We start from the raw sequence: 115343 nt of genomic DNA on the forward strand, positions 1-115343 counted from the left end.
TGTCCGTCATTATCGATAAGCACACCAGATCCGACACCTTCTCCAGCATAGATAGTACGGTTAAAAATATCCTTTTGAAATACTTGTGTTGTAATCCCTACTACAGCTGGCCCAGATTCTTTAGCCGCTTGCACTACATAGGTATTACGCGTTTCAGTAATAGGCTTAGTCTGTTTAGTTTGTTCTCTCACGTTTGTTGGTTGCGTATTAACAGGGCTGCCAAAGAAATAGTATCCTCCGCCTACCCCAATACCCAAAGCAAGAATACACGCAATTACTGTTTTCTTATATTTTGAAAATGTCATGTAGATCTCCTTATATTCTTCTTAATATTCTTCTACATCACCCATAACGTCTTAATGATGATTATAAAAGTTAAAATAAGAACCAAATCATAAATCATATAATTATGATACTTTATAAATACGCCACGTCTCACACTAATTCAAATCATCTCAAAATCAATTTTATAAAATTGATTTTGATGAACATATTATAGTACGCCTGCTTTTACAATGCAAGATACCAATTTATAACTTTTCTTATAAAAGTATAATTATTATAACCGTATATCCTCTACTAGATAAATACCTAGAATCCTGAAAGAAGCTGTATAGAATGTATTCAAATATCTAAAAAACATAAAGGGCATTTACTAGCCGTCGCTAGCAAATGCCCTTTATGCATATAGTTTGAGAGTGTAAGGACTGTTGAGAGAGAGAGTATATGTGATCTAGATAAGCTTTAGAGAGAACTTATTAAGAGAGAGAAGTTAAAATATTGCTTATCTAGAATCATAGTCAGCCTTACTTAAATAAGTATACATGGAATATCTAAACTATCAAAGTAACTATATAAACTATTCTTAAACCTTTGATTATATCTCTATAATAAAATCTCTATAAAGTCATATCTAATCAACAGCCATGAACAACGTGAGTATAATGTGAATGCATATTCTCGATACTAAACGAATTTATACCCTACACCCCACACTGTAATAATATGCTTACTATCGGATGGATTATCCTCAATTTCTTCACGTAAACGATTAATATGAACCGCTACAGTTGCATAATCACCATAGGAGTCAAGTCCCCATACACGAGAATACAATTCTTCTTTGCTAAATACAATATCACGGTTACGCATCAAAAACTCTAACAACTGGAATTCTTTCTTTTTGAGATGAACCTCTTTTTCATTCACCCATACTTTCATCATCTTAGGATCGAGACGAATTTCACCGGATTGAATAGCATTAGTTTCCATTGCATCGCGTTCTGTTAAACGTTTATATTGCGCCAACATAGCTTTAATCTTCGCAATTAATACAGATGGAGAGAATGGCTTTTCAATATAATCATCAGCGCCTACGCCTAAGCCACGGATTTTATCGATATCGTCAAGACGCGCAGTTACCATAACGATTGGTACACGAACTTTGTCACGAATTTGGCGACAAACTTCAAAGCCATCCATTTCTGGCAACATAACATCAAGGATAATAAGATCTACAGGAGTATTTAATGCTGCTTCAATGCCATCTGTACCATTAGTCATAATCGTTACATCATAGCCCGCCACCATTAAATAATCACGCTCAATATTGGCGATATCCAAATCGTCTTCAATAATTAAGATATGTTCACTCATGATTCTTCTCCTTGCTTAGGAAACTCTAATATTATACGTAGACCATGTGGCCTTACATTTTCAATCATAACTCGGCCTTCAAAGATTTCCATAATTCGACGGATAATCGACAATCCTAGGCCACTACCTTCTTGAGGATTCGTACGAGACGAATCTACACGATAGAATGGGCGCATCAGACGCTCTAGAGATTCTGGCGGCACACCTGGTCCATCATCACTGATGACACAGTATACAAAATCATCATCACTCGTTACATCTATGACGCAATGACCAATATCGGTCATTTTATACTTAGCACTATTGTTCAACACATTCTGCAAAACACGTTGTAACAATTGTGGGTTAGCATTGATAAAAGGTGTTTCCGTAGCTATACGGGCCTTAATCTCAAGCCCTTTCGATTGATACGGAGCTAAATGATCTTCTACAAAGTCACGTACAAACTGACCTAATTCAATTCGCTCAGATGGACGAGATTCTTTTTTATAGTTCAATGTTGTTATGAGGAATAGTTCCTCTAACATAGAATCTAAATCATTGGCCCGTTTCAAAATAATTCCCATGTATCTTTTTTGTTGCTCTTCCGTTGGTGCAATACCATCACGAACGCCTTCAGCATACGCTTTAATAGCCGTCAACGGAGTTCGTATATCATGGGATATACCAGCGAGTAGCTCTTTTTGTTGCTCCTGTTCCATTTCAATCTGACGATTTGCCATTTCTAACGACTTTGTCATGTTCTTAACGTGAATCATGATAAATCGTGTAACAAATCGGTTAATAGCAAAAAATGTAACAATAAAGAGCAATATGGAAACTACGATAATATAGAAAGATACGGATTCCATTAAGCTATCACTACCATGAGTAGCACGCCTAATCGCAATATGGTATACATAGGAATGACGTCCATCGTACTTTCTCATTTCATAAACGAAAGTATTATTGGATTGATATACGATGCCCTGTAATTCAGGATTAACATCTATAAGACCAACAATGGCAGAAGCACTATAGATTTGTGGATTACCGTAGTTATACACCATACTTCCTTGATCAAGTACTTCAACATATACTTCCTTTGGATCAAGTAAGCTATAGCTAGGCTTAACCAAGCTATTAATTAGATCATTTTCTAACCCATAAAAGGTAATGGTTTCAGTTATTCGACTGACACTTTTAAACTGTTGTTCCTGCTCAATACGCAAATAGTAACCGGCATTGGCCAATATGCGCAAACCTGTAAAATATAGCAAAAATAAGATGATTGCTATTAAAATAGGTACAACAAACAGCACAACATTGGATATCCAAATTCGTATTTGTAAATTCACAGGATTACCTCAATATCATAAATAGTAGATACTCTCTATAGTTTACGCTATTTTTAATACTTAACGCAAGTAAAACACGCAAATATCCAACATATTTTTCACTATTCTTTCATACGTAGTTTATAATTGACCGATTATTCAAAGGTCCCTCGACCCTTTTAATATCTAATACTTTTCGTAAAAATTATATTTTCACACGCACCCATGTATCTTATGGCGATATGAAAATTGGTAATATCTGATATTTCATAGTTCCTTAGTCTCCCCTTTTAATAGGAACTTGTCTATACTGTTTATAAAAAAGCTAAAATATAAAAAATGAAACAACTATTGAATCTCTTCATTTAATAAAACAAAATATATACTGAATTATACTATTTCTCTATGAGGATAGTTTAAATATGGTCAAAAAAAAGAGGATTCCTAAGAATCCTCTTTTAAAATTTGGATTAACGACGATTTGCATCGAAGAAGTTAATAGCAACTTCTGGGAACATAGCGTAAGTCAATACGTCTTCGTCAGTGATGCCATTGTAGCCTTTAGAAGCTAAATCTTGACGGTAACCTTCCAATTCAGGTTCGATAAGATCTGCTGGACGGCAAGTAATAGGTTGTTCATCACCAATGATAGTTTGACGAATTTCATCAGAAATTGTACCAGGTAATTGACCATATTTACCACGAACAAGATCTTTAACTTCGTTAGGAACCATTTTGTAACGGTCGCCCATCATAACGTTCATCATAGCCATTGTACCAACGATTTGGGATGTTGGAGTTACCAATGGAGGGTAACCCAAGTCTTCACGAACGCGTGGCATTTCATCCATAACGTCAAAGAAGCGATCGCCCATACCCATTTCGTTCAATTGGTTTTGAGTATTGGACAACATACCGCCAGGAATTTGGTAACGACGAACAGCAGGGATTACATCACTAGCTGGTTTCAAGTTGAATTCTTCAGCGATTTGTTGTTTTACTTTACGGAAGTGGTCAACTAATGGAATGTATTTATCAAGGTCAAGACCAAGATCCCATTCAGTACCTTTGAACATTTCAATCATAGTTTCAGTAGCTGGTTGGCTAGTTGCATGAGCAAATGGAGAGATAGCAGTATCGATGATATCTACGCCAGCTTTAGCAGCTTCCCAGTATGTAGTACTAGCAAGACCGCAAGTGAAATGGCTATGCAAATCGATTGGCAATTCGCCAAAACGTTTTTTGAAAGTAGAAACCAAATCATATGCATCAGCAGGTCCTAACAAACCGGACATATCTTTGATACAAAGGGAATCAGTACCCATTTCTACCAAAGTTTCAGCTACTTTCAAGAAGCTTTCAGTTGTGTGAACTGGAGAAATTGTGTATACCATAGCGGATTGAACGTGTGCACCAGCTTTTTTGGAGTACTTAATAGCAGCTTCCATATTGCGTGGGTCATTCAATGCGTCGAAAATACGGATACGGTCGATACCATTTTTTACAGCCGCATTACAGAATGCTTCTACTACGTCGTCGGAGTAGTGTTTATAGCCCAACAAATTTTGACCGCGAAGCAACATTTGCAATGGGGTATTTTTCAAATTAGCTTTCAATTTGCGAAGGCGTTCCCATGGATCTTCATTCAAGAAACGAAGACAGCTGTCATAAGTAGCGCCGCCCCAACATTCAAGAGCTTCATAACCAATATCATCTAAAAGGCCGAGCACTGGTTCCATTTGTTCGTAGCGCATACGTGTTGCCAAAATAGATTGATGACCGTCACGAAGAACGGTTTCGCAAATTCTTAATTTTTTAGCCATGTTAATCCTCCAAATCGAAATAGTCTGTGTATGTAACTTTATACACTCATTAAACAACTATCTCATACCTATTTTTTTTACGATTTTTTCGATGTCTGCTCACACTAGCCAAACGCGCTAAAATCGTAATACATACTTATATTAGACTACTTATAAAATTCTTTGTCAACAACCACATTATGCTATTTACTCATAATCTCATGTATTCAAAGATGATTTTTTCGTGATGAATATCACAAAAAACTGCAGAAAAACTAGAGTTTAGCATGTATGTTTAATCAAATTAATTTTTTTGTAATTGCTCATTTTAATGAGAAACTAAAAATTATATCGTAATAATTTTTGGTTATTATTAAATACTTTTCAAAATATATCGGTATTTATAAATGTAGTAATTCGATAAACGTCGGTATGTTTATAAGCTCATCAATTTTATTAATAACTAAGCCGATATTTTTAAATGCATAAACATGCAAAAGAACCTGCCCATTTACGGACAGGTTCTGACCTAATCTTTAAAATTTGATAGTCTCCATTATACGGCTTACTTCTCAGGCTTAACCTTTTTAGGCGCAGTTTCAAGGACAATATTTTTACCTTCCCGTTTCACCTGAATAGAGAAAGCCCCTTCCCCTTCTTTAAAATACTCCATCTTGATATCAAGGAGCATTTTACCAATCATAGTCTCTACTTTTTCAGTTAAGAACTCACGGTAAAAAGCATCTTCTTTTTGCTTTGGACTTTGATGAACTACTGGTTTCTTAGCATCTCGCTCCATATTGAGCATAGTATCTTCGAAATTTTCTGTATCCTTAAAATTTTTCATCATATCCGCATCAGATAAACCTTTTTGAATTTTAAACTTTGCCATGTGTATCTCCTATCAGTTCAAAAATTGCTTTCTTTACGCGTACTGGATCAATACCAGACATACAATATTGATTAGGCTTAGGACAACGTCGTTTTCGGCAGCCTAAGCAATCTAATTCATCATTTACGAGCACCTTAAATGTCCCCGTTAGAGGGCCCCATAATTTAGGGTCAGTAGGGCCAAAGAGTGCTACTACAGGCTTATTTAAAGCTAACGCAATATGCAGAGCTCCCGTATCTGCAGTAACTACTACATCACAACTTTCAATTAAAGCCCCTAATTCTTGAAGTGTCGTTTTCCCTAACATATTCAGAACAATTTTATCAATGCCCTCATCTGTCAAAGAGTCCAGCAAGGGTTTGTATTGAGTAGCCTCTTTAGGACCACCTAAACAAACAAAATTTCCTCTATATTGAAGGGATTTAATGAGAGAATACCATTTTTCCTGAGGCCACTCTTTCGTTGCCCAAGAGGTACCTAATACCAGCCCAATGCGTAACGGAGTTTCTACCACGCCTCGATGTAAAGAAACGTCATTATCAATCGACTTCCATTGCTCTTCTGCCCAACTATGTAAATTTGTTGGCACCTGAAAATCCATGTGGTATAGCGTATTAGCATTAGATTCATTTAGTGAACAACTGCTCTCAATACCGTATTTATCAATGTTAAGCGATGTATCTAAATTTGCATGTTCAGTAATAGCCTTTGTTAACAACTGAGCTACCTCTACATAGCGTTTAATCACGTGTTCTGTACTAGGCTTCGTTTTATAGTTAGTAAACAGCCAATTCAACTCTTTTGTGCCACCAAGGCCAAGTCTAATGGGGGCTCCTGAAGCTAATAGTACTAGCCCTGTTATGAGTCGCCCTTGCACATCAACGGCTACATCAAATTTATAAGGCTCTAATTTGGCCTTAAGATCCCACCACATGCGCCACATTGTAGGAATATGTAGTTTTTTAGAATGTGCCTCATATATATCCCGTTCCCAGGGAATAATTTTATCTACATAGGGATTACCCTGTAAAAGCTCTGCCATACTAGGCGTTACAATCCAATGCAACTTAGCATCAGGATACTGTTCCTTAATCCACCGCGCAGCAGGTGTAGCATGCAAAACATCACCTATGTAACTAAGGCGTACAAATAATATATTCATAGATATCCTTAGGGTACATACTATTATAGGAATAAAGCCTTTATAATGAAAGAACATTATAAAGGCTTTTTCTTAAGATTTCTTTTTACTACCACTACTATTTGATGATTTAGAAGATGTAGCATCTTCTGTTACCTTAGTAGTTTCTTCACTACCATTCTTAATGATGTTTTTTACATCTGATAATGTCAACTCATTAAATGTAGTAGGGTGGTTGTATTTGTAAACTGGATTGAATCCTACACCTAATTTACCAGTGTAAACAGTCAATGCATTATTGTCCTCATCAACACGGGTGATGTAGATGGTTTTGTCCATATCAACACCGATAAAGCGGAAACGCCCTTCAGGGTTGATAACACGCCATCCCCCTTCAATGCCGTTGAACATGAATACATCCCCAGTTCTGACATTATCGTAGAAGAAGTTATCTTCATCGTAGAATACACCGATATGACCAATATCAGTAGCTTGCATGTAAACGCGACGTGTATCGTAGTTAGCATCGGTACGATAAATGCGATATGTGTGTTCTTGAACTTTTACCTTCATATACACCACATTTGTCGCTTCAGAGTACGCAGCATCTACGATTTTACTGCCCCGAGGCAAGTCTTCAAGTTTGGTATCAACTTCGTGTTCTGGATCATCCGCATTAAGACGAGCCATGACAACATCTCTGGAGTCATATAAACCCATGACAGCATAGTTACGGTCTGGCATCCAGTTGAAGTAACTAATCGAACGGCCCTTCAAATCGATATTTGTAGGCTTACTTTCATTAGCCTTGTAAATTTTCAAAGAGTTTTCTGTAACAACGGCCATAAATTGACGGTCATAGGACACATATTTAGTGCCTTCCTTCACATCAGGGAAGTTTTTCGTATCATCTTTTGATGCGCCTGCTACGTTAAATTCTGTAGTCGGTGCAAACATATATTGATCAAGGTATAGGTATACCCCACCTTGCAGAAGAATACCTACCGCAAAGGCGCTCAGTACACGCGTAAAAGGTTTCATCTGTCCTCCTATTTCACGATAAACGCCGTTGGGATCATGCGTTCCCCTAACAAATCGGCAGGTTTATTTACGACTTTACCATTTAGGTACAAAGTTGAACTAGAACCGCCATCTAAATTTGCTGCAATATAGCAACCTTTTTCAAATAGAATATCTTGTACGTCACGCAAGGTAGCACCAATGGAATACCCCGGTTGACGACCATCGATTACGAGGAATAGCACTGTACCATCTTTCTTTTGACCGATAGCAGTACGAGGACCTACGCCCCAGCCACCATCACCTTCGGTAATCATCTTCTTACCATCAACGATAAGAGGTGGACCAAAGGTAATACCTTCCATGGCCTTCATATCACTAAGCTGAGTTTTATCATAGTTACCAGCGATAAGATTACCAGATTTAGAGAAACCTACAAAGTCTACATCTTCATCAGGGCCTACATCCTTACCGATAACGTACTCACCATCATGCAAAATGAAACCATATGGCAAACGGCCTGTACCAGTACCATTAGGGTCGTGGAAACCACCGCCATTAATCGCTGCTACAGCATTATTCATTTTTGCAATATTACTTGTAGTATCGCCTTTTTCTTGAATATTAGCCGCTGTGCCTACTTGGATACGACGAGGATCAGGAATTTCTAAAATATAGCCTACATAACGAGCAGACTGGATTTTTTCAAGATTTAAAGTCTTATCTTCACGAGCATTAAACTTGAACAAATCTTGGCTTTTAACGACCCCTACAGTCCCCAAAATAGATTGTAACTCGTCTTCATTAAACAACCATGTAATGTAATGAGGATGGCGAGATTGTAAGATAGCACCAATTACAGCGCGCTTTACATTATTAAATGGTCCAAAGAGCACCACGAAGGGTGATGTGACAACGGTAAATAAGAACACCATAATGATGAACTTTACCCAATTCTTTTTGAACAATGTATTTCTCCTTATAAATCAGTGAAATGTTCGGTGCTAATGCGTTCTTCAAAATGCTTGATATCCACCGCATTGCCTACCCAAACACGCAAAATATTATATGGATTATCACCAGTATGAGCCCAGCCAGATTTCATAGCCATCCCCATTTTAATGCCAGCCTTTTTAGATGCTGAGTCGGTGAATTCATTTTTATCTCCATATGGATAGCAGAACCAAGGATTATCCTTTATGCCTACTTCTTTAGCAAGTGCCTCTTGGGCCTTTGTAATATTTTCAATTTGTTTTGCTTCCGACAATTGGCCCATTTCTATGTGTTGGAAACCATGGTTTGAAATAGTAATACCATTTTTGTGCATTTCACGCACTTGATCCCAAGTTAGACGCGTCCCAACATCGCCAGGATTGATAAATACAGTAGCCGGGAATCCATATTCTTTCATAATTGGATATACGATAGAATATGTATCTGCATAACCGTCATCAAAGGTTAAAACAACAGGTTTTTCAGGCACCGCAGCACCATTTACAACATAATCATACAATTGATCCATCGTCAATGGATTATAGCCATTATCCTTGAGGAACTTCATTTGTTCTCTAAACAAATCCTCCCGAATAACTGCATCATTATCTTTGTCGTCGCCGACTTTATGATACATAAGAACAGGAATACCCGTTGGATGTACCATCTTAACTTCTTTTGCAGGCGGTACTGAACTAGTAGGTTCTGTTTTTTGTGAAAGCAATCCACAACCTGCCACAACCATTGCCAATACCAAAACTAACAGTGTTACCAACGGAATCCGTTTCATAGGTCCTCCTCTATTAGAACACAATTATATACAGAATATTATAACATTTCCATGAAGAATAGTAAAAATTAACGCTTTATTAGTACTTCATCAATCGATTTTCGAGGTCTAGGATACATAGTTTCATCTGGAATACCTATAGCAATGATTGCCTGTACATCGTGAGGAATATTTAAAAAGGCTTTACTTTCACTTTGCATAAAATACACATCATTCATCCACAGTGTGCCTAACCCAATCGCTTTAGCTCCCAGTAGAATATGCTCTACAAAAGCACCAATAGCTTGTAAATCACTTTTTTCCCACACGCGAGTATAGTCAGGCAAGTGATCATAAGGATTAACTACAAAAAGTATATCGCTAGCTGTTTGCATAGCCTTAAGGCTAATTTCTAAGCTACCAAAATGTTCTTTTCGCTCTTTATATTGCTCTAATACCTGAAAGCCTAAATTCACAAAATGTTCTTTCTCTGCTCCAATCACGTGAATAACCTGCCAGGGCTGACGATTTTTAGGCGATGGAGCTCGCATTCCGAGGACTACCAAATTTTGAATTATGTCTTCTCCAACCGAAGAAGATTTTTTATACCGACGTACGCTAGTTCGCGCATTTATAACATCTATTATTTCCATATTTTCACCAAAAGATCTAACATTATCTAAAGTAATAACCTATATCTCCATAAATAGTATGCAAACTATTATTATCAAAAGATTGTAAAAAAATTAAACTAGCTTTATCGACTCTTATATTGTAATACACTCAATAATGCTTTAATATTCTAATTATAATACACATTACTAGAATTATACTCATCTAATAGATAAAGGATTCTCTATGAAAAAACGCTTAAGCCTTATACAAATGGACGTCCATGTAAACGAAGTGGAATACAATTATGTGCGCGTCCAAGAATTACTTTCACAAGCCCTATCAGAAAAGCCTGACATTATCGTCTTGCCCGAAACATGGAATACAGGATTTCATCCATCTAAGGATTTAATCAATATTTCTGACAGAAATGGAAAAAGAACAAAAGCTTTATTAAGTACATTCGCAAAAGAACACAATGTAAACATTGTGGGCGGTTCTGTAGCCGTAGCAAAAGAGGATTTAGTATTTAATACCTCCTATGCTTACAACCGTGAAGGCACGCTCGTAGGAGAATATTCCAAAATGCACGGATTTAGCCCTGCTAAAGAGGACCAATACTTTGCTAGCGGTACGCATACCACTCATTTTGAATTGGATGGCATTCCTTGTAGTACGGTTATCTGTTACGACATTCGCTTCCCTGAGCTCGTAAGAATGGCTGCATTATCAAATACAGAGCTATTATTTGTACCTGCTCAATGGCCTACTATGCGTTTACGCCACTGGCAAGTATTAAACGAAGTGCGAGCTATTGAAAACCAACTCTTCTTATGTGCTGTCAACGGCTGTGGTACAGTAGGTCGAGTTCAAAGCACTGGTCACTCCGCTGTATACGATCCATGGGGTACAAACCTCCTCGAAATGGACACTAGGGAGGGCATCTCATCTGTAGATATCGACCTCACCGTAGTAGAAGATATCCGCAATAAAATCAACATCTTTAGAGATCGTAAACCTGAACTCTACAAGCTATAAAAAAAGGCACATTGTCCTGAATACCCATCTAAAATTATTTTAATGTTAGATAGCCTATTCATATGACAATGTGCCTTTTTATTATATGGAATTTATATACGTTAAAACTCAATAAGCTTCCACATATCCTCTGGAACCTGTTCTAGAGGTTTATTTTTTGCAATTGCTTCTTTTAGAATATCAATAGTATCTTGCACTTCTTGTTTATCCTTTGTATTAGGATCATGAAGGATGACACGATTTAAAGAATCTTCACCAAATTGTTTTAAATACTCTTTTTCCACTTGATTAAGTTCACGGCGTAAGTATTTCATAGATTATAACCTCCCCATATATTTAATCTAATATATTAAGAAGTACTTGTCTATAATTCAAATGTTTTCTATACGCATCTTCAGCTAATAATAAACAATTTAATGTTGCAAATTAATATTTTTATCTCATAAATCATTTACATGAATTCTATAGAAATGGTAGTATTAACAATGCAATAGGATTTAGTTATTAAGAAAGAAAGGTAATAACTATGTTTTCATTTTTACAACCTAAAGAGGCAAAATCATCAGTTCCAGATAGCATGATTATGAATCTATATTATAAATATAGATTCCAATCATTAATTGGTATTTTTATAGGTTATGCTGCGTACTATATTGTTCGTAATAACTTTGCCTTATCAACACACTTTTTATCAGATATCCTCCATATGAGCAAAACAGAAATTGGTTTGCTATCTAGTGGTATGCTTATCGCTTATGGCTTAAGTAAAGGTTTTATGAGTAGTCTTGCGGACAAAGCAAGTCCTGCCAAGTTTATGGCTTTCGGTCTCATTTGCTGTGCAATTATCAATATCTTTATGAGCTTTGCCGATAGTCTCGCCTTCTTCTTAGTTTTAGTAGTACTAAATGGCTTTTTCCAAGGATTTGGTGTAGGGCCATCCTTTATCACCTTAGCTAAATGGTACCCAAAACAGGAACGTGGCCGTTATGGAGCTATCTGGAATATTTCACACAATCTCGGTGGTGGTATCGTAGCACCAATCGTAGCTGCCGCATTATATTTCACTACTACAGATCACTGGCAATTAGGGAGTTATGGTGTACCAGCGCTTATTGCAGTTATCATAGCAATTGCCATTTCTTTCTTAATCAAAGAAAGCCCTGAACGTGAAGGCTTACCACCAACAAGTGAAATCATCGCCGACACAGCTCATAAGGCGCACAGAAGTTCTGAAGCACCACATATGAGCACAAGAGAAATCTTTGTAAAATACGTATTGAAAAATAAAAACGCTTGGTATGTATCATTAGTTGACACCTTCGTTTACATGATTCGCTTTGGTATGCTTACTTGGCTTCCAATTTATTTATTACAAGTAAAGGGTTTCTCCAAAGCAGAAATGTCTGTTGCCTTTTTATTCTTTGAATGGGCGGCTATTCCTTCTACTATTTTTGCTGGTTATATTTCCGATAAATTCTTTAAAGGTTATCGCATGCCACCTGCAATCATTGCTATAAGTATTATCTTCTTCTGTATATTTGGTTATTGGCAAAGCGAGTCCCTCTTATGGGTTACGTTCTTCGCTGCTATTGTAGGTTGTTTAATCTACATTCCTCAATTCTTAGCTTCAGTACAAACTATGGATATTGTACCACCATTTGCAGTAGGTTCTGCTGTTGGTCTTCGTGGATTCATGAGTTACATTGTTGGTGCAAACTTAGGTACAACACTATTTGGTGTTTTAGCAGATAAATTTGGTTGGAATGCAGGTTTCTATCTTTTATTAGTAGCATGTGTTCTTTGTATTACGTTCTGTGTATTGGCTCATTTTGGCGCCAAAGAATTAGATGCTAAAGAAGCTGAACTTGAACAACTTCAACCAGCTGAAGCTAATAGCTAACTCCTAACAAATAAATCCTATAGTAAAAAGGTCGTAATATGTATTAATACATGTTACGACCTTTTATTTACCCCACGAAAGGGAGTCCTATATAACCGATGTGTTTTCATCAACGCATCGTTCTCGAAATAATGAAAGCACAAGCCACAATGATACCAAGGACTATACTCCCAGCTACTATATAAGGCCAGGTAAGTACATCCCGTACATCATTCAATATTTTTATATCAAAGATTGGCATATAAAGTAGTAAGTTCCCCAAAATCCAACCGACTGGTCCTATGAACTTTAGCTTCTTAATCGTATCCATTTTATCTAGAATAGACTCAGTTACCTCTGAATCCTTTTCGACAGATACGTATTCTTTATTAATGTAAAAGCCTTTTGAATATTCCGTTTCAAAAGCCCACTCTTGAACAGAAAACGTAGCAGTACCATCATCATTTTCATACTCTTTATATTTAGCAGTATCAGTAGTACCTACGTCTACCTCACCCCAAGCGCCCGTTACCATCTCATAACCGCTATCTACGAGTTTCATATCGGCTGGTAGTGCTTTTCCACACAACTTGGAAAACTGGTACGCATCTCGCTTCTTATCCCAACTGAGCCAAAACTCTGCATTATTCTTATGTTTAACTAACTTATACTCATACCCAATTTTTCCATGAGTGTCAATATAGCGTATCTTGCCTAAAATCGTATATAGATCCCTTCGGATACGTAACGTCTCACCATAATTAAAAACCATAATCTTCTCTCATATTGAAAACTATATATATAAATGTATATTACTAATTACTATGATTGTACACGGATTGTGAAAACCTGCCAACACTTCTCAGATTTAAAAGGAGAAGATAAACTCATTAAATGTATTTTAATATCAAAATAATCATAACCACCCGTAGAACGGGTGGTTATGATTTTTTCGAATGAATTCAACAAGAGGCTCTGCCGCTTTTTTTAATCGCTTTTATTTTTCTGTCATTTGTTCTTCCTCCTTTCTTGCGCGACATTTAATCACGGTTTTGCCGTAATTAGTTAAAAAAATAATATCATCATAAGCGACATTGAATACCTGTTCTATCTTAGATATGTTTGGTACATATGGATAAGATCGCTTACGCTCCCAATTCCCCCAATTCTCAGTTGATACGCCAATTTCTTTTGCGGCCTGAGCTTGTGTCCAAAACTTGGATGCGTGGAGCATTCTAAGTGTATATTTCATAAATTACCTCCTTTCTTATTAACATCATTTAGTATCATGACTAGAGCGAGCTACGGTTTTACCATAATTTCTATTAAACTTCCGTAAACTATCGTAAAATTTTAATCTAAATATTGAGTTTATTACGGAAATATCGTATTATGTTATTAATTATTATGAATTTATTATAGAGAGGAAATTTGAGATGAGTGATTTAGGCAATAAGGAAATTATGGCGCAAAATCTCCAAAGGCTAATGGATAGCCGCGGAATAGACAGAAATAAACTATGTGCTGATTTAGGGTTTAAATACACTACTTTAACAGATTGGTTAAAAGGCAATACATATCCAAGAATAGACAAAATTGAAATGATGGCAAACTATTTTCACGTGCCAAAATCGGAATTAGTAGAAAAGCAAGATAAAACCGAAGAGGAATATTACCTAGATAAAGAAGCAGCTGAATTCGCCGAGTACTTGCGCACACGCCCAGGGGCTCGCATGTTATTCTCTGCAGCAAAAGATATTAGTAAGGAGGATATGGAAAAAGCAGTTGAATATATAGAACTATTAAAATTAAAAAATAAATTAGATATATAAATAACGGGAGGTTTATATGTTTTTCTTTTTATTTGGTGAAGATAAAACTAGCACAGGTCCGTATACATCGCCTTTTGATTCGATAAAACAGCTTGATGATGAAGGAAACGAATTTTGGTACGCTAGGGATTTACAAAAATTATTAGAATATACTGAATACAGAAAATTTTTACCTGTTATAGCTAAAGCTAAAAAAGCATGTAAAAGCAGTGGTCATATGGTTTCTGACCATTTCGCCGACGTGGGCGGAATGGTTGAAATTGGGAGTGGCGCAACAAGGAATGTCGATGATATTAAATTGACAAGATACGCCTGCTATTTAATCGCCATGAATGGCGACCCTCGCAAAGAGGTCATTGCTTTAGCGCAGACATATTTTGCGGTGAAAACTCACGAACGAGAAACCCTAGAGCTGTATGATAAAGATATAAAACGGCTAGAGGCTCGCGACCAATTAAAAGAGTCAGAGAAGCGGCTTTCACAAAATATATATGAGCGCGGAGTTGATAATAAAGGCTTTGCACGTATTCGCTCCAAAGGTGATACTGCACTATTTGGTGGACATTCTACACAAGCTATGAAAGACAAACTTGGGGTTAACCCTACACGTCCTCTAGCTGATTTTCTTCCTACTGTAACCATTGCAGCTAAAAATCTGGCAACAGAAATGACGAATCATAATGTTGAACAAAACGATATGTATGGAGAAGAACCGATCACAGACGAACACGTACAGAATAATTCGACTATTCGTGAAATGCTAGCGGAACGAGGAATTAAACCGGAGGAACTGCCAGCAGAAAAAGACTTGAAGAAAGTCGAACGTAAAATTAATAAACATTTAAAGTCTATTGATAATAATCAACAAAAATAAGAAATGACTTTAAGGGGAGAGTGTTAATTTGGTAGTTAATGTAATTTACTGTGATTTACCACATGCCAACGCTGTGTCGGAGGAATGTGAAGATGTGGATACCCATAATATCTATATAAATGAAAATCTCCCTCATGATCGTATGAGAGAGGAAATTAAACATGAATTAAGTCATATTATTCGTGATGACTTTTATGTGGATCATCACGTTAATTTAGTCGAACGTATGGTAAGGATGTCTCAAATTGAAGACGGGGAGCTTAACGGAATCAATTTTTATCACCACATTATTTAATACAGGGAGGTTAGTATTATGGGATTTTTTAGCAGTGAACCAAAAGTTATCGAAAGCCCTACAAAGGACTTTATGGGTCAATACTTATACCACTTAGATGGTATTGGTGCTAATTTATTTGTGTATGATACATGTGTTGTTATCGATCGCACTCAAGGCGGTCTATTCAACTTGGGAAATCGTACATACAAGATTATTCCAATTAAAAACATCTTAGCCATTCAAGTGAAATCAACTGGTGTTACTTCCGGATTTTTGGAATTTGCCACATACGGTCACGAAAATACATCGATGAAAGGTTTTGACAGGACCAACGATGAAAACAATATCAATTTTAACAGTGAAAACTCAGTTAATACTGCTAGGGAAATTGTTAAATATCTAGTTCCTAAAATTTGTTAGTAACTACAAAGCCTCCTACCCTACTACGGGGTAAGCGGCTTTGTAATAAAGGAGAAAAATGGAGACACGTACAATAACTATTCCTGAAGTACCTTCAGATAGGAGATACTGGTTAATCAGAACCGAAAAAGGTAAATATTATCGGGACTTTAAAGAAAATGGCTATATTGCATTAGGCTGGAATCATTTTAGCAATCTTGACGATTTAAAAAGTGCAGCACTTGCCTTACAGGTAAAAGAAAAACTTACAGGTATATTTAAAAAAGTATACCCTAGTGAGAAAAGACCTGGTCTTGCGATAAACCAAATGATTAAATTTGTTACGGATATATCTATTGACGACGTTGTTATTATCCCAAGCAGTAACAGTAATGAAATTTCTATAGGTGTGGTAACATCTCCCCCATACGCCGCTTCTCCTATCGTTAATCGTGCATCTTGTCTTGATGTAGAAAAGCCAGAATATGAAGAGTGTCCTTTTATCAAACGCATCCGAGTTAAATGGCTGACACGTATAAAAAAGGCTAACATCGATTTACGACTAGCTAAACTACTTAACGCGAGAAACACGATTACGCAAGCTGATTTCTATGCGCATTTCATTGATAGATCTATATATGACTTATACTATAAAAATGGTAAAGTGCATCTTACTCTCCAAGTAGAAAAACAAGAAGACGTAACCATCGATGAATTTGCAGAACTTTTAACTAGTATACAGGGTCTAATTAATGCATACAATATATCAGACGAATCTGAAAAGTTAACTCTCAAATCTAGAGTAGAATCACCAGGCCCTCTTGAAATCATTGGAGGTGCTGCATCTGTATGTTTAATTGCTTCAGTTATTGGGTACATTAGGTACGGCGGAGAGATATCATTTAAAATTCCTTATTTCGACATAGAATTTTACAAAAAAACAGATGGTGCAATAGGAAGAGATTTACAAAAAACTATAGAAGAGAATCGTCACCAAGAAGCAATGGTAATGGAGGACCATCGCCATCAAGAAAAAATGGCCGAGATAGAAGCTAAAAAACTAAAAAGGTCTTTAATCAGACTTAAAATCAAGCCTCCTAAAGACCTTATAAAATAGTATTAATTAATACGAACAGTTAAACATTTGAGCGAAATCATTGATGCGACTATTACGATTACATATTTTGTAATCCCAACCCCCCCAACGGTATAATTCCAAACGGAAGGTATCCATATGAAGGGCACCGTAAATATGGCCGTCAACAGCGCAATAAATGCAATGTGCCAAATAATTTTACCAGCTAATTGGTGTAACATTGGATTACCTCCTTCCTCTTACCATCATTATAAGTCTTATTTAGTAAACAACGCAAGACCTGGGCTATAAAAGCCTCTCCAAAATAGAAGTCTACTCATTATATCTATAATTTAGCTAAGGAGGTTATTTTTATGGCTAAAAAAAGATCTGATGGGCGCTACCAAGTATCTAAGATGATAAACGGTAAGCGTAAATACTTTTATGGCAGCACAAAGAAAGCTGCTACGGAAGCTATGGAGAAATACGTAAATGCTAATCAAGCATGTGCCAATTTTGATGATACTATCTCATTGAACACCTGGATTAATATTTGGTTGCAACTAAAAGAAAAGAGCATAACACCAGCTACCTATCAAAGTTATACAGGTATCATAAATCGCTATATTCGAGATAAAATTGGCGGTGTAAGACTAGCTGAGATTAAACCAAATACATTACGCTATGTATTTGAATCTATGGATGGCTTATCCTCTCGAACCATATCATATACCATGACAATACTGAGCTCGATATTAGAACAGGCTGTAAAGGATGATATCATCCCCAAAAATTATATGCGTAACCTAGATAGACCTAAGCAGGTTAAAGTAACGGCATATGGTAACACTGACTGCAGATGAAGTTAAGAGTTTCTTATCTAATATATCTAATTCTGAACATCATGCATTGTTTAAATTAGCATTTGCAACTGGTATGCGGCGCTCTGAATTGTTAGGCCTAAGATGGTCTGATATCGACTTTAAGAAATCAACCATATCCATTTCACAAACAGCACTCAAAATCGGATCAACTGCAGTTATATCAAATACGACTAAAACTACATCATCCAAGCGGATAATAGCCATTGATACGGATACAATCCAAGAGCTTATGAAGCATAAAATAGCCATAGATAAGCGCAGAATCAAGACGATGAACTGGATTAATAATAATCTAGTATTTCCTGGCATTAAAGGTAATCCTCGCTGCCCTGATGAAGTCAGCAAGTTATGTAAGAAATACGCCAATTCAATCGGTAAGCCAGCTTTTACTATGCATGGAACAAGACATACCCACGCCACACTTCTCATTGAAAATGGGGCAAATATGAAAGCCATACAAGAACGTCTAGGCCATGCTTCGTTTCAAGAAACAATGGACACCTACTCACACGTTACTCCTAAAATGGAAGATGACATCGTGGAACGCATCGCTAAAATATTTTGATGTCAAAATGATGTCAAACAAAAATAAGGGCTTACAGAATTACCTGTAAACCCTTATTTTATTAGTTTGGTGCGGTTGGCGGGACTTGAACCCGCACGAGCGTTAGCTCACCACCCCCTCAAGATGGCGTGTCTGCCATTCCACCACAACCGCATGGAATACAAATGGTGCCTCAGGACAGAATCGAACTGTCGACACACGGATTTTCAGTCCGTTGCTCTACCAACTGAGCTACCGAGGCATGATTTTTTGTAAAAAAAAAATGGCGACCCCGATCAGATTTGAACTGACGATCTTCGCCGTGACAGGGCGACATGTTAACCGCTACACCACGGGGCCGCGTATCAACTCGCGTTGACTACTTGTACATAATATCATGGATTTTAGAGCAATGCAACTATTTTTTTAAAAAATATTATTACAAATCTATGAAAATAATTGATTATATTTGATAATCGTTATTTTATAGCTTTTATAAAAGTATCTCTATATTATATTACAGGAATCCACCCTTTATCGTCATAATTCGTCAGTTTTCGTAATAGTACAATTTTCTCTCTAAGCTATAATAGGTATACCCTTTACTAGAAATCATCCTATTCTTTACTCAATATGCTACAATATGTATATATTCAGTATGAAAATGCCTCTATAGAAACATGAAAGGATTCGCTGTGAATAAGTTCAATTCAAAAGGTGTTATTATCGCTCTTATCATAGCTATTGTAGGAGCGATGGCCGCAGCATGGTATTTCTTATGGTATGTACCACATACACCAGCCTACACATTAAAAATCATTCACCAAGCAGTACAAGATAAAGATGCAGACGAAGCATTACGCCACATAGATATAAAATCCATTGTAAAAAACATTGTAGAACGAGAAGGCAATAAATATGTCGATACATCTACCCCACTTGGTAAAGCTACAATAGCAGCTACCAAAACATTTGGACCAGCTCTTATCGAAGACGTAATACGAACATATATCGAAGATCCTGACAGCTTTAAATCTGAATCACCTACCAATAATACCACTACAGCAAATGATGATAATAAGTCTATGGTAGATCGTCTTGTAGAAGGTCGCCTATTTAAGGAACATGATGTAGAGGTTAAAAACCTAAAGTCAGAAGATAATGGTGATACGGCTACTGTAACTGTAACAATACAAAATAATAAAAAGAATATGACAAAAGATATAAGAGTTTTGATGCGTCATTTAGGAGATGGAACATGGGTAATTTACGATATTCCTAATATTGAAGACCTATATACTATCACTAGAAAATAAATATCTTTGTCTTTTCTAACATTTTAAATTTCAGATCTTAGAAAACGTAAAAAAGATCTATGTCGTTTTTCTAGACGAGCCATTTACATTGTAAAACCAACAAAGGACAGTATCTACCGAAAGGTATATACTGTCCTTTTATTATCCTATAATCTTAACAATCGTAAGTTCTCATGTAAGACGAAATTATACATAGCTTAATTAGCAAATATAACTAAATCCTTTAAAAATGGGATTTTATCTATCAAAATCTACAATAGCCAAGGTTACAGTCACTTGTGAGATAAGGCGTTGTGCATCATCTATCATATCAAAGCGCCACACATGGGATGTCTTGCCTTTTACTAGTAAAGTTCCTAACGCTGTTAAGGATCCTTCACACTTTACAGGGCGTAGATGGTTAGCAGTTACAGATTGTCCTACACCAAATTTATGAGAACCTACCAGTTCATTACTCATCATACCTGCAATAATTTCTGCAAAAGCTAATGTAGCACCACCGTTTAAATAGCCTTGTGGTTGTTTGTGAAACTCAGTTAAATTCATTTTTGCAATACATGTAGTATCGCTCGTCATACGAGGAGCATCAATTTGTAAGGATTCAATTAAATTCATAGTGTTCGTTTCTCCACACAATACGCCTCTAGTCTATCATCAAAGACTGTTACACCTAGTCCATCTCCATCGGGAACATGCATAACACCATCTTTAAATGTTAAATCTGGGAAAATAAGATCTTGTCCAAAATATCTATTTGAGTCAGATAAATCCCCTGCCATATAGGAATCTCCTAATGCGGATAGCTGAACATGAAGCATTTTAGAAACCCCTGACTCTACCATGCTACCAATCCAATATGGAATATGACGTTCTCTACATAGATTAATAGCCGCTTTTGTTGGGATAAGACCACCCATTCGCCCTACTTTTACATTCAACACATCGATTAAGTCATATTCAATAGCATAGGACAGATCATCATATCCTAAAATGGACTCATCTAAACAAATTGGCGTATAGATTTTCCAATCGTCATCATTAAGACATTCCCACTTCCAATCTCTATAAGATTGAAGGTTTGCCATCGCAAAGGGCTCTTCAATACAAGCTAGACCTAAATCATCATACTGACGCACCTTATCGATTTCTTGATACGAATAGCTTCGATTTGCATCAGCCGCTAAGACCAAATCCGGATAATGTTTGCGAACTAAAGCTACGCGTTCATAACCATCTACAGGATTTACCTTTAATTTAATCCGCTTACAACCATTTACTACATGATGCGCTACAACATCAAGTAATTGGTCTATTGGCACATCACCGACGACGATACCACTTTCAATTGTCTCTTGTAAAGGTTGATCCATAATGTAGGAAACAGAATTTACACCTATCCGTTCACAATGAAGATGAATAAGCGCATTTTCTAGAGCCGCAATAGCCATAGGCATATTGTCTCGATTGCGCCAAAATTGTAATTGTCGTACATAGGTCATCAGTGGTTTAGGCCGCATCAAGCGCAAATTAAAGATATAATCGTCTACCATAGCTTTCCAACAGGTTTCTACGGTCTCAAATGTATAGAATGGCTCTGTGAAAGCTACGCATTCCCCATATCCTACATACCCTTGTTGGTCTTCAATACGAACAACGATAGTCTCTCTTTCTTTCACCTCGCCCTTGGCAGTCTTAAAATTGAACTTCAGTGGCAATTTAAGGCGATATGTAGTTATACTTTTAAAGTTTAAAATATTATTCATAGGCGCCTCAATTTTATAATTTCAGTTCATTACGCAATATTTTGCCAGTTCCATTTCGAGGCAATGCGGTTAATGCTTTTACATATTTCGGAATCTTATATTTTGCTAAAAAGTCTGTCATAAAGGCTAGAATATCCTCTGGTGGCAGACTTTTACCATCATGAAAGGCCACAAAGAGTGCTGGCACTTGTCCCCATTTAGCATCAGGTACAGGCACAACGACACATTCCTTTACCGATGGCAACGTATAGACCAAATCCTCTAGTTCTTTAGGGTAAATATTTTCACCCCCAGAAATGATGAGGTCTTTACGGCGATTCAAAATATAAACGAAACCGTCTTCATCGATGTAACCAATATCATCTGTATTAAAGTCTCCATCGATAGGTTCCTTGTTGATGTAACCAGTCATAACCATCGGGCCCGTCAAATGAATTTCGCCTACCCCATCTGTATCAGGATTATCGATACAAACCTGCATGCCAGGCAATGGCTTACCTACAGATTCTCGTTTATGAGGATACTCCAATACAGAGAAGGTCACACTTTGACTAAAGGTTTCCGTCATGCCGTAGGTCTTATAGATAGGCAAAGATTTCTTTTCACAAGCTTCGATGAGAGCCATGGGAATGAATTCTCCACCGAGCAATATAACACGTAATGCATGGTGCGTAATATGTGGCTCTAATTGAGTCAAAATGGTAGGCACTAAGGACATCATATTGATTTGCTCAGATTCTATAAGTTTGAGAACTTGAGTTTCATCATATTTAGGCAAAATAGTGACAGCCGTCCCGTTATAAAGAGACCTCATCAAAATAGATAAACCACTCACATGAAACAGAGGCAGTACCATTAACCAATTATCCTGCTCCGTTTTCCCTAGTACCTCTTGGGATGCTTGTACATGAGCTTTAATCTGCCCCCATCGAAGCGGTACAGACTTAAATTGCCCCGTAGTAGCGCTCGTATTCATGATAGCAGCTATATCTGTGTCCACAAAGACCCAATCAAAGGAATCCTCGACCACTAAATCCGATAGAATTCTTTCTAGAGTTTCAAACTCAATTGTAACAATTGAATTAGAGGCCTTCGAATCAACAAAATGAGATAATTGATTACGTCGTTCTTTACTATGTAATACGGTGGTAACACCTAATTGATCCAATTGGTTTATTATTTCCTTTGGCTTAAGATGTACATTAAGTAAAAGTACCTCTTTATGAACTAGCATAGCAGCCAACACATACATTGCCATGGTCACAGAGTTATCGGATAAGATAGCCACTCGAGATGCGTCTAAAGGCAGTAAATTACGAGCCACATGGAGTACACCACGGTATATATCGTTATAGGTATATTCATTTATACATTTACGATTAGGATAGTGCTGTGCACCATAACGTAACCACTCCATCATCTCACCTCGTATCTAAACCTAATCACTAATACGTAATCATTAATTACCAATTACCAATAAATAGTAAATAATAAGTAATAACTAAAAAAATAATAATTGAAATATGATAAATAAAGAGATATTACAAGAAAGGCGCCTCCTATAGAGGCGCACTTGTCGTTTTAACCGTTAATATAGTCCGTCATATAGGACTGTATCGACTCCCGATTAAGGGAATTTAGGGAATTGTTTGAAGTTAGGTTTCCGTTTTTCTTTGAACGCGTCACGACCTTCTTTCGCTTCATCAATTGTATAGTACATCAATGTAGCGTCCCCTGCGAATTGTTGTAAACCTGCAAGGCCATCTGTGTCGGCATTGAAAGCGCCTTTCAACATGCGCAATGCCATTGGAGATAATTCAAGTATTTCGCTACACCATTGAACTGTTTCTTCTTCCAATTTGTCAAATGGTACCACAGTATTAACCATGCCCATTTCATATGCTTGAGCTGCTGTGTATTGACGGCACAAGAACCATACTTCGCGAGCGCGTTTGTGACCGATCATACGAGCCAAGTAACCTGCGCCATAACCAGCGTCGAAGGAGCCTACACGAGGACCAGTTTGACCGAACTTAGCATTTTCAGAAGCGATTGTAAGGTCACATACGATGTGCAATACATGACCGCCACCGATAGCATAACCATTAACCATTGCAATAACAGGTTTAGGGATGACGCGAATTAAGCGTTGTAAATCGAGAACGTTCAAGCGAGGCACATTGTCTTCACCTACATAACCACCGTGACCACGTACGCTTTGGTCACCGCCGGAGCAGAATGCCTCTTTATCTTCGCCCTTACCGTGGTTAGCACCAGTCAATACGATTACGCCTACTTCGTTATCTTCACGAGCTACTGTGAAAGCATCAATTAACTCCATTACTGTTTTAGGACGAAATGCGTTACGCACTTCTGGACGGTTAATAGTAATCTTTGCAATGCCATTATATGTTTCGTAAATTACATCTTCATAATTACGATCCAATACTTTCCAATCAAATTTGCTCATGGACTTAACCTTTCTTCTGTAAAAAATCCAATACCGCTCGTTCAAAAATCTGCGGTTTCTCTATATGTACATTATGCCCCGCCCCGTCGACGATGACATGATTAAAACTTGGCAACTTGCCAAATACGTCTCTTCCTATTGTAGTATATTTTGTATCTAATGCGCCACTCACATATAAACCTTTAACAGAGAAATTTTTTAATTTATCCCCTACATAAGGCATTACGCCTTGCCCTGAGCTACGCAACGTACAAGCTAAGGCATATGGGCTATTATTGGAACGGCGTAAGTATATTAATTCTTCTACCCCCTCTGAAAGCTGTTTTTGACTCTCAAAAATAGGTGCTTCCGCCCATCGTGCAGCAAACCAAGCACCATCATGCTCTTCGATATGAACTGCTAAGTCTTCATCCGCCTTGCGGCGTGCTGCTCGCTCAGCGTCAGAAGCGATGCCTACCGAGCCACTTTCAAGAATAAGACCTTTGATTTCACGTTCATATTGTAAAGCATAGGAAAGTGCAATACGAGCCCCCATAGAATAGCCCATGAGGTAATAGCTTTCACCAACCATGTAATAGATAACTGTGTGTAAGTCCTTTATCATTTGAGGAATGGTGTAAGCCTGATTCTCATCAGGAATATCTGAATCGCCATGTCCGATTAAATCAATACGAACCACGCGATACCCCGGCAGATTAATAGCATCCCAAGTATAGCTTGATTCAGAGAAGCCGTGGAAACATACAATAGGTTCCCCTTCACCTACCACAGTCAAACCGTAGCGATACTCTCCCAAGTCAAAATACATCCGCTGAGCTGGATTACACAAAGCATTATCTACAATACTGCAAAAATACTGACTCATAGTAATGCCTCCATATCAACTGAAACGTTTGTATATTTCCTATGTAACTGACGACTATATTCCCGGTCTGTTGGTATTTCAATAATATGAACGCCAGATTCCTCGCTAACTTTAGCTAATACAGGGACCAATTCATCAGGACTAGAGATTTTAGTGTACCCACAGCCATAGAGTTTAGCAGCCCCACTATAATCTAAGCCTTGTGACGTAGAGAACAAATAATCAAAATATTTCGTTCCCTTTTGCGGTAAATATTCAAAAATACCGCCTCCATCGTTATTATGCAAAATAATCGTCAAATTGAGATTGTGCGTTTTAGCGACCGCTAAACCGTTTAGATCATGGAATAAAGACAAATCACCCGTTACGAGATATGTAGGCTGATGATTCGTTGCAAGTCCAAGTGCAGTGGAAACTGTACCATCGATACCATTAACACCACGATTACCGTAAAGAACAGCATCTGACTCCCCAGAAAACCAAAAGTAATCAAAGTCGCGAACGGTCATGCTATTCGCCACAAGTACTTGGCTATTGTCAGGAATATGCTGTTGCAACTCGCGTATCGTGCGTCCTTCAAAGCAACTTGGTTCTTCTATAGCTGTACTTAGTTGAGCTTTACCAGCTACTTCTAAACGTTTCCATCTATTAAGATATGCATTAGATTCGTTCTTTACAGCGAACAAATGCGTAAACATATCTATGCTTGCTTGCATGTGTATGGTGGTTTTCCCCATAGGGTTCATGGAGTCCATCGTGGGATTTATCTCAATATATTCCACATTATCCCAACTTGCCACCATTTGCTGTACCCGTTTCGATACAACGATTTGGCCAAACTGAATTACGCAATCTGGCTTTAGTACAGGCCATAACTCTTTATCCGCTAAAAACGCATCATACGTAGAAATGACAACATCAGAGACTTGTTTATCCTGAGTCATATTTGTATCATTGTTACAATTGCTAACAACTTCATGATTGTCATCAATAGCACCAGCCTTATGATAGCGTCTTACATTAGACAATGGATCCGCCAAGATAGGAGCTTGTAAATTCTCCGCAAAGGAATGAATAGACTCAACTTCATCTACATCAATTTGTGGACCAGCTAAAATAAGGACTCTCTTATACTGTGCAAGCAATAGACTTCTATTCTGATAGCTAAACACATCACCGTAATTAGGTTTAAATACTTTGTAAGGGCTACGTCCCGCTTCAAAGTGCTTACGATCTAGTTCAGGCACTAATGGCTCAAAGAGGGGTACATTGATATGAACTGGTCCCTTTTTGATGTCCATAGCTTTCATATACGCCTTGCGCGCTACTTGTCGTGGATATGTATAATAATGTTCCTTTTGAGGCACCGCTAATTCTTCATAATAGTTTACAGCTGTACCAAAGATTTTTTGTTGATCTACTGTTTGTGGAGCCCCTGTATGTAGCAAGGTATAAGGTCTATCGGCAGACAATACAATAAGAGGTACCCCACTATATTGAGCCTCTAAAATAGCGGGCAAATAATGAGCCACTGCGGAACCAGATGTACAAACTAACACAGTTGGTTCTTTATGAGCCTTTGCAATGCCAAGTGCCATAAAGCTAGCAGAGCGCTCATCTATATTCATATATGTTTCAAAGCCTTCATACTCCGTGAAAAGCATAGCCATCGTCGTAGAACGAGAACCAGGGCTAAACACAGCATGCCGGACGCCGAGTTGGTAAAACTCATCTACCAAGGCAGCAATATATTCGTTCATTATATTCCCTTTCAACAACTCCTAAGGGTTTGGAAATTTATCATAATGCATCCAAAATGGTGCGCATTTTATTATTAGTTTCTGCGTACTCTTCATCCGCATCAGAATCGGCTACGACGCCACATCCTGCATAGGCATAAAGAACATTATCCATAATGAGGGCAGATCGAATAGCAACGATGACAATACCGTCCCCCATATCTTTCATAAAGCCAAAAGGTGCTGCATACATGCCGCGCTCATGAGCTTCGTACTTTTGTAGCAATGCCAACGCCTTTTCTCGTGGTTCACCACCGAGAGCCGGTGTAGGATGGAGCAACTTTGCCCATTCCACGAGGGATTTTGTGCTATCCTTTGCAGTAATAATGGTGCGCAAATGATAGAGATGCGCCAGCTCCATGATACCCGTTTCACCTATTATAACCTCCGGAGTAATAGATTTCATGATATCCACAATACGGTCACGGACGATATTATGTTCAAAGAGATTTTTCTTATCTGTTAACAGTTGTTCCTTAGTCCACGCATTTGGTCCATGTTTAGGTGCTGTCCCCGCCAAGGCATAGCTGAGAATTTCACTACCTCGATGGCGAACTAGAATCTCTGGCGATGCACCCACAAAGGTGCGTCCATCCTTTTCGTAACCAAAGATAAAGCAATTTGGATTATTATCTACTAAATTTGCCAAAATACTTGCCACATTGTATGGTGTTTCACTAGTAAACTGTACCTCTCGAGAAGAAACGACCTTCGTCATTTCTCCACTACTAATACCATCAGCGATAGCGTTCATCAAACTATCCCAAGCCGCCTTATCATCACTGGTTTCCTTGTAGTTATGGCGAACTCGAGGCACCTCGAAATCCGTAATAGGGACGCTTTCACCAGCGTGCAAGTAAAAAGACTCCCCATTTTCTACGATGTAATAATGGGTGAAAGCAATCATTTCATGACCCATGCCAGCCCATTTAGTGTCCTTAGAGTTTTCAAAAAAAGTATCTCCATAAAACACGTAAGCGTAATTATGGCGATCTTCATCATCTTTGACCGTCGCCAAACGTTTAGCACCTACAACGATGCGGTCGCTTTGACGATCCACCCAGAATACGCGTTCTTCGTTGGGAAAATTCAGCCAAAAGGCTACCGGACTATTCAGTTCTAACGGTTCTTTATTATATATCATAGTTGTATATCACTATTAAGAAATAAAATAGACTATAGTAAAAACACCTAACGTGTAGAAGATTTACTTCTACACGTCAGGCGTCATCAATAAGTTTCCAAATTTTTGAGATGAGCCTAACGCCATCACACGTCGATGGGCCCTCTTTATATCTAATTTATTATATCATAGGTAACAGTTAAAAGGTAGAAAATAAAACCTCTACACCGCATGCGTCGTGCATAAATGTAGAGGTTTTCATTATATTCAAAATGTTGTTACTTTATTTAAAAGCCTTAGCCCCAATATCTGTACGATATTGCATGCCTTCAAAGTCGATATGCTCTATACGTTCATAGGCTCTATCAAGTGCCGTTCTAAGGTCTTTGCCAAGTCCGACAACACCAAGCACACGACCGCCATTAGTGACATAATTTTCACCAACAAGCTTTGTACCAGAGTGGAATACAATGGTTGTGTCATATTGTTTAATATCCCCACTGATGACATCGCCCTTAGATGAAGTTTCAGGATAGCCCTTAGAAGCAAGGATAACGCAAGCCGCTGAGGAATCTTTCCATTTCACCATATTAGAGGTTAATGTGCCCTTAGCACAGGCCATCATAATCTCACCTAAATCACTATCGAGTAGCGGCAATACAACTTGTGTTTCAGGATCACCAAAGCGCGCATTGAATTCTACCACCTTAGGACCTTCGTCAGTAATCATAAGCCCCGCGTAAAGGCAGCCTACATACGGCATGCCTTCTTTTTCCATAGCCGCTACCATAGGTTCTAAGATGGTTTTCATCGCTTCGTCCCGCAATGCATCTGTAAGAACGGGGGCCGGTGCATAGGTCCCCATGCCACCTGTATTAGGTCCTTTATCACCATCAAAGATACGTTTATGATCTTGAGAGGCAATCATAGGAACTACGGTCTTTCCATCTACAAAGGCTAATAAACTAGCCTCTTCACCTTCCATAAACTCTTCAATAACAACGGTGCTGCCTGCGTCACCGAATCGATTACCGCTGAGCATATCTTCTACGGCTACATTCGCTTCATCGATGGTCATGGCTACTACAACGCCCTTCCCTGCCGCCAAGCCGTCAGCTTTAACAACGATAGGAGCTCCTGTTTGAGCAATAAAAGCTTTTGCTTCATCTACCTTGTGGAATACACCATACGCAGCAGTGGGAATGTTGTATTTTTTCATGAGGTCTTTAGCAAATACCTTTGATCCCTCTAGTTGAGCGGCTGCTTTAGATGGGCCAAAAACTGGAATTCCCGCCTTATTAAGTACATCTGCTAAGCCCGCTACTAAAGGAGCCTCAGGCCCAACAACAACTAAATCAACTTGATTATCTTTCAAAAAGCTAATTAAATGATCGCTTTGTTGCCAATCGATGCCAACTAGCTCTGCACAATCTAACATAGCCGCGCTGCCAGGAATAGCATATACCTTTGTTACGCTAGGGCTGATGGACAATCGCCACGCCAATGCATGTTCACGGCCGCCGCTACCGATTACACATACTTTCATAAGTCCTCCATCGGCGCCTAAACGCCATCAAATCCATAATAATATAAACACATAACAGGGCACTCCAAACATCAATAATTGTTGTGACCGTTCAATAGATATTTTGCCCTAATAGTGTTTAACAATCCGCTAAAAATTCTTAACTAGTTAATGTTTAAAGTGACGAATATTTGTAAATACCATAGCGATGCCCGCTTCATCAGCCGCTTTGATGGACTCTTCGTCGCGAATAGAGCCACCTGGTTGAATAATAGCTGCAATGCCATGCTTTGCCGCTGTTTCTACGGTATCGCCAAATGGGAAGAATGCATCGGATGCTAATACAGCGCCTTTAGCGGCTTCCCCGGCTTGTTCAAGAGCAATTTTTGCAGAACCTACGCGATTCATTTGACCGGCCCCAACTCCAAGAGTACGCTTTTCATTAGAAATCAAAATCGCATTGGATTTTACATGTTTTACGAGTTTCCATGCAAATTCAAGAGCTTTCCATTGTTCCTCTGTTGGTTGTACCTTCGTAACAACTTTATAATTGGCGCGGTCTTCTAGGATATCGTCTTCTGTTTGCACTAATAAACCACCAGACACCTTTTTCACTGTCACTTGGCCAGATTCCGGCTTAGATAGTTCAATGAGGCGAATATTCTTCTTAGCTTCAAGGATTTCTAATGCTTCTTTTGTGAAAGCAGGTGCCATAATAACTTCTAAGAAAATTTTGCTCATTTCCTCCGCTGTACTTGCATCTACTTCACGGTTTAAGGCTACGATGCCACCAAAGGCGGATACGGAATCAGCTTCGTAAGCATTTACATAGGCATCATGTAATGTAGCTGCAGTAGCGGCACCACATGGGTTCGTATGCTTAATGATGCATGCAGCTGGCTCAGTAAACTCCCATACCATATTCCATGCCGCTTCCATGTCTACAATATTGTTATAGGAAAGCTCTTTGCCATGTAATTGTTTCAAGGCCCCCATGCCATGAGCTGTACCAATTTCTTTATAGAATGCGGCTTGTTGATGCGGATTTTCCCCATATCTAAGATCTGTTACCTTCTCATAAGCACTCAAATATTCTGGAGGTGTAGGGCCTTCATTCAAGATTCCACTCATATAATTAGCGATGGCCACATCGTAAGCCGCCGTATGAGCAAAGGCTTCTTTGGCAAGTCCAAAGCGATATTCCTTAGTCAATTCACCTTGATCCTTGAGCATCTCTAAGATTTCATCGTAATGATTTGGATTTACTACGATACCCACAAAGGCATGATTCTTTGCTGCAGAACGAACCATCGTAGGACCACCAATATCGATATTTTCGATGGCCTCTTCTAAGGATACATTAGGTTTTGCAATGGTTTCGCGGAACGGGTAAAGATTGACTACAACAAGGTCGATTGGTTCAATACCATGTTCTGCCATAGCTTGTTGATGCTCCGCATTATCACGGATCGCCAAAATACCACCATGCACCTTAGGATGTAATGTCTTTACGCGGCCATCCATCATTTCAGGAAAATCAGTCAAAGACTCTACCGATTTTGCCGGAATACCTGCTTCGGTTATGGCTTTAAGGGTCCCACCTGTGGAATAAATGGTTACCCCTAAATCAACTAAACCTTTCGCAAAGTCTACAATACCTGTTTTATCAGAAACACTAAGTAATGCATTTTTAATCATCTAACGTCTTCCTTTGCTTACACATCAATCTTCAATATATACAACACGACCTTTTATAGTGAGCTTATCCTCACAAAATAGTCGTAATACCTCTTTATATGTTTTATGTTCAATAGGCAATAATCTATCACTCAGAGTATCCTCTGTATCCTCCGGTAATAAAGGAACCGTATTCTGCATAATGATAGGTCCTGTATCCATTCCGGCATCAACAAAGTGTACCGTACAACCGGTTACCTTTACGCCCGCATCAATAGCTTGTTGATGTCCATGTAGTCCCGGAAAGGATGGCAACAAGGCAGGATGGATATTTAAAATTCTATGCTCATAGTGCTCAATCAATGGAGCCCCTACAATGCGCATATATCCGGCCAAAACGATACCATCTACCTTATAGGGCTCTAACGCATCTAACTGAGCCTGTTCAAAGCTAGCTTTAGAATCATAGTCACTACGCTCGATGACAATGAGTGGAATATTCCAAGGTTTAGAACGTTCAACAATCCCTGCATCACTGTGATCTGTAATGATAACTACAAACTCACCATTAATATATCCTTCTTGCATGGCTTTATAAAGGGCTTCCCCATTGGATCCTCTACCGCTTGCGAATAGAGCTAGACGCTTTTTAGCTACGGAACTAGTCATTAAATACCGCCCCTTTTACAACAACTGGACCTTCGCCTTTAACGATATGACCAATTTCATATACCGCTTCATTACGACTTTCAAGATTTGCCTTTACTCGATCCACATCCGCAGCGTCCACTATGAGAATCATGCCAATACCCATGTTAAAAGTACGGTACATTTCATGCCAATCTACATTGCCCCATTCTTGTAGCTTTTCGAATACAGGAAGACGAGGCCATGTATCACAATCGACCTCTGCCGTTACTCCTGCCGGTAAAACGCGAGGAATATTTTCATAGAAGCCCCCACCCGTAATATGAACCATACCTTTAAGTAGGCTTTCTTTAATCAACGGCAATACAGCTTTATGGTATAAGCGCGTTGGCGTTAATAATTCTTCTCCCAGTGTTTTGCCAAATTCAGGAATATCTTGACCAATGGAGAAACCCTTGTGATCAAATACAATTTTACGAACTAACGAGAAACCATTAGAATGAACCCCAGAAGATGGTAACCCAAGAATAACGTCTCCTGCCTTGATACTTTCACCAGTAATCAATTTAGGACGATCTACGATACCAACGGCAAAACCAGCTACATCATAATCCTCATCATCGTAGAAACCTGCCATCTCAGCAGTTTCACCGCCTAGTAAAGCGCAGCCTGATTCTTCGCACGCCTCAGCTACACCGCGTACGATATCCGCCACTTTTACAGGCTCTAGTTTGCCAACCGCAATATAATCAAGGAAGAATAAAGGTGTAGCACCTTGTACGAGGATATCATTAACACTCATAGCTACACAGTCTTGACCGATAGTATCATGTTTATCCATCATGATAGCGAGACGTAATTTGGTGCCCACCCCATCTGTACCAGATACGAGCATAGGATCAGACATAGCATGACCAGCTAAGGAATAGAGTCCCCCAAAACCACCTAAATCACCAACAACACCCGGTGTATACGTCCGTTTAACAGATTCTTTCATCAGTTCTACGGCGCGATTACCTGCATCGATATCAACACCTGCATCACGATAGGTTAAACTATTTTTATTCGAGCACATATTTGACCCCTTCCTCTTGGTCCGCAGGAACCGCTACACTATAATCACCATTGAAACATGCAAAACATAAATCATCTGGCTTTACATCAGATACAGCACGACATAGGCCTTCACGAGACAAGTAATGTAATTTATCAGCCTTGATAAAATCTCTAATTTCATCCACTGTATGAGTAGCTGCTATAAGTTCTTTACGCACTGATGTATCAATGCCATAGTGACAGGAATACTCAATAGTTGGAGAACTAATACACATATAAATCTCTTTAGCACCAGCCTCTTTTAGCATTTTTACAATGATACCACTCGTAGTACCGCGCACAATAGAATCATCAATAAGGACGATACGCTTACCTCCAACAATATGTGGCAATGCATTTAGCTTCATACGAACAGCTAATTCTCGTTCCTCTTGATTTGGTTTAATAAAGGTACGGCCGCTATAACGGTTCTTAACTAAACCTTCCGCAAAAGGGATACCCGATGCACGAGCATAACCTAATGCAGCTGTTGTACCGGAATCCGGAATGGACATTACGATGTCTGCATCATACTTAGTTTCGTTATATAGTTCGCGGCCCATATTTAGCCGAGATTGATATACGGATTGACCATCGATATGACTATCGCCACGTGCAAAATAGATGTATTCAAAGACGCAAAGTTTTTTGTCGATTTTTTCTGGTTCCGCATAGATAGTACTACGCACACCAGAGTCATCGATGATAACCATTTCACCAGGATCTATATGACGAATAAACTCTGCCTTAATCGCATCAAAAGCACAACTTTCACTAGAGAGCACATAACCATTTTCAGTTTTACCTAAACAAAGTGGTCTAAATCCTTGAGGGTCTCGTACACCTACTAAAGAGTCGTTCGTAGTAATGACTAAAGAGAACGCCCCTTCAATTTGACGCGCCGCATCGGCAATCCGTTCCGCTTGTGTTTCTGCTTTAGAACGGGCTATCAAGTTCACGATAACCTCAGAATCCATCGTCGTTTGAAAGATGGAACCATCGGCTTCGAGACGTTTTCGAATAGATAAGGCATTCGTTAAGTTTCCATTGTGAGCCACCGCAATTTGACCGCCTTGGTAGTGAATAACCAAAGGCTGGATATTACGCGGATTATTGGATCCAGTCGTAGAGTACCGCACATGACCAGTCCCCATATAGCTTGGCAAAGATGGTAATTCTTTGATAGCCTCGGTCAACAAGCCCATGCCTTTTTTCAGTTCCACATCATGACCATCGGTAACAGCAATGCCCGCACTTTCTTGACCACGATGTTGGAGAGCAAATAGCCCCCAATATACATAGCGTGCTACATCAACGGTCCTATCATAGATGCCGAACACACCACACTCTTCGTGCCATTTATCAAAAACAGAATCGTAGTTCATCTTCCCCCCTATTAGGCACGCTCACCTGTAAGACGGAATAACATTTCCTTATATGCTTCTTCAATATTACCAAGATCTCGACGGAAACGGTCTTTGTCAAGTTTTTCACCAGTTGTAGCATCCCAGAAACGGCATGTATCAGGAGAAATTTCATCACCCAATAAAACTTCACCATTATGGGTACCAAATTCTACCTTGAAATCTACAAGGGTCACATTTTTAGTAGCCAAAAATTTCTTCAATATATCATTTACCTTTAAAGTAATTGTAGAAATTACATCAAGTTGTTCTTGAGTAGCCCAACCAAGTGCTGTGATTTGGGATTCATTGGCAAATGGATCGCCTAGTTCATCATTTTTGTAGCAGAATTCAAGGATTGGATGTTTAAGTGGAGTTCCTTCTTCAATGCCAAAGCGTTTAGCCATAGAGCCAGCCGCAATATTACGAACAATAACTTCAAGAGGAACTATTTTCAATGCAAGTACTGTTTGGTTGCGATCATCTTCACGACGAACGAAATGAGTTGGTACGCCTTCTTTTTTCAACAATTCAAAGAAGAAAGAGGAAATTTTATTGTTCAAAACACCTTTTCCAAGAATGGTATCATGTTTCTCGCCATTAAATGCAGTGGCATCATCTTTGTAATGAACGATGTACTCATCTTTGTTATCTGTTGCATATACTTGTTTTGCTTTGCCTTCGTACAATAATGTTAATTTTTCCAAATCGATGTTAGCCATGATCTTTCTCCTTTATCATAAATTAATGATACAAACTATGTAATAGATATCTAAATAAACTGTTTTTCTTAACCAATATTTAATCGCCGATGATTTACATGATTAAATATGAATAGCACCTTGTAATTCTGCATTGTCTGCTAAGACTTTTTCAGCCATATCTTTACGATATTGTTGATATTGTTCTTTCAGGTCTTTATTGAAAGCTGCTCCAATTTGTACTGCAAAGAGCGCTGCATTTTTAGCACCATCTACAGCCATGGTTGCTACAGGCATGCCAGATGGCATTTGTACAATAGCAAGTAGAGAATCAATACCTTTTAATGCGGTTGCATTAAGTGGGATGCCGATAACTGGTAGTGTAGTAAAGCTCGCCACTACACCAGGTAGGTGAGCCGCTGCGCCTGCACCAGCAATAAAAGCGATAGCCCCTTCATCTTCAAGTCGTGTAACAAAATTCTTTACAGCCTCTGGGGTACGATGAGCTGAGGCAATAACCATTTCATAGGGAATGTTAAATTCATCAAGTACGGCAGATGCTTTTTTCATTGTGTCCAGGTCAGACTTGCTGCCCATGATAATACCGACCTTCATAGATCCTCCTAATAAAAAAGCCCAGCCAAAACAGACTGGGACAAATACGCGCAAATAGCCTCCGTAGACTTGCTTTGAGTTTGTTGATTTGCATAGTTCACGGTGCTACCTCCTTCTTGTACTCAAATTGTAACACCTAACATTTACAAAATCAATACTATTTTCGAATATTTTTTTATTAAATATTTTTATCATTCGTTATATTCCGAACTATTATAAAAATATAGATTGCATCATATAAAATAATTTTAAATAAATCTGTAAAATAAAATACTGCCTTTTCAATCTTATAATAACACAAACTTACTCTATCAATTAAAATATTTATATGTTTTTTCTTATCCATACAAAAAGAGGATAACCCATTTATAAACAGGTTATCCTCTTTTCATAATTCCGAACATTAGATCACTTAACTTGTATCTATTATTGATTAGTGAGTACCACTTTCAAAGGCAGCCTTCAATTCACCTACAGATTCTGGAATATAATCTACGATAGAAGACATCAACGCATACATCAATGCAGGCTCGAACGCATCATCACCACACATATATACGCAATCCAAGTATAGGCTAGAATCTTGTTCATCAATATATAGTTTGTAATTTTTATATGTCGCATTGTCACGATTAATTAATGCATTCAAGGCATTCATATTTTGTGCTGTTACCTTTTCAGGGCCTAACACTAAACGAACTACACTATAAATACTGTTATCGAGAATGACGAATAAAGGCATATCCCATAAAGGAGACTTGATATAAGAACGATATACTACTGTACCGTCTTCATCATCAAAATCCTTCCGTTCAAAAGATATGATTTCTTCTTCTTTCAAAAACTTATCAAATAATAAGGATTTAGGATTCATAACAACCTCTATTAAGCTAAGCCAGCTACTTTAAGAATATCTTTATGTACAGCATCTAAATGCGGTTGAATAACTTCAAGCAAAAGATTCACTACTACAGTAGGATCAAATTGTTCATTCAAACATGGTATAGACACATCCATATAAATGTTATTGTCTTCAACGCTCACGTAATATTTAGATATCTTGTAATCTTGATTTAACGTGTTAAGTTCTTTCAATACCGCAGGAATCACTTTTCTATCAATAGATGTTGTTGTGATAGCGATGCGTACATAGGTGAACGCAGAATCGTCTACAACGATAAACACAGGCAAGCTATGCTCATGAACATCCAAACGACCATGATATACAACTGTGTTAAGATCGTCTGTCATTTCTTCCTTTGTAAACCAAGTGTTACCGCCTTTATTAAGGTCAGCAACGAGTAAGTCGAATTTTTCTGCTTTTTTATTCATAATTCCCTCTAACAATAATCAGACTAATTAGTCTTCGATAAACACACAACCATTATCTTTGAATTCTTTAATGCGAACTAAAGACTCTACACGGTAGCCCGCATTTTCCAAGCGTTCACGACCAGGTTGGAAGGACTTTTCAATAGCAATCGCCATGCCTACTACTTCATCACCTGCGTCTTGAACCAACTTAGCAAGGCCCATAGCCGCCTCACCAGACGCCAAGAAATCGTCGATAATCAACACTTTTTCGCCAGCTGGTAAAAATTTTTTAGAAATAGTGATATCATAATTCTCTTCTTTTGTATAAGAGTACACAACACTATGATATACATCATCTACCATAAGGATGGATTTTTTCTTACGCGCAAATACCAATGGCACGTCTAGTTCAAGCGCGGCCATCAACGCCAACGCAATACCAGATGCTTCGATGGTAACAATACGTTGTACACCTGCATCACGGTAACGATCCGCGATTTCTTTACCAATCGCCTTAAACAATTGTGGATCGATTTGATGGTTTAAGAACCCATCTACTTTCAGCACTCGATTATTGAGGACAATCCCCTCTTCACGAATGCGTTCTTTTAATAATTCCATGTGCTCATACCTCCGCATAACTATCTTTAAATTTTAACGTAAACAACCCCTTAGGGTCAACCTATATCTAGTAAAAGTCTTATAATATAACCCATAAATATCATTGCAAATAAGACTTAAATATTTCATATATGAATTATATAACTCAACTGCTTTATAGGAATATAATATAGCACGGTAAAACTCACACTAATATATAAAAAGACACACTTTAAGAAAGTTTCCTAAAGTATGTCTTTAAACATGTCTTTTTCTTATAAAACTTTATCTCGAGTACTTTCACGATTAACTAGTAAGGACGTAAATCTTGCAGCCCCTTCAGATTGAGGAACCAAACGTGAACGCACAAGCACAATGTCGCGTGTTGGTACCGGAATATCTGTATCGATGCGCACAATAGTCCCTTCTTGCATTTTTTGTTGTACCACATGATTAGGCAACATGGAAATACCCATATTGATTTCTACAAGATCTAGTAATACATCGACGCTACCCAATTCAAAGCGAGGCTTACGACAAGCACCATGTGTTACATCGTCAAAGAATGTACGACTAGCAGAGCCTTTATGCAAGAGTAAAATAGGCTCGTTAAGAAGGCGCCCTTGATCAAAGAATCCTGCCCCTTTATAGTCAGGGCCCCCAACAAAGACGTCTTGAATGGTAGCTAACGTAGTTACCTCTAGCTGAGGATTATCTCTCAAGCCCTCATAATCATTAACCACAGCTAATTGCGCCTCTTTATTGAGTACTAATTCTACACAATCAGGAGACGGACGATTGATAATATGTAAGCCAATTTCACTTTCTTGTAATTGCCATTTGTGGAAATAAGGCAATAGGAAATGGCGACACAAAGTATCTGTGGCAGCCAAATTTAAACTTTCATAAGCTTGGCTAACCCGTTCTTGTAATTGGGTAACACCATTATCAAGAATAGAGAAAGCTTTAGCTACCGTATCAAACAATTCTTTACCTTCTGGCGTGAACCCTACAGATTTTGTAGTACGCACGAAGAGAGGCATATTAAGTTCTCCTTCTAATTGTTTAATACTTTGACTGATGGCGGATTGGGACACGCCTAATTCTTTTGCGGCACGGGAAAAAGATAAATATAAGCCTACCCCTAGAAAGGTTCTATATAAATCTGCAGATACTGCCATTTTATTCACCTCTGTTATATACTAATAGTAACGTCTTACTTTTAAATACACATATCATTACCCTATTATAACTATAGACTCTCAATATATAATGAATATGTAGAAATCTTCATGAAAGTTAGGTCTTATGACCTTCATGAACTTTTCATATTTATTAGTATTTCTAATCTTTTCATTAGTAAGATTATCTTTACTTATAAGTCTAGACCGACTATACTTAATTTGTCAATATCCCATAGGGAATTATATACATTACAGGAGGCTACAATGGCTATACAACGATTATTCGTAACAAAACGAGAATCTTTCAACCTAGAAGCGCAACGCATGTTACAAACCTTACAACAGGAATTATCTATGCCTGCTACAGCTGTGACTATCTATGAGCGATACGACATCGAAAATTTAGATGCAAAAGATCTAGAGTCTGCTAAAAATTTAATTTTTTCTGAACCTCCTGTAGATACTGTATTAGAAAAAATTCCAAATGTACAAGGCTTTGTATTTGCTGTTGAATATGTGCCAGGTCAATACGATCAACGTGCTGATAGTGCAGAGCAATGTATTTCTATGCTCACCCTCACATCCGGCCACATCGTGCGTTGTGCTCGCGTATATGCTATCGAAGGCACCTTTACAAAAGAACAAGAAAATACCATCAAGGCCTACTACATTAACCCTGTTGATTCCCGCGAAGCGAGCCTTGACGTGCCAAACACCTTAGCTCTCGATTTAGAAGATCCAAAACCGGTGGCAACAATCGATGGATTTACTACGATGAGCGATGATGATTTAGAAGCTCTCATCAAGAACTATAGCCTTGCTATGACATTGGCAGACCTTCAAATGATTAGACAACAATACGCAGAGGTGGAGCACCGCGATCCTACGATTACAGAAATTCGCCTCTTTGATACATATTGGTCTGACCACTGCCGTCACACTACCTTTATGACAGAATTGACGGATATCACTATTGAAGACAGTCGCTTTACAGGCTCTATAAAGGAAGCCCTCGAAGAATATATGGAAGGCCGTGCTGAGCTCTACACGACTAAGAAAAAAGCTCGCTCCCTCATGGACATGGCTACATTGGCTGTAAAAGAATTGCGCCACGCTGGAGGACTTACAAATCTCGATGAATCTGATGAAATCAATGCATGTACAATCATCGTCCCTGTCGATGTAAATGGCAAGACTGAAGAATGGTTGTTACTATTCAAAAACGAAACCCATAACCACCCTACTGAAATCGAGCCATTTGGTGGCGCAGCTACCTGCTTAGGTGGTTGCATTCGCGACCCATTGAGCGGTCGCGCCTATGTATACCAAGCTATGCGCATCACAGGCTCTGGCGATCCACATACAAGACTTGAAGATACATTGGAAGGCAAATTACCACAAAGAAAGATTACCCAAGAAGCAGCTCGTGGTTACTCCTCTTACGGCAACCAAATCGGCCTTGCTACAGGTGAAGTAAAAGAATATTACCATCCTGGCTACGTAGCAAAGCGCATGGAAATCGGCGCAGTTATCGGTGCTGCACCTCGCAACCAAGTTCGCCGTGAGGTACCAGTTGCAGGCGATGTGGTAGTATTGCTAGGTGGTAAAACTGGCCGTGATGGCTGTGGTGGCGCTACAGGTTCCTCTAAAGAACATACCGTTGAATCTCTATCCACATGCGGTGCAGAAGTCCAAAAAGGCAATGCTCTTACAGAGCGCAAAATCCAACGTTTATTCCGTCGTGGCGAAGTAACGACACTTATCAAACGTTGTAATGACTTCGGTGCAGGTGGTGTATCTGTCGCTATCGGTGAACTAACTGATGGTGTATCAATCAATCTCGACTTAGTCCCTAAAAAATATGCTGGCCTCGATGGTACAGAGTTAGCCATCTCTGAATCCCAAGAGCGCATGGCCTGTGTCATCGATGCTTCTGATGTAGAGGCATTCAAAGCATACTGCGACGAAGAAAACTTGGAGTGTACAGTTGTGGCAGAGGTAACTGATACAAATCGCCTTGTTATGAACTGGAATGGCGAAGCAATTGTAGATATTAGCCGCGACTTTTTAAATACAAATGGTGCCAATCAACAACAAGAAGCTATCGTAAAAGCTCCTACAGATCGATCCTACTTCTTACGTGGTTCAGCTAGTGCAGATAACTTCAAGGAAAAATGGCTCGCAGCCGTATCCGATTTAAATGCAGCATCCCAACAAGGCTTAGCAGAACGCTTTGACAGCACTGTGGGCGCCAATACAGTCCTCATGCCATTCGGTGGCAAATTCCAAAAAACGCCTACCCAAGGCATGGTTGCTAAATTACCGGTTCTAAACGGTGAAACTACAACGGCTAGTATTATGACTCATGGTTTTGTGCCTGAGTTATCTGCATGGAGCCCTTATCATGGTGCGCAATATGCAGTACTTTTATCTGTAGCAAAATTAGTAGCTCTTGGCGGTCGCCGAGAAGACGCATACTTAACATTACAAGAATATTTTGAACGCCTCAACTCTAAAGAATCTTGGGGTAAGCCAGTAGCAGCTTTACTTGGTGCTTATAAAGCACAAAAAGAACTTGAAATCGGCGCTATCGGCGGCAAGGACTCTATGAGCGGTACATTTATGGATCTTACCGTTCCCCCTACCCTCGTATCCTTTGCGGTTGGTACAGCTCATGTAGATAATATCGTGAGCCAAGACCTTAAAGGCGTGGATCACCGCCTCGTATTCTTCGATGTACCTCGTACATACGATGACACCCCTGATTGGGATCGATTCAAAGAAAACTGCGATACACTACAAGAACAAATTGAAAAAGGTCGCGTTTACTCTGCCTATGTAGTTGATCAAGGCGGCATTCCTGAAGCAGTCACTAAAATGGCCCTTGGCAACAATATTGGTGTTAAATTCGATAAATACGCTGAACGTGGTATCTTCCAACCAGCTCTTGGTTCCTTCATCGTTGAAGTAGATATTACGGCTGTTAATTATCTTTTAGAATTACCTGATGTGAAAGTTATCGGTGTAACCCAAGCCACCCCTGTTATCGAATGGGAAGGACAATCTGTTTCTCTCAAAGAAATACAAGCTGCTTATGAAGCACCTCTAAACGATATTTTCCCTATGCATGCACCAAACGGCTTTGGTGAAGCAGTCGCTTACATTCATGATCAACACGCTAAACCTCGCAGCGCCTCCCTAGGTGCCAAACCAAAAGTTCTTATTCCAGTATTCCCTGGCACAAACTGTGAATTTGACTCTGCTCGCGCCTTTGAACGGGCTGGTGCAGAAACAGATATCGTGCTTATCCGCAACCAAACTTCAGAACAATTAAAAGAATCTATCGACGTAATCAAAGCTAAATTAGCAGAGTCTCAAATTCTTATGTTCCCAGGAGGTTTCAGTGCCGGTGATGAGCCAGATGGTTCTGGTAAATTCATAGCCACTCTCTTCCGCAACCCATACCTTGCAGAAGGTTTAGAAAACCTCTTGTACAAACAAGATGGCCTTGTATTAGGTATTTGTAACGGCTTCCAAGCGCTCATCAAGTTAGGCTTATTACCTGGTGGACATATTGAAACGTTAACTGCAGATCATCCTACATTGACATACAACACGATTGGTCGTCACTTGTCTCGCATGGTCAATACGAAAGTTATTTCTACAAAATCCCCTTGGATGAGTGATGCCAAGGCAGGTGAAATTTACACGGTACCAATTTCTCACGGCGAAGGTCGCTTTATAGCTTCTCCTCAACAAGTGTTAGAGTTCAATAAAACTGGCCAAATTGCTACACAATATGTAGACTTTGATGGTATCGCCTCCATGGATAGTCGCTTCAATCCTAACCAGTCTGTAGCTGCTATCGAAGGTATTTATAGCCCTGATGGTCGCGTATTCGGCAAAATGGCACACTCCGAACGCTGTGGTGCAGGCATCAGCAAAAATATTCCTGGCCAATTAGAAATGCCAATCTTTACATCTGGTGTAAAATACTTCAAATAATTGGTCACTATGAACTTTCATGTGAAAGCCTACTTCTTCAAGTAGGCTTTTTCAATATTGATTTTTTTCGAAAATATTAGTATTATAAATTGATACTATATTTACAGACATGAGTTCTCATGTAAAGCTATACATACCTAGTGTGGGTTAAGAAAGGATTTTATTATGCATTGTGCTCAGAAAATGACTCATAATATCTACTGGATTGGTAGTAATGACTGGACAACAGAACGTTTCGAAAACTTATTTCCTATTCCAAATGGTGTTAGCTATAACAGCTATTTCATCGACGATGAAAAAACTTGTGTGGTAGACTCTGTAGATGCTGAAATTCGTGAAGAGTACTTCGACAACTTGACTCACCTCTTAAATGATCGTGAACTTGATTACATCGTCGTAAACCATATGGAGCCTGATCATTGCCAAACATTATTAGAAACATTGGAACGGTATCCAAATTGTAAAATGGTAGGTAATGCTACAACATTCCGCATGTTTGAGCAATTCTATAACACTCCAAAACCAGAACAATACCATCAAATTAAAGAAGGCGATGAAATCTGTTTAGGTAAACATACTTTGGTTTCTTACACTATGCCTATGGTTCACTGGCCTGAAGTAACTTGTACATACGAAAAATCTACAGGCACATTGTTCTCTGCAGATGCTTTTGGTACATTCGGTACAGTTAATGGTAATATCTTTGCTGACCAAACCGATTTCGTAGCTACATACGAAGAAGAAGCTCGCCGTTACTATACAAATATCGTTGGTAAATACGGACCACAAGTACAAAATGCGCTTCGCAAAATTTCTAGCCTTGATATTAAACGCATTGCTCCACTTCATGGTCCAATCTGGCGCACCCCTGAATCTATCCAATATATCACACACAAATACTTACATTGGTCCAGCTATACAGCTGAGAAAAAAGGTGTTGTTATCGCTTTTGGTTCCATGTACGGCAATACTCGTGCTATTGCTCAACAATTGGCTAAACAACTCTCCAAACGTGGCGTTACAGATATCAGAATTTACGATGTTTCCAAAACTAATGCTTCCTACATCATCTCCGATGCTTGGAAATATACTAACTTGGTAACTATCGCACCTACATATAACTTGAATCTATACCTTACTATGGAAAACTTTATCCATGAATTAAAAGCCCTTAACTTCCAAAACCATAAGGTTTCCATCATCGGTAACCACTCTTGGGCTTCCGCTGCGATGAAAACAATGGTTTCCCATTTCGAAAATGACTTCAAAGACATTGAAATCGTTTCCGAACCACTAGATATCAAATCCTCTTTGAAAGAAGAAGATCTTCCATTAATTGAAAAAATGGCAGACGATATCAAAGCATCCATTGAAGCTGCTGAAATTAAAGACGTATTCTAATACAAGAGCCGCCTATTTAGGCGGCTTTTCTTTTTATATACCAGATTTTATACGCCTAAAACCAAGCTATGATTTTTGGTTTATATCCATTTATTGAGATCAAATACTATATTTTAAAAGCCTTGTAAATATGCAATAATTCTACTATTTTTTGCTTGACATAAATCTAACTTTTTCATATACTATACAAGTACCTGTTACACAACAGAATACATGGAGAGGTGTCCGAGCGGCTGAAGGAGCATGATTGGAAATCATGTGTGCGGTTATCCCGTACCCAGGGTTCAAATCCCTGTCTCTCCGCCATAGTAAAAGCAGTGCTTTCGCACTGCTTTTTTTATTTGCATATAAAGAAAAAGCTATTCGAATTATACTCGAATAGCTTTTTGTATATCAAACTATATTAGTTATGAATTTTCTTTGCAATATCACCGATAATTTCAGGTGTTGTTCTACAACAGCCACCAATGATTTCAGCTCCAGCTTTTCGCCATACCTCAACGTAGTCTACAAATGATGCAGCATCGCCATACCAAGTTTTAGTTTTACTATCATAGCTTTCACCAAGATTAGGATATACAGCAATCGGTTTATCTGTAACAGTACGAATATCTTTTATCAATGATTCTACATATTCCGGTTTAGTACAATTAATGCCAATCCCCGTAATAGGATGTACCTTGTCGATCATTTGTGCACATTTAATAATGGTTTCGCCACTAGAAACATGATGCCCATCCTTACAGGAAAAAGAAATCCACCCGGGAATACCTTTTGATGTAAACGGATCAGACATAGCTCTCGCAATAGCAATCGCTTCAGCATAAGACGGTATGGTTTCAAAGGATAATATATCTGGATGCTCTTCGCAGAACAATGCTAGCCGTGGAATATGGAATATCTCTAGATATTCTGTTTGCACATCAGGATAACCACGGTATTCAGAGCCATCCGCCAAGAAAGCGCCATAAGGACCTACAGAAGCTGCCACCAACGGTTTAGGTAACGCACCTTCAGAAAAATATCTAATTCCCTTAGGAGTCTCTTCACCAAGCGTAATTCCACGCAATGTAAGTGCCCCACTCGCCTTTGCTTCTAAAAACTCATTACGAGCTTGCACGGCTAAACGAACAGATAGTTTAACGAGCTCTATCGCTTCTTCCGTTCCATAACCTAAACCTTTAAAGCCTGCTACTGTCGCTTGATAGCCAGAGCTTTGAATGATATCGGCACCCGCAGCTAAATAAGAAATATGTATTTTCTTGATGATATCTGGCTGATCCATGAGAACCTTAGCAGACCACAACTTATGTTGAATATCACAGCCATAACGCTCTAATTCGGTCCCTAAAGCTCCATCTAAGACGAGGGCTCCCTTTTCCTTAATAATATCTAAAAATGCACTTCGTTTAGCCATCATATCACCCATTCTATACATACCTCATATAACACGAGGCTTACCTAGCATATTATATCAAATAATACATTCTGGTACTATCTACAAACTATTTTAATACCTCTGCTGGAGGCTCCTTACCAAACCATTTCTTATAAATTTCTGCATATTTACCGTTTGCTTTGATCTTTGCCAAACCATCATTGATTTTGTTAAGCAACTCTGTATTACCTTTTTTCACAGCAATACCTAGTGGTGCCGCATCATAGTCCTCTCCAGTAACCTTTGCGATACCTTTGCCCTTACCATTAACATAATATTCGTTTACTGGCGTATCATTGATAACTACATCGACGCCTTTATTTTGCAATTCTAAGAACGCATCAACAATGATATTAAACTGACGTACATCAGCATTGGGAATCTTGCTAGCAATCTCTGCACCAGTAGAACCGATGGATACACCAATGCGTTTACCTTCTAGATCCTTAAAACTATTAATATTGGTGTTATCAATGTTCACAACGAGACCATTACCTGCAATATAGTACGGTTTACTAAAGTCAACGGATTTTGCTCGTTCTTCAGAAATAGTCATATCCGAAATAGCGATGTCGATGGTATTACTTTGTAATGCTGGTAAAAGCGCATCAAAGTTTAGATTTTGAATATCTGCTTCTATGCCCTCTTCGTTTGCAATCGCATTGATAATATCAATATCAAATCCAGCTAATTTACCACTATCTTTGTCTTTAAAACCAAATGGTGCATAGGTCGCATCAGTACCTACGCGCCATGCCTTCTGACTATTACCTGCATTACCACAGCCTGCGATTAATAAACTACTAGCAATGGTGAAAGCCCCTAATAGAGCTGCTATTTTCTTAAATTTCATATTATTATCCTTACTTCTCTCTGTTCTATCTAGAAACAGAGTTCTTCTTAATCAACTAATATATCTATACTTACACTTATGAGCATAATAAAAATAATACCTCTAAAGGTATTATAGTTTTATGATAACATTCGATATAGTACGGGTCAATAAATCCAACTATACCAATAGGTATTGAATTGATATAGTTTTTAGCTATATCGAAAATAACATTCCTAAGTATATAAAAAGACCGCCTTTACCAAGCATAGATGAAACTTGATAAAGGCGGTCATCTCCAAAATGGAGGATCCCTGGTTATTTATAGAATAAATAAGCTATTCAATTCATTTAGGATATATAGTATGTAATTTATTTAGCATGTTTAGCTTTTATATACATAGCTACCTTGTACAAGAACGTACAGAGTAATAAATACATTACGATACTGAGGTATGTCGCTTCAGGTGTTTCTACCCAAGCTTGAGCAAATACATCAACACCTGCAATGCGAAGCACCGCACTGAACAAGGAGCCAATAGCACCACCAGCTACGAGACCAGAGGCAATTGTACTACCTTTGGAGAAGCGAAGATCTGCCAATTCTTTGTCTTTTGTACTATTTTGTACAAGATACGCAATCAAACCTCCGATAAGTAATGGTGTATTAATTTCCATTGGCAAATATGTACCCAAGGCAAATGCCAACGGTGGAACTCTTACCATCCACAAGATGATTGCAAATAATGCGCCAGCCATGTATAGAGGCCATTGAGCACTACCACCAGTCATCATTGGCTCAATGATGGCAGCCATAGCGTTCGCTTGAGGTGCATTTAATGCATGATCTCCTACAAATCCATAAGCATCGTTCAAAAGAATCATAACACCTACAGAAAGTACGGCACAAAGAATAGTACCAACGATTTGCCATTGTTCCATTTTCTTAGGTGTAGCACCTGTCATATGTGCCACCTTAAGCTCAGACATAAAGTTACCAGCCATCCCAATAGTAGTACCGATAAAGGATGCCATCATGAGGACTGCAATCATACCGACCTTACCAGTCATACCTGCTGCGGTTAAGCATACAGCGGAGATGATAATCATAAAGATTGTCATACCTGAAACTGGTTCTGTACCTGTATAAGCGATGGAGCTAACCCCCACTACAGACAATAGGAAGGACATAATAAGAACGATTAAGAACGCTACAATTGTTTGTCCGAAGCTTTCAGCATACATAAAATGGAAATATGCTGCAAATAAAACTGTACATAACAAGATGCCAGCACCAATCCAAGATGTAGGTACGTCACGTTGTGTACGAAGCAAATTAACATCTACAGTTTTAGAACTAAAGATGTCAAGCACTGCATTTTTAACAACATTTGCTACCACTTTAGACATTGTAATTAGACCGATGATGCCTGCCATAGCGAGCATGCCGATACCAATATGACGAACATAATCAAGGAATACCTTACGAATTGGGGCCTCCCCTAATGGAACTGCATGGCCGCCAATTTGCATGATATGTTCAGGCGCTAAATAGTACACAATCGGAATACATACAAACCAAGAGAAGAAGGAACCGGCTGCAATGATAGCCGCATAGCGAAGGCCCGTGAAATAACCAAGGCCAAGCAATGCTGCATCAGTATCTACCGCTGCGGTTAGCTTAGTTTGATCTGCAAGGGCTGCCCCCCACTTAAAGGTAGCAGTGCGAATAACCTCTTGCCACCACCCTAAACTATTAAGAATAAAGTCATACACGAGAGCAATTAAACCAGAGCCAAGCATAAGTTTTGCTTTGCTCCCCTCATTACTCATCAATACTTCCGCTGCAGCACGACCACTTGGGAACGGATACACATAGTGCATTTCCTCAACGAAATAGCGACGGAACATAACGCATAATAAAACACCTAAAACGCCGCCAAGAATGATAGGAATCGCCATTTGTACAAAGGATACATCTGTTACATTCCAGATGTAAAGAGCTGGCAAGAAGAACATAGCCCCTGCTAATGTGTTCGTACTAGAACTAGCGATAGCTTGAATGTGTACCGTTTCGGCAAAAGCATTTTGCCGCTTTAAAATAACTGCTGTACCCATAGCAAGTACAGATACTGGCGCAAAGGCATCTACTGTTTGACCGATTTTCAAACATAAATAGCCAACAGCCAGTGTGAAAACTGCCGCATAGAACAAGCCCCAGAAGACTACATATGAGTTAATCTCTACGTAATCTTTCTTAGGATCTAACACCGGTTCTATGGGTGGAATGGAACGAACCTCGTCCGACATAGTAAAACCTCCTCACAGAAAAAGTACAAACGTATAACTATTCACCTTTATACTAACACGGTACTACACATGGTTCAATGGTTTTCTATGCACTATGCGAATAAAACAACACACCCCCTATAAATAATTATTTTGCATTTTTGGCGTCCCTGTTCTACAATGAAAGTATATTAAGAATCTCTATTATGTAACGGTATCGTATACTGCCCTGTATAACACGTATGTTTACTTACGAGGAGGCTTCATTATGGAATCAATGGTCGAACGTTTTGTACGCTATACGAGCATAAATACACGGTCTAATGAGGAAAGTACAACCATTCCTAGTACTCAAACTCAAGTAGACTTTGCTACGAATGTGCTCGTTCCCGATTTAAAGGCAATAGGTTTAGATGAGGTTATTTATAATCGTGAAAATGGTTTTGTCATCGGCACATTACATGCTAACACTGATGAGAAAGCTCCTTCCATCGGCTTCATTGCCCATATGGATACAGCTGATTATAATGCAGAAAATATTAAACCTCGTATCGTAGAAAACTATGATGGTAGTGATATTTGCCTCAATAAAGAACACCAAATCTTCACCCGACGTGCCGACTTTCCAAATCTAAAAAATTACATTGGCAAGTCCTTAGTTGTAACCGACGGTTTAACACTCCTCGGTGGTGACGACAAGGCTGGTATCTGTGAAATCATGGAAGCACTCACCTACCTCGTAGCTCATCCAGAAATCAAACATGGTAAAATCATGTGTGCTTTCGGTCCAGACGAAGAAATTGGTACTGGTGCAGACCACTTCGATGTTAAACAATTCCCTGTAGACTATGCTTACACTATTGATGGTGAAAGTCTGGGCCAACTTGAATACGAAACCTTTAATGCAGCTGGCGGTACCGTTACCCTGAAAGGCGTTTCTGTTCACACAGGCACAGCCAAGGGCATTATGATCAACTGTGCTAAACTAGCTATGCAATTTGACGCTTTATTGCCAGGAGCAGCTGTTCCTGAGCATACCTGTGGGCGCCAAGGTTTCTTTATGCTCATGAGCATGGAAACACAAGTAGATACCGGTAAAATGAACTACATTATCCGCGACCATGACAAGGAACTGTTCGAAGCAAAAAAAGCATTCTTCTTACAAGCAGGTCAAACATTGAACGAAATATATGGTCGTGAAGTATGTGAAGTATCTGTAAAAGACCAATACTACAACATGTATGATGTTATCAAAGATAATATGGAATGTGTAAATGTAGCCAAAGCAGCTATGGAAAAAGCTGGGATTACACCTATTTGTGATCCTATTCGCGGTGGCACAGATGGATCCAAAATCTCCTTCATGGGCATTCCTACACCAAATATTTTTACAGGTGTAGAAAACCTACATGGCCGTCATGAATTCGCATGTATCGATGATATGAAAAAAGCTGTTGAAGTTATCGTTAATATTGTAAATATTGAAAAATAATAGCATTAGCAAAGCAGTAGTAGATAACAAAAAGGACTATACGAGCCTAGGATCGTATAGTCCTTTTAATTTACATATTACGCAAGCTTATTATTACGCTTACGATTTCTAATTTCTTCCTCTTCAGCGCGAGCTTTTAAAGAAAGATCTCTTTCAGTCCCCACATAACGACCATATAATAAATAATAAGCAACTAGTGCAAGCAGCGCCACAACAACAGTTACATGGAACATACTAGTATAACCTACAACCTCTTTAACAGCGCCTAAAATATAGGGGCCAAAGCCTAGCCCCATGTCCAAGGCAATAAAGTATGTGGATGTGGCAACACCAATACGATGAACAGGTACTATTTTAACAGTAACAGCTTGTCCGTTGGACATAAATGTACCATATCCAAGGCCAACAAACACAGCCGATAAAAGCACAAGCCATGTAGAGTGGGCGATGGATAATAAGAAAATACCAAGTGCTAAGGATACAAAACAAGGATAAAGAACGAAGTTTTCACCCTTCATATCAAATACAATACCAAGCAATGGTCTTGTTATAGTAATAACTACAGCATATACAACAAAGAAGAATGTCCCTGCCATAATAAGATCTAGGTCTTTTGTGTAGGCTGCCATAAAGCCAATAACACCAGAGTAGGCAAAACCGACTAGAATGGAAACAAGACTGATTGAATTCATCCGTGGTTCAATGTAGTCCGAGATTCTAATGCCCTTATGTGCTTCAGATTCAATACCAAGTTTAGGTTCATTAAATTTCATGATGACAGAGCCAATACCGCAAAGGATGATAAGTGCAACACAGAATGCGATGATAAAATCATAACCAAGACTATGAAGCATCAAGATACCTAAGAATGGCCCTACTGCAGCGGCGAGAGAGGTAGATAAGCCATAATAGTTAATCCCTTCCCCACGGCGTGACGTAGGAATAATAGCAGCTATGATAGTACTTGTAGCAGTAGATGTAATACCATAAGCAAAACCATTTAAGAAACGAACACTATCAAGCATTAGTAAATTAGGTGTGTAGAAATACATAGCCGTTGAAATCAAGTAAATCAATAACCCTAAATAGAGCATCTTGCGACACCCTAGGATACTGATAAACCGTCCTGCCAACAAACGGGCTACAACGGTGCCAATAATATATATACCAACAGCAAGTCCCGCTTGACTAGCCGTAGCATGAAGATTATCTTTTGCTACAACCGCAATAATAACGATTAATAAATAATAAATTAAAAATACTAAGAAATTAATCAAAGTATCAAGGACAAAGGATTTTGTCCACAAGGCCTCCTTAGCCTTATCCATATTATCAACTCCATTTTTTAAATTATTGTCAACCAGTTTGCGACAACGGTTAATTATAAACCTCTCATTATAAAAAGCAAGAATTAAAATATTATATATCTCATCAATTTTATTTATAACAAACTATATATTCACAATAAATATGCATTAATTTCCATTTTAATATTTTATATATTTTTACGATATAAAAACACCTTCAATAGCGACAGATGAGACCAAAAGACTCAAAGCCAACTATTAAAGGTGCTACTTTAAATATTTATTTTGTTTTTAGACCACAAGCTTTGAAGAAATTCTTGTACGCTTCAGCCTTTTTCGGTAGGCTCAACGGATAGGCACGTGATGTAGATGGCAAACGTGTCAATGTCAATTCCCGACCATTAAATACAAAAGGAATTGTTTCACCAGTTTTAGGTAATTTAACCTTTTCTGGTAAAAGGCTCAATAAAATCTCCGTAGCCTTGCCGCCTGTTGTACCAATATGCTTACAGTCAGGGATTTGCTCCAGTACGTCCGCAAGTGGAACTGGTTCAACGACCTTAAGAAATGCATCAGATGCATTCCCTTTTTCGCGAATAGCTTTCAAAACAGTAGGACAAGATGCAATTCCAGCTTCAGACAAAAAGACTTTAATCTTCTCAGGATCCATCGCTTTTTCCTCACCATTTCTAAAATGATCCTTTTCATCAAAGAATACGAGGCCAAAAACACGCCACATATCATTTTGGAAATTTGGATAATGGAATTCCATAGCACGTTTTGATTGTTCTGGAGGAAATGTGCCCATCATCATGACTGTTGCCTTCTTTGGTAAGAATGGAGGGAATGGTCTTGTTTCAATTGTTTCTGCCATATAGCATCAACTCCTTTCACATTCTAATATGAACTTAATTTTCAATACAATATATGAGATATATCACACATTATAATCCAATTAGCTCCTAGGTGAAAGCAACTAAAGAACTTATCAAAATATATCAATAGACTTACATTATCTATTATTATTGGCCAATTGGTTGAGAAACTAAGGTATTAATATGATCAAAACCAACTGGTGTCGGAGATACGAGATACAAGCAAATTACAGCAGCCACGGCAAAACCGATTGCCAAATAAGAGAAACTGCCATTCCGAGGAAATTCATACATACCAAAGAGGCGTATCCCTATAGCAGCACCAATAGCTGTAATCAAAGACGGTATAGAAAAAATGTTATAAAAGCCGAATACTACCATAAGGCCTGCATAGCCACCTACTACAGTAACCATAGGCAACATGCGATCCATTGGATTTGGAATGGATCGCGTTAGTGCAGCTGGATAATATGAAGCCTCTACGCCAAACATGCCTAAGAATATATTAAAACCAGCCCAAATGCTATCCCATGCGCTTCTAAAAGCATCTCTATGCTTGCCGGCATACCATGCAAAGTCCGTAACGATTAAAATGGCTAAGCCTACACAGACAAAGTAGAATTCACTAGGAATTTTAGGGCCTATATAAGCACCTACAGCTGTTACAATGGCACTCAAAATCGATGCCACTATTACGCGCTGTAAACGAGGCCGTTTATTTTCAGGAATGCGTTTATACACAGTAGCCAATAGCTCTAAAACAAAGCAAGCCATAAAAACAGCAATGCCTGCAGCAGGAACAAAGAAGGCGCTTACCAAACTCAAAATAAAGGGAATGCACAAGCGCCATTTAGGGAATAAGACAAGATCTTTATAATCTAAACGAATATCTTGTGTTTCCATAGTGAAGTTGTTGTACACCACAAAGAGCAACATAAAAGCGATTACGTCAACCGCAGTGGCACCCCAAATCAATAAGGTTGGTACTACAACCATTGATAAGGCTACCCCAGAAAGGCGAGATAAGCCAGCAGCCACTAAGCCCAGTAATAAAAACGGTGTTAAAGCAGATATAATTTCGAGCATAATATTCCTCCCATCATTGTATAAATTTAAGTATATAGTATCTACCACACTACATCAAGGAGAGATATATTTTTTCATAGCTAGACGCTTTCGCACAGCAGAGGTAGAGCATCCCATCACCTGTGCAATCTTTGCAACTCCATAACCTTGTGCACGGAGTTTTTTAATCTTATTTTCGTCTAGATCAAGAGTATTTGCCCTTATTTCTATACCTTGCTCTCGCAAATACATTGCCACTGTAGAACCACGTATCCCATAAGCCAGTCCAATGTCATCTGTACTCATGTGATGATGAATATATAAATAAGCCATCTCCTCTACGCGCATAGGCTTTCGAACTTTAGGAAGTAAGCAATTCCCCATATGCCGCAATACATGGTGAACTTTCCATCGCGATATACCATACATACGAGCAATGGCATCTGTACTATTTCCACTTTTATAAGCCCTACATATACGTACTACATCTATAGATACGTTTTTATTTGATTGCTGACAAGCCAATCCATATTCCTTCAAGCGATTTGCCATCGTCGTAATAGACACATCATAACGCTTTGCTAATGAATGGAGCGACCACTTACCGGTCTCATACAAAGCTTGTACATGGACCATATTGATTTCTTTCTTCAGAGGCCTCCGTTCGATATCGTACGCTTTCATACGGCGCATGATGGTATCAACACTACATTGGAAATAATCCGCCACATCGCGAACGCTCCATTGTTTCTCTATATATAATTGCTGCAACAGCTGTTTTGGTATAACACGCACATTTCGATACATAATTTTGCCCTTCCTTATAAACGAACTCCTTCCCCTATTATTGTGAAAGTTTCACTAAGAAAAAACAATAAAAAAGAGGTTCCTAATAGTCACATAGGTGACCAATAGGAACCTCTTTCAATATGTAATTATATGCCCCACATTATGATATGTGACAGTATGGTTGCTATACCACATCAGTGCACAATCCATTATTATTTATGTTCCAATAAAACCATAATTAGTTTATACACTTATAAATAGATTACTTCATTAACGGTATCTACGTTCAAGAGCTTTAGGTTTACTTAAAATGATGGACCATTTCATGCCCTCTTTTAAAGCATGATTAGATTTACGACCGCGAGTTGAAGTCGCAGCTAGAGCAGTAGGCGCAGTTGTAATGCCTACATTTTCAATAAGAACTTGCCCCTCTTTAGCTGCTTTATCTCGTTTAAACTCAGCTAGTCTTTCACTTAAGGTCGGCCCCGTAACAGCTTCTCTATCTAAGCGAGTCTTACTGGTAGTATAACTCGGATTGCTACTGGAACTTTTCATTGATAAGGCTTCAATATCTCGTTGAGCTGCTGCAGCCTCTTCATTGAAATGTATGTCCTCCATAGTTTTCGATGGTGCTTCTGGTTGCTGATTTACAATCGGTTTATCTTCATAAGAGTCCCGATAAAAGTCATCAACCTTAGACAAATCATCCATAGACGGTTCATCTACCTTGCGTTCTATGGAGATGCCATATTCGCGCTCCATATCTTCCCAAGTTCCGCCACCAGAGCTTTCATACTCATCATACTCTTCAGACTCTTCAGTATTCTTATTTTTTATAATGGAAAAAGCAATGTACGCTATGATACCTAAAACAAAGATTGGATTATGCGAAAAGATGGATAGCACTGAATACAAAATAGAGTCCATAGCTACTCCTATTCACCATCTGCTAAGTTTTCACGCATTTTAGTGTCTGCAATAATATTGTTCATATTGTAGTAATCCATAACGCCAAGATTACCATTTCTGAAAGCTTCTGCCAATGCTTTAGGGACTTCAGCTTGTGCTTCCACAACCTTAGCTTGCATGTCTTGTGTTTTAGCACGCATTTCTTGTTCTGTAGCAACAGCCATTGCACGACGTTCTTCCGCACGAGCTTGAGCGATTTTCTTATCCGCTTCCGCTTGGTCAGTTTGCAATTGAGCGCCAATGTTACGTCCCACGTCTACGTCAGCGATATCGATGGACAAGATTTCGAATGCAGTACCCGCATCAAGGCCTTTACCCAATACAGTACGGGAAATGTGATCTGGATTTTCCAATACATCTGTATGTTCTTCAGAGGAACCTACAGTCGTTACGATACCTTCACCTACACGGGCAATAATTGTGGCTTCACCAGCACCCCCAACGAGGCGATCGATATTCGCACGTACAGTAACACGAGCACGAACTTTCAATTCAATACCATTTTTTGCTACCGCAGAAATAATTGGAGTTTCAATCACTTTAGGATTAACGGACATTTGAACCGCTTCCAATACATCACGACCGGCGAGGTCGATAGCTGCGGAACGTTCAAAGGTCAACGGAATAGATGCCCGTTCAGCGGCAATCAAAGCATCTACAACGCGGTCAACGTCACCACCTGCGAGGTAATGAGCTTCCAACTGATTTACATTCACATCAAGACCTGCTTTATTAGCTTTAATCAAAGGCATTACGATTTGAGATGGATTTACACGACGTAAGCGCATGCCTACAAGTGTAAAGATACCAACGTTAACGCCCGCTGCTAGAGCAGATACCCAAAGTCCTAATGGCACAACATATAAGAATACCATAATACCAATCAGCAAAATGGGAATCAAAATTAAAATACCTACATCCATAATAACCTCCATTATTTACAACGATGTTGTGAAAGCTTAATCACGCTTTCTAACAATATTGCGGCCACCTACAACGCGAAGCACCACAATAGGTGAACCGGCATCGATGAAGTCACCTTCGGTTACAACATCTACCAAATTACCATTAATTTTAGCAATACCTGCAGGGCGCAGTGTTGTATGAGCTACGCCTTCCTTGCCAGCCAAATCTTCTAATACATCATTAGATACATAACCAGCTTTTGTCGTAGATCGTTGCCCTAAGGTAAACAATTTGCCTATCCAAGTCTTTTCAAAGTGATTAAAGAACACGATGATAATGACAATTAACAAGGCTGTTAATCCTAGCACGGCATACAATGCTACTGTGCCTTCCCCAAGAGCTACATAAACGCCCCACAGGAATGCGCAATAACCGATAAGACCTAAAATACCGCCTGGTACTACGAGTTCTACCGCCATCAAGGCAACGCCGATAGCCATCCATATCAAAAACTCCATAGGGCCTCCTCTCTTAAATTAATTTTATACAACTGATATGTTCATTATACAATATTGAGGATAAATTATAAAGACACTAAATAAAAACGACTACTTGCGCAGGTACAACCTGATTCAGTAGTCGTTTATTATACTGAGTACAAATCAATTTACTTTATGATCTCAAGGTTATATTCCAAGATTTTAAAGAGCCATGATATTATACTTCTGTTTTTTTCAATTGGTCATTGCCAACGCCTGTTTTTTGAAGGATTAACAAGCTAATGCTCATAGCCATACCTACTACAGTGGCAAGACCCATCCCTTTTAATACAACAGGACCAACTGCGAGTTCTGCACCGCTAAGACCTACCACAAGGATAACGGATGTAAGAATCATATTAACAGGATTTGTGTAGTCTACTTTACGTTCTACAAGCATACGCAAGCCAGATGCTGCGATGATACCGAACAATAAAATAGATACACCACCCATAACAGGTACCGGAATAGCATGAATAAGAGCTGCTACTTTACCTACAAAGGACACAATCATCGCTAAAACTGCAGCACCACCGATTACCCATACGCTGAAGCAACGAGTAATTGCAAGTACGCCGATGTTTTCACCATACGTCGTATTTGGTGTCGCACCAAAGAAACCAGAAAGAATATTTGCAAGGCCATCACCAAGCAAGGATCTTTGTAGACCAGGCTCTTTCATCAAGTCTCTGGCAACGATGTTACTAGTTACAACCAAGTGACCAACGTGCTCAGCAAATACTACAAATAGTGCTGGCATAATCATGATAATTGCATTGATATCAAATACAGGCATGCCGTAGAACTGAGGCAATGAAAGCCAAGGAGCAGCTTCTACACCAGAGAAGTCAACAACTCCCATCACAGCAGACAATACATAACCAGAGACAACACCAATAAGAACAGGAATAACAGCTAAGAAACCACGGAACACAACAGTTCCAAGCAAGGTAACAACTAAGGAAAACATGGAGATAATAACAGCTTGGCTATGGCTCATGCCTAAATCTTGATTGCCGATAAGGCCAGACATACTCATCGCTACTGGCGCTAATTCTAAGCCGATAATAGCTACGATAGCACCCATAGCAGCTGGTGGGAATAATTTATCAATCCAACGCGTACCAATATAACGAACGAGAATAGATAAAATAACAAAAGATAGACCAAATACAACGAAGGCCCCTTTTGCAGATTCATAACCAAGACCTGCAGATAACACACCTGCTACAGGCGCAATAAAGGCAAAGCTAGAACCAAGATATGCAGGGATCTTGCCCTTACACACAAATAAGTACAATAATGTACCAATACCATTCATAAACAATGCCGTTGCTGGGTCTACTTTTAATAAATACGGTACTAATACAGTAGAGCCAAACATGGCAAATAAATGTTGAAAACTAAGTGGTAACATTCGGCCCCATGATGGGCGTTCTTGAATATCAATATAATCTTTCATCGTTTCTCCTCACACACAATATAACGATGCTAAGTTCATATAGTACAGTCCTTAAATATACTCTATGAATTTACACAAACAGATTCATCTTATGATACATAAGTTAGATATTAACGTTCAAATTTAGTCTGTCTACGAGTCGACTTTTTAGAAGGCTGTGGTTTAAACGGTCCAGGCATATTTGTCTTATTAGTACGCTTTGGAGCGGCAGGCTTGAAACGACTTTGTGTTTCTTCACGCAAAGATGGTAATGGTTCAGCTGTACCAACTGGTTTTACCCCTTCTACATTGCGACGACCTATGCTCGCTAATAAACCGATAGCCATGAAATTCATCAATAATGAAGAGCCGCCATAACTAACAAACGGTAATGGTACCCCTGTTACAGGCATGATACCACATACCATGGCGATGTTAAACAAGGCCTGACCACTGATAAGCAATGTTATTCCCATTGCTAACCATTTCCCGAATTCATCACGAGCCTTATTAGAAATGCGGAACCCAAAATAGGTAAAAGCTGCAATCAGAACGACAACAAACACTGCACCAATGAAGCCCATTTCTTGCGCCCATACAGCAAAAGCAAAGTCCGTATGTGCTTCTGGTAAGTAAAAATACTTTGATGTACCTTGCATAAAGCCTTCGCCTAAAATGCCACCAGAACCTACAGCCAACAAGCCTTGAACGGTTTGATACCCCATATCCTGTGCATGAGGCCAAGGATCAAACCAAGATTGAATACGTTCCCAACGATATGGCGACATACGAGCTGCAATAAAGCCAAGAAATCCAGCTATCGCAAAAGCTCCGCCGAAGAATTTTCCATCAAAACCCGCTAAATAGATGAGCACAAATGAAAAGCCAAAAATCAATACGGTAGTGCCCATATCTGGTTGCAAGATTGTTAACCCTGCAAATATAGTTGGCCATATTAACATCGGCAACATATAACTTATACGTTCACTAAAATAACCTTGTAAATTAATGAGAGGGTTAATATGCCTTGGTTTTCCCCATTTTCGCATAGTACTCAATTTAGCTGCTGTCCATATCAAGGCCGCTAATTTCGCAAATTCTGAAGGTTGAATCGATACAGGACCAATAACAATCCAACGACGCGCACCATTAATGACAGCACCAATCACAAGAACCAAAATCATACCAATTAATGTAACAATCATAATTCTTTGCAACATGTGAGGCTTCTGTAACTGACGGTAATCATAACGATACAAAATAACGCCTACCGCCATAGACAAAAGCAAGAATGTCATGTGCTTTAAAAAGTAGCCTAATAATCCTGTATTTTCATAGATAGAGCTGATATAAGTAGCACTAAAGATATTTACACTACCTATAATTGTAATGAGAAGAATAGGTAAGAGCATACCTTGTAAGTCATTTTTAAAGAGTGAGCCCCACCGACTATCCCCCTTATTCGGTGTTTCCATGTTAAGCCTCCTTTTGTACTTTTGGCTTAATTGCTTCTAAGCGGAAAATAGGTTGACCTTTTTCACTAAATTTTTCTTCATATTCAGTCTTTACATTTGGAAGATCCGTACTATGTAAATCATACGTTACATTTTTAAGCTCCCAACCGCATTCTTTGAATTCTTCGAGAGAAAACATAAACAATCCTTCATTATCCGTCTTGAAGTGGACTTCACCACCATCTTTCAAAAGACGAGCATAACGGTCGAGGAATGTGTGATATGTAAGGCGGCGTTTTGCATGTTTCGCCTTAGGCCAGGGATCACAGAAGTTAATATAGAAACGATCAACTTCACCTGGTGCTACTATCTCTTCAATACCTGCGATATCAAATAAAGATACCTTTGCATTGTTCCGCTCCCCTTCAAAGATTTTTTGTGCTGCATAATAAATAACCCCCAGCTGCACTTCAAAACCTACGAAGTTAGCATTTGGATACGCTTCAGACATCCCCGCAATAAAGCGACCTTTCCCCGTTCCTAGTTCCATATATAATGGGTACTCAGGATGTTCAAATAATTCACACCACTTGCCTTTATACGCTTCTTGGCCAGACAAAATAATATGAGAGTCATATTCGTGGATAGCTTCATCAATCCATGGTTTTCTACGAAGGCGCATACTTTCTCCTTACATCTATTTTTAATAATATATTTATATTTGTTTATATGTATTATTACAGGTCATATACCTATCTTATTAATTATAGAAAAGGGGACATTAAACGTCAATTACATTCTATGTATTTAATACGAATCACTGCGACTATAAAAGCACTTCTTATAAAAAAAGACCTACTTCCGAAGAAATAGGTCTACATTTTATTGGAAAATCATAGCTTCTAAATTTTCAATTTGATATTGACTTAGGCCAAGTTCAGATAAACTCTTCTCAGCTGCAGTGAAAAGATTATTTTTACCAACTCGAGTACCTAATGCTGCCGCAGCGACCAATTCACGGTCCAATTTACCTAGACGTGAACGATTACGATTTTGAGGTTTTGGTTTTTTCATACGGAACGTATTATATTGAACCCCCTCTTTTGCTTCCTCAGCTTTCGGCTTTGTTAAAGGTGCCCCATTAGTGCCATTCCCCAATAAAGCACTAAGTCCTGTTTGCTTTGGTACCAATTTTTCGTACTCATCGCCAAACTCAGGGCGTTCATCACGTAATTGATCAAATGTAGCTAAAGCAGCATTCATTTGTTTCAAGCCAGCAGCAGAGTAAAGTTGACGAATGGCAATACTCACCTCTTGTGGCGTCAACGTGCCTCGCTCAATAGCAGATGCAATTACACTCTTTAATGCACCTTGATCACCAGACGCAGTATAGCGGCCAATTTCAACCAAGTCTTTCTGACGTGCATTAAGCTCTTTTGGCGTATATATATTTATCTCAGATATAGATGGTGCCTGTTTAGAAGGTTGTTCTCCCGCCCCATTAGCCTCAAACATATAGCCACCGGCAACGATGGCCACGGCTAATGTTAAGGTTAATACTCTTTTCAAAGTCTTACAATCTCCCTTATCATTAATACTAATTGTATAATACTGCAATAGTAGCGTACATTATCAATGGATTTATTTTACTGTTCTACTGTAATACATACTGTAGATATTATTATATAATACTTCATCTAATTTTTATAGTCCTATTCGAAAAAAATCTATAATCTTTTAAGAAATTATATATATTTATCTATAAAAATTATATATTTATAAACCACACTTAACAATGCATCAAAATGCACTTCTACTATTTTATCAAAGAGATTAATGGCTATCGTAATAAACTAAGAAAGAGAATTCGAATCATACCAACTATGCATCAATACTGAACCAAACAGTCTATATAATTTACTCATTTGAGCTTTCAAATATAGTTCTATAACCTTCAACTGTAACAGCCACTATTTGTTCAATTTCCTCTGTAGGATCCTCCATGAAAGTAAAACTTTCATCAGCCTCAAAGGAAGCACTCGTTCCACAGGACGAACTAAGATTCCGTGGTACAGGACGTAGTTCTATATTAGTTACCCCTTCTGGGGCTTCACGCTTGAAGCGAATCGCTCCAAAATGAGAGTAAAAAGTGGCAATATATTTCATAGACACTCAATTCTAGCTATCAATAACGAATAAAATAGTAAAATACATTCATACTATATGTTGATCATACCATACATGATCTAAACATTTCCAAGTTAACCATCTGCAGGCTAAGCATTTGAACGTTTTGTATTAAGTACAGCAATAATGAACGCTACCACAAAGCCAACACCTACAGCAATTTCACCATTTAGTGTAGGACCAGCACCAGAGGCAGCTAAGCCGAAATTATGAGCAAATGCTGCGCCAGCCGCAAGGCCAAGCACTGTAACAGCGGAATCAGAATTACCTTCACCAGTCATGATTAATTGACGTAATGGACAACCCCCAAGCAATACGCTACAGAAACCTGCAAGCGCCATACCTAGGAAGTTCCACAATCCATCTGTATGTGCAATTGGTTGGTTTTCAAAGCCAAGATGGAAATTACCAAAGCTAATATTCACAACGAATACACCAATGAGAACCGCTAAATAACCAAAGATAAGAATGGATTTTTTGAACAAGAATAAATCCCGAAAACCACCAACGGTACAAAGGCGACTAAATTGAGATAAGCCACCTACCACAAGGCCTGCTGCCAATGAAATTAACCAAGGTGCATGCATAGCGCCTGGTCCTTTTTGACTAAATAAGATAAATGCCGGAGCAGTTACTACTAACACTAATAGCCCAACTTGGATGGCAGGCATCATAGCAGACTCTAACTTACTCAATGCGTAAGTTCGTTGTAAAGAATAGCCTTTTTTCAAGAATATTGTACCGACCCCAATACCACCAGCAAAACCAGCAATACCGAACAAAGCATTTAAGTCACCGCCACCAAGTCGCAAAATCATACGAATTGGGCAACCGAGGAACATCAAAGCACCAATCATAACAAAGAAACCAAGAATAAATCGAATAATTGGAGAGGAACCACCTTTACTTTGGTGTTCGCCACGAATCATGGACAATACATAGGCCCCTAAAATAAGACCGATAATTTCTGGACGAATGTACTGTACCGGTGCAGCACGATGTAGACCAAGAGCACCTACGGTGTCACGAACAAAGCAAGCAATACAGAAGCCCATGTTACCTGGATTTCCGGCTAATACGAGAAAACCCGCAATAACACCAATTATAAGGCCTGCAATAATTAAATTTCTTTTTTCATGAGACCCACTCATAATAAACTCCTTTCAAACTACAAGAACTAAAACTATATAAGTATGTGCTCCTACCCGATCAAGCACAATACTCATGATATAATAACCATAAATACATCTTGTTATTCATGGAGATTACCTATGAAGTATATCTATTTAGACAATGCTAGTACCACATTTCCAAAGGCACCAACTGTGGCTAGTGCTATGTCAGACTATATAACAAATAGAGGCATCAATATCAATCGTGGCTACTATGCCCTCGCCTATGATGTAGAGGATATTATCTATACAACACGGCAGCGATTAAACAGCTTATTTAACGGACACGATCCTTCTCATGTCTTTTTTACTCAAAATGTGACGATGAGTTTAAACATGGTTATCAAGGGGCTATTCAAAGCAGGAGACCATGTACTGATTAGCTCTATGGAGCATAATGCTGTCATGAGACCGCTCACTCAACTACTCAATGAAGATATTACCTTTGATACTATCCCTTGTGATACTACAGGTTCTATCAAATTAGACGCTATTGAGTCACTCATTCGTCCAAATACAGTAGCTATAATTATTAATCACGCGTCCAATGTATGTGGAACCATACAACCCGTTAAAGAAATCGGTATAATCTGCAAAGAGCATAATCTACATTTTATTGTAGACGCGGCACAAACGGCTGGTATCATGCCTATCGATGTAAAAGAATCTCAAATAGATGCCCTCTGCTTTACAGGTCACAAAGGCTTATTAGGCCCTCAAGGTATTGGTGGCATGATTTTAACCAAAGAAATGGCTCAAGCCTTAACCCCTCTTATTGCTGGTGGCACAGGTAGTTTCTCACATTTAGAAACAATGCCTACTAATATGCCTGATGCCTTCGAATCAGGCACATTAAACCTACCATGCATCATAGGTCTCAACGAAGGTCTCGCCTTTATTGAATCGAAGGGTATGGAAAACATTCATAACCACGAGCTCGCATTGACAGAAGCCTTCCTCAAAGGCTTACGACCGATAGATGGCATTAATATCATTGGCAAGCAAAATGTTCAGGACAGAACTGCTGTCGTATCGATTACAATTGATGGAGCTGATGCTGCGAGCGTTGCTTACGAACTAGAATCAACCTATCACATCATGACGCGCGTTGGACTCCACTGTGCACCACGAGCACACCAAACGCTAGGAACCTATCCAGAAGGAACAGTACGCTTCTCCTTTGGCTATGCCAACACACATAAAGATGTGGAATCTGCATTATCTGCTCTACATAAAATCGTTAAAAATACTAAATAATACATAACCATTAAGGCTATATACTTCGGTATATAGCCTTTTATGCTTCTACGCTTCGCATAAACGACCGATAGCATCAGCTCTACAGCGTTTGCAGTGTGTCATTTGCGGCACATAGTGACCAATAAATTGACGCATGTTATCGATTTCTTCTGAAGTTGGGCCTCGGTGATTTTCAAAGACCGTATCGTGAACTGGAATCATAGCAATACAGTTCATCAAATCGACACCCCAAGCTTCTGCTTGTTTAGCGATTGCTGGCACATGGTCCATATTTACATCAGGCACTACTACAGTATTAATCTTAACAATAATATTCTTTTCCTTTAGTTTTCGGATACTTTCAGCCTGACGCTCTAATAAAATACGGGCCCCATCGATTCCTTTGTAAATATTACCCTCATAGCGAACCATGGAATATACATTTTTTGCAATCTCTGGATCAATAGCATTAGCCGTAATCGTTACATGCGTAATTCCTAAGTCAGCAATGTCATTAACATAATCAGGCACTGCCAAACCATTACTAGATAAACAAAGCATGACATGAGAAAAATCCTTTTTCACGAGGCGGAAGGTTTCAAGTGTCTTGTCTGCATCACACATAGGATCCCCAGGACCTGCAATACCTACTACAGAGATATCCTGACGAGCATCAAACACCTTGCGCACAAAGGCAGCTGCCTCTTGTGGCGTATATACATGTTGCGTCACGCCTGGTCTATTTTCATTCGCACAGTCGTACTTACGATTACAATAATTACATTGAATATTACAATTGGGAGCTACTGGTAAATGTAAACGACCCCAATTAGCAGAAGCGGCCTTGTTGTAACAAGGATGATTTTGTAGGAAACTTTGTCCTTGAATTTCTTTCATAGTTAACCTTTCCGACCAAATCTAATGGCATCTTTATGGCATACATGTAAACAGTCACCGCAGTTTGTACAGTTCATTTCATTTGGTCGTGTCCCCATTTCACAAACGCGTAAACACGCATCACAGTTGTCGCACTCATTCGTTTTATAAATTCTAAAAATAGAAATCTTACGAAGCAATTCCATGATGCCACCGAAAGGACATACAAATCGACACCATGCATTAGCAATAATAAGGGAACCAGCAATGATGGAAACTACAGTTATAGTACGAGCCGCCCAATACCATTCGGAGAACTGCATAGATAAAATAACAGCATTAAAATATTCATCGCTCGTCCGAATTGGGATCATAATGCGAGGATTACCAAATTTAAAATATACTACGAGCCCTAAAATTATAGTTGCTACCATGCCGAGTTGAAGGAAACGCATATAGTTTTTACGATTTCTTAGTGGTCCCATAGATATTTTTCCGAGCATTTGGTTCACCCACCCACTTGGACAGAACCAGCTACAGAAAGCACGTCCAAAGAATACGACCATAATCGGTAAGATAATCCACCACGCATAAAAGTACGTCGTGATGCGCCCCCAGCAAGAAATCATAGAGCAACTTTCACAGTTCACAAACGGAACAATATAAGGACAACGGAATACACCAAAGTACACCCATTTCCCCATAATAAAGAGGAAGATAAACTGTACAAACCGACGCCAAAGCGTTAAATTCTTAGGAGCCTTAGTTCCAGATATACCAGAGCTTGTTTGAGCCCCACAGGTTGTAGATGATGGACATTGATTACACATCTTTTACACCAAACCTTTCTATCAAATCGAGACCTCTCGCACTATGAACGGATGTAAATCCGTGATTTTCTAAGATTTGTTGTCCTTCTTGGGAACGTGTAAATTCAATATAATCGGCAGCCAACGCACGATCTTGTACATATTTCATCGTGTTAATAGTGAAAGTCAGCGGTGCAGGCGGCACAAACTGTGCAGGTATGTCGAAATATTCGATACAATCCTTAAACCGGTCATGTGTGGTAAGGCGTTTTTCAATGATGGACACATCGGCCTTGCCTTCTACGAGGTCACACATCATGGAGATCACACAAGCATTTTCAGCTATCATGTTCTTCATAATGCCATCGGTTAATCCTGACAGTTTCATAATCCCCTTTACAGAGGCACTGCCTGGAGGAGATGCACCCAACGGCAACATGACGCGTACACCGGGCTCCGCCATATCTTTAAGATCACGAATACCGGCAGGATTACCTTTAGGTGTGACTATGACGTAGTCTGTAAAACATAGCGGCTCAAAAGCGATACTTATCCCTTTTTTGCGCATATTTTTTGCTAACTCTAATCCGCGAGCTCCAAAGATTTCGGTGCGACTTTTTTCTGCTAACAAAGATTTACCAATAGCCCCTGCAAAAGCACCGGTGTACTGAATATTGTGACCTGTGTGCATCGTGTAGACTTGGTTTAAATCAAGAAATGCTTCTGACAAGCCTCCACAAGTCCATACTTGTAACGAATCAGATTGTGTTGGCTTATAAGCACCTCGTATAAACGACGGCACTGCTGATGCAGCCGCTAAAGCTAAAGCACCACCAATAAACTGGCGACGGGATATATCCTTTTTCAAAAATCCCATGTACTTACCACCTTTCACTGAACTTTACAGCTATATATGTATATTTGTATTATAGTATAAATATTTCTAATCGTATGCATAAGATTGATTAACTAATCTATATAGATTAGTCATATAAAACCTATTATTTATTAAATTATTCAATTTTTAACTTCAAATAACTATATCTATTTTTATGAATATTTATTACAACAAGTAACTACGATAATTAATGAGAATCAAAGGAAATAGATAGGACCTATGCTCTAAACGCATAGGTCCTATCTATTTTTATTCTATACCTTTATACAACAATCTATACAATAAGCTTCAATCCCTAATATAGCCTTCTAACATCTCCAGTTAAATAAATTCAAAGATATACACTTCCATGTGAATCATGGACCAAACGCAAAAAGGCGGCACAACCAAATGGTTGTACCGCCTTGATTCATCAATTATTCAGCAGTGAATGGCAATAAAGCAATTGCACGTGCACGTTTGATAGATGTAGTCAATTTGCGTTGATGTTTTGCGCAAGTACCGGAAATACGACGAGGTAAGATTTTACCGCGTTCAGTCGTAAAACGACGAAGTTTAGCAACATCTTTATAGTCGATTTGATCGATATGGTCTGCACAGAAAACGCATACTTTTCTTCTTGGCTTTCTGCCTCTATCTCTTCTCATTGCGAATCCTCCTTTTCGAATTAGTAGGAGTCCCTGACACTAGAACGGAATGTTTTCGTCATCGCCGCCTGTACTGAAACTATCAAAATTGGACCCACCTTCGAAAGAATTAGTATTCATATCAAGGGATTGGCCCACAAAGTTCGCTACCACTTCAGTAACGTACCGTTTTTGACCGTCCTGAGTCTCGTAAGAACGAGTTTGCAAACGACCTTCTACAAAGCAACGACTGCCTTTACGAAGATTGCCTGCCGCTTCACCAAGTTTACCCCAAGCAACGCAGTTGATGAAAGCAGTTTGTTCTTTCGTCTCATTTGTTGTGGAATCAATATAGGTGTTTGTGGCAGCTACTGTGAAAGTTGCTACAGCACGACCAGTTTTGGTATAGCGTACTTCAGGATCACGAGCTAAATTACCTAGAATTTGTACAGAGTTCATGTTTTCCTCCAGGCTTTAATTATGCTTCGTGTTTAACAATTAGATGTCTTAGGACTTCATCGTTGATTTTCAATACACGATCGATTTCTTTGATTTCAGCAGGAGCTGCCTCAAAGTTAATCAATACATAGAAACCGTCAGTGAATTTCTTCACCGCGTAAGCAAGACGACGCTTGCCCCAACGATCTACCTTTTCTACTGTGCCGCCTACACGAGCAATTAAAGCTTCTACTTTTTCAATAACAGCGTTAGTTGCTTCCTCTTCAGCTGGTTTCACAATAAACATGACTTCGTATTTGTTCATACAAAATCACCTCCTCTTTCGGACTAATGCCCCTATCGACACATAGGGGTAGGAAGTGCTTACCATCAATAAGCCTTACTATTATAACCTAAAAAAATGATGAAAGCAAGGGCTCAGTTTAAGTCCTTGCTTTCACAAATATTATATACGATTATATTTTTCATCCTCAGGAAAGGCAATAATAGCACAGATAATTACAAATATGGCTATTACCCCCATCATAGGATAGGCCGTATCATTTGGTAAGAAGGTAAGTATCAACGATGACACAATACCACTACCATATTGCATGGCGCCTAATAGTGCCGCCCCAGATCCAGCCATTCTACCTGCTCTATCTAAAGCTAATGCATTAGTTACAGCGGCAATGATACCATTCATGGAGAAGAATAGAAAACAGCCAATAACAATTAACCACAATGAATGGTAACCTAAGAACATCAAGCCCATAACAATGGATACACAAATAGCAGCAAATAGTGTGGCATATTTCAATAGTCTATCGAGGCGTATAGCACTAACAATACGACGATTAATAGCACTTAACAACATAACACCAATAATATTGACAGAAAAGAGATAACCAAAATATTCTTTAGGCACTTCATACACATCTATATATACATAAGGCGATCCCGTTAAAAACGCATAAATGGCAATATAAAATGAGCTAACACATAGGGTATATTTCATAAAACCTTTGTTGCGCAATAAAATCCAATAATTATTATAGGTATGACCTATAGACTTTTTACTACGCTTTTCTAAGGGATGTGTCTCAGGAATCACCAATACGGCAACGAGCATTAAAATACCGATAGCAACAAGCAACCAAAATATGGAATGCCATGTATACCATACGAGTAAATGCCCTGCTAACATTGGCCCTGCTATAGGAGCTATGGCCATGACAATGGCTAATGTAGATAACATTTTAGCCGCCTCAGTCCGACCATATAAATCCCGAATCATAGCCCGCGACAGCATCGGTCCTACACAGGCACCAAATGCCTGAAACACACGCCAAGCCAATAACTCCATCATAGAGGAACTCAAGGCACAGCCTACAGAACCAATAATAAATAAAACTATCCCTATAATAAGTGGCTTCTTACGACCAATTTTATCGCTAACGGCGCCCCAAAAAAGCTGAGCTAGCGCAAAGCCAATTAAGAACCCTGTCAACGTAAGCTCCGCATCACCATTGAGGTCACGCCCCATCTCAGGCATAGCTGGCAAATAAATATCCGTTGACAACGATGTAAACGCCATCAAAGCACTTAATATAGACGTAAAAAGCCATCCCTTATTGCTAATCGTCAGCATAAAGACACCACTTTCATATAAAACCACACTATAATATGTATTTATTTAGATTATATCAAAAACAATGTTAATGCTATATAGTTTTGATATACTTTCATCAAAAAAGCATAGTAAAATACTATGCCCAAAGTAGAGTAAAGATAAAAGCCTAACGCAACAGAGTATTCAAAATACTCGCACGCTAGGCAATCCTAAAAAATGTTTATAAGATGAGCCTAACGCAACCACACGTTGATGGCTCTCTTTTTACTTATTATACAACATAAACAGAATTTCTAAAAGAAATTATAAAACAAATGATATGACTAATAAATTCCTCATAATACGACCTTTTATAGTAATAGACTTAAACAATATTTACATAAATCAGAAATTCTATAGAAAATCCTTGCGTCATTATTCTATATAATTTACTATATATAGAGAAATCTGATTATAAAAAGGAGTCATCATGGCTAATATCAATGAAAACTACTTAAACCTTCAAGGTTCTTATTTATTTGCTAATATTGCTAAAAGGGTAAATGAGTACCAAACTGCTCATCCAGATGCAGATATTATTCGTCTTGGTATCGGCGATGTTACATTACCTCTTGCTCCAGCAATTATCGATGCTATGAGTAAAGCTGTTCAAGAAATGGGAAAAGCGGAAACATTCCGAGGTTATGGCCCTGAACAAGGTTATGATTTCTTACGTCAAGCTATTGTTGATGTCGATTACAAACCATTAGGCGTAGATATCGCTATTGACGAAGTATTCGTTTCCGATGGTGCAAAATCTGACGTTGGTAATATCCAAGAGTTATTCAGCGAAGATAACATCATTGCTATCACAGATCCTGTGTACCCAGTATACTTAGACTCCAACGTTATGGGTGGTCGTACTGGCGAAGCTGTAGATGGCATCTTCCAAAAGGTTGTATACCTCCCTACTTACGCAGAAAATAACTTCTCTCCAGAATTCCCGTCTGAACGCGTAGACATTGTATACCTTTGCTCACCTAACAATCCAACCGGTACTGTTTTGAGCCGTGCTCGTTTAGCAGAATGGATCAAATGGTGTAAAGATAATGATGCCATTTTGATGTTTGACTCCGCTTACGAAGCTTTCATCAGCACAGAAGACACTGTAAAATCTATTTACGAAATCGAAGGCGCTCGCGAAGTGGCTATCGAGTTTCGTTCCTTCTCTAAAACTGCAGGATTCACTGGTACACGTTGTGCTTACGCAGTTGTGCCTAAAGAGGTAACTGGCAAAACTAAATCTGGTGAACGCCAACCGCTAAACCCTATGTGGAACCGTCGTCAATGCACTAAATTCAATGGTGTTCCTTACATCATCCAACGCGGTGCTGAAGCAGTATACACAAAAGAAGGTCGCGAACAAACACGTGCAAACATTGCATACTACAAAGAAAATGCTCGCATCATCAAAGAGGGTCTTGAATCTATCGGCCTTACTGTATATGGCGGTGTGGACGCTCCATATATTTGGCTTAAAACGCCTGGTAATATGACTAGTTGGGAATTATTCGATGTCTTGCTCGAACAAGTTCAAATCGTATCTACACCAGGCTCTGGCTTTGGACCTCACGGCGAAGGGTACCTTCGTTTAACAGCATTCGGTAGCCGTGAAAATACAATTCGTGCCGTTGAAAGAATCAAAACGTTACAATTCTAATTTAGCTATATCTATATTTAGAGTTACTTTTAGACTCATATTTAGATTACAATGAATTTGTAATGTCTAATTAAATAGTGTTTATACATTAGACCAAAAGACCGATTACAGTCCTTCAATAGGAATGTAATCGGTCTTTTTTATATACCCTTACATATATAAATATTTAATTCTAGTATTCCTTAACACCATAGTAGAGACAAATAACATCCCCATATTATTTGTCTCTACTATATTTACTATTACCTAAAAGTTATGCCGAATCCCTGCGTCAATGCGATAGGAATTGTCTACGGTAGCACCAAAGTTTTTAGTGAAAGTCCCATAAATATATGTATTAGGACGTACGCTCCATGAGCCACCTAGTTCAAGATCAAGCCATGTGTCTTTCAAATTCACTTCACTACCTGTGGTTGGCTCACCGGCCATGCTATAAGTAGCTTTCATTTTACCAGAGAATTCATGTGCTAATGCTGCTTTGAGGAAAAGATTGCTGTTCTTACTTTCCTTGCCAATGCCTACACCAATACGACCAATAACGGAATTTACCGCATCAGAGTTAATGTGTACTATGCTGCCCGTATTTGTACGAGCATCAAAGTTTACACCAGACAAGCGACTAAACGTCAATTCTGCGTTAGGATCGATATAAAAACCATTGTCTTTCTTGATTCGTTTACCATATTCAACGCTCAAGGAGGTACCTGTATTGCGGTAATCACCGCTCAAGCTTGTGCTCAAGCTATTACGTACGGTAAAATCATTTTTCAAACGATTTACTTTACCAATAACATCTAAGTAACGACCATCATTATATTGTTTTGCACCGTATAATGCTAAACCTGCGGTTTTACCGGACCCAGAGCCTAGAGCGTAATCACTATTGCTTGTACCATATAGCAAAGCACCACCAATGGTCCAATCTCCACGCAATGTGTCATAGCCAACTTGCGCCATATTGTATGTTTGGTTTACATAGGCGTTGTCTGTAATCTTAGATTTACCGCCGATGTATTTTCCCCATACACCATGCTTATTGGAGTTGAGTCGCACATCACCGAGGCGACGTTGTAAATCATTCGTATCGGCTCTCATTTGCATCACAGAGGAGGCTAACGCACTCTTAACACCAGATACAACTTCGCTTTCACGAGTTGTCACGACCGCTTTATCCGTAACGCTAGCCTTACCGTCAACAGCAAAGTTTTCTGTACCAAGGTTAGTAGAATATGAAGGACTAATGAGTCCGGAATGGACTTCAACATTCACATCTAAATTACGTTCACCCTTAGTAAAGCCAGTGTATGTTAACTTATTAGCCAACTGCTGCAAAGTACTACGTGGGTTGTTTACATTTACATATCCTTTAAGAGCATCTGCCGAACTGCGCATAGTCACAGAAGAACCCTTATCAGCATGGTTGATAACAACTTCGCCTTTACCTTGTGCAGCTGCAGGAGCACCCTTTTCGTAATCAATGGCGGTATGACCTGCATAATTATTAATAGTAATTGGTCGTGCGTCTACCGGTTGAATAATACCTTGACTCGCTATATCCTTACCACCAATAAAATGCTCCACACGACTACCTGTATATAAATAGTTTGCATTATTAGGACGACCTTGTGTAGGATATACGCGCTCAGCGCCTAACCATTCATTGCGCCAGGTCGCACCATTTTGTAAATACAATCGCAAACCACCATGATACGGATTATTATTGCTTTCATCAAATTCATTCAACACACCACCTATTAATTTAGAATTTGGTGTTGTTAAGCCTAAAGAGATTTCAGAGCCATGGTTATGAGGGTTCTTTTCAATACCATAGTTTTTATCTAAAAATCCTATATTACCGTACATCTTCACATCATTAGTTCCCGGATGTAAGCCATCCATACCCGTATTTACATATACAAAGCCTTCTTCAGATAATGCAGAATAGGTATCAGAGGTATTTAAAGGATATGTTTTTACATCGGCTCCACCTAATATGCGAATATATCCATCTTTATTAGCTTGCAAACCAACGCCAACAGCATCGATTTTAGCATTTCCTTTTACGGTGACTCGAGTATCATCGTTATTGCCATCACTAGTAAGTCCACCATAACCAGCATAGATACCGCTCATGTAATAATGTGCCAAATCAGGTCTACGTTTCGCACCACTTTCTGCAGGTGCTGGATTTTTAACTGTTACAGTTACATTTTTATCGATAGCGACTTGTGTCCCATCAAGAGCATAAATACCTGTAACATTATTATGATATTTTGTACCATTTACACCTAAGCCTGATACATTAACAGTTAAGTCATCTGTATAATGTCTCTTTTCCCCCCACAAATTAAGACCAATAGATTTTCCGTCTGTATGACTTTCCACAGTTGTGGCTGATACCATGGTAAAAGCATTAGCACCTGTTACGATTAATGCAGCAATAACAGCAGCTTTTACATTTCTTCTCATATTATACCTCCTCTAACATTTCAACTATGAACATAACTAGCTAACATAACCAATTTAATTGTATCTAGGTTCGGGGTATATGTGTCAATTTATACTCATATGATTTTTTATTTGTCCCCTATAACAACACGCTATGTATCGATATAGTTGTGCACAAATTACTTGTTTAAATTAGATATTAATTATTTTCTATACCATCTAAAAAATTCTATAGAAAAATATTAAAAGCTATTAATTTTATGCTATAATAAATATGTTAATCATTAAATTTCAACTTATATAGGAGGCTAATATGAATATTCGTATTGGTATTGTTGGTTACGGCAACTTAGCTCGTGGCGTAGAAGCATCTGTTCAGTTACAACCTGATATGGAGCTCATCGGCGTATTCTCTCGCCGTCAAGGTATTGAAACTGTATCTGGTGTACCTACTTACACGATGGAAGATATTCCTAACTTTAAAGGCAAAATCGATGTAATGGTTCTTTGTGGTGGTTCTGCAACAGATCTTATCGAACAAACTCCAATGGTAACTAAATACTTCAACTGTATCGATTCCTTCGATACACATGCACGTATTCCTGAGCATTTTGCTAATGTAGACAAAGTAGCTAAAGAAGCTAAAACTGCTACATTAATTTCTTGCGGTTGGGACCCAGGCATGTTCTCTTTACAACGTGTATATGCTGAAAGCATCTTGCCTCAAGGTAAATCTTATACATTCTGGGGCCGTGGCGTTTCCCAAGGTCACTCCGATGCTATTCGTCGTATCGATGGTGTTCTTGATGCCCGTCAATACACTGTTCCTAAAGAACAATACCTTGAAGCGATCCGCAATGGTGAAACTCCAGACGTTGATGGCTACAAAGGTCACCTTCGTGAGTGCTACGTAGTAGCTGCTCCTGATGCAGACAAAGCTAAAATTGAAAATGAAATTAAAACTATGAAAAACTACTTCGTAGGTTACGAAACTGTAGTCAACTTCATTTCCCAAGAAGAACTTGATCGCGACCACAAAGGCATTCCACATGGTGGCTTCGTTCTTCGCTCTGGTGAAAGTACAGAAGGCACTCGTCACGTTATCGAGTACTCCTTGAAACTTGACTCTAACCCTGAATTCACGGGTTCTGCACTTGTTGCTTATGCACGTGGTCTTTACCGCCTTGCTAAACACGGCGGCACAGGTTGCTATACAGTATTCGACATTCCACCAGCTTGGATTTCCACACAATCTGCTGAAGAATTAAGAGCACATTCTCTATAATAGAGCGAGGCCCGCATCGACTTAATAGATGAGGGCCTTTTTCATACACATTAAAAGAGAGACCATATCAGATGGTCTCTTTTTTATCCTATTAACCTTATTTTACGTTTAATTAATACCATCGTGTTAACGGCAATTCGTTCGTAACACCTTTTGTCATCAAAATTTGATGCAAGTCCATATTACCAATGTAGAAACCTGCCGCACATCCACAAAGATACAGATCCCACATGCGTACGAATTCACTCCCCCGTTTCGCCTCTACTTGCTCACGGACGCCTTGGAAATTGTTATACCAATGCATTAAAGTCTTATAATAGTGATACCGTAAACTTTCAACATCGATGACATTCATATCATAGTCATAAGCGAGGCTGACCATTTCGCGAAGGGACGGCAAACATCCGCCCGGGAAGATATATTTACGAATCCAGGCACTTGTTTCCTTTTCAGATGGGTCACTGATGTAGTGGAGCAGGAACAACCCGCCGTCTTTAAGCATTTCCGATGCGTCCTCCATATACAGAGGAAAGTTAGGTCGCCCTACATGTTCAAGCATACCGATGCTGACAATGCGGTCAAAGGTGCGACCAGAAGCCGCTACGTCTCGATAATCTATAAGTTCAATCTCAACTTGTCCTTCAAGGCCATATTCTTTAATGCGTTCCTGTCCTTTTTTCCATTGTTCTTCGGAAAGAGTACACCCATAGCCCTTAACCCCATATTTACGAGCCGCTTCAATGAGAAGGAATCCCCATCCGCAACCGATATCAAGTAAAGTCATCCCTTCTTTTAAATATAATTTATCAAGAATATGATGTACCTTTTGATATTGCGCATCTTTGAGACTATCATTCTCATGCTTAAAATACGCACAGGAATAGCTCATGGTTTCATCGAGCCACAATTTATAGAATTCATTACCTAAATCATAATGGGAAGATACTTGTTGTTTTTGATCTTTCTTTTTAAGACCCGCATTAAAGAGCGAGCTAAGTACCTTACGATTGATAGAGTCCTTACCTACATGACCAAGGACTACACAAAGGGCTTTAAACAAATCCCCTTCAATTTCGATATCTTTACGCATATACGCTTCACCGAGGGCGAGTTCTGCGGATATTAACAAGTCCTTCTTGGGAATACCACGATTAACGATGACGGTAAACTCGGATTCTCCGTCACCGATTGTATATTCATTATCTCCAATTTTTACGGTAAAACAATGATCATTAAAGCGTTCTAAATAATGGACTAAGAAACTATCAAATAGCTTGGAAAACATACTGAACTTCCTTTCCTATTAGCTTTCACTATATAGGTTTAAAAATATATACATTAACATGATTGGATACATTCCATACCCTTATTAATTTATATACCTATAAATTATATCAATATAGTTACGGCGAATAAAAATCTATATTAATCCTATATTTTAATATGAACTTATCACATTATTTAAGTAATATATTTAACTCTATTTATATTATAGCACTTTGAAATAATCTATTTTATATTTATAGACTAACTCCATCCTATTAGTATGGTATAATATTTATTTGATAAGGTTTATAACAAACTATTACTATAAACTTTCACAAAGAACGAAATCAATTTGTTAATAAAAGGTGGTACCATGAGCACAAATTTAGAAGTAGGCATCGTAGGCCTTCCAAATGTTGGTAAAAGTACATTATTCAACGCTATTACAAAAGCAGGCGCTGAAGCTGCCAACTATCCATTCTGTACAATCGAGCCAAACGTAGGTGTCGTTGATGTTCCAGACAATCGTTTAGCTGTATTAGCTGAAATGTTTGGTTCCAAACGCATCCTCCCTGCAGCTATGCGTTTCGTAGATATTGCAGGTCTCGTTGAAGGTGCCTCTAAAGGTGAAGGCTTGGGAAATAAATTTCTTAGCCATATTCGCCAAGTAGATGCGATAGCACAAGTTATTCGTTGTTTCGATGACCCTAACATCACTCACGTAGCAGGTTCTATTGACCCAATTCGCGACATCGAAATCATTAATACTGAGCTCTGCCTTGCTGACCTTGAATCCGTAGAAAAACGAAAACAACGCATCGAAAAAATCGCAAAATCTGGCGATAAAGATGCTCGTGCTGAACTGCCATTATTAGAACGCATCATCGAAGGTTTAGGTGAAGCAAAACCCGTTCGTGCACAAGGTCTTGATGAAGACGAATTAGAAATGATCAAAGAGTTGACATTGCTTACAGCTAAACCATCTCTTTATGTAGCCAATATTTCCGAAGATGAAGTATCTGATTATTCTGCCAACGAATATGTAAAACGCGTAGAGGAATATGCGAAAAACGAAGGCGCTGGTATCGTTGTTGTGTCCGCACGTATCGAGTCCGAAATTGCAGAGTTATCCGAAGAAGAATCCGCTGCATTCCTTGAAGATCTTGGCCTTGAAGAGTCTGGCTTAACTAAACTTATCAAAGCAAGTTATGCACTTTTAGGTCTTATCAATTACTTCACAGCTGGTGAAATGGAAGCTCGTGCTTGGACAATCGTAAATGGCACCAAAGCACCTCAAGCTGCTGGTAAAATTCACTCGGATATTGAAAAAGGCTTTATCCGCGCTGAAATTGTCTCCTTTGATGATCTACAAGCTTGCGGTAGCCAAAACGCGGCTAAAGAAAAAGGCCTTGTACGCCTTGAAGGCAAAGACTACGTTATGAAAGACGGCGATGTAACCCATTTCCGCTTCAATGTATAAACAAACTTATATAACAAAAACCAGTAAATCTCAGGATTTACTGGTTTTTTATTACTAATTATAACCTTTATATAATATTATTTATCGTCTTTATGAAGAACATTTTTGACGCCACTAATCGCACCATCTACAGCATCTTTAACATCTTCAGCTGCTTTTTTGAAATCTTCAGCAACATCATGTGCAGCGTCTTTAACTTTTGCAGCTGTATTTTCTACAGCACCTTCTGCTTCCAATTCTTTGTCACCAGTTAATTTACCGGCATTTTCTTTTAATGCACCTTTAGCTTGATTTAATTTATCTTCTAATGCCATAATTATGAATCCTTTCATATGAAATCATTTTTAGTTATGTTAGCTATATATGTTAGCTATACTTTTAAAAATAGATTACTATCCCTTTTTCCCGAAGAAAAAAGAAACAACAGCAACAACAATTACAGCGCCAAGAACAGAAGGAATTAATGCCATGCCAGCTAAACTAGGACCCCATGTGCCAAATATTGCTTGACCTACAGACGAACCAACTAAACCAGCAACAACATTGGCAATAATGCCCATTGCTCCACCTTTGTTAGTGATTGCTCCTGCAAGAAAACCGATAAAACCACCAACAATAATTGACCATAACATACGATCACTCCTTCCTATTTAATCAATATATTTATAATATCCTACCAAATTATATGGGCTTTATAAATATAATAAATAATATGTATATTTATAATATACCATTCATTTCTAAAGATTAGATGAAGAAATTTGATGTAGTTATAAAAGTCACAATTGATTAAACTACTGTAACAATTTCATTCATTGTACGACGTGTTTTATTTCGATGTGGTTCTTCATCACGATAACCAAAGGCAGCCATCACAGCAATGCCAAAATGCTTTGTATCAAAAAGACCTAATTCATCACCTAAGAGCACTGTCATCTTATCTTGATTAAAGCCTTCCAATGCACAAGAATCAAGACCTTCATAAGCAGCCATGGTCATCATGTTAGCCATTACAATGTACGCTTGCTTAGAAGACCAATCAAAGGCAGCACGATCAGACTCAAATGTTTTATAGTCTTCAGTTGTGAACTGAGCATATTTTTCTTTATAAATAGCATCGACTTCAGCAGGTAATTGTTTCACCTCTTCTTGAATATAGCGTACATAAGGAGAATCAAATTCCAAATCCACTTTTTTACGTGTTAAGAACACCACGAAATGACTCGCTTCAAGACCAGCTTGAATACCCCAACCATAAGATTTCATCTTTTCACGGATTTCAGGATTTTGAATGACTAATAATTGGTAAGCCTCAAAACCTAAGGAGGTTGGAGACAAGCGCGCCGCCGTTAAAATACCTTGCCAATCTTCATCAGAAATCTTTTTAGCGCTATCAAATTTCTTACATGCGTAGCGATATGTCATAGCATATTCTAAATCCTTACGATCAAATTTAGGGGCTGTTAATTTTACATTTTCTATTTCATATTTACTCATATATACCTCCATAATTAATATCTGCAATTGATAAAATATATCATGTTTCTATAGTACCACACTCATCGTTCAAGTTATATGAAGATGAACACTAAAGTAAAAAAGCCTAGACAACGTCTAGACTTTATACGGTACAGCTAGCTCGCCCTTTTCATACCAAAATAAGCCAGATGTACTAATTTTATGTTCTTTTAAAATGGTCTTTACTTGATCCACTATACTTGAGTCTATTGCAATAGATAAACCGCACATATCGTAAAGCTCTGGGGGGGTAGCCATCAACTGATGAGGCACCTCTAATTCTGTTAATACCTTATCCGCCTTATCTCCAAAATAATAAGAGGTAAAAACTACAAGTAATTTTTTTCGTTCCATTACCTCACCCCTCTGATAACTAGCAAGATCAAATTGCTCATACATTAAACATAAAGCTTGGAGATATAAAAAAATCCATCGAAATTGATAAAAAAAGATACTATACTACTAGAAATTATAGCTTAATAATATTATCCCCTACAATAGAGTCTGTAATAGCATACATATTAGTAATACTACCTACGCCCAGCTCATCTTTCACACCGAAATAATCAAGGCAAATGCCGCATGCTGCAATTTCTACACCAAGCTTAGCTAGTTTCTTTATATTTTCCAAATGAACCGAATCATTAACTACCATCTTAACACTACTATTGATGAAATAAATCTTAGAAGGTTTTACATCGGCTTCAAGCAAGCATACCCAGAAGGTTTTCATCAAATTTCGGCCAAGTTCTTCACTACCTTCACCAAGATAATCCTTCGTCATCAAAATAACCCGATTTCCATAGTTCATAGGCTCACAACGGGCTTCAGTAACTGGATTTGCATCAGGGGTCAGTGTAAGATAGAAATCCTTTCCATCTTGGCGAACTTCTACACCATAACCACGAGACTTCCCAAACTTCGCCACATTATCGCGACTCACTTCATTATCTACAATAGTTGTAATAATAGCACTTGGATTCGCATCACTTACCTTCTTGGTCTCGATAACAGGTTTTGGACATAAGCTACCGCGCACATCTACAGTTAATTCCTTTGTATTGCTCATCATACACCTCTACATACATTATATAATTTGTGAAAGTATCAGCTAATAATATTTTATTTAAATAGCTAAATCAATACCATACAGTACTTATCTTTTATGAGTTTATTTTGTTACTCGTACGGCAAGACCGCTAAAGCTTTCAACAGTGCCCACAATAGCAGCACAGTCAATCCCCGCCTTATAAAAGGCCTCGACAAGTGTCTCACTTTCGCTAGCAGGAACAGAAAATAGTAACCCGCCAGAGGTTTGAGGATCAAATACAATATCCGTCCATACAGGATCCAAGTCCTCATCAACTTGTACTTCAGTTATAGCCTTGCGATTACCATAAGATGCAGCCGGAATTAAGCCCATTTGAGCCGCCTCGATAACATCATCAAAAAGAGGGATATCGTAAGCTTTGATATGAATCGTCACATCAGAAGCACTTGCCATTTCTACGGAGTGCCCCATAAGGCTAAAGCCTGTTACATCTGTACAAGCATGAACTGTAAAGTTATGTGCCACCTCAGCCGCTACACGGTTTAAAGTACTCATACTAGTAACGGCCTGTTCCGTACCTACAGGAAATAAACCTGCTTTCAGAGCATTATTCATAATACCTGTGCCAATGCGTTTTGTTAGCACCAACACGTCCCCTACTTGAGCACCTTTATTTTTCCAAATCTGTTTTGGATTTACTTGTCCTGTCACAGACATCCCAAAGATAGGTTCCTTATTTTCAATGCTGTGTCCACCTACGATGGCTGCACCAGCCTCGGCTACAATCGAACCAGCCCCATTTAACACATCCGTCAAAACACCTTGCTCGACAAGAGGAACCGGAAAGCCTACGATATTCATCGCTGTTAAAGGGGTGCCACCCATAGCATATACATCGCTTAATGCATTGGCAGCTGCAATTTTACCAAATAAATCAGGATCATTAACCACAGGGGTAAAGAAATCTAAAGTTTGCACCAGTGCAAAGGTATCAGAGATTTGATATACTCCAGCATCATCGGCACCAGTCATATCAGCGAGAACATGCTTGTTAGTAACGGGTGTTACAGCTTTTAGCACACGGTTCAATATATGAGGCCCAATCTTACACGCGCAGCCTCCACTTGTAACATAATCAGTAAGTCGCACCATAACTCCTCCTTACTCATTTTCCGGCAATCTAGAGACGATTTTCTTAACAGCCTTTTCAAATTTAGGGCGCGGCATCAAGAGTTGATGACCGCAGCCATTACATACGATGAGAAAGTCTGTGCCGATTCGCTTAACTTCCCACTCGTCACTGCCACAAGGATGCGATTTTTTCATCTTCACTACATCTCCTACGTAATATCTAACAAATGCCATAGCGCCTCCTTTAACTTCTGTCAGTATTTATATATTTATTATACATAAAATAGTTACTTCTATAAATATACCCTAATTCTATAGTTCAATCTTCTATTATATATAACCATAAAATTTTCACCATAAATATATAATGTACAATTTTAATATATCTACTGTTCTTATAATTAAACCATAAATCAAGAGAATTATTATTTTATAACCACCAAAAGGTCACAGAAACTTTGCACTTAATCATTATATTTTATGGGAAAATATTAGTGCATACAACGAAATTAACATTAACAACTAAACAATAATGATTTTTCATTTAGTTATCATTCTCAATATCAAAACAGGGATTTTTTATAAACCCCATACTATTCATTCTTTATAAATCCGCATCTTTACTGCATTGATAATATTTATCATTTAGAAAATTTTCGAAATAAATTTTATAAAAAGACTTGCATTTCTCATTTAGTATGTTACAATATAGTCAACAATGATTATTCGTTAAGTATACGGATAACACATTGTATATAAAACTGTTAGGACGGCAAGTGCCGAAACACACAAATAAGTAAGTACTATTTTAAGAGTTAGGCAAGTGTCTATTTGATCTAAGAATAAGTTTTCTTAACTAAGGCGAAGTCGCCCTCGAAATTATAGAATAAGTATTCTATTCCATTGCATTCACAACCAAGTGGTTATGAATATATATGTTAAGTAACAATTTTGAAAATTATCGTAAGTACAAAGGAGTATTAAAATGGCAGAATTAAAAGGTTCTAATACTGAAAAAAATCTTCAAGCAGCATTTGCTGGCGAATCTCAAGCATTCCAAAAATATACATTCTACGCTAGTGCAGCTCGTAAAGCTGGCATGAACGAAATCGCTGACTATTTCGAAGAAACAGCTCACAACGAATCTGCACATGCTAAATTGTGGTTCAAAGCTCTTCATGGTGGCGATATTTCCGCTGATATCGAAGCTAACCTTCGCGATGCAGCAGCTGGTGAAAACTACGAACATACTACAATGTACAAAGAATTCGCTGACGAAGCCGAAAAAGAAGGCTTTGCTAAAATCGCTTTCCAAATGCGCGAAGTTGGTAAAATCGAAGCTCGTCATGAAGCTCGTTACCTTGCATTAGCAGCTCGAGTATCCGGTAACAAAGTATTCACTAACGACCAACCAGTAGCTTGGATCTGTGCTAACTGTGGCTATGTACACATTGGTGAAGAAGCTCCTAAAGTTTGCCCAGTATGTGCTCACCCACAAGCTTTCTTCCAACGTTTGGTTGAATCCTTCTAATCTGTAAGTGCGACACCAACTAGATTAATAACCTGTAAGTACAGATTTTAATGAAACTATACCTGTAAGTACAATCTAAACTTACAGTAAGTACTGACAACTTCCTTAACAAAAAGACGATGACATTTGTTTGTCATCGTCTTTTTTTGCATTCTTTTGCTAGATTTTTATTTTGTCTACTATATTTTATTCTATTCACTATAATATGTTTTTTATTTCCTTTGTATAGTGCTTATTATTTACTATCCTAGAATTATAAAAGACATATCACTTAATATTATCTACCAAGCATTTAAATTGTTGTGTTGCTTCATATGGATTATCTGCATGAGCAATAGCAGATATTACGGCTACTCCACTAGCACCTGCTTCCAAAACAGGCTTTGCGTTATTTAAGGTAATACCCCCGATACCAACGCATGGTAATGTTAAACCTTCTGCTCGTAAATCAGCAATGCGCTCAGGTCCGCACGGCAATTGAGCATCAGGTTTACTACTTGTAGTATACATAGGGCCTACACCAACACAATCCGCATAAACTACAGTGGTCTTATGAAGTTCCTCCACAGAATGAATGGATATACCAACAACCTTATTCCCTACAAGATTACGAACGTCTTCTAAACGCATATCTTCTTGTCCTACGTGAACACCATCAGCGTTAACAGCCACTGCTAAGTCTACATCATCGTTAATAATATAAAGCACATTATACATGGCACAGATTTCTTTTAACTGCTGAGCTAATTCTAATTTTTGTTGTCCTTCTAATGTTCCTATGCCCTTCTCTCTAAATTGAAAGCAGGTCGCACCACCTCGACAAGCAGCTTCAACAATGTCCAGTAAATGGCTTTCATTAAAACCTACATCTTGTGTACCACTAATAAAATATACCTTTAATTGATCGGGCACAACTACAGGCCGTATTCGGTTTTCGGATAAAAGCATCGCATCATCGAATTCATATAAGGCATCCATAAATGCCATACTAAAACTACCAGGTTTTACACCGCTCACATTAACCGCACTTTCACCAGCTAGACCATAGTAAGCCAGTGCATACGCAAGGAACTCACCTATAGACATGTTATACATGAATGGACAATAGGAACTAAAAAATGCAGCTAACACAGCACCTAATAAACAACCAGTCCCAGTTACGACTGTCATGATTGGATGCCCATGAGGAACCGCAAATACACGGGTTCCGTCGGATACATAATCCTCTTCGCCCGTTGCGACAACAGGACAGTTAATTTGGCGTGCAAGACGATACGTTATAATTGCGCTATCCTCAACTTGTTCACCATCTACGCCCTTACCAGAGAGAGAATTATTAACCTTATGATTTGTATTAAGAGCATCATAGATGGCTTTGATTTCACTTTGATTACCTCGTAGCAACGAAATAGCATCAGTTTTAATCAAGTCTAAAACTACAGATAATCGATAAGCCCCAGCATGACAGCCCACTGGATCTAAAACAATAGGAACCTCATGTTTCTTCGCCAGTGCTATGGCATCTTTATAGTAACTAACCTTGTCTGGGGTAAGAGTGCCAATATTGATGAGTAGCGCCGATGCATGGGCGATGAGGTCTTTCAAATCTTCGCTACACTCACTCATCACGGGTGATGCTCCGATGGCTAGTAAACCGTTAGCCGTAAAGGTTCGCACTACATCATTTGTAATACAAATAATAAGCGGATTCCCTTTGCGTAGAGTCTCTAATATATTCAGTTCGGTCCAAGTTGAGCTATTTATATATGGATTTTCATAGGTCATATAACTATCTCCTCTACTCATTTTTCAAAAGTTCATCCATCGTTTGAGGGCCATTTACCAATAAACCATAAGCCATATGATTAACAGGACCGCAACCACTTCCAAGCGCTGGATTATGCTTAATAGCCAATGCAATATAGTTCTTTGCAATACCAATGGCATCCATTACATCACGCCCTTTCGCTAGCTCTGCCGTAATAACCGCCGAGAAGGTACAACCCGTACCGTGAGTATGAACAGTATCATATTTAGGGCTTGTCCACGTATGCATATCTCCATCTTTGGTGAAAGCATAATCCGTTGCATCATCTCCAATATGCCCACCTTTAATGATGACCACTTGAGGTCCTAATTCACGTAAAATACGGTTAGCAGCTGTTGTGATGTCACTTTTACAAGAGATAGACATGTCCGCTAACACCTCTGCCTCGCTACGATTAGGTGTAATGACTGTGGCGACCGGAATGAGTTTAGATTTTAAGAAATCGACAGCCTCATCCGATACAAGTCGATCACCGCTGGTGGCAATCATAACTGGATCCATCACATAAGGGATGTTCTTACTTACATAAGGATAAATGAGATCCATCATCTCTGGTAAAGCAATCATGCCCGTCTTAACGGCTTGTGGTGTAATATCTGAATATACATCGTGTAACTGTTTTTCTATGCTTTCTAGCGATAGGTGTTCTACGTGATGTACACCCGTTGTATTTTGAGCCACCACAGAAGTAACAACGGCCATGCCGTATACATTTCGACTTTGGAAGGATTTTAAATCAGCCATAATGCCAGCGCCACCACTAGGGTCAGTACCGGCAATTGTTAATGCAGTATGTAGTTTCATTATGCCTCCTTGTGTAACAGATTACGTCGAGATAAGATTTGTAATACTACAAAGCCAATGCAAGCACCTCCGATAGAGCTCATGGAAAAGGATGTAATCAAGGTCAACAATGCCAATGGTTTGCCTAGTAGGAAATGAGCAATTGGATAACTTACAAGAGCACCAATAAGTCCAGTGCCAATGATTTCGCCTAAAGCCGCTGCCCAGATGGCGTTGTATTTTTTATATAAATACGCAGATAACCAAGCGCCAATCATACTACCTGGAAAGGCTAATGGAGAGCCTAGTGCTAGTACATTACGTAAGCAAGAAGTACTAAAGGCTGCGCCTACAGAGAATCTCGCCCCAACTATAACGGCTAAGATTACATTTATCATATGTTGAAATGGAAAAATACGAGCAGGGCCAATAGGAATCGACGTAGTCGATAAGACGACACCTAAGGCCACACATATGCTAGCAATAATCATTTTTTTCATAATACCTCCAAGTAAATAAAAATGAGACCACCTCAAATGGAATGGTCTCGTAATAGTTTGGTATCATGTTTCATTCCACTTCCCTACGCCAGTATTATCTGGATCAGGTCTAGGGTTTTGAATGGTCAATCTCAGCAAAAGCACCCCTAGTGGCAATATATTTTTATAATCTAGTTATAACATTATTATACAATCTATGCAACAAAATAATTGACGGTTCCCGTAGCACCTCGTATAATGAAGCCATAATGGGGTGCTCACACAAGTGGGCTGAGAGTAAGCTAAAGCTTTAACCCATAACCTGATTTGGATAATGCCAACGTAGGGAACATAGAGGATTAATGGCCGAGTTCCTGTGAGCTCGGCTTTTTCTATGACTTCCTGGCAAGGAGGACGTATGAAAAATACACACATCACGCAACCACAATTTGCCATGATATGGTTCGGTGCCGCTTTATCGATTGCGGAAATTATGACCGGTACCTATCTGGCCCCCTTAGGACTTATACAAGGTCTCTATGCCATCATCTTAGGTCATATTATCGGCGGCATACTACTCTTTGGGGCTGGCCTCATCGGCGGACGCTTACGGCAAGGTAGTATGAATACAACCGCTTTCAGCTTTGGCCCACTAGGGGCTAAAGGCTTTGCCTTTTTAAATATGCTTCAACTTATCGGCTGGACTAGCATCATGATCTACGATGCTATGCTAGCCTTACAAGAGTTAGCACCCCTATCCCCTATGATTTGGACGATAGCTATCGGAGCGCTTGTCATCCTGTGGCTTTTCATCGGCCTCCACAATACGGGCTATATTCAAGCCATCGTATCTATTCTATTGCTAGGCCTCACCCTCTACATGGGCACGCACATGATATCACAGTGGCCTAGTGAAGGTGGCCTTCTAACTAGCGGAAACATGAGTTTCATCGCTGCTCTTGAGTTATCGATTGCCATGCCACTATCTTGGCTACCTCTCATCAGTGATTATACCCGTGAAAGTAAACATCCTCTCACCGCATCACTTACAAGTGCTACAATCTACACGGTAACGAGTATCGTCATGTATACCTTAGGTCTTAGTGCGGCCATCTTTGGTGGTGGAGACTCTATTATTACCATTATGATGAATGCAGGCCTTGGCCTAGCAGGGCTCCTCGTAATTATCTTCTCTACTGTCACTACAACCTTTATGGACGCTTACTCTGCAGGTGTTTCTAGCACCACAATCTATAATAGTGCATCTAGTAAGGGCATTGCAGTTATTGTTACCATCGTTGGCACTATTGCAGCTATCTTGTATCCGATGGACGATATTACAGACTTCTTATACCTCATCGGATCTGTCTTTACCCCAATGATTGCCATCTTGCTAGCGGACTACTTTATGAATCGTCAACAAGTGCAAACTCTATCGGCTTTTTTAGTACGCGGCACAATTTGGGCTGTATCGGTCGGTTTATATCACTATATGTTACACACTGAAAGCACCGTAGGTGCTACATTACCAGCCTTTACAATGGCCTTTATCATAACTACTATCATTGGTTTCGTAAGTAAAACAGTAAAGGTCTCTACAGAAGTTAAACAACCATAATAGGATATATACAACAAGCATCCAAGATAGGAGACTAACTAAATAGGAACTGCTATATAAACAATAAAACCCCTTTAGGAGCAATAACTCGTATGAAGGGGTTTTGTTATTTAGATTCTTTTATTTACATTATTGTTATTTAGATATTTGAATTTGTCCTTCTTCACAGGTCCAGTGCCGATCTCCAACCATTTCGGCTTCGCTTTCATCATGAGTAACCCATACACAAGGTACATCCCACTCGCGAATAATGGACACCAAATCTTCGCGCACATGCTTTCGCAAGTTCCAATCTAAAGCAGATAAAGGCTCATCGAGAAGCAAGATAGTCGGTTTAGAGTATAGCGCACGCCCCAAAGCAACTCGTTGCTGTTCGCCACCAGACAGGCTGCCAGCCTTCGTTTTTCGGTATTTCTCAAGACCTAAACGCTGCAATAGACTATTGCACATGTCAGGTGTGCCTCGTTTGCTATAGGTAATATTATGTTCCACAGACAAATGAGGGAATACGATGTTGCCTTGTGGCATATACCCTACCTGACGTTTTTGAGCGGGAACCCAAATCTTATTATCTCGATCCACCCACGTTGTTTCATTACAATGAATACTACCTGTAGTGGGTTTTACAAGTCCTGCAATGCATTTAATGAAAGTACTTTTACCACTGCCGGATTGACCTGTCAAAACGGTAATACCAGAAGGAAGTACCCCATCGGCTTTCACAGTCACAGAAGGTCTAGCTACGGTAAAGGAAAATGTAATCATCGGACCTCCTAATTATTATCAATGTGATGGAACAAGGACCCCTTTGTGATGAAGTGAATTCCACTCAACAATGCCAATGTGAGCACACAAATATAGATAACTAATTCAAAAGCATCCATGTACTGCCCTGCCTCTACGTAAGAGTAGATAGCAAGTGGCATGGTGCGCGTTACCTTTGGAATATTGCCTGCAATCAAAATGGTAGCACCGAACTCGCCCATAGCACGACAGAAGGCTAAGATACTGCCCGTCAAAATGCCTTTCCAAGCGAGTGGTACGGAGATAGTAAAAAAGATACGTAACTCTGAAGCACCTAATGTACGCGCTACGTCCTCCATATTATGATCGACGGATTGCAATGCTGAACGCACCGTTTGATAAAACAGCGGAAATGCAATTACAGAGGAGGCTATCACGGCACCGGATGCAGCAAAAACAACACTCATACCATGAGCTTCAAGCCAAGCACCAAACGCATAACCTGGAGTAAATACCATAAGTAACGCAAAACCAACAACTACCGGAGGCAGTACAAGTGGCAAGGTAATAAGTGCATCAAGAATGGCAATACCACCCCACTTGCAACGGTTCATCCAGTAACAAGTCGCTAAGCCACTTAAAATAACTATAATAAGAGCTATACTTGCCACCCATAGCGACAGCCATAATGGACTCATGTCACGCCCCCTTTCTATACACAACAACTCTAAAGTATGTGTTATATCCATTAATTCAAAAATACTTTTCAAACAAATTATATGCCCAAAATCATATCATATGTTAGATTATTAAGCACTCATCACTACAAATGAGTAAAAGAAAAGCATACAGTGAGCAATCATAAGATTAGTAATATCAATAATATCTCTATTGTATCATAAGAAAGCGCTAGCCCTGAAAGCTAGCGCTTTACTCTTATTTAGAAGTAGAGAAACCGTATTTTTCTAATACTTTTTGGCCTTCTGGGCTCATTACGTATTGGTAGAAGTCTTTTGCCAATGCGTTGTCATATTTTTTAATAATACCAATTGGATAGATAACTGGATCATGGGAATCAGCCGGTGTTACTGCAGAGATTTCAACTGCATCGCCCGCTGCGATAGCATCAGTTTTATAGATGAAACCAGCATCTCCAGCACCTTGGCTAATGGAAGCTGTTACAGCTTTTACATCTTTAGCGTATACTACATTAGGTTCTACCTGTTCCCAAACGCCTAGTTTTGTTAATACTTGTTTACCATAGTTACCAGCTGGTACTGTTTCAGGATTGCCCAATACGATACGCTTTACTGTAGCGATTTGATTTAGCTCAACCTTAGGTTGACCTTTTGGAACTACGAGAACGAGTTCATTAGTTACGAATGGTTTTACATCAGTTACCAAATCTTTTTCTTGTAACATTTTCATATTTTTCTCGTCAGCAGAAATAAATAAACTAGCTGGTGCACCTTGTTCGATTTGTTGACGTAATGTACCAGAACCAGCGAAGTTAATAGCGATTTGATCATCCGCTAAGTTATGGCTTTTTTTGTAAGCATCAGCCAATTCTGTAAGAGCACCTTTAAGGCTTGCTGCAGCTTGTACAGTAATCTTTTCAGATGTACTTGGTTTAGCTGACTCAGTTGGTTTACTTGCATCATTACCACAACCTACTAAAAAAGCAAGCATGAAAACGCTTATTAATACTAATAAAATTCGTTTCATAATTCCTCCTGTGCATCCCTTAAAACGCCATACTGTAAACGCCATGGTAATACCTAGAGACACTTCGCGTACTAACAAACTGAAATATACAACATATACAACATATACATATTATACTATAAATCAATGATTGAAATCGTATACTAAAATCACATTCTACATAGATATTTCTGATGATTATGATAAGTAATAATAATCAATAAATTTTTAAGCCCCAAACAATAGATACTATGGTATGATAATACTATAAAGGATAAAAATATTTTAGAAAACTTATTCACTTACAGCCTATATAAAACAACTGTATATTTACTACATATAGTTATACGATAAACTAAAATTATGCCTTATATATTAACTAATATATTAAAGAAAAACTCTAGGTGAGATGATGAATCTATTCGAATTAGTAGGCCATATTTTTATGAATTCTATGGTCCCTATCTTAGTACTTATAGGCGTGGGATTTATATTAGATAGAAAATTTAAACTCGATCTATATACGCTGAGTAAACTAAACTTTTATATATTGTTACCTACCTTTATATTTCGAGCGATGTATGAAGCTAAACTTAACTCAGGTACTTTGGAGATTGTATTCTGTGCGCTCTGTGTACTCATACTAAACTCCATCCTTTCAGATGTGGTAGGTAAGATACAAGGATATGATGTGGCTAAGATTGCAACCTTAAAAAACTGCGTTATGTTTAATAACGTTGGGAATATGGGTGTCGCCCTTGCTATCTTTGTATTTACTAACATTCCATATGTCATCGATGGTGCTACCCCCTATGCTAATCTAGGTTTAGTGAGTGTTGTATCTATCATGATCATACAAACTATTAGCAGTAATACCTACGGTTTCTACCAAGCGGGAGCAGGACGATTAACCCCTCGGGATGCACTAAAAGTCGTATTCCACATGCCTATGGTATATGCCATCCCACTGGCACTACTTTGCCACCTACTCCCTTTCGATTTACACGGTCTCTTCTTCTTTGCACCGCTCAATATATTTGCCAATGCCTTCGTTGGCGTCGCTATGATTGCCTTGGGTGTTCAAATTAATAGAACACCGCTAAACTTCTTTAAGATGGATGTCATGCTTGCTACCACATTACGGCTCGTTGTGAGTCCACTCCTAGCAGCTGGTATTACTATATTATTCATTATGTTCTATGGACCTATGCATCCAATAGCGGCGCAAACTATCATCATAACCTACAGCGTACCTACCGCTATCAATATGTCTCTTATTGCTATTGAAATGAAGAATAATCCAGAATATGCTACACAAATCGTAATGGGCACAACTATTTTATCCGCTATAACAATGCCACTGTTTATTACTATAGCCTATTATCTATTCCCATTATATTAAAATAAAAAATCATAGTTATAAAAAATCACTCATAGCCATATGACTATGAGTGATTTTTTATGCCTTAGCATTTAGCCTTGTTAAACAAGTTACACAAGCTGTAACAATTATAGCACCAATAATTTCATTCAAGGCTAAATTATGATTAAGAATAACTACATCTAAAGCTAAAGTAACTATTGGTCCCATTGCACTAATAACGGCTGCAAGAGATGCATTAATTCTTTTAAGACCAAAAGACATCAAGTATGAAGGAATGATAGAACAAAAAATGGCCAAAAATACTAAATAAATCATAGTATGCGTTTGGAGTGTTGAAAATGTAGTAAAATTTTTGCTATCAATTATAAAGCCGAGAAGTAAAAGTACTGTAGTTATACACATATAAGTACTGGTAAAAATAGTAGAACTAATATTCGAAACAGCCCTCTTACTATAAATAATAAACAACGCCCAAAAGATTGCAGAAAGCAAGACTAGTGAAATGCCTATTAAAGTATCTGTAAGGTGGTTATCAACGGTAGGATTAAACATAATTGCTAATCCTAGCACAGTAGATACAATTAAAACTACTTTTGAAAATGTAATGCGTGATAAATCTGATGATAACAGAAAAACGTAAATTGGAAATGTAAATAGAACAGCACGTTCTAATGAGGCAGATATATATAATAATCCTATGAAGTCCGTTATAGATGAAGATACATAAAGAATAGCCCCCAAAAATGAGTATTTAAAAACCTTACTTTTATTCACGCTATTCCAATCAAAGCGAATCATTGGTATAAGAAAAAAAGGTAATGATAAAACAGCCCTACACACAAGAACATTCAAAGGGCTCAGTGAATCTAAATAAATTAGTTTTGCCCATATAGATTTTGTTGATAAGAATACAGTAGCTAAAAACACCACTAATATTCCTATATTTTTCATTAACAGATTCACTTTATATACTTCTCCATAATCAAATACAACTCAAATAAAATATATAAAATATAAAAACACAATTCATCCTAAGTAGGACGAAATGTGTTCATTATAAAAAATTTAAATTATTGATGAGCTACGTGTTCCATCCCCATGCGAACTAAACATTCAACATGATCATCGTTTAGAGAATAATATGCTGTTTTCCCATCTTTACGATATGTAACAAGACGTGCTTGGCGCAATACACGCAATTGATGAGAAATAGCAGATTGTCCCATCTCCATGGTTTCTGCAATGTGATTAACACACATTTCATTTTCTAGTAATAGCTCTACTATTTTAAGGCGTGTAGGATCACCCAAGATTTTAAACAGTTCTGCTAGCTTCAGCAATGATTCTTGTTTGTCGGTCATATAATCCCCCTTTTTTAATCCTATCCATTCTTTTTTGTAGCTCTTCTATGTCACTAATCGATACGTCTTAACGTATAACACCAATATGTATGGCACACATATAGACATTATATCATTTTTAACATAAAAAAGAGACTTTGAGAAACCAAAGTCTCTTTTTTTATCATATCTATATAAGATATAAATTATTTAATGATTAATACAGGGCAAGTGGAGTGGCTAGTTACATAGCTACTTACGCTACCCATGAATAAGCCTTTCAAAGGGCCAAGACCACGGCTACCCATTACGATGAGATCAGCATTATATTTTTTTGCCACTGCAAGTAGTGCAGGTCCAGGGGAGCCAACTTCAAATACGCTTTTAACTTTTACGCCTGCAGGAATTTCTTTCACTACATCATTAAGAATTTCCTTACCAGTTTCTTCCATATCCTCAGCAATTTGCTCAGATACATATCCACCAGAAATTGGTGTTTGATCAAAATTGGAAATAGCAGACACAATATTTGCAACGTGAACAACAATCAATTCAGCTTGGTTGCGATCCGCTACAGCGAGAGCATGTTCCAACGCACGTTTAGCATTTTCAGAACCATCAGTAGGTACGACAATAGTTTTGTAGGTAACCATAATAACCCCTCCTATTCCTAATCCCTCAAAGGGGATATGATCAAATATCGTTTAGCCTATACTAATATATTCTAGACCATCAAGGAAAACTCCTCTTTTTTCTGAGGATTTATTACATTATAGCACAAATCGTACAGAATTATACAAATAAAAGAATATTATGCGTATATTAAAGAACCTGAGACGATTGGTTTGTATTAAGTGTAGTAGTCAATCTAAAACCATCTAATACATCTATAAGTTCCTGAGTAGCAAGATTACTACCGGATGGACCAATCATTCGAGCTACTGCTACATTACCTTCATTGCCAAGAATAATTGTTGCGCCAAAGGATACTGGTTCCGCTACAGCTGTATCAGACGTATTTGGATTTTTCATATGGCCCGCCAAATAGAACATTACATTACCGTCAATGATATGCGTTTCATAACGAGTAATCGTGGCCTTGTTCACATCAACCAATTGTTTAAGATAATAGTCACCAAGCATTTGCTTGCCCATCATTGTCGGCATACCGGAGCTGACAGCTTGTACTGGGATTGTAAAGGACTCAATGTCGAGGCGTATATTATGTTTAGTGAAAGCAATCTTACCCTTTTCATTAAGACGGGTGAAACCTTTTGGATAGGTAAATTTGATACCTTCTGCAACACTGATATCGCTTGTGCCGGTTAATATTTTTTTTACCCCTTTAATAGCATTAGAACCGCGCTTATTGATCAATTCAAAGGATGGAATTGTATGCTCCATCAAACCTAGCTCCATAAACTCTGCACGAACAGGTGCATACGTACTAGACAAATTGTACCGATGAGTTGGATCTTTCTCCATGATAAATTCTGCTTCAAATACAGACTGAACCGGCTCTGTAGATGTCATATCTGCATAAGATTTTGGTGTACTCTTATCCCAGCGTGCGGAAACTGCACCTTTCTTAGCAAAGAACCCACCAACAATATCATTATGCTCAAAGTTATTGCTATGTTGGCGCCAGATATTTAAATACTCCTCATTAGACATGCCCTTAATAGGTACACCATACCAAGTCGTATTCCATTCTTTTTGAGATATTCCTTCTTGTGGTGTATTATTGCGCTTAGTAAAAGATACTGTATAGGAATCCTCTTGCGTAGGGCCCGCTAAATTGAAGGAATACCCTTGAATATGTTCACTTTCACTACGCACATCCATATCTAACATAACGCCATCAGCTACACGCCAAGGAATCGAGAACATATAACCATTTTTGTAATCCTTCACCACCGTGTTCATCTTAGTAGCATAGGATTTGTATTGTTCTGGCAAAATAGATGCGGAATCCTTCTGAGATTCCACAATAGATAAAGGTGTATCAGACGTCTTCTGTAAATCTTCTGCCATAATAGAAGTCGTTCCCAAAGCCATGACAGCTAAGGTTGCCGCAAATAAACGTAACTTCATAGAACCTCCTATAACATATTATCCAAGAACGCTTTCGTTCTTTCGTTCTGCGGATGACTAAAAATTTGTTCTGGTGTTCCTTCTTCTTGAATAACACCATCAGCCATAAAGATAACACGATCCGATACTTCACGAGCAAAGTTCATTTCATGAGTTACGATAATCATCGTCATGTGATCGTCCGCTAATTGTTTGATTGTCTTAAGAACCTCACCAGTAAGCTCAGGATCAAGAGCAGATGTGGGTTCATCAAAGAGCATAATTTCTGGATTCATCGCTAGCGCACGGGCAATAGCTACACGCTGTTGCTGACCGCCAGACAAGCGAGATGGATACATATCTCGTTTTTCCCATAATCCTACTTTATTGAGTAATTGCTCTGCAATCGGTGAGATTTCGTCATCTTTCATACCTTTTACCATACGTGGAGCAATCATAATATTATCTAATACCGTCATATGCGGGAACAAATTGAAAGATTGGAATACCATACCCATGCGGAGCAATAATTCATGCTGAGTTTGAGGAGAAGCGTATTTTACAACCCCATTTTCAGTACTAGCAAGAATCGTACCATCAACGGTAATAGAGCCTCCATCAATCGTTTCTAACTGACCTAAGCAGCGCAAAAACGTGGATTTACCAGAACCAGAAGGTCCGATAATAGAAACAATTTCTCCTCTATTCATTTTGAGCGACACATCGCGCAATACGGTTTGATTATTAAAGCGTTTTTCAATACGCTCCATATTTACAAATGTCATAAGTACCTCTTACATCGTCATATTAAGTATATAACTAGCGCCTCAAGTAAAGATATCTCATCTATAAAATCGCATCTATAGACATCAAATAAAAGTATCTCACCTATAAAACTAGCTACATCATTACATATGACAAACTACCATAGAATTAGATTAATCTTCGTATACAGCAAATCTTCGTTCTAAGTAGCTGAAGATATTCGTCAAAATAAAGGTAAAGATTAAGTAGAATAATGCTGCCACGAGGAATGCAGAAATATCAAAATCACGTTGTACGATAGATTTTGTAATACGCAAGATATCATTCATCGCCAATACATACACGAGAGATGTATCTTTCAATAAGTTAATCGTCTCATTCGCAAGAGGAGGCAATACACGTTTAAACATTTGTGGCAAGATGATCTTACGCATAGTTTGTGCATAGGTAAAACCAAGAACCTTTGCCCCTTCATACTGACCACGAGAGATAGATTGAATACCACCGCGGAATATTTCACATAAATACGCTGCGTAGTTTAATACGAAGGTAAGAACTGCTGCCGTCGCATCATCCATTTGAATGGCACCGTCTGTGATGATTGGCAATGCATAATAGACGAATAAAATTTGTAGCATCAACGGTGTGCCCCGCATCAAATACACGAAAGCATCAACAAACTTATCTACTAAAGGCAATTTAGATAGACGTAACATAGCCATTAAAATGCCACCAGGAATAGATAAAATCCATACAATACAGAATAGCGATACGGTTACCTTTAAACCATCAGCGATGGTTGGGATAATCTGCAATAAATAATCTAACATGAAAGACTCCTTCAAAACACGACTAGAGAAGGGCCATCTGGCCGCTTCTCTAGTGTACATTTCGTTCTTTAATTATCAGTTGTACCTACTGACCATAGTACTATTAGTATATCACGAATTGTACTATTTAGCATCGCTCTTATCTAAGTCTGCGCCTGAGCCTAACCATTTTTCAGCAATTTTATCAGCAGTACCGTCTTTTTTCATTTCAGCTAAGATACCATTAATTTTGTCACGCAAAGCAGTATCATCTTTACGGAAACCAACAGCGAAATTATCAACGCCGTAGTCAGTACCTTCTACGATTTTGTATTTACCAGGTTCTTTTGTCATAAGATAACGAGCGATTACACCATCAGCAATAACCGCATCAACACGACCAATACCAAGATCCATAAATGCACTTACAAAATCCGCATAGGATTTTGTTTCTTTAACAGTCTTACCGCTTGGATCGTTTTGCAATGCTGCTTCACCAGTACTAGCTTGTTGCACGCCTACTACCTTACCAGCTAAATCGGCTTTACCTTTAATGGAGTCATCGTCATTACGAACAATGACGTATTGTTTATCCTTCATATATGTATTGGAGAATAAAATATTCTTCTCGCGCTCAGGAGAGACTGTTAAGCCATTCCACAAAGCATCAATTTTTTTAGATTTTAGTTCCGCTTCTTTACTGGACCAGTCAATAGCTTTGAACTCTACATCCATACCAGCACGTTTAGCTGCTTCTTTAGCCATGTCGATATCAAAGCCAACAATTTCGCCTTTTTCATCTTTAAAGCCCATTGGAGGGAAACTATCATCTAAACCGATAACAACTTTCTTAGGCAATTCTGTATTAGCTTTTTTAGTGTCACCACCACAACCTGTTACAAATGCCATCATAGATACAGCTGCAAGGCCCACGGCCATCATCTTTTTCCAATTCATAACTATCCTCCACGGCGATTATCGCCTATTTACCACTTAATAATATGTTCAATATAGATTTAGATTCCGTACTTAATGATTGTATTATACTTTAGTTAATTAAAGTTGTAAATAGTTAATTTGATGAATTTTTGAGTTTCTTATCTTACAGATTCTCCACATATACATTTTATGATTCTAGATTCATTTGCTTTATCTTTCTGTATGCCTATATTATATGACGCTTAGTGCTTATGCTTTATGACTGCGTATGTTTATGAATGGCCTCAATCATCGCCATTTTATCCTTGTACGCCACCTGATGCAGATCAAGTGGTATCACATAAATCCCACCATGACCATTCATTGCTTGCAACTCACGCCATTCCTCAGTGAATCCAATAATATGCTCATAATCAACAAAGACGAAATATTCATCCCCATAGAATAAACTGTGAAAGTATTCTTTCACAGAAAAAGGCCTACGTTTTAACACGAGGCCCTTTTCACAGATAAAAGCTTGACTTTCACCTAATCTATGAAGGGTCCATAATATCACGAGCAACAACAGATAATACCATACACGTTCCGCCCAGTCTGAGGGCATATATTTTACAATCAACGCACACGCAACTAGACCGATGATGCGACCGGTCCACTGTATACCGCGATGTATTTCTAAGCTCTGTTGTACGGCACCTGATGAAAAGCGTTCCATCGCCTCTTGTTTCGTCATGGTTTACCTCACAAATTGAAAGTCTACTATATGATTTTATTTACGGCACAAGCCCATAGCTTGCTCTACCTTACGGTACATTGTACTTGCTTTAGCATGCGCCTTAGCAGCCCCTTCATCGAGGATTACATCCAATTCAGGGCTTGTAATCAATTCGTTGTAACGTTGTTGAATTGGTTCAAGAGTTGCTACTAATAGATCGGCAATATCGGATTTAAATACACCGTAACCTTTGCCAGCGTACATTTCTTCGATAGCTTCGTAGCTGTCTTTCGTAATGGCACGGTATATTCCCATCAAGTTAGAAATGCCAGGTTTATTCTCTTTATCATAACGCACTGCATTATCAGAATCAGTTTGAGCGCGTTTCAATTTTTTCACAATCAAATCTGGAGCATCCAAAAGACGAATTGTAGCATTTTGGTTGTCGTCAGATTTACTCATTTTTTTGGTTGGCTCTTGTAAGCTCATGACACGAGCACCACCTTCGCCGACCTTGATATCAGGTACTACGAAAGTTTCACCGAATCTACGGTTAAAACGCTCTGCTAAATTACGAGTCAACTCAAGGTGTTGCTTTTGGTCTTCACCTACAGGAACATAATTCGTACCATATAGCAGAATATCCGCCGCCATCAATGGTGGATACGTAAGCAACGCTGTAGGAATAGAGTCACCTTGCTTTTGAGACTTATCTTTGTACTGAGTCATACGCTCTAATTCGCCAACATAGCTAATAGATTGCATAACCCAACCGAGCTTAACATGCTCAGGCACTTCGGATTGTACGAACAATGTTACCTTTTTAGGATTGAGACCAACAGCGAGGTACAACGCAGCCAAATTACGAGTATTTTGGAATAACTCTTTTGGATCTTGCGGTACAGTAATCGCATGTTGGTTAACGATGCAATAGTAACACTCATCAGTATCTTGATAGTCTAAAAAATTACGTAAAGCCCCCAAATAGTTACCAAGTGTTAACTCCCCACTTGGTTGGATGCCGGAAAATATAACTGCCATAATAGTCTCCCTATATTGAAATAAACCAACAGTGCCGAAGCACTGTTGGTTATATATATTATTCTACGGTTACAGATTTAGCCAAGTTACGTGGCTTGTCTACGTCTGCACCACGAGTAATCGCTGCGTAGTACGCCAATAATTGCAATGGTACAACCGCTAAAATTGGAGCGATGAATTTATTTGCACGAGGCACATAGATTGTGTGGTCAACGTGTTTAGATAATTCTTCGTCACCTTTCATACCGATGCCGATTACGATAGCTTCACGCGCTTTTACTTCGCGGATGTTGCTGATCATCTTGTCATAAACATCCTCTTGTGTAGCCAATGCGATAACAGGTACGCCCTCTTCAATAAGAGCCAATGTACCATGTTTCAATTCGCCACCTGCATATGCTTCAGCGTGGATGTAAGAAATTTCTTTCAATTTCAAAGCCCCTTCCATCGCTACTGCGTAGTCGATAGCACGACCCAAGAAGAACGCATCAGATTTGAAGCCATAATGTTTTGCAAAGGCTTTCATATCTTCGTCTACTTCAAAGATTTCATGAATCAAGGATGGTAAGTTTTTAACGCCGCTAAGAATTTCTTCGCCTACAGCTGGATTCATTTTGCCGTTTAATTGGCCAAGGTATACAGCGAACAACAAGCCTGCTACTAATTGAGTAGTGTACGCTTTTGTGGACGCTACAGAAATTTCAGGACCAGCCCATGTGTAAACTTTGTTATCCGCTTCACGAGAAATGCTGGAACCAACAACATTGGTAATAGCCAAGGATTTGGCACCAAGGCGTTTAGCTTCCTTCAAGGCCGCCAATGTATCGGATGTTTCACCGGATTGGCTGATAACGATACATAATGTTTTATCATCAGTCAACGGGTTGCTGTAACGATATTCAGATGCGATTTCCACATCAACTGGAATACGCGCCAAGTTTTCAATATATTGTTTTGTTACAAGCCCTGCATGGTATGCAGTACCGCATGCAACGATGAGAATTTTATTGAAAGCTGCCACATCTTCAGCAGTCCAATTCAACTCATCAAAGATAGCTGTCTTACCGTCTTCAGAAATATGTGTACCAAATGTATCACGAACAGCCTTAGGTTGATCATGAATTTCTTTCAACATAAAGTGTTCATAACCGCCTTTTTCTGCTGCTTCCGCATTCCAGTTAACATGGAATACCTCTTTATCAACAGCTTTTCCTTCACGGTCAAATACGGATACATTATCGCGAGTTACGATAGCTAATTCGCCATCGCTTAAAATATATGTGTCACGTGTGTAATTAATAATAGCTGGAATATCGGAAGCAACAAAGTTTTCCCCTTTGCCGAGGCCGATAACCAAAGGGTTTTCTTTCTTTGTACAAATGATTTTATCCGGTTCATCGGCACAGATGATTTCGAGAGCATACGCACCGTCTACACGATTCAGCATACGACGAACAGTACCGACAAAATCGCCATCGTACATGTCCTCCAATAAATGTGCAACCACCTCTGTATCCGTTTCAGATTTGAAATGATATCCTTTTGCGATGAGTTCCTCTTTTAAAGGCATATAGTTTTCAATAATACCGTTATGTACAACGGCAAATTTACCATCTTCAGATGCATGAGGATGCGCATTCATATCGGATGGACGACCATGTGTAGCCCAACGAGTATGTCCAATACCTACAGTTCCTTCATTAGGATCCGCTTTCACGATAGTCTCTAAATTGGAGAGACGGCCTACCTTTTTTTGAATTTTAATAACATTTTCAGGACCGATAACAGCAATACCTGCAGAGTCATAACCACGGTATTCTAACTTTGCCATACCGTCCAACAAGAAATCAGATGCTTGATTAAAGCCAATGTATCCTACGATACCGCACATGAGTATATCCTCCTATAACTGGGGGTATTTCTAGCCCCAGCAAAAACTAAGGCTAACTAATTAATGTTCTAGATTAATATTCTATTTAATGTATTAATTATTAATTCAATACAATTCATTCAGATATACTTTGTCCCCATCGTTACCGATGGGCTTTTTAATACCTGTTACGACTTGAATATGCCGGAAGAGCATCCGCTGATGACTCGATCACTCTTCACCTCGTCTACCCTAACGACTGCCTTCGTGGGTACTTGCGCTATTCGCCTTTACGAATTCGGAATTCCTTTCTGTGATATATGGCAGAATCAGTACAAAATAAAATATGTACTGAGGTATATTATACTAAAAAAATCGATAAAAAGTAAACCACCTCAGATAATTCAAAAGGAATAAAAAAGATTGTTTCTATGCTTCACGTCCTTTTCATTGTAAGAAATTATACTTCTATCATTCTAAATTTTACACAATTAGATTTTGTTGTATTTTCAAAATGTATGTATATAATTTGGGAGATATTAATCATGAATAAAACAACGATTAAAAAGAAACATAAAAATAGAAAAAATAGTTTGTCCTATAGAAAGTTACGCCGTTGGGTATTACCTGCAGTCCTTGGTGCTGCCCTATCAACGTTAGCTATCATTCCAACCTTAGCAGCAGAAACTCAGCCTAACACTAACATCGCAGTTGTAACCACAACAGAGCAAACCAAAACAGTACCATCCGCACAAGGAAGCACATCTCCAAACGGTGCTCCTAATGGTATGGAACCACAATCCGAAGTAGATCCTAATACTTTCAAAGGCACAACTATCGTTACAGAAAACAAATCCATTGCACATGAGTCGATGACAAACACAACGGCCGATCAGAATGCTTTCATCGGTAAAAATAAAGCGGTAATTGATATTGAAAATAGCGTTTTCGATAAAACAGGCGACACTACAAGCGATGACAATAGCAATTTCCGTGGTCAAAATGCAGTAGTCCTCGGTATCGAGGGTAGCCAAATTAACATCAAGGGTAGCAATATTACATCTAACTCTAAAGGTTCTAATGCAGTCTTTGCCACTGGTGAAGGCTCGGTTATCAACGTAGAAAATACTAATATTCACACAAAAAGCGATTCCTCTCGTGGTTTAGATGCTACTTACAAAGGTACTGTAAATGGCAAAAACCTAACTATCACTACTGAAGGGGCTCACTCTGCTACACTTGCTACAGATCGCGGAGAAGGCACTATCACCGCAGAAGCGGCAAAACTTACGACATCTGGCGAAGGCAGTCCTGTTATCTACTCTACGGGTAATATTATGGTAAACAATGTCAACGGCATAGCGAATAACAGTGAAATTGGCGTCGTAGAAGGTAAAAATTCCATAACTCTTACAAACTCCAATGTAACAGGCTACAAAGATAATGGCTTCATGCTATATCAAAGCTTCTCTGGTGATGCTGAAAACGGTATTGCTCGTCTGAAAGCAGAGAATAACACACTCACAACTCACGCTACAGGTGCGTTCCTCTATGTAAACAACACCACTGCTGAAGTAGACCTTTCTAACAATGCAATCTCTATGCCGAACACATCTACCCTAGTGAAAGCAGCTGCTGACTCCCGTTGGGGAAAAACTGGTGAGAACGGCGGTCACCTTACACTCCGCACATCTAACCAAGAGCTAAACGGTAATATTATGGCTGATTCAATCAGTACCATCGCTCTAGACATGACAAATGGATCTAGCCTTGTAGGTGCTATAAACACAGACAACACGGCTAAAGAAGTAACTGTGAAACTCAGCAAAGACTCCAATTGGATACTCACAGGCGACAGCTATGTAAAATCCTTGAGCAACGAAGACACAACCGGCAGTAACATTCAATTGAATGGATATAAACTTGTTGTGGCTGATAAATAATATCAAAAGCACTACTCTGAATTATTCCAATTTAAAGTAGTGCTTTTAATTTGTTAAACTTACTTGTATATCAGTTTAAATATATAAATCATCTTTATATAAATCTACCAATAAGCAGATTAAAAATTATGAGTTAAACAGTCTATTAAATAGCACCCATATATTGGCCATAGTTTTAATTCAACCATAGGCTTGTAGTTTTCATCTTTAATTTTATGTTCCAACAAATTTAGATTCTCTAAATCATCTTCCCAGCTTTTGATATAGTCCTGCTTTTCTTCTTCGCTATCAAAGTCTTCGTCCATTTTTGCATTTTCAATGCATGCCAATATTTCTGTTCGTTGCTTCTCCACTTCACGATGGAACATATCATGTTGCTTCATAATCCAAAGACCAAAGTAATAAGGGCCATCACTTAAATCACAGTGCTCTTTAGCCTTTTCACATTCATCTAAGAATAGGCCATACTCATCTAATATATAATAGGCGTCAATGATATCAAACTCAAAAACTTCATCATTACTTAAATGATATGCTACATCGCCTCCAAGCTTAATTTGCTTCAAACGATCGAGGGCTTGCTTTTTATTACCTAAATGCACATCACAATAAGCAATACAAACTAGTAACTTCATCCTATTAGGATAGCCTTTTAATAACTCTTCAAAAATGGCCCTTGCTTTCTCATATTCCTTAAGCTCAAACAAACACACTGCATAGCCAAAGTTCATGTCATAATCGTTCGATACTATTATTCCCCTTTCAAAAGCACGTAAACTTTTCTTCAACTCCTCTACAGAACCTTTCTCTCTATAAGCTGAAAAATGATATAAAGCCAACCCTCTGTAAGTCTCTATATATGGAGAATTTAGCTTTACAGCTGCAGATAGATAGTCATATTCTTTTATATTTCCCTCATCGTTATAATAAAAAGCCAAATTAGTGTAAATTCTCGCTTTATCAGTATCACTAAGTTCATTAGTATAAGCTTCAAGGAACCCTTCCAATAGTTCTATTGAATTTTTCTCATCCCTCAACACCTGTTCAACAGTTGCTAAAGTACAGGCCACATCCACATCATTAGAATACTCACACATCAAAGTAATTAAATACGTTCTAAAACGCTCTGCGTATTGCTTTAGCACATCATAATCACTAAATATAGACGCATTATATGTAGCTTCATATTCTACTTTAAGATTTTCCCAATACTCTTTTATAGCAAGCTTCATATTACACCTTTTCTATCGAATATATTTCAGACTATATGGCTATAATAACACAAATTACTTCCTATATACGTGCCTATAGTAACTCCTCTCATATAAATTCAAACCATGTTAAAAGATTTCCTTTAGTCTCTAGCTAGTTCTAATTGCATAAAAACAACCCTCTATTAGATATTCTAAAAATGAATAAAAATATCTAATAGAGGGTTATGTTATTTAAACAAAAATAAAAGCTAATTATATTATGCTCTACCAATAGAAATCAACGCCGCATTTTTTGCATGTATCAATGTAGTATCAAATAAAGGTATATCCGTATCATCTTGTTTAATAAGTAGCCCAATTTCAGTACAGCCTAAGATAACACCTTGTACACCAGATTTTACCAAATCACCAATAATATCTAAGTATTGTTGTTTAGATTCATTAGAAATAACACCTAAACACAATTCATTATATATAATATCATTCACAAGTTCGACTTGATCTTCGTTAGGTATAACAACATGAATCCCCCGATTTTCCAAGATACATTTATAAAAATCTTGTTGCATCGTGTACTTGGTACCGAGTAGACCTACCTTTGTAATACCTGATTTTTCCAACTCTACTGCAGTCATTTCCGCAATATGAAGAAGAGGTATGTGAATATGTCTTTTTATTTCATCCGCTACTTTATGCATTGTATTCGTGCATATAACAATATAATCAGCACCAGCCTTTTCTAAAGATTGAGCAGCATCGGATAAAATTTCAGCGCTTCTATCCCAATCTCCATTTGCTTGACACTTTTCTATCTCTTCAAAATCGACACTATATAAAATACATTTTGCTGAATGTAAGCCGCCCAAAACTTGCTTAATAGTTTCATTCAAGACTTGGTAATACGTAATCGTACTTTCCCAGCTCATTCCTCCAATTAAACCTATTGTTTTCATAATTTCACCCTCTAAACTTAGAATAAACCAAAATAAAAAGATTATTCATTATGATTATTCAATTTTAAATATCACTTATCTCTAAACCTCCTATATATGCTCCTGCAGCGACTTTACGTAGGACGGAGCAAAGGGACATATATAGGAGGGTATACTTTTAATATAAAAGTTGTAGAATGGAACCAAACGGAATGGTATCAAACTACTCATCAAGAGTTATTCAGCTAACCCTTGTTCTCTACCGATAATATCAGCGATTTCTTCACATAATGATTGTAATGTTTCTTGGTCTGGACCTTCTGCCATAACGCGAATGAGTGGTTCTGTACCAGAGGCACGTACAAGTACGCGACCTTCGTCACCGAGCTCTCCTTCAGCTGTTACGATAGCAGCTTTGATAAGGTCATTGTCTTCCCAGCCAGTTTTTGTAGCGATCCGAACATTTACAAGAACTTGTGGGTATTTTGTCATAATGCCCGCCAACTCAGAAAGAGGTTTCTTTTTCTCCTTCATAAGAGCCGCCACTTGAACAGCTGTTAACATACCGTCACCAGTGGTGTTGTGATCTAAGAAGATTACGTGACCAGATTGTTCACCACCAATGGAAAGATTATGTTCACGCATGTATTCCAATACATACCGATCACCAACAGCAGTGGAAACCGTTTTCATACCAAGTTCTTCTGCTGCTTTATGGAATCCGATATTACTCATAACGGTACCAACTATGGTATCACCTTTAAGTTTGCCTTCTTCTTTCAACTTAAGAGCGCATAACAACATAATTTGATCGCCATCGAGAACTTGACCTTTTTCATCAACCAATAAACAGCGGTCAGCATCGCCATCATTAGCAATACCAAGGTCTGCATTATATTGTTGCACAGCTACTTGCAATCCTTCGATATGCGTAGAACCACAGTGATGATTGATGTTCAAGCCATCTGGATTCACATTAATATTGATGACTTTAGCCCCTAGTCCAGACAAAATTTCTGGACCTACACTAGACGCGGCACCATTGGCACCATCATAAACGATAGTCAACCCTTCAAGGGACGTATCAATTGTGTGACGTACAAAGTGAGCATATAAATGAGCCAAGTTACTATTAAACTCAATTTTACCTATACCATCCCCTGTAGGACGTGCTAATTCATTATCTGCACTTTGACGAACATATTTTTCCAATTCATCTTCCACTTCATCAGGTAATTTATAGCCATTGCTATCAAAGAATTTAATGCCATTATCTGGATATGGATTGTGAGATGCAGAAATAACAGCACCCGCATCAAACCCTTGTTGACGTACAAGGTACGCTACTGCTGGAGTTGGGATAACGCCTGCAATCACTACATTACCGCCAACAGAACAAATGCCCGCTGCTAATGCACTTTCAAGCATAGAACCAGAAATTCGCGTATCGCGACCAATCAAGAACGTAGGATGTTCCTTTTCCTTACCAAAATGCGTTCCTGCCGCACGACCTAAATGATAGGCTAATTCTGGCGTTAAAAACTCATTAACAACACCACGTACACCATCTGTACCAAATAAACGAGCCATAATTATCCTCCTCTAAGGATTTGTGAAAGTTTCACAAGTCTATATATCTACCGTGTGTATCATTTCAATAATTACTGTTGTGTATTATATCACAATATAGAAAGCATACCTACTATAAAGTCACATCTATATTACATAAATAGTATGAATCTATACTGTAATTCAATTCATCAGTATAATTCCCCACTAATTAGGTTTAGCGTATTTTGCCATACATAAAATGGCTGTTTCCGCGCCATCAAGGGCAGCACTCATAATTCCCCCTGCATAGCCAGCCCCTTCACCCATAGGATAGAAACCTCCTACAGTAGGAGAAATGCGTTCTTCATTGCGTCCCATACGAAGCGGTGCAGAGGTGCGCGTTTCAACGCCTGTCATACACACCGCAGGATTATCGAATCCACGGATACGACGACCCCAGTATGGCAAGGCCCGCTCTAATACGGATGTGACGAACGGTGGCAAGCAATCATGTAAATCGCAATTCACGACACCTGGCTCGTAGCTATATATACTATTTTGTACACTAGGTGCTTGTGAAAGCCCTAAAAACTGCCCTACTGTTTGTGCAGGTGCATGGAAATTAGATCCGCCCAACTCATAGGCCTTTTGTTCCCATTCTCGTTGGAATGCAACGCCATCTAATGGATGAGTACCAAAGTCATCTGGACCTACGTTAACCACGATAGCACTATTAGCAACACCGCTGTTCCGAGCGTATAAGCTCATGCCATTTACGACAACGCCACCTTCTTCAGAGGCAGATGCTACTACTTGACCTCCTGGGCACATACAGAAGCTATACGCAGTACGGCCTGTTTCTTTATCATGGTACACGAGGGAGTATTCTGCTGCACCGAGGCCCAAGCTAGATGGTTCCACGCCATATTGGGACTCATCGATTACAGCTTGATCATGTTCAATACGAACACCGATAGCAAAGGGTTTTGCCGTCATTTCCACATTGCGTTTATGAAGCATCTCGTATGTGTCACGCGCACTATGTCCTACACCAGACAAAACAACAGTCGTATCAATACGCTCACTACCATTAACTTCAACGCCTACGATACGGTCATTTTCAATAAACAAATCCGTTACCTTAGAACCAAAACGGACTTCACCACCCCATTCGATGATGCGCTCACGCATGGCTTTTACCATAGTACGCAATTTATCTGTACCTACGTGAGGTTTATGTTTATATAATATTTCTTCAGGCGCACCAAACTCAACAAAGTATTTAGATATCTCATGTAAACGCGGATGGGTAATGCGAGTTGTCAACTTACCATCGGAAAAAGTTCCTGCGCCACCTTCCCCAAATTGTACGTTGGATTCAGGTTTAAATATGCCCTTTTTCCAAAATGTTTCTACATCATGACTACGTGTATCTACAGCTTGACCGCGTTCAAGCACGATTGGGCGATAGCCTTCACGAGCTAGGTAAAAGGCTGCAAGCATCCCCGCAGGGCCAAAGCCCATAACAACAGGACGATGAGCTAATGGTACGGACCCAAAAACAATAGGTTCTGGATCTTCTGCAGCAAATACAGATACATCCTTTTCTTTACCAAGCTTTTTCATGACTTGAGCTTCATTATGAACCTCAATGAATAGAGTATATACAAAAACAATGTTTGGCTTCTTACGAGCATCTACGGCACGTCGAACAACATGAATCGTTTCGATAGCGCCACGTAACGGGGGATATTTCTTTTCTACAATACTTTTGATATCCGACTTAACCGTAACAGCTACGCGGAGATTTATTATTCTAATCATATCTTTCCTATTAAAGCCTCCCTTTTAGGCGAGCCTACTTCTTTAATCTTTGACCAAAATTCTTTACCACTTGATCTGTAAGAAAATAGTTATACATCTTTATTATACAACACTACTATAAAAGCTAATATATAAATCATAAAAAGGCCCTAATAGAGAAATATTCACTCTATTAGGGTCTTCATCGCAAGATTTCAAAGCCTCATAAAAAACTTATCATCCATTAAGTACTTTCTTTTGTATTTCTACTTTCACCCGTACCGTTGTGGTATTGCTATTAACACCATTCGGTAATACTAAATTATAGTTACCCTGTACAGTTTCAGTAGCACCCGACACATCAATAGGTTCTGTTTGTATTTCTGTAACGGAATCAATCATTTCTTCACGACCAGTAACCGTTAGTTGCGTTGGTGTAGCAGACGTAGATTTAACTTCATAACCCTCTGCTACTGTACCAACAGTCGGAACAGTAATAGGAACCGCCTTTTCTTTACGTAATAAGTTAAGTTCATATTGTGCTTGACCTTGGTTTGGATTAATATGTACATCTAGTACATTACCTGCCGTATCCCAAGCTTCTAAGGTACTAACAGCGCTAAAGTTCTTCGTTTGACCAGCCACATTGACTTTCATGACAACCTTGCTCACTGCATTAACTTGTTGCTTACGACCAGAAACAGTTACCTCTTTCGGCACAATCGTTACCGATTTCAAAGCAATATCATCAGAGAACTTACCGATTGGAACTATTTCAACAGGAATCGTTTTCTCTGCATATTCATCAACATTGATGGTGATGGTATCTGGTTTAACCTCCACAAGATTCATTCCTGCCGGAGGAGTAAAATTAATAGTTACATTATTTTGACCTGGTTTTACACCGGATGCATCAATATAAGCTCGTAAATTATCTGATTTCATAGACATAATGGTATCTCGTGGACCAGCCAGAACAACACGGACCACATCTGGTGCATCTTCTATGATATAGCCAGAATTGAGATTTTGAACCTGTACAGGTATTGTGTAGGTTACTTCCATCACAGGGTTCTGATCGCGCATAATAAAGAACCACATGACGATAGCTGCTAACAAGGATAATAATTTAGCAGGCCAATTGCGTTTCAAATGAATCATCATTTATTTGCCCTCCATTTCCACATACTAGTAATGGTTTGACGAGGGCGTTCCATAAAGGTGCGCAATGCCTCTTTAATTTGATCCTCTGGTAAATGGCGATAAATATGACCGCCATATGTATAAGAAATGGTCCCTGTTTCCTCACTGACAACTATTACAACAGCGTCAGTTTGCTCAGACAAGCCAATAGCTGCACGGTGACGTGTACCTAGTTCAGTACTCAATGTGCGGTCCTCAGTCAACGGCAGCAAACAGCCTGCTGCACGAATTCGCCCATCACGAATAATCAAGGCCCCATCATGAAGCGGTGTACTAGGAACAAAGATATTTTTAATCAACTCGCGGCTCAATACAGCATCGATAAGAATACCAGTATCTACAAAGTCATTGAGACCTACTTCACGTTCAAAAACGATAAGTGCCCCCGTATGTTCACGAGACATAACGCGAGCCGCAGCCATTACTTCATTAATGGCCATATCCATTTCTTCTTCGTTTACATTTTGTGCCTTGCTGAAAATTCGTCCACGCCCCAATTGTTCTAGAGCACGACGCAATTCTGGTTGGAATACAACCGGTAACGCAAAGAGAAGAACGGTCATACTTTGTTGCAAAATCCAGTTGATAACGTATAGATTTAATAAATGACTCAATAAATTTAAAATTGCCAACATGACGAGACCTTTTAAAAGAGAAACGGCCCTCGTATCTTTAAGCAATTTATATAAATAGTAAATACCAATGGCAACGATTATGATATCAACAATATCAAGAAGCCTAAAGGTATGTATAAGTGCGTCAATATGCATAAAAATAGCTCCTTATACAAAATAATAAGGTACAATCAATTCTTTGACTGTACCTTATATTTTAACTCATTTTGAGAGTACTGTAAATTTATAAACAAACGCTGAATGAGATTTTATTAGATGTTTTGTGTTTCAATCCATACATCCATTTGGCCACCACAGACCATGCCTTCTTTAACAGCTACGTCATCATCAAGGAGAACATCAATACGACGGTGAGCTTCTTTTTTATTCAAGGAGTCCACAGCACTTAGGCGGATTTCATTTTCTGCACGACCGCCGCCAATAGTGCCAAAAATAGATCCATCAGGAAATACAACCATAGATGTACCAGCTTTACGAGGTGTGGATCCACGAGTATATAAAATAGTCGCTACTGCTAAGGTTTCGTTTTTACGTTCACTAAGATATTCAATAAACTCACGATTCATGGATCACTCTACCTTTCCGCAATGAGCCGCCTTTTTTACCACGTACCACTGCCAAATATTCACTAACGATAGATAATGCAATCTCCTCAGGTGTTTGTGCACCAAGGTCTAGACCAATTGGAGCATAAATCATATCTAACTCATCTTGGGTCCAACCTTGCTCACGCAACACTTCAAAAGCATGATGAATGCGTTTTTGGCTACCCATAACACCCATATACGTAGGCAAGTAACCACGCAATTGTTCTAAACATATATTATCGTACTCATGAGCACGCGTCACAATGATAAAGCCATTATATTCATCAAGAGGTAAATCATTCTTGAAGTTTTCTAAAGGTAAGCACTTACGTGTAACACGTTCATCAAAGAATTCAGGAACTACATATTCTGGACGGTCATCTACAACTGTAACACGACAGCCAATAAACAACAGCAAATCAGTAATAGCTCGGCTAACATGACCTGCGCCTAATACGAGAACTGACGGATCATTTTCTACAGGTTGTACGAAACACTCCATTTCGCCTACCATGCAGAGAGAATTTAGCTTTGCTTTATCTACAGTAAATCCTTCAATAGGAGTTCCGTATAGAACACTTCCATCTTCAGCATAAATAGTCTTATCCCCTTGACGAGGACCGGATAGAACTGTAACCATCACGGTAGTTTCAGTAACCTGTAGACGATTTTTCATCACATCATAAATTGTTTCCATCTAGATTCCTTTCATAATCCCAAGCGGTAACAGCCTCTAATACACCTCCACCGACAGCAAGGGATTTATCTGAAATACTATAACAATGAGACTCTTCACAACGAGCATCCACATCAGCCAACTTAAAATGATCTGATACGATGAGCCCACTTTTTAAAATTCCTCGTAGAATGCCTGTAATTTTAGCTCGGACTGGTTCTTCATCAACATAACCAATCACCTCATTGGCTTGTACAGAATCCCCAATATGCCGTTTTGCTGTAAATAGTCCAGCCTTTGGAGAATGGATAACGCGCTCATGAGTGTAGCCACCTACATTTCCAGGGATACCTGTATTAGGTTGAGCCGGCCCATCATAGATACAGCGACCTAATGAATGGCCACGCATCGTTTCAATGACCACATCTACATCTTCTCCAGCAGTAAATCCAGGGCCAACACCTATAACGAGCTCTGCATCATCTCGTTTTGTTCCAAGATTCTTTTTACTCAAAATAGCATCGACTACAATCTCTGGTTTTAAAGTGTCCAATAATTCCTCATATGAGCTAGTGACAACGGGAATGATTTTCTGTGCCAATGTATCCTTCACTTCACCAATAGACACATGACGAGCAACAAAACGTTCCAAAATCATTTCTCCACGATGAACCGCATTACCGTAACATACTTCGCGGCGAATCATGGTAGGAATCGCTATTTCACTAATTACAACGGGATAGCCCGCCCGTCTCAATCTATATACAGCACCGGAAGCGATGTCTCCACCTCCACGCATAAGTACCAATGGTTTCATAATGCCTCACTTTCACGATGTTTCAAACGCTCAAAATCATCGGGTGTGTCAATATCGTCGCCAACATCATCACTAATCCATAATTTCACGACATGGGCTTGACCCTCACCACGAATAATGGTCTTACCGCCTTGATCCCCTTGAATCTGTTGTAAAAAATCAAACCAATGGGAACCAAAGAGAACGGGATTTCCCGAATGACAATTCGCCCCATAATGTGGAACAACGATAGTTTTCGGATGAAAGTTATCACTAAATGCACTAATGACCTCATGTACAACAGCACTCGTCAGAAGTGGTTGATCCCCTACTGAACAGAGAATACCGTCTAGCGGTATGGGCGCCGTATTCACCAAATGATGTAATCCCAACGCTATGGATACTCCTTGCCCCAGTTCAGGATGGTCATTTCGAATCGCCTCAAAACCATAGCTTGTGACAATAGATTCTAGTTTCTCATGATCATCACCAGTAACCGCCACAAAAGGTAGTTTACAGGACATAGTTGAAACTACCTGTCCACCCCATCCACATTGAAGAGCCCCACAGACCGCATCTAGAACAGTCTTACCACGCCATGGTAAGAGTTGCTTATTACATCCCATGCGCTTGGATTGCCCTCCCACAAGGAGGACAATGCCAATATGCAAAGGACGACGGTCTATGGGGTCTCTCATGGGAATAAAAGCGGTATCACAATTTGCTTTCATAATAGTCATGAGTACCTACCGACATTGAATAATGCGACGGATTTCACAACTTGCTTTATATCCATCAGCCAAAATGATAGCCGTAATATCGCTATCAACAATATGATCAATAAAATCATCGATAATGCGATGTTGCACTGTTTCATAACCAGTACAGAACAATATTTTCTTGCCTTTACTATATTGGAATAAACCTTGTTTATGCAAAACAAGATCAGCCAACATACGCGGAGTTACAATAGCCCCCATATCGCGTTTTACGATATCTTGAACGAGCTCGATATTATGTACGTGCTCATCATCTAATGGGGCCCCTAGCATTTGTAGATTTACGAGACCAATCGTAGTCTTTGTAAGAGATGGAATGACAGGCTCAGTCGTCTTAGGCGCCTTGAGCCATTTTTCCTTCGCCCCATCGGCTTCTACAACAACTTGCCAATTTGGATGTAACTTGGCTAAACCATCGATAAGATCACAATCTAAGGAGTCTACTTTTGTTCCTGTAATTCCAGCGAACCACGCACCACAATAGCCACGTAAAAGTCGGTCAGTACAATACTCATCAGCTTCATTAATATTACGAGTATAAATCGGTTCATAATGAGCCACCTGAGATTCATAGAGTCGAGTTGTAGTCGTAACTACGATTGGCTGACCTTTCAGCCGTCCATATTCTACTAGTTTTGAAAGCACAGTCGTTTTACCGCCTGCCCCAACAAGGGCAACGATTCCCGGCTGAATCAATCGATTCCAATAGGATGTTTGTGATGTCATAGAACCAGGCCTCCTTAGAAAGTAAAAGGAACTAGAAATCTCTATACTTTATATTTCTCGTCCATAGCCATAAATACCTTCTCAGGTGTCATAGGTAATGTACGAATATCCGCACCAACTGCATTTTTAATGGCATGTTGGATAGCAGGGCACCCCGTATTGATGACAACCTCACCAATAGATTTAGCTCCGAAGCCACCTGTAGGCTCGTAAGATTCTACAAAGTCTGTATGTAATTCACCAATATCCTGACGGGTTGGGATTTTATAAGTCATAAGATTATTTGTTTCCAAACGACCATTGTTGGAATAGCGTACATCTTCATATAAAGCCATCCCGATAGCTTGTACCACACCACCCTCAACTTGAACGCGAGCCAATTTAGGGTTGATAACAGTACCGCAATCAACACAAGAATAGAAATGAAGAGGAATAACCTTACCGGTTTGTTTATCTACCTTTACCTCAGCAATAGATGCCATAAATGGAGGTGGAGACGTATGACTGCCCCATGTAGCGAAACCAGACAATTGCTCCGCATTAGCACCAACTAATAATTTTGGTGCCAATTGATGGATATCCATTGTTTTGGAGCCGTCTTTCGTGGTAGCTACAACGCCGTCAAAGTCAACGTTCTCAACGTCGGTTTCAAAGAATTGAGCAAATTTAGCAATAATCTTAGTGCGTAACTCTTCTGCAGCCATCTTAGCAGCAGTACCCGTTACATAGGTTGTACTAGATGCGTAGGACCCTGGATCGAATGGTACGATATCTGTATCTGATTCAATAACAGTCATATATTCCATAGGACAACCTATTACTTCACAGGCCATTTGAGTTAATACGGTATTAGACCCCATGCCCATATCAGAAGATCCAGTATACAATGTATAATTGCCATCGTCACCAAGTCGGATTTCAACAGATGCTACGTCGATATTTGCGACACCAGAGCCTTGTAGTGCTAAAGCCATGCCAAGTCCACCGCGATAGCGCTCATCGATGTCCCAAGAATGAGGGCGTTCATCCCAACGAGCCATTTCTTTTACACGATTTACAGTATCTTGGAAAAGACCAGAATCAAGATATTCATCTGGAGCATATACTAAGCTTTGTTCACCTTCCGCTATTAAGTTCTTCTGACGTAGTTCAGCTGGATCAATCCCCATTTTGTCAGCCAATTGGTTAACAGCACATTCTAATGGCCACAAGGCTT

At 38.9% G+C, this 115343-nt stretch carries 113 protein-coding genes, 4 tRNA genes and 2 riboswitches (2 of these 119 cut by a window edge); of the genes, 22 read left to right on the forward strand and 95 right to left on the reverse strand.

The window, feature by feature from the left end; all coding sequences use genetic code 11:
* The 10 genes from KHY58_RS04480 to KHY58_RS04525 all read right to left on the reverse strand — a co-directional run.
* Positions 1-305, reverse strand: the 5' end (the start) of a protein-coding gene (locus KHY58_RS04480; RefSeq protein ID WP_195213462.1) for a S1C family serine protease. 793 nt of this gene lie to the left of the window's left edge; 305 of the gene's 1098 nt are visible here — the first part of the coding sequence; it begins with the start codon at positions 303-305; its stop codon lies beyond the left edge, outside the window.
* A gap of 661 nt (positions 306-966) precedes the next feature.
* Entirely contained in the window at positions 967-1656 is a 690-nt protein-coding gene (locus tag KHY58_RS04485) for a response regulator transcription factor (RefSeq protein ID WP_004693664.1), read from the reverse strand.
* On the reverse strand, positions 1653-2993 hold the full coding sequence (locus KHY58_RS04490; protein ID WP_077708186.1) for a sensor histidine kinase: 1341 nt from the start codon (positions 2991-2993) through the stop codon (positions 1653-1655). Before KHY58_RS04490 ends, KHY58_RS04485 begins: the two co-directional genes overlap by 4 nt.
* Positions 2994-3442: 449 nt before the next feature.
* Positions 3443-4795, reverse strand: coding sequence for a pyruvate carboxylase subunit B (locus tag KHY58_RS04495; RefSeq protein ID WP_008602782.1), 1353 nt, complete (start codon positions 4793-4795; stop codon positions 3443-3445).
* Positions 4796-5339: 544 nt separating this feature from the next.
* On the reverse strand, positions 5340-5666 hold the full coding sequence (locus tag KHY58_RS04500) for a hypothetical protein (protein WP_004698343.1): 327 nt from the start codon (positions 5664-5666) through the stop codon (positions 5340-5342).
* Complete coding sequence (locus tag KHY58_RS04505) at positions 5653-6828, reverse strand: glycosyltransferase family 9 protein (protein WP_278472283.1); 1176 nt, start codon at positions 6826-6828, stop codon at positions 5653-5655. The genes KHY58_RS04500 and KHY58_RS04505 overlap by 14 nt, the downstream gene beginning before the upstream one ends.
* 72 nt (positions 6829-6900) lie before the next feature.
* Positions 6901-7848, reverse strand: a complete 948-nt coding sequence (locus KHY58_RS04510; RefSeq protein ID WP_278472285.1) for a hypothetical protein — start codon at positions 7846-7848, stop codon at positions 6901-6903.
* Between the two features lie 8 nt (positions 7849-7856).
* Complete coding sequence (locus tag KHY58_RS04515) at positions 7857-8795, reverse strand: phosphodiester glycosidase family protein (RefSeq protein WP_004693677.1); 939 nt, start codon at positions 8793-8795, stop codon at positions 7857-7859.
* A gap of 11 nt (positions 8796-8806) precedes the next feature.
* Complete coding sequence (locus tag KHY58_RS04520; RefSeq protein ID WP_004693679.1) at positions 8807-9610, reverse strand: polysaccharide deacetylase family protein; 804 nt, start codon at positions 9608-9610, stop codon at positions 8807-8809.
* 68 nt (positions 9611-9678) lie between these two features.
* Complete coding sequence (locus KHY58_RS04525) at positions 9679-10242, reverse strand: nitroreductase family protein (protein WP_278472286.1); 564 nt, start codon at positions 10240-10242, stop codon at positions 9679-9681.
* A 205-nt stretch (positions 10243-10447) separates the two neighbouring features.
* On the opposite strand from KHY58_RS04525, the gene KHY58_RS04530 reads away from it, so the two are divergent.
* A complete protein-coding gene (locus tag KHY58_RS04530) occupies positions 10448-11239 on the forward strand; it encodes a carbon-nitrogen family hydrolase (RefSeq protein ID WP_004693683.1) in 792 nt (263 codons plus the stop codon).
* Between the two features lie 101 nt (positions 11240-11340).
* Here KHY58_RS04530 and KHY58_RS04535 read toward each other — a convergent pair whose 3' ends face one another.
* Positions 11341-11553 carry a hypothetical protein gene (locus KHY58_RS04535; protein WP_005380157.1) on the reverse strand — a complete coding sequence of 71 codons (213 nt, stop codon included), beginning with the start codon at positions 11551-11553 and terminating at the stop codon, positions 11341-11343.
* Positions 11554-11765: 212 nt separating this feature from the next.
* Between KHY58_RS04535 and pgtP the strand changes: the two genes are divergently transcribed.
* Complete coding sequence (gene pgtP, locus KHY58_RS04540) at positions 11766-13139, forward strand: phosphoglycerate transporter PgtP (protein WP_278472289.1); 1374 nt, start codon at positions 11766-11768, stop codon at positions 13137-13139.
* 109 nt (positions 13140-13248) lie between these two features.
* Here pgtP and KHY58_RS04545 read toward each other — a convergent pair whose 3' ends face one another.
* Both KHY58_RS04545 and KHY58_RS04550 read right to left on the reverse strand, forming a co-directional pair.
* A complete protein-coding gene (locus tag KHY58_RS04545) occupies positions 13249-13890 on the reverse strand; it encodes a DUF4178 domain-containing protein (protein WP_278472290.1) in 642 nt (213 codons plus the stop codon).
* Positions 13891-14115: 225 nt separating this feature from the next.
* The gene (locus KHY58_RS04550) at positions 14116-14370 is read right to left on the reverse strand and encodes a helix-turn-helix transcriptional regulator (protein ID WP_278472292.1); all 255 of its coding nucleotides are present in this window, start codon (positions 14368-14370) and stop codon (positions 14116-14118) included.
* A gap of 184 nt (positions 14371-14554) precedes the next feature.
* Here KHY58_RS04550 and KHY58_RS04555 point away from each other — a divergent pair, with 184 nt between their 5' ends.
* The 5 genes from KHY58_RS04555 to KHY58_RS04575 are packed head-to-tail and all read left to right on the forward strand — an operon-like array spanning position 14555 to position 17617.
* Positions 14555-14950 (forward strand): helix-turn-helix domain-containing protein, encoded by a 396-nt coding sequence (locus KHY58_RS04555; RefSeq protein ID WP_278452046.1) that lies wholly within the window; start codon positions 14555-14557, stop codon positions 14948-14950.
* A gap of 16 nt (positions 14951-14966) precedes the next feature.
* Complete coding sequence (gene dinD / locus KHY58_RS04560) at positions 14967-15824, forward strand: DNA damage-inducible protein D (RefSeq protein ID WP_278452045.1); 858 nt, start codon at positions 14967-14969, stop codon at positions 15822-15824.
* 28 nt (positions 15825-15852) lie between these two features.
* On the forward strand, positions 15853-16119 hold the full coding sequence (locus KHY58_RS04565; RefSeq protein ID WP_278452044.1) for an ImmA/IrrE family metallo-endopeptidase: 267 nt from the start codon (positions 15853-15855) through the stop codon (positions 16117-16119).
* A gap of 18 nt (positions 16120-16137) precedes the next feature.
* Positions 16138-16521 (forward strand): hypothetical protein, encoded by a 384-nt coding sequence (locus KHY58_RS04570; protein ID WP_278472295.1) that lies wholly within the window; start codon positions 16138-16140, stop codon positions 16519-16521.
* A gap of 58 nt (positions 16522-16579) precedes the next feature.
* Positions 16580-17617, forward strand: coding sequence for a hypothetical protein (locus KHY58_RS04575; RefSeq protein WP_278452043.1), 1038 nt, complete (start codon positions 16580-16582; stop codon positions 17615-17617).
* A gap of 2 nt (positions 17618-17619) precedes the next feature.
* Here KHY58_RS04575 and KHY58_RS04580 read toward each other — a convergent pair whose 3' ends face one another.
* Positions 17620-17817, reverse strand: a complete 198-nt coding sequence (locus KHY58_RS04580; RefSeq protein ID WP_278452042.1) for a hypothetical protein — start codon at positions 17815-17817, stop codon at positions 17620-17622.
* Between the two features lie 132 nt (positions 17818-17949).
* On the opposite strand from KHY58_RS04580, the gene KHY58_RS04585 reads away from it, so the two are divergent.
* Both KHY58_RS04585 and KHY58_RS04590 read left to right on the forward strand, forming a co-directional pair.
* On the forward strand, positions 17950-18438 hold the full coding sequence (locus KHY58_RS04585) for a phage integrase SAM-like domain-containing protein (protein ID WP_278452041.1): 489 nt from the start codon (positions 17950-17952) through the stop codon (positions 18436-18438).
* A complete protein-coding gene (locus KHY58_RS04590; protein ID WP_278472297.1) occupies positions 18416-19024 on the forward strand; it encodes a site-specific integrase in 609 nt (202 codons plus the stop codon). Before KHY58_RS04585 ends, KHY58_RS04590 begins: the two co-directional genes overlap by 23 nt.
* Before the next feature lie 67 nt (positions 19025-19091).
* Here KHY58_RS04590 and KHY58_RS04595 read toward each other — a convergent pair.
* From KHY58_RS04595 to KHY58_RS04605, 3 genes are all read right to left on the reverse strand, one after another.
* Positions 19092-19177, reverse strand: a tRNA-Leu gene (locus KHY58_RS04595).
* A 12-nt stretch (positions 19178-19189) separates the two neighbouring features.
* Positions 19190-19265, reverse strand: a tRNA-Phe gene (locus tag KHY58_RS04600).
* A 22-nt stretch (positions 19266-19287) separates the two neighbouring features.
* Positions 19288-19363: transfer RNA gene (locus tag KHY58_RS04605), tRNA-Asp, on the reverse strand.
* Between the two features lie 320 nt (positions 19364-19683).
* On the opposite strand from KHY58_RS04605, the gene KHY58_RS04610 reads away from it, so the two are divergent.
* Complete coding sequence (locus KHY58_RS04610) at positions 19684-20319, forward strand: hypothetical protein (RefSeq protein ID WP_278472300.1); 636 nt, start codon at positions 19684-19686, stop codon at positions 20317-20319.
* Positions 20320-20556: 237 nt separating this feature from the next.
* Here the strand turns inward: KHY58_RS04610 and KHY58_RS04615 are convergent, their stop codons facing one another.
* The 18 genes from KHY58_RS04615 to KHY58_RS04700 all read right to left on the reverse strand — a co-directional run bounded on the left by KHY58_RS04615 (position 20557) and on the right by KHY58_RS04700 (position 39098).
* Positions 20557-20934: a PaaI family thioesterase gene (locus KHY58_RS04615; RefSeq protein WP_012863941.1), complete on the reverse strand. Its 378-nt coding sequence runs from the start codon at positions 20932-20934 to the stop codon at positions 20557-20559.
* Positions 20931-22082, reverse strand: coding sequence for an o-succinylbenzoate synthase (menC, locus tag KHY58_RS04620; RefSeq protein WP_278472302.1), 1152 nt, complete (start codon positions 22080-22082; stop codon positions 20931-20933). The genes KHY58_RS04615 and menC overlap by 4 nt, the downstream gene beginning before the upstream one ends.
* A 13-nt stretch (positions 22083-22095) precedes the next feature.
* Positions 22096-23502, reverse strand: a complete 1407-nt coding sequence (gene menE, locus KHY58_RS04625; RefSeq protein WP_278472303.1) for an o-succinylbenzoate--CoA ligase — start codon at positions 23500-23502, stop codon at positions 22096-22098.
* A gap of 207 nt (positions 23503-23709) precedes the next feature.
* A complete protein-coding gene (gene menB / locus KHY58_RS04630; protein ID WP_004693709.1) occupies positions 23710-24552 on the reverse strand; it encodes a 1,4-dihydroxy-2-naphthoyl-CoA synthase in 843 nt (280 codons plus the stop codon).
* A gap of 4 nt (positions 24553-24556) precedes the next feature.
* Entirely contained in the window at positions 24557-25417 is an 861-nt protein-coding gene (gene menH, locus KHY58_RS04635; protein ID WP_004697990.1) for a 2-succinyl-6-hydroxy-2,4-cyclohexadiene-1-carboxylate synthase, read from the reverse strand.
* The gene (menD, locus tag KHY58_RS04640) at positions 25414-27177 is read right to left on the reverse strand and encodes a 2-succinyl-5-enolpyruvyl-6-hydroxy-3-cyclohexene-1-carboxylic-acid synthase (protein WP_004698012.1); all 1764 of its coding nucleotides are present in this window, start codon (positions 27175-27177) and stop codon (positions 25414-25416) included. Before menD ends, menH begins: the two co-directional genes overlap by 4 nt.
* Positions 27178-27217: 40 nt before the next feature.
* Positions 27218-28360, reverse strand: a complete 1143-nt coding sequence (locus tag KHY58_RS04645; protein ID WP_004698007.1) for an isochorismate synthase — start codon at positions 28358-28360, stop codon at positions 27218-27220.
* A gap of 262 nt (positions 28361-28622) precedes the next feature.
* Positions 28623-29885, reverse strand: coding sequence for a phosphoribosylamine--glycine ligase (gene purD, locus KHY58_RS04650; RefSeq protein ID WP_004697986.1), 1263 nt, complete (start codon positions 29883-29885; stop codon positions 28623-28625).
* A 147-nt stretch (positions 29886-30032) separates the two neighbouring features.
* Positions 30033-31562 carry a bifunctional phosphoribosylaminoimidazolecarboxamide formyltransferase/IMP cyclohydrolase gene (purH, locus tag KHY58_RS04655; RefSeq protein ID WP_118091014.1) on the reverse strand — a complete coding sequence of 510 codons (1530 nt, stop codon included), beginning with the start codon at positions 31560-31562 and terminating at the stop codon, positions 30033-30035.
* Between the two features lie 24 nt (positions 31563-31586).
* Positions 31587-32210 (reverse strand): phosphoribosylglycinamide formyltransferase, encoded by a 624-nt coding sequence (purN, locus tag KHY58_RS04660; protein ID WP_004698011.1) that lies wholly within the window; start codon positions 32208-32210, stop codon positions 31587-31589.
* Positions 32203-33264, reverse strand: a complete 1062-nt coding sequence (purM, locus tag KHY58_RS04665; protein ID WP_004697997.1) for a phosphoribosylformylglycinamidine cyclo-ligase — start codon at positions 33262-33264, stop codon at positions 32203-32205. Before purM ends, purN begins: the two co-directional genes overlap by 8 nt.
* Complete coding sequence (purF, locus tag KHY58_RS04670) at positions 33251-34669, reverse strand: amidophosphoribosyltransferase (protein ID WP_004693726.1); 1419 nt, start codon at positions 34667-34669, stop codon at positions 33251-33253. The genes purM and purF overlap by 14 nt, the downstream gene beginning before the upstream one ends.
* 11 nt (positions 34670-34680) lie before the next feature.
* Entirely contained in the window at positions 34681-35409 is a 729-nt protein-coding gene (gene purC, locus KHY58_RS04675) for a phosphoribosylaminoimidazolesuccinocarboxamide synthase (RefSeq protein ID WP_004693728.1), read from the reverse strand.
* A gap of 102 nt (positions 35410-35511) precedes the next feature.
* Complete coding sequence (gene purE, locus KHY58_RS04680) at positions 35512-36003, reverse strand: 5-(carboxyamino)imidazole ribonucleotide mutase (protein WP_008715455.1); 492 nt, start codon at positions 36001-36003, stop codon at positions 35512-35514.
* A 433-nt stretch (positions 36004-36436) separates the two neighbouring features.
* On the reverse strand, positions 36437-36877 hold the full coding sequence (locus KHY58_RS04685; protein WP_004693734.1) for a hypothetical protein: 441 nt from the start codon (positions 36875-36877) through the stop codon (positions 36437-36439).
* A gap of 11 nt (positions 36878-36888) precedes the next feature.
* Positions 36889-37335, reverse strand: coding sequence for a hypothetical protein (locus tag KHY58_RS04690; RefSeq protein ID WP_118091015.1), 447 nt, complete (start codon positions 37333-37335; stop codon positions 36889-36891).
* A gap of 27 nt (positions 37336-37362) precedes the next feature.
* Positions 37363-37938 (reverse strand): xanthine phosphoribosyltransferase, encoded by a 576-nt coding sequence (locus tag KHY58_RS04695; protein WP_004693737.1) that lies wholly within the window; start codon positions 37936-37938, stop codon positions 37363-37365.
* Between the two features lie 254 nt (positions 37939-38192).
* On the reverse strand, positions 38193-39098 hold the full coding sequence (locus tag KHY58_RS04700; RefSeq protein ID WP_004693739.1) for a LysR family transcriptional regulator: 906 nt from the start codon (positions 39096-39098) through the stop codon (positions 38193-38195).
* 267 nt (positions 39099-39365) lie between these two features.
* Between KHY58_RS04700 and KHY58_RS04705 the strand changes: the two genes are divergently transcribed.
* From KHY58_RS04705 to KHY58_RS04715, 3 genes are all read left to right on the forward strand, one after another.
* Entirely contained in the window at positions 39366-43106 is a 3741-nt protein-coding gene (locus tag KHY58_RS04705; protein WP_118091016.1) for a phosphoribosylformylglycinamidine synthase, read from the forward strand.
* Between the two features lie 165 nt (positions 43107-43271).
* Positions 43272-44507, forward strand: a complete 1236-nt coding sequence (locus tag KHY58_RS04710) for an FprA family A-type flavoprotein (protein WP_278472312.1) — start codon at positions 43272-43274, stop codon at positions 44505-44507.
* 215 nt (positions 44508-44722) lie between these two features.
* Positions 44723-44813, forward strand: a tRNA-Ser gene (locus KHY58_RS04715).
* Positions 44814-44910: 97 nt separating this feature from the next.
* Here the strand turns inward: KHY58_RS04715 and mmuM are convergent.
* From mmuM to KHY58_RS04730, 3 genes are all read right to left on the reverse strand, one after another.
* A complete protein-coding gene (gene mmuM, locus KHY58_RS04720; protein WP_341458540.1) occupies positions 44911-45936 on the reverse strand; it encodes a homocysteine S-methyltransferase in 1026 nt (341 codons plus the stop codon).
* A gap of 76 nt (positions 45937-46012) precedes the next feature.
* Entirely contained in the window at positions 46013-46798 is a 786-nt protein-coding gene (locus KHY58_RS04725) for a basic amino acid ABC transporter substrate-binding protein (protein WP_038125788.1), read from the reverse strand.
* 351 nt (positions 46799-47149) lie between these two features.
* Positions 47150-49087: an OPT family oligopeptide transporter gene (locus KHY58_RS04730; protein ID WP_278472317.1), complete on the reverse strand. Its 1938-nt coding sequence runs from the start codon at positions 49085-49087 to the stop codon at positions 47150-47152.
* A gap of 247 nt (positions 49088-49334) precedes the next feature.
* Between KHY58_RS04730 and pepT the strand changes: the two genes are divergently transcribed.
* Positions 49335-50558, forward strand: coding sequence for a peptidase T (pepT, locus tag KHY58_RS04735; protein WP_205112880.1), 1224 nt, complete (start codon positions 49335-49337; stop codon positions 50556-50558).
* A 77-nt stretch (positions 50559-50635) separates the two neighbouring features.
* Here the strand turns inward: pepT and KHY58_RS04740 are convergent, their stop codons facing one another.
* The 13 genes from KHY58_RS04740 to yedE all read right to left on the reverse strand — a co-directional run bounded on the left by KHY58_RS04740 (position 50636) and on the right by yedE (position 63241).
* The gene (locus tag KHY58_RS04740; protein WP_155086384.1) at positions 50636-51922 is read right to left on the reverse strand and encodes an MFS transporter; all 1287 of its coding nucleotides are present in this window, start codon (positions 51920-51922) and stop codon (positions 50636-50638) included.
* 223 nt (positions 51923-52145) lie between these two features.
* Positions 52146-52739 (reverse strand): G/U mismatch DNA glycosylase, encoded by a 594-nt coding sequence (locus tag KHY58_RS04745; protein ID WP_021147758.1) that lies wholly within the window; start codon positions 52737-52739, stop codon positions 52146-52148.
* Positions 52740-52887: 148 nt separating this feature from the next.
* Positions 52888-53826 carry a hypothetical protein gene (locus KHY58_RS04750; protein ID WP_119562267.1) on the reverse strand — a complete coding sequence of 313 codons (939 nt, stop codon included), beginning with the start codon at positions 53824-53826 and terminating at the stop codon, positions 52888-52890.
* Positions 53827-53880: 54 nt separating this feature from the next.
* Positions 53881-54612 carry a sortase gene (locus KHY58_RS04755; RefSeq protein WP_008602843.1) on the reverse strand — a complete coding sequence of 244 codons (732 nt, stop codon included), beginning with the start codon at positions 54610-54612 and terminating at the stop codon, positions 53881-53883.
* A 252-nt stretch (positions 54613-54864) separates the two neighbouring features.
* Positions 54865-55521, reverse strand: a complete 657-nt coding sequence (locus KHY58_RS04760) for a hypothetical protein (protein WP_278472320.1) — start codon at positions 55519-55521, stop codon at positions 54865-54867.
* Positions 55522-55529: 8 nt separating this feature from the next.
* Complete coding sequence (gene floA / locus KHY58_RS04765) at positions 55530-56486, reverse strand: flotillin-like protein FloA (RefSeq protein ID WP_004693762.1); 957 nt, start codon at positions 56484-56486, stop codon at positions 55530-55532.
* A 36-nt stretch (positions 56487-56522) separates the two neighbouring features.
* Complete coding sequence (locus KHY58_RS04770; protein WP_012863916.1) at positions 56523-56987, reverse strand: NfeD family protein; 465 nt, start codon at positions 56985-56987, stop codon at positions 56523-56525.
* Positions 56988-57186: 199 nt separating this feature from the next.
* Positions 57187-58470 (reverse strand): uracil permease, encoded by a 1284-nt coding sequence (gene uraA, locus KHY58_RS04775; protein WP_156697143.1) that lies wholly within the window; start codon positions 58468-58470, stop codon positions 57187-57189.
* 110 nt (positions 58471-58580) lie between these two features.
* Positions 58581-59924: an FtsW/RodA/SpoVE family cell cycle protein gene (locus KHY58_RS04780; RefSeq protein ID WP_012863914.1), complete on the reverse strand. Its 1344-nt coding sequence runs from the start codon at positions 59922-59924 to the stop codon at positions 58581-58583.
* Position 59925: 1 nt separating this feature from the next.
* Positions 59926-60585, reverse strand: coding sequence for a tRNA (guanosine(46)-N7)-methyltransferase TrmB (trmB, locus tag KHY58_RS04785; RefSeq protein WP_004697974.1), 660 nt, complete (start codon positions 60583-60585; stop codon positions 59926-59928).
* A gap of 200 nt (positions 60586-60785) precedes the next feature.
* Positions 60786-61472, reverse strand: coding sequence for a carboxymuconolactone decarboxylase family protein (locus tag KHY58_RS04790; RefSeq protein WP_004697971.1), 687 nt, complete (start codon positions 61470-61472; stop codon positions 60786-60788).
* 348 nt (positions 61473-61820) lie between these two features.
* The gene (locus tag KHY58_RS04795) at positions 61821-62069 is read right to left on the reverse strand and encodes a DUF3343 domain-containing protein (protein WP_101928944.1); all 249 of its coding nucleotides are present in this window, start codon (positions 62067-62069) and stop codon (positions 61821-61823) included.
* 110 nt (positions 62070-62179) lie between these two features.
* Positions 62180-63241, reverse strand: coding sequence for a YedE family putative selenium transporter (yedE, locus tag KHY58_RS04800; protein ID WP_101928943.1), 1062 nt, complete (start codon positions 63239-63241; stop codon positions 62180-62182).
* A 120-nt stretch (positions 63242-63361) separates the two neighbouring features.
* Between yedE and KHY58_RS04805 the strand changes: the two genes are divergently transcribed.
* Positions 63362-64519 carry an aminotransferase class V-fold PLP-dependent enzyme gene (locus tag KHY58_RS04805; RefSeq protein ID WP_278472323.1) on the forward strand — a complete coding sequence of 386 codons (1158 nt, stop codon included), beginning with the start codon at positions 63362-63364 and terminating at the stop codon, positions 64517-64519.
* Between the two features lie 48 nt (positions 64520-64567).
* Here the strand turns inward: KHY58_RS04805 and KHY58_RS04810 are convergent, their stop codons facing one another.
* The 7 genes from KHY58_RS04810 to KHY58_RS04840 all read right to left on the reverse strand — a co-directional run bounded on the left by KHY58_RS04810 (position 64568) and on the right by KHY58_RS04840 (position 69799).
* Positions 64568-65398 carry a radical SAM protein gene (locus tag KHY58_RS04810; protein ID WP_101928941.1) on the reverse strand — a complete coding sequence of 277 codons (831 nt, stop codon included), beginning with the start codon at positions 65396-65398 and terminating at the stop codon, positions 64568-64570.
* A gap of 2 nt (positions 65399-65400) precedes the next feature.
* A complete protein-coding gene (locus KHY58_RS04815) occupies positions 65401-66207 on the reverse strand; it encodes a 4Fe-4S binding protein (RefSeq protein ID WP_101928940.1) in 807 nt (268 codons plus the stop codon).
* Positions 66200-67063: a substrate-binding domain-containing protein gene (locus KHY58_RS04820; protein ID WP_101928939.1), complete on the reverse strand. Its 864-nt coding sequence runs from the start codon at positions 67061-67063 to the stop codon at positions 66200-66202. The genes KHY58_RS04815 and KHY58_RS04820 overlap by 8 nt, the downstream gene beginning before the upstream one ends.
* Before the next feature lie 437 nt (positions 67064-67500).
* Positions 67501-67731 carry a 30S ribosomal protein S18 gene (gene rpsR, locus KHY58_RS04825; RefSeq protein WP_004693795.1) on the reverse strand — a complete coding sequence of 77 codons (231 nt, stop codon included), beginning with the start codon at positions 67729-67731 and terminating at the stop codon, positions 67501-67503.
* A gap of 39 nt (positions 67732-67770) precedes the next feature.
* On the reverse strand, positions 67771-68169 hold the full coding sequence (locus tag KHY58_RS04830) for a single-stranded DNA-binding protein (protein ID WP_004693797.1): 399 nt from the start codon (positions 68167-68169) through the stop codon (positions 67771-67773).
* Between the two features lie 19 nt (positions 68170-68188).
* Positions 68189-68473, reverse strand: a complete 285-nt coding sequence (gene rpsF / locus KHY58_RS04835; protein ID WP_004693799.1) for a 30S ribosomal protein S6 — start codon at positions 68471-68473, stop codon at positions 68189-68191.
* 141 nt (positions 68474-68614) lie between these two features.
* The gene (locus KHY58_RS04840) at positions 68615-69799 is read right to left on the reverse strand and encodes a multidrug effflux MFS transporter (protein WP_021147747.1); all 1185 of its coding nucleotides are present in this window, start codon (positions 69797-69799) and stop codon (positions 68615-68617) included.
* Between the two features lie 451 nt (positions 69800-70250).
* Between KHY58_RS04840 and KHY58_RS04845 the strand changes: the two genes are divergently transcribed.
* Positions 70251-71480 carry an LL-diaminopimelate aminotransferase gene (locus KHY58_RS04845; RefSeq protein ID WP_021147746.1) on the forward strand — a complete coding sequence of 410 codons (1230 nt, stop codon included), beginning with the start codon at positions 70251-70253 and terminating at the stop codon, positions 71478-71480.
* Positions 71481-71726: 246 nt separating this feature from the next.
* Here the strand turns inward: KHY58_RS04845 and KHY58_RS04850 are convergent, their stop codons facing one another.
* A complete protein-coding gene (locus KHY58_RS04850; RefSeq protein ID WP_021147745.1) occupies positions 71727-73949 on the reverse strand; it encodes an autotransporter outer membrane beta-barrel domain-containing protein in 2223 nt (740 codons plus the stop codon).
* A gap of 292 nt (positions 73950-74241) precedes the next feature.
* Between KHY58_RS04850 and KHY58_RS04855 the strand changes: the two genes are divergently transcribed.
* A complete protein-coding gene (locus tag KHY58_RS04855; protein WP_021147744.1) occupies positions 74242-75213 on the forward strand; it encodes a diaminopimelate dehydrogenase in 972 nt (323 codons plus the stop codon).
* Between the two features lie 112 nt (positions 75214-75325).
* Here the strand turns inward: KHY58_RS04855 and KHY58_RS04860 are convergent, their stop codons facing one another.
* Positions 75326-76498, reverse strand: coding sequence for an SAM-dependent methyltransferase (locus KHY58_RS04860; protein ID WP_021147743.1), 1173 nt, complete (start codon positions 76496-76498; stop codon positions 75326-75328).
* 354 nt (positions 76499-76852) lie between these two features.
* On the opposite strand from KHY58_RS04860, the gene ychF reads away from it, so the two are divergent.
* A complete protein-coding gene (gene ychF, locus KHY58_RS04865) occupies positions 76853-77959 on the forward strand; it encodes a redox-regulated ATPase YchF (RefSeq protein WP_101928938.1) in 1107 nt (368 codons plus the stop codon).
* A 77-nt stretch (positions 77960-78036) separates the two neighbouring features.
* Here ychF and KHY58_RS04870 read toward each other — a convergent pair whose 3' ends face one another.
* The 7 genes from KHY58_RS04870 to KHY58_RS04900 form a co-directional block, all read right to left on the reverse strand.
* Positions 78037-78273 carry a CsbD family protein gene (locus tag KHY58_RS04870; RefSeq protein WP_021147740.1) on the reverse strand — a complete coding sequence of 79 codons (237 nt, stop codon included), beginning with the start codon at positions 78271-78273 and terminating at the stop codon, positions 78037-78039.
* Between the two features lie 78 nt (positions 78274-78351).
* Positions 78352-78591, reverse strand: a complete 240-nt coding sequence (locus KHY58_RS04875) for a GlsB/YeaQ/YmgE family stress response membrane protein (protein WP_012863894.1) — start codon at positions 78589-78591, stop codon at positions 78352-78354.
* 157 nt (positions 78592-78748) lie between these two features.
* On the reverse strand, positions 78749-79456 hold the full coding sequence (locus KHY58_RS04880; RefSeq protein ID WP_021147739.1) for an NAD(P)H-dependent oxidoreductase: 708 nt from the start codon (positions 79454-79456) through the stop codon (positions 78749-78751).
* Between the two features lie 117 nt (positions 79457-79573).
* Positions 79574-79831 (reverse strand): DUF3343 domain-containing protein, encoded by a 258-nt coding sequence (locus tag KHY58_RS04885; RefSeq protein ID WP_012863892.1) that lies wholly within the window; start codon positions 79829-79831, stop codon positions 79574-79576.
* Positions 79832-79946: 115 nt separating this feature from the next.
* A complete protein-coding gene (yedF, locus tag KHY58_RS04890) occupies positions 79947-80546 on the reverse strand; it encodes a sulfurtransferase-like selenium metabolism protein YedF (protein ID WP_012863891.1) in 600 nt (199 codons plus the stop codon).
* 102 nt (positions 80547-80648) lie between these two features.
* Positions 80649-81680: a selenide, water dikinase SelD gene (gene selD, locus KHY58_RS04895; RefSeq protein ID WP_021147737.1), complete on the reverse strand. Its 1032-nt coding sequence runs from the start codon at positions 81678-81680 to the stop codon at positions 80649-80651.
* Positions 81681-81689: 9 nt separating this feature from the next.
* The gene (locus KHY58_RS04900; protein WP_004693828.1) at positions 81690-81893 is read right to left on the reverse strand and encodes a DUF951 domain-containing protein; all 204 of its coding nucleotides are present in this window, start codon (positions 81891-81893) and stop codon (positions 81690-81692) included.
* A gap of 751 nt (positions 81894-82644) precedes the next feature.
* Here KHY58_RS04900 and rbr point away from each other — a divergent pair.
* Positions 82645-83190, forward strand: a complete 546-nt coding sequence (gene rbr / locus KHY58_RS04905) for a rubrerythrin (protein ID WP_021147736.1) — start codon at positions 82645-82647, stop codon at positions 83188-83190.
* Between the two features lie 267 nt (positions 83191-83457).
* On the opposite strand, the gene thiM is transcribed toward rbr, so the two are convergent.
* The 3 genes from thiM to thiW are packed head-to-tail and all read right to left on the reverse strand — an operon-like array spanning position 83458 to position 86301.
* Positions 83458-84975, reverse strand: a complete 1518-nt coding sequence (gene thiM / locus KHY58_RS04910; protein ID WP_021147735.1) for a hydroxyethylthiazole kinase — start codon at positions 84973-84975, stop codon at positions 83458-83460.
* Positions 84976-84988: 13 nt separating this feature from the next.
* Entirely contained in the window at positions 84989-85822 is an 834-nt protein-coding gene (gene thiD, locus KHY58_RS04915) for a bifunctional hydroxymethylpyrimidine kinase/phosphomethylpyrimidine kinase (RefSeq protein WP_021147734.1), read from the reverse strand.
* On the reverse strand, positions 85822-86301 hold the full coding sequence (gene thiW, locus KHY58_RS04920; protein ID WP_101928937.1) for an energy coupling factor transporter S component ThiW: 480 nt from the start codon (positions 86299-86301) through the stop codon (positions 85822-85824). Before thiW ends, thiD begins: the two co-directional genes overlap by 1 nt.
* 63 nt (positions 86302-86364) lie before the next feature.
* A riboswitch (TPP riboswitch) is annotated at positions 86365-86459 on the reverse strand.
* 81 nt (positions 86460-86540) lie between these two features.
* A riboswitch (TPP riboswitch) is annotated at positions 86541-86646 on the forward strand.
* Positions 86647-86698: 52 nt separating this feature from the next.
* Between thiW and cytX the strand changes: the two genes are divergently transcribed.
* On the forward strand, positions 86699-87898 hold the full coding sequence (gene cytX, locus KHY58_RS04925; RefSeq protein ID WP_101928936.1) for a putative hydroxymethylpyrimidine transporter CytX: 1200 nt from the start codon (positions 86699-86701) through the stop codon (positions 87896-87898).
* A gap of 135 nt (positions 87899-88033) precedes the next feature.
* Here cytX and KHY58_RS04930 read toward each other — a convergent pair whose 3' ends face one another.
* The 3 genes from KHY58_RS04930 to modA form a co-directional block, all read right to left on the reverse strand.
* The gene (locus tag KHY58_RS04930) at positions 88034-88663 is read right to left on the reverse strand and encodes an ATP-binding cassette domain-containing protein (RefSeq protein ID WP_101928935.1); all 630 of its coding nucleotides are present in this window, start codon (positions 88661-88663) and stop codon (positions 88034-88036) included.
* 8 nt (positions 88664-88671) lie between these two features.
* Entirely contained in the window at positions 88672-89340 is a 669-nt protein-coding gene (gene modB / locus KHY58_RS04935; RefSeq protein ID WP_101928934.1) for a molybdate ABC transporter permease subunit, read from the reverse strand.
* A 238-nt stretch (positions 89341-89578) separates the two neighbouring features.
* Positions 89579-90367 carry a molybdate ABC transporter substrate-binding protein gene (gene modA / locus KHY58_RS04940; RefSeq protein ID WP_077708076.1) on the reverse strand — a complete coding sequence of 263 codons (789 nt, stop codon included), beginning with the start codon at positions 90365-90367 and terminating at the stop codon, positions 89579-89581.
* 391 nt (positions 90368-90758) lie between these two features.
* Here modA and KHY58_RS04945 point away from each other — a divergent pair, with 391 nt between their 5' ends.
* Complete coding sequence (locus KHY58_RS04945; RefSeq protein ID WP_077708075.1) at positions 90759-91748, forward strand: AEC family transporter; 990 nt, start codon at positions 90759-90761, stop codon at positions 91746-91748.
* A 57-nt stretch (positions 91749-91805) separates the two neighbouring features.
* On the opposite strand, the gene KHY58_RS04950 is transcribed toward KHY58_RS04945, so the two are convergent.
* The 10 genes from KHY58_RS04950 to glmS form a co-directional block, all read right to left on the reverse strand.
* Positions 91806-92681 (reverse strand): DMT family transporter, encoded by an 876-nt coding sequence (locus KHY58_RS04950; protein ID WP_232054999.1) that lies wholly within the window; start codon positions 92679-92681, stop codon positions 91806-91808.
* A gap of 119 nt (positions 92682-92800) precedes the next feature.
* On the reverse strand, positions 92801-93091 hold the full coding sequence (locus tag KHY58_RS04955; RefSeq protein WP_004693850.1) for an ArsR/SmtB family transcription factor: 291 nt from the start codon (positions 93089-93091) through the stop codon (positions 92801-92803).
* A gap of 185 nt (positions 93092-93276) precedes the next feature.
* Positions 93277-93723 (reverse strand): universal stress protein, encoded by a 447-nt coding sequence (locus KHY58_RS04960; protein WP_004693853.1) that lies wholly within the window; start codon positions 93721-93723, stop codon positions 93277-93279.
* Positions 93724-93892: 169 nt separating this feature from the next.
* Positions 93893-95164 (reverse strand): hypothetical protein, encoded by a 1272-nt coding sequence (locus KHY58_RS04965; RefSeq protein ID WP_278472327.1) that lies wholly within the window; start codon positions 95162-95164, stop codon positions 93893-93895.
* An 8-nt stretch (positions 95165-95172) separates the two neighbouring features.
* Entirely contained in the window at positions 95173-95928 is a 756-nt protein-coding gene (locus tag KHY58_RS04970) for an amino acid ABC transporter ATP-binding protein (protein WP_077708072.1), read from the reverse strand.
* 153 nt (positions 95929-96081) lie between these two features.
* Entirely contained in the window at positions 96082-96738 is a 657-nt protein-coding gene (locus tag KHY58_RS04975; RefSeq protein WP_077708071.1) for an amino acid ABC transporter permease, read from the reverse strand.
* 123 nt (positions 96739-96861) lie between these two features.
* Positions 96862-97674, reverse strand: a complete 813-nt coding sequence (locus tag KHY58_RS04980) for an amino acid ABC transporter substrate-binding protein (protein WP_012863876.1) — start codon at positions 97672-97674, stop codon at positions 96862-96864.
* 238 nt (positions 97675-97912) lie between these two features.
* The gene (locus KHY58_RS04985; RefSeq protein ID WP_008602920.1) at positions 97913-98389 is read right to left on the reverse strand and encodes a hypothetical protein; all 477 of its coding nucleotides are present in this window, start codon (positions 98387-98389) and stop codon (positions 97913-97915) included.
* Positions 98390-98425: 36 nt separating this feature from the next.
* A complete protein-coding gene (gene trpS, locus KHY58_RS04990) occupies positions 98426-99412 on the reverse strand; it encodes a tryptophan--tRNA ligase (RefSeq protein WP_101928933.1) in 987 nt (328 codons plus the stop codon).
* A gap of 58 nt (positions 99413-99470) precedes the next feature.
* Positions 99471-101303 carry a glutamine--fructose-6-phosphate transaminase (isomerizing) gene (glmS, locus tag KHY58_RS04995; RefSeq protein WP_012863873.1) on the reverse strand — a complete coding sequence of 611 codons (1833 nt, stop codon included), beginning with the start codon at positions 101301-101303 and terminating at the stop codon, positions 99471-99473.
* A 524-nt stretch (positions 101304-101827) separates the two neighbouring features.
* On the opposite strand from glmS, the gene KHY58_RS05000 reads away from it, so the two are divergent.
* The gene (locus KHY58_RS05000; RefSeq protein WP_101928747.1) at positions 101828-103225 is read left to right on the forward strand and encodes a hypothetical protein; all 1398 of its coding nucleotides are present in this window, start codon (positions 101828-101830) and stop codon (positions 103223-103225) included.
* Between the two features lie 119 nt (positions 103226-103344).
* Here KHY58_RS05000 and KHY58_RS05005 read toward each other — a convergent pair whose 3' ends face one another.
* The 12 genes from KHY58_RS05005 to KHY58_RS05060 all read right to left on the reverse strand — a co-directional run.
* Positions 103345-104457: a tetratricopeptide repeat protein gene (locus tag KHY58_RS05005; protein ID WP_101928746.1), complete on the reverse strand. Its 1113-nt coding sequence runs from the start codon at positions 104455-104457 to the stop codon at positions 103345-103347.
* Between the two features lie 239 nt (positions 104458-104696).
* A complete protein-coding gene (locus tag KHY58_RS05010; protein ID WP_101928745.1) occupies positions 104697-105392 on the reverse strand; it encodes an aspartate/glutamate racemase family protein in 696 nt (231 codons plus the stop codon).
* Between the two features lie 216 nt (positions 105393-105608).
* Positions 105609-106961 carry a phosphoglucosamine mutase gene (gene glmM / locus KHY58_RS05015; protein ID WP_101928744.1) on the reverse strand — a complete coding sequence of 451 codons (1353 nt, stop codon included), beginning with the start codon at positions 106959-106961 and terminating at the stop codon, positions 105609-105611.
* A 186-nt stretch (positions 106962-107147) separates the two neighbouring features.
* On the reverse strand, positions 107148-108746 hold the full coding sequence (locus KHY58_RS05020) for an NAD(P)/FAD-dependent oxidoreductase (RefSeq protein ID WP_278472330.1): 1599 nt from the start codon (positions 108744-108746) through the stop codon (positions 107148-107150).
* Positions 108747-108962: 216 nt separating this feature from the next.
* Positions 108963-109889, reverse strand: coding sequence for a CdaR family protein (locus KHY58_RS05025; protein ID WP_012863867.1), 927 nt, complete (start codon positions 109887-109889; stop codon positions 108963-108965).
* On the reverse strand, positions 109886-110698 hold the full coding sequence (cdaA, locus tag KHY58_RS05030; RefSeq protein WP_012863866.1) for a diadenylate cyclase CdaA: 813 nt from the start codon (positions 110696-110698) through the stop codon (positions 109886-109888). Before cdaA ends, KHY58_RS05025 begins: the two co-directional genes overlap by 4 nt.
* A 116-nt stretch (positions 110699-110814) precedes the next feature.
* Positions 110815-111129: an XdhC family protein gene (locus tag KHY58_RS05035; RefSeq protein WP_012863865.1), complete on the reverse strand. Its 315-nt coding sequence runs from the start codon at positions 111127-111129 to the stop codon at positions 110815-110817.
* On the reverse strand, positions 111119-111847 hold the full coding sequence (locus tag KHY58_RS05040) for an XdhC family protein (protein ID WP_012863864.1): 729 nt from the start codon (positions 111845-111847) through the stop codon (positions 111119-111121). The genes KHY58_RS05035 and KHY58_RS05040 overlap by 11 nt, the downstream gene beginning before the upstream one ends.
* Positions 111831-112643, reverse strand: coding sequence for a selenium-dependent molybdenum cofactor biosynthesis protein YqeB (gene yqeB, locus KHY58_RS05045; protein ID WP_101928742.1), 813 nt, complete (start codon positions 112641-112643; stop codon positions 111831-111833). The genes KHY58_RS05040 and yqeB overlap by 17 nt, the downstream gene beginning before the upstream one ends.
* On the reverse strand, positions 112640-113362 hold the full coding sequence (locus KHY58_RS05050; RefSeq protein ID WP_101928741.1) for a nucleotidyltransferase family protein: 723 nt from the start codon (positions 113360-113362) through the stop codon (positions 112640-112642). The genes yqeB and KHY58_RS05050 overlap by 4 nt, the downstream gene beginning before the upstream one ends.
* Positions 113363-113368: 6 nt before the next feature.
* Positions 113369-114127 (reverse strand): selenium cofactor biosynthesis protein YqeC, encoded by a 759-nt coding sequence (yqeC, locus tag KHY58_RS05055; protein ID WP_101928740.1) that lies wholly within the window; start codon positions 114125-114127, stop codon positions 113369-113371.
* Between the two features lie 41 nt (positions 114128-114168).
* On the reverse strand, positions 114169-115343 hold the 3' portion of the coding sequence (locus KHY58_RS05060; protein ID WP_101928739.1) for a xanthine dehydrogenase family protein molybdopterin-binding subunit. It continues 1123 nt past the right edge of the window; 1175 of the gene's 2298 nt are visible here — the last part of the coding sequence; its start codon lies off the right edge, out of view — the gene reads right to left on this strand; it ends in the stop codon at positions 114169-114171.

The organism is Veillonella parvula (assembly GCF_018366295.1).
Taxonomy (GTDB): domain Bacteria; phylum Bacillota; class Negativicutes; order Veillonellales; family Veillonellaceae; genus Veillonella; species Veillonella parvula_P.

Coding starts and splice junctions, on each gene's coding strand:
- KHY58_RS04750 (WP_119562267.1), bottom strand. CDS start 53,826: ATGCTCGAAATTATATCTGCTTTAACACCGTTTTTATTACTGGGCTTA.
- trpS (WP_101928933.1), bottom strand. CDS start 99,412: ATGGCAGTTATATTTTCCGGCATCCAACCAAGTGGGGAGTTAACACTT.
- floA (WP_004693762.1), bottom strand. CDS start 56,486: ATGGATGTAGGTATTTTAATTTTGATTCCCATTTTGCTGATTGGTATT.
- KHY58_RS04575 (WP_278452043.1), top strand. CDS start 16,580: ATGGAGACACGTACAATAACTATTCCTGAAGTACCTTCAGATAGGAGA.
- trmB (WP_004697974.1), bottom strand. CDS start 60,585: ATGCGCCTTCGTAGAAAACCATGGATTGATGAAGCTATCCACGAATAT.
- dinD (WP_278452045.1), top strand. CDS start 14,967: ATGTTTTTCTTTTTATTTGGTGAAGATAAAACTAGCACAGGTCCGTAT.
- KHY58_RS04690 (WP_118091015.1), bottom strand. CDS start 37,335: ATGAATAAAAAAGCAGAAAAATTCGACTTACTCGTTGCTGACCTTAAT.
- KHY58_RS04585 (WP_278452041.1), top strand. CDS start 17,950: ATGGCTAAAAAAAGATCTGATGGGCGCTACCAAGTATCTAAGATGATA.
- menC (WP_278472302.1), bottom strand. CDS start 22,082: ATGAATAATATTTTAAACTTTAAAAGTATAACTACATATCGCCTTAAA.
- glmM (WP_101928744.1), bottom strand. CDS start 106,961: ATGGCTCGTTTATTTGGTACAGATGGTGTACGTGGTGTTGTTAATGAG.
- KHY58_RS04960 (WP_004693853.1), bottom strand. CDS start 93,723: ATGGTTACCTACAAAACTATTGTCGTACCTACTGATGGTTCTGAAAAT.
- purC (WP_004693728.1), bottom strand. CDS start 35,409: ATGGCTAACATCGATTTGGAAAAATTAACATTATTGTACGAAGGCAAA.
- KHY58_RS04580 (WP_278452042.1), bottom strand. CDS start 17,817: ATGTTACACCAATTAGCTGGTAAAATTATTTGGCACATTGCATTTATT.
- KHY58_RS05000 (WP_101928747.1), top strand. CDS start 101,828: ATGAATAAAACAACGATTAAAAAGAAACATAAAAATAGAAAAAATAGT.
- ychF (WP_101928938.1), top strand. CDS start 76,853: ATGAGCACAAATTTAGAAGTAGGCATCGTAGGCCTTCCAAATGTTGGT.
- rbr (WP_021147736.1), top strand. CDS start 82,645: ATGGCAGAATTAAAAGGTTCTAATACTGAAAAAAATCTTCAAGCAGCA.
- modB (WP_101928934.1), bottom strand. CDS start 89,340: ATGAGTCCATTATGGCTGTCGCTATGGGTGGCAAGTATAGCTCTTATT.
- menH (WP_004697990.1), bottom strand. CDS start 25,417: ATGAGTCAGTATTTTTGCAGTATTGTAGATAATGCTTTGTGTAATCCA.
- rpsF (WP_004693799.1), bottom strand. CDS start 68,473: ATGAACAAATACGAAGTCATGTTTATTGTGAAACCAGCTGAAGAGGAA.
- KHY58_RS04695 (WP_004693737.1), bottom strand. CDS start 37,938: ATGGAATTATTAAAAGAACGCATTCGTGAAGAGGGGATTGTCCTCAAT.
- KHY58_RS05040 (WP_012863864.1), bottom strand. CDS start 111,847: ATGGAAACAATTTATGATGTGATGAAAAATCGTCTACAGGTTACTGAA.
- KHY58_RS04955 (WP_004693850.1), bottom strand. CDS start 93,091: ATGACCGACAAACAAGAATCATTGCTGAAGCTAGCAGAACTGTTTAAA.
- thiD (WP_021147734.1), bottom strand. CDS start 85,822: ATGAAACTACATACTGCATTAACAATTGCCGGTACTGACCCTAGTGGT.
- uraA (WP_156697143.1), bottom strand. CDS start 58,470: ATGAAAGATTATATTGATATTCAAGAACGCCCATCATGGGGCCGAATG.
- KHY58_RS04850 (WP_021147745.1), bottom strand. CDS start 73,949: ATGAGAAGAAATGTAAAAGCTGCTGTTATTGCTGCATTAATCGTAACA.
- KHY58_RS04555 (WP_278452046.1), top strand. CDS start 14,555: ATGAGTGATTTAGGCAATAAGGAAATTATGGCGCAAAATCTCCAAAGG.
- purD (WP_004697986.1), bottom strand. CDS start 29,885: ATGAAAGTATGTGTAATCGGTAGCGGCGGCCGTGAACATGCATTGGCG.
- KHY58_RS04760 (WP_278472320.1), bottom strand. CDS start 55,521: ATGGACTCTATTTTGTATTCAGTGCTATCCATCTTTTCGCATAATCCA.
- pepT (WP_205112880.1), top strand. CDS start 49,335: ATGGAATCAATGGTCGAACGTTTTGTACGCTATACGAGCATAAATACA.
- purH (WP_118091014.1), bottom strand. CDS start 31,562: ATGATTAAAAATGCATTACTTAGTGTTTCTGATAAAACAGGTATTGTA.
- KHY58_RS04900 (WP_004693828.1), bottom strand. CDS start 81,893: ATGGCATTTGTTAGATATTACGTAGGAGATGTAGTGAAGATGAAAAAA.
- KHY58_RS05025 (WP_012863867.1), bottom strand. CDS start 109,889: ATGATGATTCATTTGAAACGCAATTGGCCTGCTAAATTATTATCCTTG.
- KHY58_RS04570 (WP_278472295.1), top strand. CDS start 16,138: ATGGGATTTTTTAGCAGTGAACCAAAAGTTATCGAAAGCCCTACAAAG.
- KHY58_RS04970 (WP_077708072.1), bottom strand. CDS start 95,928: ATGACATTTGTAAATATGGAGCGTATTGAAAAACGCTTTAATAATCAA.
- KHY58_RS04590 (WP_278472297.1), top strand. CDS start 18,416: ATGGTAACACTGACTGCAGATGAAGTTAAGAGTTTCTTATCTAATATA.
- purF (WP_004693726.1), bottom strand. CDS start 34,669: ATGAACTACGATTCTGTTTTTGATAAATGGCACGAAGAGTGTGGTGTG.
- cytX (WP_101928936.1), top strand. CDS start 86,699: ATGAAAAATACACACATCACGCAACCACAATTTGCCATGATATGGTTC.
- KHY58_RS04705 (WP_118091016.1), top strand. CDS start 39,366: ATGGCTATACAACGATTATTCGTAACAAAACGAGAATCTTTCAACCTA.
- KHY58_RS04780 (WP_012863914.1), bottom strand. CDS start 59,924: ATGGAAACACCGAATAAGGGGGATAGTCGGTGGGGCTCACTCTTTAAA.
- KHY58_RS04520 (WP_004693679.1), bottom strand. CDS start 9,610: ATGAAACGGATTCCGTTGGTAACACTGTTAGTTTTGGTATTGGCAATG.
- KHY58_RS04845 (WP_021147746.1), top strand. CDS start 70,251: ATGGCTAATATCAATGAAAACTACTTAAACCTTCAAGGTTCTTATTTA.
- menE (WP_278472303.1), bottom strand. CDS start 23,502: ATGATGGAGTGGTTACGTTATGGTGCACAGCACTATCCTAATCGTAAA.
- menD (WP_004698012.1), bottom strand. CDS start 27,177: ATGAACGAATATATTGCTGCCTTGGTAGATGAGTTTTACCAACTCGGC.
- KHY58_RS04950 (WP_232054999.1), bottom strand. CDS start 92,681: ATGAAAAATATAGGAATATTAGTGGTGTTTTTAGCTACTGTATTCTTA.
- purE (WP_008715455.1), bottom strand. CDS start 36,003: ATGAAGGTCGGTATTATCATGGGCAGCAAGTCTGACCTGGACACAATG.
- selD (WP_021147737.1), bottom strand. CDS start 81,680: ATGGTGCGACTTACTGATTATGTTACAAGTGGAGGCTGCGCGTGTAAG.
- KHY58_RS04855 (WP_021147744.1), top strand. CDS start 74,242: ATGAATATTCGTATTGGTATTGTTGGTTACGGCAACTTAGCTCGTGGC.
- KHY58_RS04880 (WP_021147739.1), bottom strand. CDS start 79,456: ATGAGTAAATATGAAATAGAAAATGTAAAATTAACAGCCCCTAAATTT.
- KHY58_RS04860 (WP_021147743.1), bottom strand. CDS start 76,498: ATGTTTTCCAAGCTATTTGATAGTTTCTTAGTCCATTATTTAGAACGC.
- KHY58_RS04805 (WP_278472323.1), top strand. CDS start 63,362: ATGAAGTATATCTATTTAGACAATGCTAGTACCACATTTCCAAAGGCA.
- KHY58_RS04975 (WP_077708071.1), bottom strand. CDS start 96,738: ATGTTAGATTATTTATTGCAGATTATCCCAACCATCGCTGATGGTTTA.
- KHY58_RS04550 (WP_278472292.1), bottom strand. CDS start 14,370: ATGAAATATACACTTAGAATGCTCCACGCATCCAAGTTTTGGACACAA.
- KHY58_RS04770 (WP_012863916.1), bottom strand. CDS start 56,987: ATGGAGTTTTTGATATGGATGGCTATCGGCGTTGCCTTGATGGCGGTA.
- KHY58_RS04700 (WP_004693739.1), bottom strand. CDS start 39,098: ATGGCAGTATCTGCAGATTTATATAGAACCTTTCTAGGGGTAGGCTTA.
- KHY58_RS04730 (WP_278472317.1), bottom strand. CDS start 49,087: ATGTCGGACGAGGTTCGTTCCATTCCACCCATAGAACCGGTGTTAGAT.
- yqeC (WP_101928740.1), bottom strand. CDS start 114,127: ATGACATCACAAACATCCTATTGGAATCGATTGATTCAGCCGGGAATC.
- KHY58_RS04985 (WP_008602920.1), bottom strand. CDS start 98,389: ATGACGAAACAAGAGGCGATGGAACGCTTTTCATCAGGTGCCGTACAA.
- KHY58_RS04930 (WP_101928935.1), bottom strand. CDS start 88,663: ATGATTACATTTTCCTTTACCGTAGCTAGACCTTCTGTGACTGTGAAA.
- KHY58_RS04980 (WP_012863876.1), bottom strand. CDS start 97,674: ATGAATTGGAAAAAGATGATGGCCGTGGGCCTTGCAGCTGTATCTATG.
- KHY58_RS04610 (WP_278472300.1), top strand. CDS start 19,684: ATGAAAGGATTCGCTGTGAATAAGTTCAATTCAAAAGGTGTTATTATC.
- KHY58_RS04810 (WP_101928941.1), bottom strand. CDS start 65,398: ATGAAAGAAATTCAAGGACAAAGTTTCCTACAAAATCATCCTTGTTAC.
- modA (WP_077708076.1), bottom strand. CDS start 90,367: ATGAAACGAATTTTATTAGTATTAATAAGCGTTTTCATGCTTGCTTTT.
- purM (WP_004697997.1), bottom strand. CDS start 33,264: ATGTGCTCGAATAAAAATAGTTTAACCTATCGTGATGCAGGTGTTGAT.
- KHY58_RS04875 (WP_012863894.1), bottom strand. CDS start 78,591: ATGTTATGGTCAATTATTGTTGGTGGTTTTATCGGTTTTCTTGCAGGA.
- KHY58_RS04830 (WP_004693797.1), bottom strand. CDS start 68,169: ATGAACTCTGTACAAATTCTAGGTAATTTAGCTCGTGATCCTGAAGTA.
- rpsR (WP_004693795.1), bottom strand. CDS start 67,731: ATGAGAAGAGATAGAGGCAGAAAGCCAAGAAGAAAAGTATGCGTTTTC.
- KHY58_RS04870 (WP_021147740.1), bottom strand. CDS start 78,273: ATGGCATTAGAAGATAAATTAAATCAAGCTAAAGGTGCATTAAAAGAA.
- purN (WP_004698011.1), bottom strand. CDS start 32,210: ATGACTAGTTCCGTAGCTAAAAAGCGTCTAGCTCTATTCGCAAGCGGT.
- cdaA (WP_012863866.1), bottom strand. CDS start 110,698: ATGCATATTGACGCACTTATACATACCTTTAGGCTTCTTGATATTGTT.
- KHY58_RS04505 (WP_278472283.1), bottom strand. CDS start 6,828: ATGAATATATTATTTGTACGCCTTAGTTACATAGGTGATGTTTTGCAT.
- KHY58_RS04495 (WP_008602782.1), bottom strand. CDS start 4,795: ATGGCTAAAAAATTAAGAATTTGCGAAACCGTTCTTCGTGACGGTCAT.
- KHY58_RS04535 (WP_005380157.1), bottom strand. CDS start 11,553: ATGAAATACTTACGCCGTGAACTTAATCAAGTGGAAAAAGAGTATTTA.
- KHY58_RS05050 (WP_101928741.1), bottom strand. CDS start 113,362: ATGACTATTATGAAAGCAAATTGTGATACCGCTTTTATTCCCATGAGA.
- KHY58_RS04525 (WP_278472286.1), bottom strand. CDS start 10,242: ATGGAAATAATAGATGTTATAAATGCGCGAACTAGCGTACGTCGGTAT.
- KHY58_RS05005 (WP_101928746.1), bottom strand. CDS start 104,457: ATGAAGCTTGCTATAAAAGAGTATTGGGAAAATCTTAAAGTAGAATAT.
- KHY58_RS04725 (WP_038125788.1), bottom strand. CDS start 46,798: ATGAAATTTAAGAAAATAGCAGCTCTATTAGGGGCTTTCACCATTGCT.
- glmS (WP_012863873.1), bottom strand. CDS start 101,303: ATGTGCGGTATCGTAGGATACATTGGCTTTAATCAAGCATCTGATTTC.
- menB (WP_004693709.1), bottom strand. CDS start 24,552: ATGAGCAAATTTGATTGGAAAGTATTGGATCGTAATTATGAAGATGTA.
- KHY58_RS04500 (WP_004698343.1), bottom strand. CDS start 5,666: ATGGCAAAGTTTAAAATTCAAAAAGGTTTATCTGATGCGGATATGATG.
- KHY58_RS04545 (WP_278472290.1), bottom strand. CDS start 13,890: ATGGTTTTTAATTATGGTGAGACGTTACGTATCCGAAGGGATCTATAT.
- KHY58_RS05035 (WP_012863865.1), bottom strand. CDS start 111,129: ATGAATCGTGAGTTTATTGAATATCTTAGTGAACGTAAAAACGAAACC.
- KHY58_RS04710 (WP_278472312.1), top strand. CDS start 43,272: ATGCATTGTGCTCAGAAAATGACTCATAATATCTACTGGATTGGTAGT.
- yedF (WP_012863891.1), bottom strand. CDS start 80,546: ATGAGCAATACAAAGGAATTAACTGTAGATGTGCGCGGTAGCTTATGT.
- KHY58_RS05020 (WP_278472330.1), bottom strand. CDS start 108,746: ATGATTAGAATAATAAATCTCCGCGTAGCTGTTACGGTTAAGTCGGAT.
- thiW (WP_101928937.1), bottom strand. CDS start 86,301: ATGAAAAAAATGATTATTGCTAGCATATGTGTGGCCTTAGGTGTCGTC.
- KHY58_RS04840 (WP_021147747.1), bottom strand. CDS start 69,799: ATGCTGACGATTAGCAATAAGGGATGGCTTTTTACGTCTATATTAAGT.
- KHY58_RS04685 (WP_004693734.1), bottom strand. CDS start 36,877: ATGAATCCTAAATCCTTATTATTTGATAAGTTTTTGAAAGAAGAAGAA.
- yqeB (WP_101928742.1), bottom strand. CDS start 112,643: ATGAAACCATTGGTACTTATGCGTGGAGGTGGAGACATCGCTTCCGGT.
- KHY58_RS04510 (WP_278472285.1), bottom strand. CDS start 7,848: ATGAAACCTTTTACGCGTGTACTGAGCGCCTTTGCGGTAGGTATTCTT.
- yedE (WP_101928943.1), bottom strand. CDS start 63,241: ATGAGTGGGTCTCATGAAAAAAGAAATTTAATTATTGCAGGCCTTATA.
- KHY58_RS04820 (WP_101928939.1), bottom strand. CDS start 67,063: ATGGGATTTTTGAAAAAGGATATATCCCGTCGCCAGTTTATTGGTGGT.
- pgtP (WP_278472289.1), top strand. CDS start 11,766: ATGTTTTCATTTTTACAACCTAAAGAGGCAAAATCATCAGTTCCAGAT.
- KHY58_RS04885 (WP_012863892.1), bottom strand. CDS start 79,831: ATGGAACGAAAAAAATTACTTGTAGTTTTTACCTCTTATTATTTTGGA.
- KHY58_RS04795 (WP_101928944.1), bottom strand. CDS start 62,069: ATGAAATATATTGCCACTTTTTACTCTCATTTTGGAGCGATTCGCTTC.
- KHY58_RS04745 (WP_021147758.1), bottom strand. CDS start 52,739: ATGGCAGAAACAATTGAAACAAGACCATTCCCTCCATTCTTACCAAAG.
- KHY58_RS04615 (WP_012863941.1), bottom strand. CDS start 20,934: ATGAATTTAATTGAATCCTTACAAATTGATGCTCCTCGTATGACGAGC.
- mmuM (WP_341458540.1), bottom strand. CDS start 45,936: ATGGGTGATATGATGGCTAAACGAAGTGCATTTTTAGATATTATTAAG.
- KHY58_RS04645 (WP_004698007.1), bottom strand. CDS start 28,360: ATGATATATAATAAAGAACCGTTAGAACTGAATAGTCCGGTAGCCTTT.
- KHY58_RS04485 (WP_004693664.1), bottom strand. CDS start 1,656: ATGAGTGAACATATCTTAATTATTGAAGACGATTTGGATATCGCCAAT.
- KHY58_RS05010 (WP_101928745.1), bottom strand. CDS start 105,392: ATGAAAACAATAGGTTTAATTGGAGGAATGAGCTGGGAAAGTACGATT.
- KHY58_RS04945 (WP_077708075.1), top strand. CDS start 90,759: ATGAATCTATTCGAATTAGTAGGCCATATTTTTATGAATTCTATGGTC.
- KHY58_RS04530 (WP_004693683.1), top strand. CDS start 10,448: ATGAAAAAACGCTTAAGCCTTATACAAATGGACGTCCATGTAAACGAA.
- thiM (WP_021147735.1), bottom strand. CDS start 84,975: ATGACCTATGAAAATCCATATATAAATAGCTCAACTTGGACCGAACTG.
- KHY58_RS04755 (WP_008602843.1), bottom strand. CDS start 54,612: ATGTATCGAAATGTGCGTGTTATACCAAAACAGCTGTTGCAGCAATTA.
- KHY58_RS04815 (WP_101928940.1), bottom strand. CDS start 66,207: ATGTGTAATCAATGTCCATCATCTACAACCTGTGGGGCTCAAACAAGC.
- KHY58_RS04965 (WP_278472327.1), bottom strand. CDS start 95,164: ATGAAGTTACGTTTATTTGCGGCAACCTTAGCTGTCATGGCTTTGGGA.